Consider the following 90,512-nt stretch of genomic DNA (forward strand, 5'->3'; position numbering starts at 1 on the left):
CACCCTGGACGACGCCCTGAAGCTCATGTCGCTGCCGCGCGTCGTCGGTGCCGACGCCGACGGCCAGGAGATCACCGCGCAGAACGGCCGCTACGGCCCGTACCTGAAGAAGGGCACGGACTCGCGCTCGCTCCAGTCCGAGGACCAGCTCTTCACGATCACGCTGGAGGAGGCGCAGGCGATCTACGCCCAGCCCAAGCAGCGGGGCCGCGCGGCCGCCAAGCCGCCGCTGAAGGAGCTCGGCGAGGACCCGGTCAGCGGCAAGCCGGTCGTGGTGAAGGACGGCCGCTTCGGCCCGTACGTCACCGACGGCGAGACCAACGCGACCCTGCGCTCCGGCGACAGCGTCGAGGCGATCACCCCGGAACGCGGTTTCGAGCTCCTCGCGGAGAAGCGCGCCAAGGCCCCGGCCAAGAAGACCGCGAAGAAGGCCGCCGCCAAGAAGACGACGGCGAAGAAGACGGCGTCCACGGCCGCGAAGAAGACCGCGGCGAAGAAGACGACCACCGCCAAGAAGACGGCTGCCAAGAAGACCACCGCGAAGAAGACCACCGCGAAGGCGACGGCCGCCAAGGCGGCGGAGGACTGATCGCGCGGCGGATCCCTCGCGGCTCCTTTGCGAAAGGCACGCCCCGGCATCACTTTGGTGTCGGGGCGTGCGCACCTCCGGACGGTCACTCCAAGCTGTCGGTGGGTCCCGATAGGCTGAACGCATGACGCGAGCCGAGCAGCCAACGGCCCACACCTCCGCACCCGACGACGCACTCATGGCCGATTCCCGCGAGCGCGCCGTCCGTGCCCTGCTGCGCCGGCCGCAGCTTCGGCGGCTGTGGAGCGCCCAACTGGTGGGAGGCGTCGGGGACACCCTCGCGCTCCTGGTCCTGGTCGTCCTCGCCCTCCAGGCGGCGGTCGCCGCGGGTCCCTTCGGCGGTGGCTACCGGGGCGTGGCCTTCGCAGTGGCGACGGTCTTCGGAGCGCGCATCCTGGCGACGCTGCTCTTCGGCGCGGTCCTCCTCGGACCCCTCACCTCGCTCACCTCCCAGGAGGGACCGCTCGACCGGCGCTGGACCATGGTCGGCGCCGACGGTCTGCGCGCCGCCCTGCTGATCGTCGCGCCCCTGTGGATCGACTGGACGCCGGACGACGCCCTGGCCTTCCTCCTGGTCACCGTCTTCGTGACCGGGGTCGCCGAGCGCTTCTGGAGCGTGTGCCGGGAGGGCGCGGCCCCCGCGCTGCTGCCCGCCCCGCCCCCGGAGGGCGCCACGGTGCGCCCGCTGCCGGACCACATGGACGCCCTGCGCCGCCTGTCGCTGCGGACCACTTTCCTGGCGGTCCCGCTGGCGGCCGCCGCCCTGGTCGCCGCCTCCCTGCTCAACAACCTCCTGGGCACCGGCGTCGCCTGGTTCGACCAGCACCAGGCGGCCCTCGGCGCGTACGTCGCGGCCGGCCTGTTCGCCGCGTCCCTGTCCGTGCTGACCTACCTGGAACTGCCCGGCACCCGCACCCCGCGCCCGCGCTCGCCGCTGGAGGGGCTGCGCCGCCCGAAGACGGGTTCCGGCGTCGACAAGGGCCGCACGGGTGCCGTTCCGCTGCTCGTGCTCGCCTGCGCGTCCGTCGCCGGGGCGATCGCCGCCGCGGTCGCCGTCTGCGTGCTGCACGCCACGGACCTGGGCGGCGGCCCGGTGCTGTACGGGCTGGCGGTGCTCGCCCTGACCGGCGGGGTCGCCGTCGGCATCCGCACGGCGCCGAAGGCGCTGGTCTCCCTGTCGCGGCGGCGGCTGCTGGCCCTGACGATCGCGCTCACCGGCGTCGCCCTGCTCGCCGCCGGGCTGGTCCCCGACGTCACCACGGTCCTGCTGATCCTCGCGCTGGCCGGAGTGAGCGCGGGCGCCGCGGCCAACACCGGGCACACGCTGCTCGACCAGGAGGCCGAGGACTACCGCAAGCCGCGCATGGCCGAGCACCTGCACGCGGTGGTACGGGTCTTCGTGGCGCTCGGTGCCGTGCTCGCCCCCGTGGTCGCGGCCGGGATCGGCCCGCACCGCCTCGAGGACGGCCGGTTCGTATTCGCGCACGGCGGCGCCGCGTTCACGCTGATGCTGGTCGGCGCGCTGCTCCTGCCGGTGGCCGCGCTGGTCCTCGCCAAGGTCGACGACCGCTCCGGCGTACCGCTGCGACAGGACCTCGTCGACGCCCTGCGGGGCGGCGACGACCCGGTGACGGCCCCCGCGGAGTCCGGATTCTTCATCGCCCTGGAAGGCGGTGACGGCGCCGGCAAGTCCACGCAGGCCGAGGCGCTCGCCGACTGGATCAGGTCCAAGGGCCACGAGGTCGTCCTCACCCGCGAGCCGGGCGCCACTCCCGTGGGCAAGCGGCTGCGCTCGATCCTGCTGGACGTGTCCTCGCAGGGCCTGTCCCACCGTGCGGAGGCGCTGCTGTACGCCGCCGACCGCGCGGAGCACGTCGACACGGTCGTACGGCCCGCGCTGAAGCGGGGCGCCGTCGTGATCACCGACCGGTACATCGACTCCTCCGTCGCCTACCAGGGCGCGGGGCGCGACCTGTCCCCGACGGAGATCGCGCGGATCTCCCGCTGGGCGACGAACGGTCTTGTGCCGCATCTGACGGTCCTGCTGGACGTCTCGCCGGAGACCGCCCGTGAACGGTTCACGGAGGCTCCCGACCGTCTGGAGTCGGAGCCGGCCGAGTTCCACGCGCGCGTGCGGTCCGGTTTCCTCGCGCTGGCCGCCGCCGACCCGGGCCGTTACCTCGTGGTGGACGCCGGGCAGGAGCCCGAGGCGGTGACCACGGTCGTCCGGCACCGGCTCGACCAGATGCTGCCGCTGTCCGAGGCCGAGCTGAAGGCGCAGGAGGAAGCGCGGAAGAAGGCCGAGGAGGAGGCGCGCCGCAAGGCGGAGGAGCAGGCCCGGCGCAAGGCCGAGGAGGAGCGCCTGGAGCGCGAGCGCCAGGAGCAGCTGGCGCGGCTGCGCGCCGAGGAGGAGGAGCGCAAGCGGCGCGAGCTGGAGGAAGCGCAGCGGCGCGAGGCCGAGCGGCAGGCCGAGGAGGCCCGGCAGCGCGCCGAGGAGGCCCGGCGCAAGGCCGAGGAGGAACAGGCCCGGCTGCTCGCGGAGGAGCGGGCACGGGCGGAGGCCGAGGCGCGCCGCAAGGCCGAGGAGGAGCAGCGGCGCCGGCAGGCCGAGGAGGAGGAGCGGCTGCGCGCCGAGGCCGAGGCGCGGCGGCTGGAGAAGCAGCGCAAGGCCGAGGAGGCCCTGCTGCGGGCGGAGGAGGCCCGGCGGGCGGCGGAGCAGGCCACGGCCACCGCGCAGGCGGGTCCGCGCCGGTCCATCGAGCCGACGGCCGCGGCGGTGCCGCCGGAGGAGGTGACCGTGCCGACGCCGCTGGTGACGCCGACGAACGCGTCGGGTGGGCCCGCCGGCGAGACGGCGATGCTGCCGCCGGTGCGGGACGAGCGGGGGAGTGGCAAGCCGTCGGGCGAGGGCCCGGACCACTCGGCCCAGAGGGCGGGCCGGGGCTCGGGCGAGGACTCCCGGGGGACGTCGCGCGGGTCGGCGGAGTCGTGGCTGCGGACGGCGGGCGAGTCCGAGTCCGAGGTGACCGCGAAGCTGCCGAAGCCCGTGGTTCCGCCGGGGGCCGCCGACGAGACGGCCGTACTGCCGCCCGTCCCGCCGGGTGCCGCGGACGAGACCGCCGTACTGCCGTCTTTCACGCCGGGCGCCGCGGACGAGACGGCGGTCCTGCCTCCGGTGCGCGGGGAGGACCCCACGGACCGGGTTCCGCCCGGGTTCTTCCGGGACGAGCGGGGCGAGCGGTCGCCGGCCGCGCGGCCCGACCAGGGCGACGACCGTACGCGGGAGCTGCCCCAGGTCGACGCCGAGTCGGTCGCCCGGCGGCGGCCACGGCCGGACTGGGCCGAGGAGACGCCGCTCGACGATCTGCCGACCCTGGCGGACGAGCTGCTGGGCCCGCGCGAGGACGGCAAGGGGTCCGACGACGGCGACGGCGGCCGCGGGCGGGGTCGGCGGCGCTGAGCCGTCGTACGGGCACCGATCGGGGCGAGCGGGCGATCGATCGGGGCGGCGGTGCGCCTGCCGATGCGCGTGAGGCCGCCCGCCGTGTTGTCAGTGGTGCCCCGCACAATGGATCCCGCACCACGAACCATGACGAAAGGGCGGCGTGACCCATGAGCGTGTGGGACGACCTCGTCGGGCAGGAGAAGGTCAGCGAACAGCTGAGCGCCGCTGCCCGGGACGCCGACGCCCTGGTCACCGCGGCCGCCACGGACGCGCCGCCCCCGGAGGCGTCGAAGATGACGCACGCGTGGCTGTTCACGGGGCCGCCCGGCGCGGGGATCACGCAGACGGCGCGTGCCTTCGCAGCCGCCCTCCAGTGCGTGAGCCCCGACCGCGCCCTCGGCGGCGTCCCCGGCTGCGGATTCTGCGACGGCTGCCACACGGCGCTCGTCGGCACCCACGCCGACGTCAACACGGTCGCCGCCGTGGGTACGCAGATCCTCGCCGACGACATGCGGGACACCGTGCGCAAGTCGTTCACCGCCCCGGCGAACGGCCGCTGGCAGGTGATCCTCGTCGAGGACGCCGAGCGGCTGAACGAGAAGTCCGCCAACGCCGTGCTGAAGGCCGTCGAGGAACCCGCCCCGCGCACGGTCTGGCTGCTGTGCGCCCCCTCGGTCGAGGATGTCCTGCCCACGATCCGCTCCCGCTGCCGCCACGTGAACCTGCGTACGCCGTCGGTGGACGCCGTCGCCGACATGCTCGTACGCCGGGAGGGCGTCGACCCCGCCGTCGCCGCCGCCGCGGCCCGCGCCACCCAGGGCCACATCGACCGGGCCCGCCGCCTGGCCACCGACCCGGCCGCACGCGAACGCCGCACCTCCGTCCTGAAGCTCCCGCTGCGCGTGGACGAGATAGGCGGCTGCCTCAGGGCGGCCCAGGAACTGGTCGACGCGGCGGCGGACGACGCCAAGGCACTCGCGGAGGAGATGGACGCCAAGGAGGCCGAGGAGCTGAAGGCGGCGCTGGGCGCGGTCCAGGGCGGCCGGCTGCCCCGTGGCACGGCGGGCGTGATGAAGGACCTGGAGGACAAGCAGAAGCGCCGCCGCACCCGCACCCAGCGCGACAGCCTCGACATCGCCCTGACCGACCTGACCGGCCTCTACCGGGACGTCCTGGCCCTCCAGCTCGGCTCTCGCGTGGCCATCGCCAACGCGGACGTCGAGGACACCCTGGAGCGCCTCGCCCGCGGCGGCTCGCCCGAGTCCACCCTGCGCCGCATAGAGGCGATCGCCGCCTGCCGCGACGCCCTCGACCGCAACGTGGCCCCGCTCCTGGCGGTGGAGGCGATGACGATGGCCCTGAGGGCGGGCTGACGGCAACACGGAGTACACCGCATACGCCGAGTACGCCGAGAACGCCTGGACCGCCGAGGCCACTGGTCTCGACGGCGTCACTCGTACGGGGAACGCCTCGCACGTAACGCACTCATCCGATCGCGGAGAGTTACGCTCGCTGGATGCACATCAGGCGCGCCCTTCGTCCGAACAGCAGCAGAGGCCCCCGGCCCCGAACCCCGCTCCGCGCGGCCCGCGCGGGCGGCACCCTCCTGGCGGCCGCCGCCCTGCTGGTCTCGGCCTGCTCCCCCGGCACCACGCAGCGACGGACCGAGCCCGCCGCGGACGCGGCGCTGGCCGCCCTGCCGCGGGCCACGCCCCCCATCCTGTCGCCGTACTACGAGCAGAAGCCGGCCTGGCGCAGCTGCGGGGTGCCCGGCTTCGAGTGCACGACGGTCAAGGCGCCGCTCGACTACGACCGGCCCGGCGCCGGCGACGTGCAGCTGGCCGTGGCCCGCAAGAAGGCGGCAGGCCCTGGCAAGCGGCTCGGCTCACTCCTGCTGAACCCGGGCGGACCGGGCGGCTCTGCCGTCGCCTATCTCCAGCACTACGCCGGTGCCGGGTACCCGGCCGAGATCAGCGCCCGCTACGACCTGGTCGCGATGGACCCGCGCGGGGTCTCCCGCAGCGAGTCCGTGCAGTGTCTCGACGACCGGGACATGGACAGGTACACGCAGACCGACTTCACGCCCGACGACAGCAAGGAGACCGACGCGCTCGTCGCCGCGTACCGCAAGTTCGCGGAGGGCTGCGGCGCGCGCGCCGCCCGCCTGCTGCGGCACGTCTCCACGGCGGAGGTGGCACGCGACATGGACATCCTGCGCGCGGTGCTGGGCGACGGAAAGCTGAACTACGTCGGCGCCTCGTACGGGACGTTCCTCGGGGCCACGTACGCCGGCCTGTTCCCGGACCGCGTCGGCCGCCTGGTCCTGGACGGGGCGATGGACCCCTCGCTGTCGGCGCGCCAGATGAACCTGGACCAGACGGCGGGCTTCGAGAAGGCCTTCCAGTCGTTCGCGAAGGACTGCGTGCAGCAGAGCGACTGCCCGCTCGGCGGCCGCGGCGCGACGCCGAAGCAGGTCGGCGACCAGCTCGCCGCCTTCTTCCGCAAACTCGACGCCCGGTCGATCCCCACCGGTGACGCCGGGGGCCGCCGTCTCGGCGAGTCCCTCGCCACCATCGGGGTGATCGCGGCGATGTACGACCAGGCGGCCTGGCCACAACTGCGCTCGGCGCTGGCGTCGGCGATGAAGCAGAACGACGGCTCCGCCCTCCTGGCCCTCTCCGACAGCTACTACGAACGCGACTCCGGCGGCCACTACAGCAACCTGATGTACGCCAACGCCGCCGTGAACTGCCTGGATCTGCCGGCGCCCTTCACCGCCCCCGAGCAGGTGGAGGAATTCCTCCCCGCCTTCGAGAAGGCCTCCCCGGTCTTCGGCCGCGGCCTCGCCTGGAACACGCTGAACTGCGCGTACTGGCCGGTGCAGCCCACCGGTCGGCCCCACCGCATCGAGGCCAAGGGCGCGGCCCCCATCGTGGTCGTCGGCACCACCCGCGACCCGGCGACCCCCTACCGCTGGGCCCAGTCCCTGGCCCGCCAGCTCTTTTCGGCACGCCTGCTGACCTACGACGGCGACGGCCACACCGCCTACCGCCGCGGCAGCCGCTGCATCGACTCCGCGATCAACACCTATCTCCTCCAGGGCACCCCTCCGGCGAACGGAAAGCGCTGCTCGTAACCACCGCGCCGCACCCCGGCGCCCCGCCCCCAGGGGCGCCCCGGGGCGTGTGCCAAGCACCCCCGGAAACTGTGTAGACTTACCGACGTTGCCGATCGCACCATGATGCGGCAGCGCGCCGCTTTAGCTCAGATGGCCAGAGCAACGCACTCGTAATGCGTAGGTCTCGGGTTCGAATCCCGAAAGCGGCTCCCTTGGAAAGACCAGCCAGGAACGCTCCTGGCTGGTCTTTCGTCGTTCGGCCGTGGGCTCCGGAAGCGCGTGGAGGCGGCGGGCGGTGAGTGTCACGCTCACGGTGTGACTCTCGTCGTGCGTAAGTCCCGGGTTCGAATCCCGTAAGCGGTTCCACCGGAAGGACCAGCGGGAAGCTCTCTCAGCTGGTCGTTTGTCGTTCCGTGGTCCCCGGCCGAGTTCGCCGCCGCGACGGGCAGGCGTACTTTTGGAATCAGGCAAGGGTGACTCCCCGGTCGGAACGTCCAGGCCTCGGTGGAAGCCACGAGGGCGCACGCGAGATCTTCGCGCGGCCTGGCGGTTCCGGGCCAAGGTCTCGGACCACGGGTCCGAGCGGGGTGCGTACTCACACAGCAGGCGCGGAGGGGTCATGGCCGAGCTCGGTAAGGCGGGCAACCCGCCGAACCCTGCCGCGGTGCTGCGCGAGCCCTCACGGCTGGCCGCGGTGGACGCCGTCCGCGCGGTCGACCAGACTACGGACGCCTTCGCCCGGTCCGTATGCCTGGCCGTACGGCTGCTGGACACCCGAATGGCCCTGATCAGTCTGGCCGGGGCGGACCGGCAGTTCATCCGGGGCGGGGTCGGCAGAGCCGTACCGCGGTACGGGGAGCAGGAGCGAGTCGACTGGGGCTTCTGCTCCGAGGTGGTGGTGTCCGGCCGGCCGCTGGTCATCGACGACGTCCGGAACGACGCCGCGCACCGGTCCGACCCCGCGGTCGCCGCCACCGGCATGCGCGCGTACCTGGGCGTGCCGCTGCTGCTGGAGGAGCTGTCGATCGGCGCGCTGTACGTGATCGACACCAGGCCGCGGGTGTGGGACACGGAGCAGCGGCGCGCCCTGGAGCAACTGGGCGCCTCGGTGATGAGCGAGATCCGGTTGCGGCTGGACGCGGCCGAACGCGGGCGGCTCTACGAGCAGGCCGCGGCCGCCGCCGTGGTCGAGCACAGACGGTCCCAGCAGTTGCAGGACCTGGCCCGGGCCAGTCTGCGGATCAATGCCGCGCCGTCACTGGAATACGCCCTCCAGACGGTCACCGAGGAGGCCAGGTGGCTGGTGGGCACGCACCAGTCGGTCACCAGCATGACCACGAACCTCCGCTGGGCCCAGGCGATCAACGCGGTCTCCCTGTCGGACAAGTACGGCGAGTACCGCTTCTTCGACGCGCCCCCGGTCGGAGAGGGGATCTATGTCCTGGTGTGCAAGGACAACCGGCCGATGCGGATGACCCAGGACGAGCTGGAGGCCCACCCGGCCTGGCGGGGCTTCGGCTCCTACGCCGCCGTTCATCCGCCGATGCGCGGTTGGCTGGCCGTCCCGCTGATCGCCACCGACGGTCGCAACCTGGGGCTGATCCAGCTCTCGGACAAGAAGGACGGCTGCGACTTCACGGCCGACGACGAGGCGATCCTCGTCCAGCTCTCCCAGCTTGCCTCGGCGAGCATCGAGAAGGCCGCGGCGCTGGAGAACCAGTACGAGATCGCTCGCACCCTGCAGAGCAGTCTGCTGCCGCAGCAGCTGCCCGAGCTCTCGGCGGTGTCTGCCGCCTCCCGATATCTGCCCGCCGCACCCCGCGCCGGGGTCGGCGGCGACTGGTTCGACGTGATCGGGCTCTCCGGTGCCCGGGTCGCGCTGGTGGTGGGGGACGTGGTCGGCCACGGCATCCACGCCGCCGCGGCCATGGGCAGGCTGCGTACGGCCGTGCGCACCCTCGCCGACGTCGATCCCACCCCGGAGGAGCTGCTCACCCGGTTGGACGACCTGGTGAGCCGGCAGTCCGCGGAGTCGGGCGCCTACGACGGTGCCGACCCGACCCGCGGAGGCGCAGTAGACGTCGGAACCACCTGCCTGTACGCGGTGTACGACCCGGTGGCCGGGCGTTGCTCCCTGGCCGGTGCCGGCCATCCGGCGCCCGTCATCGTGGCCCCGGACGGCAGCGCCGACTTCCTCGACCTGCCCTCCGGGCCGCCGCTCGGTGTCGGCGGCGTGCCGTTCGAGACGGTGGAGACGGAGGTGACGGAGGGCAGTCTGCTCGCCTTCTACACCGACGGCCTGGTCGAATCCCGGCAGCGCGACCTGGAAGCGGGGCTGGAAGAACTGCGCGAGGCGCTGACCGAGCCGTGCGACTCGCTGGAAGCGCTGTGCGACCACGTGGTCAAGACGCTGCTGCCCGAGCCCCCGGCCGACGACGCGGCACTGCTGCTGGTCCGGCCGCACGGCCTGGACGAGACGCGGGTGGTCACCTGGGACATCGCCGCGGAACCGGCCGAAGTGGCCCGGATCCGCGCTCGGACCGCCCGCCTGCTGGCGGCCTGGGGTCTGGAGGAGATCGGCTTCGTGACCGAGCTGGTGGTGAGCGAGCTGGTCACCAACGCCATCCGGTACGGCCAGCCCCCCATACAGATGCGGCTCATCTACGACCGGACGATCATCTGCGAGGTCTCCGACGCCAGCAGCACCGCCCCGCATCTGCACCAGGCCCGCATCTTCGACGAGGGCGGACGCGGCCTGATGCTGGTCGCCCGGCTCACCCAGCGCTGGGGCACCCGCCACGCCCGTGACGGCAAGACCATCTGGTGCGAGCAGGCCCTGCCCGTGGAAGGCCTGCCGGTGGAAGGCCTGCCCATGGAGGGTCTGCTCGCGGAGGGCCTGCCTTTGGACGACCTGCTGCCGCCCGACGCACAGCAGTAACCCGGCCTTGGTAACCCGGCCTTTCGCGTCGTCCTCCGGGTTCCGGGGGTGTCGGCGCACGCCCGGTCGGGCCGCCCGCCGTGATCCGTATGTGATCGGGGAGCCGTAGTCTCACCGCCCGGCTGTGGCATGCGCGGAACGCGCGGACAAGGGCGGGGGACGGTCATGACGTATCGGCGCGCGGCGATACCGGCGCTGGTCGGGGGTCTGCTGATCACGGCGTTGCTGTGGTGGGCGGGGGCGAGCGTGCAGGCGCTGCACCTGGCGGGCACCGCCGACGCGATCGGCGGCCGGACCGCCGCCGAGCTCGAACACTGGCTCATCCCCTGGTCGTACGACCCTCAGAACGTCGTGCGGTTCGGTGCCGAGGCGTCCGACTGGGTCAACGGCACGCCCGACCCGGACGGAGCGCGCTACCTGGTGCTCCACCACACCGCGATGCAGATCCGTTTCGGCGCGGTGTTCGCCTTCTTCGTGCCCGGCGCGCTGCACCTGGTCCGCAGGTTGCCGCCGGTGCACGGCCGGCTGCCCGCCGCGCTGCTCGCGGTGTGGGCCTGGGGCCTGGTTGCGGGAACCCTGGCGGTGACCGTCTCCGCGCCGTGGATGATCGCCTCGCAGGGGCGCGGCAGTTACCGCTTCCTGCCCCAGTTGGCGGGCACGATCTCGTCCGGACGGCAGATCCTGGTGGTGACCGCGCTGGTCGCGGCGGTGGGGACGGTGTTCGCGGCCCGGATCACCGCGAAGGGGGCCGGTCCGCTGCCGCGGCAGGCCGTCCCGGCGCGCGCCGCCCGCGTTGCCGCCACCGCCGGGACCGCGATCATCGCGCTGTCCCTGGTCGTTCTCTCGTACCAGTCGGTGGCAGCCGCCATCCAGAGGATCGACCCGGTCGGTGGGCTGTTCGCCGAGCCGGGTGAGCTGCTGCGCCAGTGGCTGCTGCTCGGCGGCTGGGCGGGCCCGGCGGGCGCGCCGTTCGGCGACTGGTTCCTGCACCGGCTTCCCGACGTACTGGTGCTCGTGGTGGTGTGGTGGGGGCTGCGGTGGCTGCCCGTGCTGCTGACCCGGGCCACCGTCCCGGCGATGGCGGTCGGCGCGGTGTGCGCGACCGTCCTCGGACTGCTGGCGAGCCAGTTGCTGCGGATGGCGACGGACGGGGCGGGCCTGCGCTGGGGGCTGACGTATCTGTCCGCGGGCCTTGGGGACGGCGTTCCCGCCGCACTGACCTGCGGTCCGGTGGCGGGAGTCGTGGCCGCCATGACGCTGCGGCTGACCGTGGTCGGCCGTGCCGACGACGTCCCCGAAGCCGCACCCTCCGCCGAGAGCCCCGCCCACCCCTGAGAGGGCCTGCGGACGACGGGGCACGGGGGCACGCCGGGACTTGCGCCGCGGAGTGCCCCCGTGGAGTGGGAATGCCCTCGTGCACACATGGGAGAGGGCGCGGAGGGTGTTCAGCGCATCGCGCGGGCGTGTGTGCGCTCGAAGACGGCGAAGGCCGCCTCCTGGCGCCACTCGAGGTCCGCCTTGGGGCTGCGGGACAGCAGGCGCTGACAGGCCGGGGTCCGTACGGGCAGGCCGGGACGCTCACCGCGGCAGGCCGGCACGACCCGGTAGCCCGCGGTGGTGGGATTGCCCTGCCACAGGCTCGCACCGGGCAGGAAGGCGTACTGGAGCGAGGCGCGCGCGAGGTCCTTCAGCTCGGCGTAGGAAAGGCCGTAGGTCGTGGCGGCGTACTGGTACTCGTGGCTGATGTTGATCCGGGACACGCCGGGGTCGTCGGTGGCCAGCACGATGGGGACGCCGTAGCGGCGATACGTGGTGAACGGGTGGTCGGCGCCCTTCACCCCGAGGATCTGGGCGTTGCTGGTGAAGGGCACTTCGACGGCGACCTGGCGGGCGGCCATGGTGCGGGCCGTGCTCCGCCAGTCGTCCTCGTGGACGAGGTCGACGCCGTGCCCGACGCGCTCGGTGCGGGCGACGTCGACGGCCTCCTTGATGTGGAACCTCAGGTCCTTGGGCTTGACCAGCCCGGGCCACAACTCGCCCGCGTGCAGGGTGACATGGGCCTTCGGGTACTGGCCGCGCAGATAGCGGACCATGTGCATCTGGAGGCTGTAGTCGCGCAGCGCGACATCGTCGTCCTCCGGCTGGACGAGGTTGACCGCGACGAAACGCGGGTCGCGCTCGGCCAGCCGCATGCCCAGGGCGAGTTGGGTGAAGACCCGCTCGGGGACGCTGCCCCGGGAGGCCTGGGAGACCCAGCGGACGGTGAGCCGGCAGCCGGGCCGGGCCCTGCGGGTGCCACAGCGCTCGGTCGCGCGGAACTCGGCGTCGCCGTCGTCGGCCTCCTTGCGGGCCTCGGCGACCAGCTTGTCCAGTTTGCCGCCGGCCACCAACTTGCGGTGCAGCGCGCCGAGATCGCTGTCCCAGCCGACCTCGGCGGCCAGCTGCTTCGCGCCGTCGGAGGCCGGGGTGACCATGGTCTCCAGATAGAACTGGTTCTGGCCCGCGACGCGGTCGGCGACCTGGGCGAGCAGCTTGCCCCGGTGCCGCCAGGTCACCTCGCCGAACTTCCCGAAGGTGTCGAAGAAGTGGTCGTGGCCGTTGCCGCCGGGCGGGAAGTCCTCCATGGACCACGCGCGGACCAGCGCGTTGCGGAAGGCATGGTCGGTCCGGGCGTCCGCCGCGGGGCGGGTGCCGGGCCCGCACGGCGGCGCGACGGCGGTCAGCGTCGCGGTCTCGACGCACAGCCCGTCCTCGGCGGCCAGTTCGATCAGGTACTCCGTGGACACCGCGCCGGAGAGGTGGTTGTGCAGGTCCCCGCCCTTGGGCAGGCTCACGAAGAACCCGCGCAGCGGCACGGGCCGGGAGCGCAGCGATCTCAGGTAGGCGTCCGTACGGGCCTCCGCGACCGTCATCGGCCTGGACTGCGGCACGGCACGCGACGGGAGCCCGCCGCCGGTCTGTTGCGCGTCGACGGTCTGTTGCGCGCCGGCGGGCTGCGCGTCGGCGGATGGGGCCGTCAGGAGGGACAGGGCGAGGAGGGAGCCCACGGCGGCCGGAACGGCCCGGCGGCGTGCGGCACTTCGGAGTTGCATGCTCACTCGGGCATGATCGGGGAACAAACGCGGCTTAACCGGTTCTCCCGGACATCTTTCGCCGGACAGTACCCGACCGGGTGACCGCACGGAATTTCGTGGACATCACCCGGGAGGCTGACGGACTCACGGCGTGGGGTGCGGTTTTCGTGCCGGTTCCAGGAGGGTTGCGGTGAGGCGGGGGTAAGAGGACGCAAAGTGAGGTGGCGTCAGAGCAACCGGCGCCGCCCGCGCGACATCCTGGTGAACGAGGGGCGCCGTGCGGGCGCCGTTGTCGTCGGATGGGATGAGGGCCGTGGTGGAGCCGAGGATCGCTGTCGCGGTGGTGACCATGGGCAACCGGCCTGCCGAGGTCGACGCCCTGCTGGAGTCCGTGGCCAAGCAGGATCTCGCGCCCGCGCGCATCGTGATCGTCGGCAACGGGTGCCGGCTGCCCGAGTTCGCCCGCCGGCTGTCCCTGCCCGGCGAGGTCACGGCGGTCGATCTCGACGAGAACCTCGGCTGTCCCGGCGGGCGCAATGCCGCCCTGGCCCGGCTGCGGGAGTTCGGGGACGTGGACGTGGTCGTGGAGCTGGACGACGACGGGCTCCTGGTCGATGCCGACGTGCTGCGCCGGGTGCGGGATCTGTACGCCGCCGACCCGCGCCTCGGCATCGTCGGCTTCCGCATCGCCGACGAGCGCGGCGAGACCCAGCAGCGGCACGTGCCGCGCATCGGCGGGTCGGACCCGATGCGGGGCGGGTACGTCACCGGGTTCCTCGGCGGCGGGCACGCCCTGCGGATGACGATGCTGGAGCAGACCGGGGACTGGCCCGCGGAGTTCTTCTTCGCGCACGAGGAGACCGACCTGGCCTGGCGTGCCGCCGACGCCGGCTGGAAGATCCTCTACGCGCCCGAGCTGCTCCTGCGGCACCCGAAGACCTCGCCCGCCCGGCACGCGATCTACTACCGGGTCACCGCCCGCAACCGGGTCTGGCTGGTCCGGCGGCGGCTGCCGCTCCCGCTCGTCCCGGTGCACCTCGGCGTGTGGACGCTGCTCACCCTGGCGCGGACCCGTTCGCTCGCCGGGCTGCGGGCCTGGTTCGGCGGGTTCGTGGAGGGGCTGCGCGAGTCCGCGGGGGAGCGGCGGCCCATGCGCTGGCGGACCGTGTGGCGGCTGACCAGGCTCGGGCGGCCGCCGGTCGTCTGACCCGCCGGATCACGGCCGGCGGGGGCCGCGTGAGGTCCGGTGCGTGCGAGGGCCGGGGCCCTACGGTGTTCGGGCCGCTTGCTGGATCTGTACGGGATTCGGTCCCGTGCCGGGCCCCAGGCTCACGTCCCGCCCGGTTCACGTCCCGTCCCCGCGCTCACTTCGCGTCGGCGTAGCACTCCACCACCGCCGTCGTGAACGGAAACCGCACCGGGGTCTCGCCGAACGTCAGCCGTCCCGCCACCTCCGCGGCCTGCCGGATCGCCTCGACGACCGTGTCCGCCTCCTCCCGCGGGCAGTGCACGATCACCTCGTCGTGTTGGAAGAAGACCAGCTCGGCCGCCATGTCCCGGCAGGTGCGGCGCAGGGCCGCGAGCAGCAGCAGGGCCCAGTCCGCGGCGCTGCCCTGCACGACGAAGTTGCGGGCGAATCGGCCTCGGGCACGGGAGTTGGTGGAGGCGTACCCCGGCATCCAGCCCTGGTCGGCGGGTGGCGCGGAGGCCGGGTCGTCCTGCGGAAGGCCCGCCTCCCCGTTCGCGTCCTCGGTCGTCCCGGCGGCCGGGGGGCACGTGCGGCCCAGCCAGGTCCGTACGAGCCGGCCCTCCTCGCCCGCCCGCGCGGCCTCGTCGACGTACGCCACCGCCTTGGGGAAGCGGCGTCTGAGGGCGGCGAGGTTCTTCAGGCCGTCGCCGGAGGTCTGCCCGTAGACCGCGCCGAGCACGGCGAGTTTCGCCTGGGCGCGGTCGCCGGAGAAGGCCCGGTCGGACACCGACTGGTAGAGGTCGGCGTCCCGGCCCGCCACCTCCATCAGCCCCGGGTCGCGGGAGATCGCCGCCAGCACCCGCGGCTCCATCTGGGCGGCGTCGGCCACGACCAGCCGCCAGCCGGGGTCGGCCACCACGGCCCGGCGGATGACCTTGGGGATCTGAAGCGCGCCCCCGCCGTTGGTCACCCAGCGGCCGGTGACCGTGCCGCCGGCGAGGAACTCCGGCCTGAACCGCCCCTCCCGCACCCAGTCCTGGAGCCAGGACCAGCCGTGGGCGACCCAGATCCGGTACAGCCTCTTGTACTCCAGCAGCGGCTCGACGGCCGGGTGGTCGACTGACCGGAGCTCCCAGCGGCGGGTGGACTTCACCCTGATCCCGGCTCGGGCGAATGCCTTGACCACGTCGGCGGGCAGATCCGGCCGCACCCGGTGGCCGAAGGCTGCGGACACCTCGTCCGCGAGTTCGGCCAGGCGGCGGGGCTCGCCGCCGCCCGCGTACCGCTCGCCGAGCAGTTCGTGCAGCACCTCGCGGTGCACGTCCGCGCGCCAGGGCAGGCCCGCGCGGTTCATCTCGGCCGCCACCAGCGTGCCCGCCGACTCGGCGGCGGTCAGCAGGCGCATGCGGTCGGGATGCTCCGCTCGCTCGTGCCGCCGCTGTTGCTCGGCGTAGACCGTGATCAGGTCCGCCAGCGGCAGGCGCACGCCCTGCGGCTCGAAGAGCGAGGACTGCGCGCCGGGTTCGGCGGACCGGTGCGGCGGGTCCGGCGGTACGGGGCCGCCGCGCAGCCTGGCCAGGGCGGCGGCGGCCGAGCGGGGCTCGCCGTGGCGCCCCTCGTGGCCGAGGAGGAGCGTCTCGGCGTCCTCGATGTCGTAGCACCGCTCCACCCGCACGCCCGCGGCGAGCAGGCGTGGATAGACCTCGGCGGTGGACCGCCACACCCATCGTGTGACGTCCGGTCTGCCGCGGACCGCCTCCGCGAGGTCGGCGGCACGGTGCACCGGACCGGCGGGGAGGCCGTCCCGGCCGAGGGGGGCGACCTCGGCGCCGCCGTCCTCGGCCGGTGCCAGAGCCCACCGGTCGGTCATGTCGGCGAGTGTCGCAGGCGGGTCTGACAACGGGCTCCGGCCCGCTGCTCGGGAGGGCGGTCAGCCGTCCTGTCCGCCGTCGTGGGGCTCCTGGTCCTCGTCCTGCCGGGCGCGCTCCTTCACCAGCTCCGCCAAGGCCGCCGCGACGTACTCCTCGGTGCGCGTCTTGTCCAGGCCGAGGCCGCTGAGGACGCCCTCGCCGTTCTCCAGCTCCAGCAGGGCCAGCAGGATGTGCTCGGTGCCGATGTAGTTGTGGCCGAGGCGCAGGGCCTCGCGGAAGGTGAGTTCCAGGGCCTTCTTGGCGGCCGAGCCGTACGGGACCAGCTCGGGAGCGTCGGCGGACGCGGGCGGCAGGGCGGCGGTCGCGGCCTCGCGGGCGGCGTCCAGGGTGACGCCCTGGGCCTCGATGGCCTGCGCGGCCATGGCCTCCGGTTCGGAGAGCAGCCCGAGGACCAGGTGCGCGGGCGTTCCCTCGGCGCTCCCGGCGGCCTTGGCCTCCTCGTGGGCGGTCATGACCACCTTGCGGGCGCGGGGCGTGTAGCGGCTGAAGCCCTGGCTGGGGTCCAGGTCGGCCGACTCCTTGGGCACGAACCGCTTCTGCGCGGCCTGCCGGGTGACGCCCATGCTCCTGCCGATGTCGGTCCAGGAGGCACCGGAACGGCGGGCCTGGTCGACGAAGTGCCCGATGAGGTGGTCCGCCACCTCGCCGAGGTGCTCGCCGGCGAGTACGGCGTCCTGGAGCTGTTCGAGGGGTTCCTGGTGGACCTTCTTGATGGCCGAGATGAGGTCGTCCAGACGGACGCTCGACCTGATGGTGGGGTTCGTCATGTGTCAACCGTAGGTTGCGCTTCTTGGGGTGTCAACCCGAAGTTGACACTCTAAGGGAGGCTCCGCGGCGGGTTTGTCCACAGGGTGTGGACAGAGTTGCGCGCGCCTCATGGCACGATCGAGCGGTGAGTACGTCCAGCACCGTCGACCGGGCCTTCCGGGCCGCCCTGTACGCGCCCTCCGGCGACGCCCTCGACACCGGCGCCTCCCTGCTGGCGGCCGACCCCGGGGCGGACGCCGAACTCGTCGGGCGCGGGCGGGAGTTCGTGGCGACAGCGTGGCAGCGAGGCTGGCAGCCCGCCGATGTCGCCCGGATCGTGCGGCGGGAGCTCGACGAGGTCCATGTGCGGCTGCTCGCGGCGCTCGTCCGCACGCAGGCGGCCGGCGACCGGCCGCGCGGCCCGCGCTGGGCCGCCCAGATCGACGGACTGCCGCCCGGGGAACCGCCCCGCGCCGACCGTTTCTCGCATGCCACCGCCGTCCTGGAGCTCTACCGCCTGCTGCTGCGGCTCCCCGGGCTCGAACCTCTGGACGAGCCCGCGCCCGCGCCCCGGACCGAGTCCCGCATGCTCACCCGGATCCGGGCGCTGCTCGCCAAGGCGGAGGCGACCGGGTATCCGGAGGAGGCGGAGGCGCTGAGCGCCAAGGCACAGGAGCTGATGGCACGGCACAGTGTCGACGAGGCGCTGCTCGCCGCCCGTGCCCCGTCGCCCGACGCTCCCGGCGCCTGCCGGATCGGTGTCGAGCCGCCGTACGAACAGGCCAAGGCCGTGCTGCTGGACGCCGTGGCCACCGCGAACCACTGCCGCGCCGTGTGGAACGAGGCCCTCGGATTCTCCACCGTCGTCGGCTTCGAGGCCGACCTGGAGGCGGTCGAACTGCTCTACGCGTCCCTGCTGGTCCAGGCCACGACGGCGATGACCAGGGCGGAGGCCGCCCAGCGAGCGGGCGGGCGCAAGCGGACCAAGACCTTCCGGCAGTCCTTCCTCGCCGCCTACGCCCACCGCGTCGGCGCCCGCCTCGCGGCCGCCGCCGAGACCCAGGTGACCGCGGACCTGCTGCCCGTCCTGGCGAGCCGGGACGTCGCGGTCACCGACCGCGTGGACCGCTTGTTCCCGGAGACGACCACCACCCGCCTGCGCGGGGTGAGCGACACGGCGGGGTGGACGGAGGGAGCCCGGGCGGCGGACCGGGCTCAGGTGAAGTCCCGCCCGCCACTCGGCCGACGCGCCGCGCCACCCGCGTGAACGGCGTCGGTCAGTCGCCGGCCTGCTGCAGGGCCGTCACCGACGCGTCCGGGTCGCCCACGTTCTTCCTGCCCTGGACCGGGCCGTAGGACCACGGGAAGTCCTGGCTGTCGGACGCTCCGGGCAGGCTGAGCTTCAGTGACGTCACCGCGAGGCTCTTGGCGTCGTTCTCCTTGCCCCGCACGTAGGTGAGAGTGAAGGACGCCATGTCGTCCTTGGCGAGAGTGAGCTTCTCCGGCTTGCCGGACTTGTCCTGCGGGACGGCCGCCGTGACGTTGCCGGCGGACAGGGTGACGCCCGGGAAGCCCTCAAGGGTGCACCGCGCACCCCGGTTGGTGACGGTGACGGGCACATTGCCCGTGTCCCCGGCGGCGGGCGCGGCGTTGGCCGGACCGACCTGAACCCCGACCTGGGTGATCCGGCAAGCCGTGCCGCCGGTGTTCTTGTCCCCGGTGCCGGAGCCGGTGCCGCTGCCGCCGCTGTCGCAGGCGGTGAGCAGGAGGGCCGCGGCGAGGGCGGTGACGGTGATCGGAATCGGAATGGCGCGCATGAACTGGTCCCTTGGATCGTGACGATGCCCGAGGATCATCACGCACGAGCGGGCGGCGCGGTTGCCCGCTCCGCGATCGACCCCGCGCGTCAGGAGCCCAGGCTCGCCGTCGGCAGGCCCGACGGTAGCGCCCCGCCCGTCGACCGGGTGTACGTCTCCGTGCCGAGACCACCCTCCCAGGTAACGCGGAGCGTGGTCTTGTTGACGGAGTCCACCGTGCCGGTCGTACGGGCCTTGCACGCGTCGAGGCGGATCACATGCCTCGCGCCCTCCTCGACCGCCGTCCCGGTGCAGATCGTCCGGTCGGTCGAGAAGAGCGCGGCCCGCTTGCCGGTGACGATCAGGACCACGGCCTTGCCGCCGGTGGTGGCGAGCCAACTTCCCTCCACGCCGTCCCCCTTGGCGGTCGGACCGCCCGCGCCGCCGCCGTCATCGCCGGTCGCGGTCACGCTCGCGTCGGAGGTGGCGGAGGCTTTGTCCGTGGCACCGGAGCCGCCGCTGTCGCACCCGGTGAGGGCGAGCGCTCCGAGCAGGGCCACGGCCGCGATCCGCGTCGCCGCGCTCGCCCCCGTTGCCGCCGCGTTGGCCGCCCTGGTCGCCGCAGTCATCGGAAAGCCCCCAAGCTCTGGCCGGCCGGCCGCCCGGCGGCCGGTACGACCGCAGCAAGCTACCAGGACCGGGCGCTTACCAGGAGGCCTTCCGGACCCCGGGCAGATGCCCGGCGTGGGCCTGCTCCCGCAGGCTCACCCGGGACAGGCCGAAGGTGCGCAGGTAGCCGCGCGGCCGGCCGTCGATCTGGTCGCGATTGCGCACGCGCGTGGCGCTCGCGTCCCGCGGCTGCCCGCGCAACTCCCGCTCGGCGGCGAGCCGTTCGCCCGGCGTCGAGGACGACCTGCGGATGATGCACGGCGACCGCTGCCAGCACCTCGTCTTCACGTCCCCCGGCCTCGACCGCGACGGCCTCGAACGGCTGCTGGACCTGCCTGCTGACGGACGCCGAGTATGCCGCCGGGCGCGAGGCCTGGAGGGGCCTGGCGTCCGCCTTCGACACCCTCCTGGAGGTCTGACCCGATGCCCCGCAAGAGCGACCGCAGGCCCGCGAAGGCCCGCCCCAACCCGTTGGAGCAGGCCGGGATCTCGTACATCGACTACAAGGACACCGATCTGCTGCGCAGGTTCATCTCCGACCGCGGCAAGATCCGCAGCCGCCGGGTCACCCGGGTCGCGGCCCAGCAGCAGCGGCTGCTGGCGCGGGCGATCAAGAACGCGCGGGAGATGGCGCTGCTGCCGTACTCCGGCCGCTGACCCGGCCGGCGGCGCACCCGGGGAAATAGGTAGGAGATTCCCTACGGTTGACATGTAGGGAATCTCCTACCTAATCTCGTTCGCATGAACATCACTCACGCCTCCTTCGTCACCCTCCCCGTCGGCGACCAGGACCGCGCGCTGCGCTTCTACACGGACGTCCTCGGTTTCGAGACCGTCGCCGACCGGGACATGCCCCAGGGGCGCTGGCTCCAGGTGGCACCCGCCGGCGCGCAGACGGTCTTCACGCTCTCCGGGCCGGGGATGGGGGGTTTCGAGCCCGGATCGGCGCGGGGGATCATGTTGGTCACGACCGATGTCGACGCCGCCTGCGCGCGGCTCGCGCAGGCGGGGGTCTCCGTGCAGGGCCCGGACGAGCTGCCCTGGGGCCGCATGGCCTCCTTCACGGACCCCGACGGCAACGGTCTGATGCTGCTGACCGAGAAGGAAGGTTTCTGACCGCCGCCATGAACGGGACGAGCTCCGTATGAAGGGGACGGGTACCGCCGCGGAGGACCGCGTCTTCGCCGCGCTCGCCAACGCCACCCGCCGCGAGGTGCTGCGGCTGCTGCGCGAGGAGGGGCCCCAGCCCGTCCAGGACCTGGCCGACCGCTTCGAAATGCGCCGCCCCAGCCTCTCGGAACACCTCAAGGTGCTCCGGGAGGCCGGCCTCGTCTCCGAACAGCGCTCCGGACGGCAGCGCATCTACCGCCTGGATGCGGCCCCGCTGGCCGAGGTGCAGGACTGGCTCCACCCGTACGAGCGGTTCTGGCGCGGCCGGATGAAGGAACTCGGCGCGCTGCTGGACCGTATGCCCGACGACGACCGCAGCTGAGCCCCGATCCTTGCGGTGACCGCACCGGGGCACCGACCCCCACGACGACCACACGGGCACGACCGCACATGAGCACCGACCCCGACGACGCCCTCACCGCGATCCGCGTCGACCAGTTCTATCCGCACCCCCCGACCAAGGTCTGGCGGGCCCTCACCGAGCCCTCGCTGCTCGCGCAGTGGCAGATGCCGGGTGCAGCGGACTTCCGCCTCCGGGTCGGCCACCGCTACCGGATGACCTCCGTCCCACGGCCCAACTCCAAGTTCTCCGGCGTCGTCGACGTGGAGGTTCTCGCCTACGACACCGAGCGGATGCTGTCCGTCCGCTGGAGGGACGCCGATCCGGCCAATCCCGCGGACTGGACGCTCACATGGACGTTGGAACAGGAAGGCCGCGGTACGCGTCTCTTCCTAGTGCACGACGGATTCGATCCGGACGACCCGGCACAGATGATGGCGCGGAAGATCATGGACGGGGGCTGGCGCTCGCATGTCCTGCGCGTTCTGGGGCAGACGCTCGACCGGCTCGGGTGAGGCGGACGTCAGGACTGTAATCGCTGAACCACTCCCCGTGCACGTGCATCTGCTCGCGCATCTGCATGTGAACAGGGCTATGATCCCGATCAGTTGACCGATGCATCAATGGCCACACCAGCCAGTGCACCACCGGGGAGCGACCTGTGGACCACGACGTTGAGGGCGGGTACGGGGGCGACGTGTACAACGGCATGGCGGCCGCACGGCTGCGCGGGGTGGCCTGGCAGAAGAGCCGGCACAGCAACTCGCAGGGCTCCTGCGTGGAGTTCGCGCGACTGCCGGGCGGGGACGTGGCGGTGCGCAACTCCCGCTTCCCCGAAGGTCCCGCGCTCGTCTACACGCGTGCGGAGATCGAGGCGATGCTGCTGGGCGTCAAGGACGGGGAGTTCGACCACCTGATAGCGGGCTGACGTGCCCTCGAAGCGGGTGAGCGACTCGGGGCGATCGGTGCGCGACACGCGGTGACGCGCGTAGAACCGTGGCGTCGAAGAAGGCCCGGTTCGTTATTCGGCGGGTGGAAACCGGAAGAGCGCCCAGACCACCTTGCCGTCCAGGGTGCCGGTCAGCGGGTGCCAGCCCCAGCTGTCACTGAACGAGTCGACGAGGAAGAGGCCGCGGCCCGACTCCGCCGAGAAGTCGTCCGTCTCACGGGCGACCGGGCTCTCCCGGCTTGGGTCGCGCACCGCGCACACCAGTCGCCCGGTCCACCGCAGCAGGTGCAGCCGCACGGGCGAGTCGTGGTCGCACGAGTGCGCCGGCGACGCCGGGGGCACCGGCAGGCCGTGCCGCAGGGCGTTGGTGACCAGCTCGGAGACGACCAGGCAGACGTCGTCGAACCGGTCGCCCAGCTCCCACCGGTCGAGCGTCGTGCAGGTGAACTGTCTTGCCTCACGCACCGCTTCGTAGCGGGCGGGCAGTGCGCAGGAGGCGGCGCTGGACACGGCCGCGGGATCCAGCGGGGGAAGGCCCTGCCGTAACGGCTCGAGCATGGTCGATCCATTCGTCCCCATGCGAGGCACTCCCGGTAATCCGCGGTCGTTGCGATGCAGCGGTGGCGCAAGACCATGGTTTCGGATGCGCACAGCAGATGCAAGGGCAGATGCACGTGCACGCGACCGAATTGGACCTCCCCGTACCGCTTACTGGCCATTTTTTCCGCCATCTTCTTTGTCATCCGCCGGTCTCCTGCCCGGCTGCCGCCGTGCGGATTCCTTGATCTCTTTCCGTTTCCGTAATCACGCGAGTACAGCTCGGAGTGAATTAGTGGCAGACTGCGGGCCTTGAAGACGGTTGGGGAGGCTGGCGAACGTGAGCGCGGGAGAGCCCGGATCGGTGGTGCGGCGCATGCTGCTCGGCTCGCAACTCAGGCGACTGCGCGAAGCGCGGGGGATCACGCGCGAGGCGGCCGGGTACTCGATCCGCGCCTCGGAATCGAAGATCAGCCGGATGGAGTTGGGCCGGGTGAGCTTCAAGACCCGAGACGTGGAAGACCTGTTGACCCTGTACGGCATCACGGACGAGGTCGAGCGCACCTCGCTGCTCTCCCTCGCCAAGGAAGCCAACGTCGCGGGCTGGTGGCGCAGTTACTCCGACGTCCTGCCCAGCTGGTTCCCCACCTACGTGGGACTGGAGGGCGCTGCGTCACTGATCCGCGTCTACGAGGTGCAGTTCGTGCACGGGCTGCTGCAGACCGAGGCGTACGCGCGGGCGGTGGTCCGGCGCGGTATGCAGGGCGCGAGCGAGGCGGACGTGGAGCGGCGGGTGGCGCTGCGCATGGAGCGGCAGAAGCACCTCGTCTCGGAGAACGCTCCCGACCTCCGTATCGTCCTCGACGAGGCCGCCCTGCGTCGCCCCTACGGCGACCGCGACGTGATGCGCGGGCAGTTGCAGCACCTGATCGAGATCTCCGAGCGCCCCAACGTACGGCTTCAGGTCATGCCGTTCAGCTTCGGCGGGCACGCCGGCGAGTCCGGCGCCTTCACCATCCTCAGCTTCCCCGAGTCCGACCTGTCGGACGTGGTCTACCTGGAGCAGCTCACCAGCGCCCTCTACCTGGACAAGCCCGAGGACGTCGCCCAGTACGAGAGGACGCTGGAGGAAATCCAGCACGACGGACCCGGTCCGGACGAGAGCCGCGACCTGCTGCGCGGGCTGCTCCAGCTCACCTAGGGCCTCTGGAAAACCCCTCGGAAACCTGTAGGGGACCCCCAACTCCGTTCGGTCGCAAGTACGATGACGTGTGATCAGACCGTGAAGAAGTGATCGGGGGTTGATCGGGCTCCGACTGCTTCGACCGTCTCGACAGCAGGGGATCGAGGGAGCACATGTCGTCCTACTTCACCGACCTGGCCCAGCAGTACATCGACGGCGAGTGGCGCCCCGGGACCGGCTCCTGGGACATCATCGACTTCGACCCGTACGACGGGGAGAAACTGGCCTCGATCACCATAGCCACGGTCGACGAGGTGGATCAGGCCTACCGCGCGGCCGCCCGCGCCCAGAAGGAGTGGGCCGCGACCAACACCTACGCCCGCCGGACCGTCTTCGAGAAGGCGCTGCGGCTGGTCGAGGAGCGGGAGCCGGAGATCACCGACGTGATCATCGCCGAGCTCGGCGGCACCCGTCTGAAGGCCGCTTTCGAGCTGCACCTCGCCAAGGAGTTCCTGCGCGAGTCGATCCACCTGGCGTTGCGCCCCGAGGGCAAGATCCTGCCGTCCCCGGTCGACGGCAAGGAGAACCGCGTCTACCGGGTGCCGGTCGGTGTCGTGGGCGTCATCAGCCCCTTCAACTTCCCCTTCCTGCTGTCCCTGAAGTCGGTCGCCCCGGCGCTCGCCCTCGGCAACGGCGTGGTGCTCAAGCCGCATCAGAACACCCCGGTCACCGGCGGCTCCCTGGTCGCGAAGATCTTCGAGGACGCGGGTCTGCCGGGCGGTCTGCTCAACGTCGTCATCACGGACATCGCCGAGATCGGCGACGCGTTCATCGAGCACCCCGTCCCCAAGGTCATCTCCTTCACCGGCTCCGACAAGGTCGGGCGGCACGTCGCCACCGTCTGCGCCTCCCACTTCAAGCGCTCGGTCCTGGAACTCGGCGGCAACAGCGCGGTCGTGGTCCTGGACGACGCCGACCTCGACTACGCGGTCGACGCGGCCGTCTTCAGCCGGTACGTCCACCAGGGCCAGGTCTGCATGGCCGCGAACCGGATCATGGTGGACCGCTCGGTCGCCGAGGAGTTCACCGCGAAGTTCGTCGCCAAGGTGAGGTCGCTGAAGGTCGGCGACCCGCGGGACCCGGAGACCGTCATCGGCCCGGTGATCAACTCCACCCAGGCGAACGCGGTGTCGGGCGCCGTCGAGCAGGCGATCGCCGAGGGGGCCACGGCCCTGCTGCGCGGCACCACCACCGACAACCTCGTCGAGCCGTCGGTCCTGACGGACCTGCCCGCCGACTCCTCCCTGCTCCGGCAGGAGGTCTTCGGCCCGGTCGCCTTCGTCATCCCGTTCGACGGCGAGGAGGAGGCGGTCCGGATCGTCAACGACACCCCGTACGGCCTCAGCGGCGCCGTCCACACCGCGGACGTCGAGCGGGGTGTGGCCTTCGCCAAGCGGATCGACACCGGCATGTTCCACGTGAACGACGGCACCGTCCACGACGAGCCGCTCGTCCCCTTCGGCGGCGAGAAGCACTCCGGCATCGGCCGGCTGAACGGCGAGACGACCCTGGACGCCTTCACCACGCTCAAGTGGATCTCGGTACAGCACGGCCGGAGCGGGTTCCCGTTCTAGGGTCTTCCGTTCGGATCAGGCCGGATCAGGGAGCGGTGCCAGGGCCCGCGATCCCGGCCTGATCCAAACGAGAGGCCTGGCTCTAACCTGGAGCGCATGTCAGCGATCCGTCTCCTTGTGCTGGGCGCCGTCCGCCAGCACGGGCGGGCCCACGGCTACCAGGTGCGCGGCGACCTGGAGTACTGGGGCGCGCACGAGTGGTCCAACGCCAAGCCCGGCTCGATCTACCACGCCCTGAAGCAGATGGCCGGGCAAGGACTGCTGCACGCCCACGAGACCGCCCCGTCCACGGCCGGCGGCCCGCCCCGCACGGAGTACGAGATCACCGACGCCGGCACCGAGGAGTACTTCCGGCTGCTGCGGGAGGCCCTGGTCTCCTACGGCCAGAAGGCGGACGTCCAGTCCGCGGCCATCGGTTTCCTCGTGGACCTGCCCAGGGACGAGGCGATCGCCCTGCTCCAGGAGCGGATCCGGCGGATCGAGCAGTGGCGGACGTCCGTCACCGAGCACTACGTTCCCGAGGACGGACCCGAACAGCTCGGCCACATCGGCGAGATCATGAACCTGTGGGTCCACACGGCCGACTCCGACGCCGCGTGGACCCGGGGACTGATCGGCCGCCTGGAACGCGGCGCCTACACCTTCGCCGGCGAGGGCGAGCCGTTCGTCGGCGTCCTGTCCGAGGGCGAGCGGAACCCGTACGCGACGGGCGAGCGCCACCCGGAGGACGACCGCTGATCCCGCACGGCACCTCCTAGTGGTGGAATCCGGTGGCCGCGTTCTTGTCCCGGATCAGCGGGTGCGGCTGGCGGCGCAGTTCGGGCAGCAGGCGTCCGAGGTCCTCCAGGAACAGCTCGGCGAGGTCCGCCGAGAACCCGTTGCGGCAGACCACGCGCAGGACGGACAGGTCCTGCCGGTTCGGCGGGAAGGTGTACGCGGGCACCAGCCAGCCGTTCTCGCGCAGCCGCCGAGAGACGTCGAACACGTCGAAGGCCTGCACCTCCGGCGCCGTGGTGAAGGCGAACACCGGCAACTGGTCGCCGCGGGTCAGCAGCCGGAAGTCGCCGAGCGCCTCGATCCGTTCGGCGAGGTGGCGGGCCACGTCCCGGGTGCTCTGCTGCACCAGCCGGTAGCCCTCGCGGCCCAGCCGCAGGAACGAGTAGTACTGGGCGACCACCTGCGCGCCGGGCCGGGAGAAGTTCAGCGCGAAGGTCGGCATGTCACCGCCCAGGTAGTTGACCCGGAAGACCAGCTCCTCGGGGAGAGCCTCCTGGTCCCGCCACAGTGCCCAGCCGACGCCCGGGTACACCAGCCCGTACTTGTGCCCCGAGGTGTTGATCGAGGCCACCCTCGGGAGCCGGAAGTCCCAGACCAGGTCCTTGTCGAGGAAGGGCGCGATCATGCCGCCCGAGGCGCCGTCGACGTGCACCGGGATGTCCAGCCCCGTGCGCTCCTGGAGGGCGTCCAGGGCCGCGCACAGGTCGGCGATCGGCTCGTAGGAGCCGTCGAAGGTGGAGCCCAGGATGCCGACGACCCCGATGGTGTTCTCGTCGCACAGCTCGGCGGCGGCCCGCGGGTCGAGGTGGTAACGGTCGCCGTCCATCGGGATCTGGCGTGCCTCGACCTCCCAGAAGTTGCAGAACTTCTCCCAGCACACCTGGACGTTGACGCCCATGACGAGGTTCGGGCGCGCGTCCCGGCCGGGGTAGCGGTCGGCGTTGCGCTGCGCCCAGCGCCGCTTGAGCGCCATCCCGGCGAGCATGCACGCCTCGCTCGACCCGGTCGTCGAACAGCCCACGGCGGCCGAGGGGTCCGGCGCGTTCCACAGGTCGGCGAGCATCGCCACGCAGCGCCGCTCCAGTTCGGCGGTGCGCGGGTACTCGTCCTTGTCGATCATGTTCTTGTCGCGGCACTCGTTCATCAGGACACCGGCCTGCGGCTCCATCCAGGTCGTGACGAACGTGGCCAGGTTCAGCCGGGAGTTGCCGTCCAGCATCAGCTCGTCGTGCACGAGCTGGTATGCCGTCGAGGGCGGCAGGGGCGCGTCGGCGAGCCGGTGCTTGGGCGGCGCCTCGGCCATCTCGACGGCCGGATTCGCCTCCCCGTAGAAGGGGTTGACGGACAGGGGGCGCTCGTCGGGCTTCTCGTGACCTTGGTGCAGCGGCATGTGGCTGTCTCCTACTGGATCGACGCGATCGATGGGTTCGAGGGGCCGGGAGTGGGGGAGTCGGGGGAGTCGGAGGAGTAGTCGTGCGGAAGGTCCGCGGAACCGGGGCGCGGGGCCCGGTCAGCGGACCGCCCTGCCGTCCTTCCCGAGCTGCATCAGCGGCCTGCCGGTCACCAGCAGCCAGGCCGGCAGCGAGGCGGCGCACAGCAGGGTGAGGACGGTCGGCGAGGACACGAGGACCGCGGCCGTGAACAGGCTCACCCAGCCCTGCCGGGTGACGGCCAGGAGCATGCCCAGTACGCCCGCCGCCACGCCGAGCGACTCGGGCACCGCGGGCACGAGGGCGTGCGCGGTCAGCCCGAACGCGGCGCCGACGAACACGGACGGGAAGATCCGCCCGCCGCGGAACCCGCAGGACGCGGCGACGAGCAGCGCGGCCAGCTTCACCACGGCCATGGTCGCGAACTGCCCCGCCGTCCAGGCGCCGGGGTCGCGGGTCAGTTCCGCGACCTCCGACAGCCCCTTGAAGAGCGTGAGGGGACCGCCCAGCACCGCCAGCAGGCCGAGTACGAGCCCACCGGCGGGAAGTGTCAGCATCGGGTGCCCGAGCCGGGAGAAGGCACGGTGGACGTACGGGAAGGCGTACACGGCGAGCAGGCCGAGCAGCGCGGTGGCGGAGGCGATCACCAGCGCGGCCAGGAGGTCGCTCCCGTGCGGCCGGCCGAGGGGAGGAAGGCCCAGGTCGAAGGTGGGGCGGGAGACCAGCGCGGTCGTCATGGCGCCCGCGGTCCCGGCGGCCAGCGGCGCGAAGAGGCTGTCCCACAGTGCCCCCTTCATCGGCCGCCCGGCCAGTGCCTCGGAGATGACGAGCGCGGCGGCCACCGGGGTGCCGAACAGGGCGCCGATCGTCGCCGCCTCCGCCAGCGCCGGCCACAGCGGGCCCGGCAGCCGGGGCAGCAGCCTGCGGCCCAGCGCGAACGCCAGGGCCGCGTTCGCCATGATGATGGGGTTCTCGGGGCCGAGGCTCGGCCCGCCGGCCAGCATCAGCATGGCGGCCACCAGCAGCCCCGGCAGCACGCCCGGCGCCACCGGGGAGGCCGTCAGGCCCAGCGTCGCCGGGTCCGGGCCCGCGTGCCCCGGCGCCCTCCACACCACGAACCCCACCAGGACGCCGGTCGTGGTGAGCACGACCAGCATCCACACCACCGAGTAGCGCCCGATGCCCAGGGCATCGGGCAGGCTCTCCCACAAAACCCCCTGTAACTGCTCCGCCAGCCCGCTCACCAGCAGGAACAGCAGACTGGAGGCGACCCCGACGGCCAGCGCGGGCAGGAGCAGCGGCAGCAGGGCGCGGGCCGGGGTCGCCGGGGCGGTCGGTGCCTGCTGTGCGGTGTCCTGGGCCACGGGCTCACGATAAGCGGACGAAAGCGACACAACATCCGGAGCGAAACACGCTTGCACCTCACGTGGCGTGAGGAGCCACCGTGGACCGCGTACCGAGAAAGGAGCGGAAGTGAGCTACTCCGTGGGACAGGTCGCCGGATTCGCCGGAGTGACGGTGCGCACCCTGCACCACTACGACGACATCGGCCTGCTCGTCCCGGGCGAGCGCAGCCACGCGGGCCACCGGCGCTACGGCGACGCGGATCTCGACCGGTTGCAGCAGATCCTGTTCTACCGGGAGCTCGGCTTCCCGCTCGAGGAGGTCGCGGCCCTGCTCGACGACCCGGAGGCGGACCCCGGCGCGCACCTGCGCCGCCGGCACGAGTTGCTGACCGCCCGGATCGAGAAGCTGAAGAAGATGGCCGCGGCCGTGGAGAAGGCCATGGAGGCACGCAGGATGGGCATCGATCTCACGCCGGAGGAGCGGTTCGAGGTCTTCGGCGACCACGACCCCGAGCGGTACGCCGACGAGGTCCGGCAGCGCTGGGGCGACACCGAGGCCTACCGGCAGTCCCAGCGCCGTACCGCCTCGTACACCAAGGAGGACTGGAAGCGGCTCACCGAGGAGCAGGACGCGATCCACCGGCGCATGGCGGCGCTGCTCGACGCGGGCACGCCGGCCGGCTCCGAGGCCGCCATGGACATGGCCGAGGAACACCGCCGGTTCATCTCCGGCAGCTACTACGACTGCGGGCACGAGATGCACACCTGTCTGGCGCAGATGTACGTCGCCGACCCGCGCTTCACCGCGACCTACGAGAAGATCCGGCCGGGCCTGGCCGCGTACCTGCGTGAGGCGATCCTCGCCAACGCCGAGCGGCATACCGCGTAGGAGCCCGGGGGGCCCGGGTCCCGGCACCCGGGCCCCCGCCGGTCACTCCCGGGCCAGGACCACGGCCGTGCCGTAGGCGCACACCTCCGTGCCGACGTCCGCCGCCTCGGTCACGTCGAAGCGGAAGGCCAGCACCGCGTTGGCGCCCCGTGCGCGTGCCTGCTCGACGAGCCGCTCCATGGCCTGGTTGCGGGTCTGCACCAGCGTCTTGGTGAGCCCCTTGAGCTCACCGCCGATCATCGACTTCAGACCCGCCCCGATCTGGCTGCCCAGGTGCCGGGAGCGGACGGTCAGCCCGAAGACCTCGCCGATGACCTTCTCCACCCGGTGGCCGGGTACGTCGTTCGTCGTCACGACCAGCACGTCCGGCTGGGGCTCCTGGCCGCCGCCGTATTCATCGATGTTCATGGCGCACAGCTTGGCGTGAGCGGACCGCGCGGCGCCATCCCCCGGGCACTCGTGGAACCTTGGGCGTATACCTTGCGTTGGTAGCTTTGTGCGGCACCGCACGAGGCCCCGCCTCGACACCACGACGCCGTACACCCCATCCCCCTCAGGAGCCCGGAACCGTGACGACGCTTGCCCTCGGCCCGAGCTGGCTGGATCCGAACTACCTGCTCAACTCGTTCGGCATCTGGGGCCTGCTCCTCATCGTCTTCGCCGAGTCGGGGCTGCTCATCGGCTTCTTCCTGCCGGGTGACTCGCTGCTGTTCACCTGCGGTCTGCTGATCACGTCCAAGCAGCTGGACTTCCCGCTGTGGGGTGCCGTCGGCCTGATCTGCCTCGCCGCGATCCTGGGCGACCAGGCGGGCTACATGTTCGGCAAGAAGGTCGGGCCGTCGCTCTTCAACCGGCCCGACTCCCGCCTGTTCAAGCAGGAGAACGTCACCAAGGCGCACGAGTTCTTCGAGAAGTACGGCCCGAAGTCCCTGGTCCTGGCTCGCTTCGTGCCCATCGTGCGCACGTTCACGCCGATCATCGCGGGCGTCAGCGGCATGCGGTACCGCTCGTTCCTGGTCTTCAACATCATCGGCGGTGTGCTGTGGGGTGCCGGTGTGACGCTCCTCGGCTCCTGGCTGGGCAACATCGGCTTCGTCAAGGACAACATCGAGGCGATCCTCATCCTGATCGTCCTCGTCTCGGTGGTCCCGATCATCATCGAGTTCCTGCGCGCCCGCTCCAAGGCGAAGAACGCCCCCGAGGAGCCGGCCGCCCACGTCCAGCAGCCCGCCGCCCCGTACCAGCAGCAGCACCCGCAGCAGTTCCAGCAGCCGGTCATGGACGACGCCACGACCCGCCTGCGCCGCATCGAGCCGCCGCACCAGTACGGCAACCAGGACCACGCCCCGCAGGAGCAGCAGCAGTACGGCTACGGCCAGCAGTACGCGCAGCCGTACCCGCAGCAGCAGCCCTACCCGCAGCAGCCCTACGGCGAGCAGCAGGGCGACTACGACCAGAACCCGCAGTATCCGGACAACGGCGGCTACTACCGCGCCCCGTAGAGCGCGCCGACCGGATCCGCGGGTCAGAACCCGCGGGTCCGCTTCGCGGCCCGGCGCCCCGCGGCCGAGGCGGCGCCCGGCACCTTGAGGAACAGCCGGGAGATCTCCGAGCCGAGGTTCACCCCGATCGCGATGGCCATGGCGAGCGACACCGCCTTCGCCAGCGACACCAGTCCCTTGTCGACGTGGTTCTGCGCGATCGACAGCAGACCGAAGTACGTCGCCGAACCCGGTAGCAGCGGCCCGATCGCGGCGGTCGTGTACGGCAGCGCGGAGGCGAACCGGTAGCGGGACAGCAACTGCCCGAACAGGCCCACCAGGCCCGCCGCCACGGCCGTGGACGCGACCGGGGAGATGTTGCCGACATCGTGCATGGCGCCGTACACCGACCACGCGACACCGCCGTTGAGCGTCACCAGCAGCACGGTGGACCGCTCCTGCTGCAACAGCACGGCGAAGGTCAGCGACAGCAGCATCGCGGCGACGATCTGGAGCACCGGCCGCCGGCTCATGGCGAGCGCGGCGTCCGGATCGAGCGCGGCGCCCAGCTTCACACCGAAGTACAGGACCAGCAGGACGCCTGTGACGATGCCGACGAAGAAGTACATGACCTCCAGCAGGCGCGCGGAGGCGGTGATGTAGAAGCCGGTCAGCCCGTCCTGCACGCCCGCCACCAGCGCACGCCCCGGCAGCAGCGCGAACAGTCCACCGGTGATGACGGCGGACGCCTTCACGTCGACATGCGCCACGGTGAGCGCGACGCCGAGGGCGGCCGGCGGCATCGCGGCGACCGTGAACTGGTAGAACTCCGGCAGCCCGCGCCCCGCGCACAGCCACGCGAGCCGGTCGCCGAGCATCGCGCCGAGCGCCGCGGCCACGAAGACGATCAGGTCGCCGCCGACCAGGACGGAGGCCGTGCCCGCCAGCAGACCGGCGGCCGCGGTCAGCGCCCAGCCGGGGTAGGGGTGCCGGTTGCGGCGGATCTCCGCCAGCCGCCGGTAGGCCTCCTCCAGGGAGAGGTGGGTCTCCGGGTCGCTGAGGTCGTCGACGAGCCGGAAGACGGCCGCCAGGCGCGTGTAGTCGGTGCCCCGGCGGCGTACCGTCCTCGACGCCGTCACGGGGTCGTCCACCAGGGACGGCTGGTGGGAGATCGACAGCAGGGTGAAGGTGACGGTCGGCTCGCAGCGGTCCAGGCCGTAGGAGCGGCAGACCGCGAACATCGCCGCCTCCACGTCCTCGGCGCCCTCACCGCCCGCGAGCAGCAGCTCACCGATACGCAGGGTCAGGTCGAGCACACGCGGGACGGCGGGACCTTCCTCCTCCGCCTTCTGCACCGGTTCGGGCGCGGGCCGGTCGGCCACCGACATGCGCAGCATGGTGCGCATCCGGTCCTGCCAGGGCACGTCCTTGTGCAGGTTGACCGCCGGGATGCCGCTCGCCGGGGTGAAGGCGGGCGGGGCCTGGCGGGCGCTGTAGGTCCGCGGCGTGCTGAAGGCGGACCCCTCCGGCTCCACGGCCGGCTGCGGCGTGACGTCGAGCCCGTCCGGCACGGCGAACTCGGACGTGGTCTCCGACTCGGTCCCCGTCCTGAGCGCCGTCAGCCCCTCGGGCACGGCGAACTCGGATGTCGTGGACGACTCCCCGTCGGCCGCCGGTACGACCGGAATCACCTGGGTCGCCTGGGTCACCGAGGGCCCGGCGGGAACCCTGAACGCACTCCGCGCCTCGTCCGGCTGCGGCTTGCGGTCCTCCGCGTCCGTCACTGAGTAATGCTCCCTGAACGAAACCTTCCGTCAGCCTCAGTATGCGCAGACGGACGTACAGGTACGCGAACGGCCGCACCGCCCCCGTGGGGATGGTGCGGCCGGTGGGACGCGCGGGGCTCAGTGACCGCCGTGCTCCTGGAAACGCTTGATGGAACGCTCGATCTCCGCCTCGGCGTCGGTGCGGCCCACCCAGTCGGCGCCCTCGACGGACTTGCCGGGCTCCAGGTCCTTGTAGACCTCGAAGAAGTGCTGGATCTCCAGGCGGTCGAACTCCGACACGTGGTGGATGTCCCGGAGGTGCTCCACCCGCGGGTCGGACGCCGGCACGCACAGCAGCTTGTCGTCGCCGCCGGCCTCGTCGGTCATCCGGAACATGCCGATCGCGCGGCACTTGATGAGGCAGCCGGGGAAGGTCGGCTCGTCCAGGATGACCAGCGCGTCCAGCGGGTCGCCGTCCTCGCCGAGAGTGTTCTCGACGAAGCCGTAGTCGGCCGGGTAGCTGGTCGAGGTGAAGAGTCGACGGTCCAGGCGGATACGACCGGTCTCGTGGTCCACCTCGTACTTGTTCCGCGAACCCTTCGGGATCTCGATCGTGACGTCGAACTCCACCGGTGGCTCCTCCATGATCAGCACATAGTTCTGGTGATTAAGTGTCCCTCACGCAGGTGTGTGATCGCGAAAGGGGCTGGTGGTCGTGCCGGAGCTGAGAGCCTGGCGGGCCGCGAGACCGCGCCTGGCCCGTCTCGCATGGGCCGCACGGCCGCGGCTCGTACGGGCCGCGCGGGCCGTGAAACCGCGGGTCGTGCGACTCACGGGGGCCGCCGGGTCGCGGCTCGCGAAGCCGAAGACCTGGCAGTACACCGCGGGTGCCGCCACGGCCGGGCTGGCACTCGCGGCCGGTGTGGTGACCGCCGCCGGGCCCTGGGACTCCACCGGTCAGCGTACGGCCGAGCGGGACCGGGCCGCGGCACTGGGGCGCACGGGTGGCGCAGATCACGGCCGCCGGACCGGTATGCCGGATCCGTCCCGTACGTCCGACGCGTCCAGGTCTGTGTCCGACGGCGGGGCGAAGCCCGCGCCCAGCGCCGTGCCGGTGCTCGTGGGTCTCGGCGGCTCCGGCGACCCGGTGCGGCCCGCGTCGGACGCCTCGGCCGTCGCGGCCGCCCTGGACCCGCTGCTGGGAGACTCCGCCCTCGGCACCCGCCACGCCGCGGCCGTCGTCGACGTCACCAGCGGCGAGCGGCTCTACGGCCAGGGCGCCGGCGACCCGCTCGTCCCCGCCTCCACCACCAAGATCGCCACCGCCGTCGCCGCGCTGTCCGCCCTCGGCTCCGACCACCGGCTCACCACCCGCGCCGCCCTGGAGCCCGGCACCGGGAAGCTCGTCCTGATCGGGGGCGGCGACCCCACACTCACCGCCCGCAGGGACGCCGGGAACCTGGCGAGCCTGCGCACCCTCGCCGCCGACACGGCGACCGCGCTGAGCAAGCGCGGCGTGACCGAGGTGACGCTCTCGTACGACACCACCCTCTACGCCGGTCCCCTCCTGCACCCCATCGGCGTGAACGACAACCTCGCCCCGGTCAGCGCCCTGATGACCGACGAGGCCCGCACCGACGGCTCGACCAGCGGCCCGGCCCCGCGCGTGGCCGACCCGGCGGCGGACGCCGCCCGCGCCTTCGCCGACCTGCTGTCCGGCCACGGCATCCGGACCACGGTCGCCGGTCCGGCCAAGGCGTCCGGTCGCGCGGAGACCCTGGCCACCGTCTCCTCGCCCCCGCTGTCGAGCCTGGTCGAACGGATGCTCACCAACAGCGACAACGACATCGCCGAGGCCCTGGCCCGCCAGACGGCCGCCGCGACGGGCGGGCGGGCGGACTTCGACGGGGGCGCCGCCGCGATCGCCGCCCAGCTGAGGAAACTCGGCCTGCCCCTGACGGGCGCCGACTTCCACGACGGCAGCGGGCTCAACCGCGCCGACCGCCTCACCGCGGACCTGCTCACGGCCCTGCTGGCCAAGGCGGCCGATCCGGCCGACCCCGGTCTCCGCCCGGTCCTCACCGGCCTCCCGGTCGCCGGCTTCACCGGCACCTTGACCAGCCGCTACGCGGATGGCGCGGCCGGGCTCGTACGGGCGAAGACGGGCACCCTGACGGGCGTCAACACCCTCGCGGGCACGGTCGTCGCCCGCAACGGCCACCTGCTGGCCTTCGCCTTCCTCGCCGAGAACACCACCGGCCCGGAAGCAGCCCAGTCGGCCCTGGACCACGCGGTCACGACCCTGGCCACCTGCGCCTGCGACTGACCCCCCACGGCCGCTCCCGCCCCGTCCGCCCCGGCCGCACCCGCGACGCCCCCTGCCGCGCACGGACCCACGGAACCCGCGGCGTCTGCGCCGGAGCCCGTCCGGTTGCCGCCGCGTTCCCGCGTTCTGCAGGCCGTGCCGCGGGGCCCCGCGGCACGGGCGTCGGTGGGGCCGGACGGGCCGCGCTGGTCCTCTGCCACGGCCACACCGCATCTGGCTCAGCCCGTTCAGAGCCCGTCCGGCCGCCCCCGTACCCGCCGTGAGTCAGGCTCGGCAGTCCCGAATGGGCCGGAAGCGACTCGGCGTGACCAGGACCACGGCCGGAACACAAAGGGCCCCCCAACCCAGCGCCACGGCCTGCCCCCAGCGGCAGTGCTCACGTACCGTTGACACATGACGAGCATCGGTGGTGCTGCAACTCCCGGGATGGTCGACTGGAATCTCGCGGTCGCGACCGCGACCCGGCTGGTACGGCCGGGTCCCGAGGTGAGCCGGGACGAGGCCCGGGACGTCGTCGCGGAACTGCGCCGGCACGCCAAGGTGTCCGAGGGACACGTCCGCGGGTTCACCCGCCTGGGCACCCACGAGGCCCACGACACCCCCGTACTCGTGGTCGACCGCCCCGGCTGGGTGCGGGCGAACGTCGCCGGGTTCCGCGAGATCCTCAAACCGCTCCTGGACAAGATGCAGGAGCGGCGCGGCAGCACCCCCGGTGGCGCGGTCCTCGGCGCCGTCGGCGGCAAGGTCACCGGCGTGGAACTCGGGCTGCTGCTGTCCTTCCTCGCCTCCCGCGTCCTCGGCCAGTACGAGACCTTCGCCCCCGCCACCCGCGACCTGCCGGCCGGCGGGCCCCCCGACTCGCCCGGTGGCGGCGGCCGGCTGCTGCTCGTCGCCCCCAACATCGTCCACGTCGAGCGTGAACTCGACGTCGACCCGCACGACTTCCGCCTGTGGGTGTGCCTGCACGAGGAGACGCACCGCACGCAGTTCACCGCCGTGCCCTGGCTGCGCGACCACCTCGAGGGCGAGATCCAGTCCTTCCTCGCGGAGACGGACGTCGACCCCATGGCGCTCCTGGAGCGCATCCGCGAGGCCGCCCAGTCGCTGGCCGGCGGCCGACCCGAGGGCGAGGAGGACGACGGCGGCCACTCCCTGGTCGAGATGGTCCAGACCCCGGCCCAGCGCGAGATCCTCGGCCGCCTCACCGCCGTGATGTCCCTCCTGGAGGGCCACGCCGACTACGTGATGGACGGCGTCGGCCCGGACGTCGTACCGACCGTGGCGGAGATCCGCGAGAAGTTCCAGCAGCGCCGCGCCAGGGGCGCCTCCCGCCTGGACATGGCCCTGCGCAAGCTGCTCGGCCTGGACGCCAAGCTGCGGCAGTACCGCGACGGCGAGCGCTTCGTACGCGCGGTCGTCGAACAGGTCGGCATGGACGGCTTCAACCGGGTGTGGACCTCCCCCAACACCCTCCCCACCAAGGCGGAGATCTCCAAGCCGGCGGACTGGATCGCCCGGGTGCACCGCAGGGCCGAACCGTGACCACGAGTGCGAGGGAGCGCGAGGGCCGGGAAAACGCGCCGCTGAATCCGGCCTACGGCAGGAGAACGCCACTTCAATCACTCGTCCGAGGGACCGTGAGCCATGCGTAGGCGTGCAATGCTCGGGGAACGGCCTGTTTCTGTCACCATCGACGCACTCTGAGTGACCGATATCGGGCTCACCCCCCGAAGACTCCGTGAAGGGAACCGGACATGGGTCCCCATCCTGCGGTCGCGGCGATACGCCTGGCGGTACGCCGCGTCCTCCACGACATCCTCGACGAACAGCTCTCGTCCCACCCCGCGCCGGCGCCCGCCCGGCCGGACCCCCTGCCCGCGCACTTCCCCGGGCAGCCCCCGCACGGGGCTTCGACGCCGGGCCCGGCCCGGGCGCCCGCCCCGCAGGCCTCCCACGGCTCGCCGGCCCCGCAGGCCGCATCGGCCTCGCCTGCCGCCGCACAGGACACACCGGCCCCCCACGAGCGTCCGCCGTCGCCGCTCGTGCTCGTGGCCTGCTCCGGCGGCGCCGACTCCATGGCGCTCGCCTCCGCCCTCGCCTTCGAGGCCCCCAAACTCGGCATCCGGGCCGGCGGCGTCACCGTCGACCACGGCCTGCAGGCCGGTTCCGACCTGCGCGCCGAGGAGGTCGCCCAGCGGCTGCGCGCGCTGGGCCTGGACCCGGTCGAGGCCGTCGCCGTCACCGTCGGCCGCGAGGGCGGGCCCGAAGCCGCCGCCCGCGCCGCCCGCTACGCCGCCCTCGACGCCGCCGCCGAACGCCACGGTGCCCACGCCGTCCTGCTCGGCCACACCCGCGACGACCAGGCCGAGACGGTGCTCCTCGGCCTCGCCCGCGGCTCCGGCATCCGCTCCCTGTCGGGAATGGCCGCGGTCTCGGGGGCCGGCGGCCGTTACCGCCGCCCCTTCCTGCACATCGACCGGCAGACCGCCCGCAAGGGCTGCATGGTCCAGTCCCTGCCCGTCTGGGACGACCCGCACAACACCGACCCGGCCTACACCCGCTCCCGGCTGCGCCACGAGGGCCTCCCGGCCCTGGAGAAGGCCCTCGGCAAGGGCGTCGTGGAGGCCCTCGCGCGCACCGCCCAGCTCTCCCGCGACGACGCCGACGCCCTCGACGCCTGGGCCGGCCAGGCCGAGGCCACCGTCCGCGACGACGCCGGCCGCCTGGAGTGCGCCAAGCTGTACGCCCTGCCCCCCGCCGTACGCCGCCGCATCCTGCGCCGTGCCGCCATCGACGCAGGCGCTCCGGCCGGTTCGCTGTTCGCCCGGCACATCGAGGAAGTCGACCGGCTGATCACCGGTTGGCGCGGTCAGAAGGCCATCAACCTGCCCGGCAGGGTCGTCGCCCAGCGGCAGGGTGGCAGACTGGTGATTCGGCAAGGCTGAATCGGGAACCTCGGCCGGCCCGCTGACGCGGAGTCCGGAGGAGGACCGTCAACGCCGGTGAGACGACCGAAAGTGATGCGGGTGGACGCGAAAGACATGGGTGCCGACCTCGAGAAGGTACTCATCACCAAGGAAGAGATCGACGCGAAGCTGGCCGAGCTGGCCGCGAAGATCGACGCGGAGTACGCGGGCAAGGACCTGCTGATCGTCGGCGTCCTCAAGGGCGCGGTGATGGTCATGGCGGACCTCGCCCGGGCGCTGTCCACCCCCGTCACCATGGACTGGATGGCCGTGTCCTCGTACGGCGCGGGCACCCAGTCCTCCGGTGTCGTGCGCATCCTCAAGGACCTCGACACCGACATCAAGGGCAGGCACGTCCTGATCGTCGAGGACATCATCGACTCCGGACTGACCCTCTCCTGGCTGATCTCCAACCTCGGCTCCCGGGAGCCCGCCTCCCTGAAGGTGTGCACGCTGCTGCGCAAGCCCGAGGCCGCGAAGGTCGCCATCGACGTGGAGTGGGTCGGTTTCGACATCCCCAACGAGTTCGTCGTCGGCTATGGCCTGGACTACGCCGAGAAGTACCGGAACCTGCCGTTCGTCGGTACGCTCGCACCCCACGTCTACGGCGGCTGACACCGAAGGGCTCAAGCGCGGTACGTGATCGGGAACCCCGGCGGCACCGGAGCCGTTGGAGCAAGCAGACGGGTACGTCGGCCCTACGGTGCGGCTTCGAGCCCCAATGCTGGGGTACCGTCAGAAGAACTGTCTTATCAAACTCACTATGGCAGGAGGGACGGGGCGACACCGCTCCGTATGGATGGACGTGAAGCGATACTTCCGTGGGCCGGTCATGTGGATCGTGCTGGCCGTCCTTGCCGTGGTCGTGTTGATGAATGTCGTCGGTCAGTCCGGCGGCTACAAGACGGTTGACACGGGCAAGGTCGTAGCGGCGATCAATGACAACAGGGTCCAGCAGGCCAAGCTGACCACGGGCGACGAGCAGACCATCAAGGTCGAGCTCAAGGACGGCCAGAAGGTCGACGGCAGCTCGAAGATCCAGGCGAGCTACATCGGCGACCAAGGCGTGACCATCGCCAACACGCTGCAGACCAAGTACCAGGACAAGCAGATCCCGAAGGGCTACACGGTCTCGCCGTCGAAGCAGAGCCCCTTCGTCGGCATCCTGCTCTCCCTGCTCCCCTTCGTTCTCATCGTGGTCGTCTTCCTGTTCCTGATGAACCAGATGCAGGGCGGCGGTTCCCGGGTCATGAACTTCGGCAAGTCCAAGGCCAAGCTCATCACCAAGGACACCCCGAAGACGACGTTCGCGGACGTGGCGGGCGCGGACGAGGCCGTCGAGGAACTCCACGAGATCAAGGAGTTCCTCCAGGAGCCGGCCAAGTTCCAGGCCGTCGGGGCGAAGATCCCCAAGGGCGTGCTGCTCTACGGCCCGCCCGGCACCGGCAAGACCCTGCTCGCGCGTGCCGTCGCGGGCGAGGCCGGCGTCCCGTTCTACTCGATCTCCGGTTCCGACTTCGTCGAGATGTTCGTCGGTGTCGGCGCCTCCCGCGTCCGCGACCTGTTCGAGCAGGCCAAGGCGAACGCCCCGGCGATCGTCTTCGTCGACGAGATCGACGCGGTCGGCCGTCACCGCGGCGCCGGCCTCGGCGGCGGTCACGACGAGCGCGAGCAGACGCTGAACCAGCTGCTGGTCGAGATGGACGGATTCGACGTCAAGGGCGGCGTGATCCTGATCGCGGCCACCAACCGGCCCGACATCCTCGACCCGGCGCTGCTGCGGCCGGGCCGATTCGACCGCCAGATCGCCGTGGACCGCCCCGACATGCAGGGCCGTCTGGAGATCCTGAAGGTCCACCAGAAGGGCAAGCCGGTCGCGCCCGACGTCGACCTGTCCGCCGTCGCCCGCCGCACCCCCGGCTTCACGGGTGCCGATCTGTCCAACGTCCTGAACGAGGCCGCGCTGCTCACGGCCCGCAGCGACAAGAAGCTGATCGACAACCACATGCTGGACGAGGCGATCGACCGCGTGGTCGCGGGCCCGCAGAAGCGGACCCGGATCATGTCGGACAAGGAGAAGAAGATCACCGCGTACCACGAGGGCGGTCACGCCCTGGTCGCGGCGGCCTCGCCGAACTCCGACCCGGTCCACAAGATCACGATCCTGTCCCGCGGCCGGGCCCTCGGCTACACGATGGTCCTGCCGGACGAGGACAAGTACTCCACGACCCGCAACGAGATGCTGGACCAGCTCGCCTACATGCTGGGCGGCCGCGCGGCCGAGGAACTGGTCTTCCACGACCCGACCACGGGCGCGGCGAACGACATCGAGAAGGCCACCACCACGGCCCGCGCGATGGTCACCCAGTACGGCATGACCGAGCGCCTTGGCGCGATCAAGTTCGGCGGCGACAACACCGAGCCGTTCCTCGGACGTGAGATGGCTCACCAGCGCGACTACTCGGAAGAGGTCGCCGCGCTGGTGGACGAGGAAGTCAAGAAGCTCATCGAGAACGCGCACAACGAGGCCTGGGAGATCCTGGTCGAGAACCGCGACGTCCTCGACAACCTCGTCCTGGCCCTCCTGGAGAAGGAGACCCTGGGCAAGGAGGAGATCGCCGAGATCTTCGCCCCGATCGTCAAGCGGCCGCCGCGGCCCGCCTGGACCGGCTCCTCCCGCCGCACCCCGTCCACCCGCCCGCCGGTGCTCTCCCCGAAGGAGCTCGCGCTGACGAACGGGGCCAACGGCTCGACGGCGGCGATCAGCACCGTCAAGTCCACGGCGACGGAACCCGCCCCGGCCACGGAGCAGGTGCCGGAGGACCGTCCGGACAACTGACCGGAGCCCGCGCCGGGCGCCCAACGGCCCCGGAATGTATGCCGCGCCCCCCAGGTTCTAGCCTGGGGGGCGCGGCATTTCGCATGTCCGCAGATCAGACACACAGGAACGAGGTTTCACATGACCGACCCCGTGACGCTGGACGGCGAGGGCTTCCTCGGAGAGTTCGACGAGAAGCGTGCCGAGAACGCCGTGCGCGAACTCCTCATCGCGGTCGGCGAGGACCCGGACCGTGAAGGCCTGCGGGAGACCCCGGCACGAGTGGCCCGGGCGTACAAGGAGATATTCGCGGGACTGTGGCAGCAGCCCGAGGACGTGCTGACGACGACGTTCGACCTGGGTCACGACGAGATGGTGCTGGTCAAGGACATCGAGGTGTTCTCGACCTGCGAGCACCACCTCGTGCCGTTCCGCGGTGTCGCGCACGTCGGCTACATCCCGTCCACCAGCGGGAAGATCACGGGGCTGTCGAAGCTGGCCCGGCTCGTGGACGTCTACGCCCGCCGCCCGCAGGTGCAGGAGCGGCTCACCACCCAGATCGCGGACTCGCTGATGGAGATCCTGGAGCCGCGCGGGGTGATCGTCGTGGTGGAGTGCGAGCACATGTGCATGTCGATGCGGGGCATCCGCAAGCCCGGCGCGAAGACCATCACCTCGGCCGTGCGCGGTCAGCTGAGGGACGCGGCGACGCGGAACGAGGCGATGAGCCTCATCATGGCGCGCTGACGCGGACGGCGCCCGGCCGCGCCCGCCCGCTCACCCGCGTACGCCACCTGCCGGGCTCATGCCGTCGGTTCCGCCCCCGGCGGGTTCTGGTCGTCGTCCTCCGGGAGTTTGCAGACCCGTTCGAGGAACAGGGCGGCCGCTATCACCGCGATGCCGGCGAGGACCGAGAAGCCGGCGTAGACGGCCTGGTCGCGGCGGGCCGGGATGTCGAGGAGTTCCAGCAGGGCCACGCCCGTGCCGCCGTACATGCCGGCGACGAGGGCGGCGACCAGGGCGCTGGCCTGTCCGAAGACGACCGCGCGGGCGGCCATCATGGGGTCGACGCCCTTGGCACCGGGCCGGCGCTCGCGCTGGGCCTTCAGCCGGGCCCGCAGGGAGAGCGCCGTGGACAGGAGGACCGCGGCGATCAGGGCGAGGACGATGGGGGCGGCCAGTGGGACGCCGGGGAGCGTCCCCACCGCGTTCCACAGCCGGGCGCCCGCCCAGGACAGCACTCCGGCGACGACGAACACGCCTGCCAGCACCCTGATACGCAGCTCTCTCACGGTGTCCCTTCAGCTCCCCCGGACCGAGGCCGGTCGCAGACCTTGCGTCGCCCTGACCTTAACGGCTACTCGGGCAGCCGGAGTTCCAGGTCCGCCCGGGGCTCGACGCCCTCCCGGGTGAGCGCGGTCAGCAGACCGGCCACCGCGCCCCGGCCCGGGAGCTGGGCGTCCGGGTCCACGTCGTACCACGGGGCGAGGACGAAGGCGCGTTCGTGGGCGCGCGGGTGAGGGAGCGTGAGGAGCGGATCGTCGGAGACGGTCTCCGCGTAGGCGACGATGTCGACGTCGATGGTGCGCGGCCCCCAGCGCTCGTCGCGGACCCGGTTGAAGGCCTCCTCGATGGCGTGGGCCCGCTCCAGCAGCGAGGACGGCGGCAGCGTGGTCTTGAGGATCACCACCGCGTTGAAGTACGACGGCTGGCTGCCGGGCTCGACGCCCCACGGCTCCGTCTCGTAGACCGGGGAGACGGCCTTGACGCGGACGCCGGGCGTGTCCTCCAGGGCGTCGACGGCCCCCTGGAGGGTCTCGAGGCGGTTGCCGAGGTTGGAGCCGATCGAGATCACGGCTCGCTTGGGGTTCTGCAGAGTGGTGTCCGCGGCGTCGACCTTCTCGACGACCGAGGCGGGCACCGGCTGGACGGTCGGGTCTGTGGGCCCTTTGGTGAAAGGCGCGTTCATACTCGGCTCCGGGTGATGGTGACGGTCACGTCGTCGAAGGGAACGGTGATCGGCGCGTCCGGCTTGTGGACGCAGACCTCGACCTCCAGGACCCCGTCGTGCTTCAGACAGACCTGGGCGATGCGCTCGGCGAGCGTTTCGATGAGGTTCACGGGCTCGCCCTCCACCACGGCCACGACCTCCTCGGCCACGATGCCGTAGTGCACGGTCTTCGCCAGGTCGTCGTCGGCCGCGGCCGGCCGGGTGTCGACTCCCAGGACGATGTCCACGAGGAAGGTCTGGCCCTCCTCGCGTTCCTTGGGGAACACACCGTGGTGCCCGCGGGCCCTCAGGCCGCGCAGCGCGACACGATCCACGCGAATCACTCCTGCAATCGTCGGCGGCGACCGGTCCCTGCCGCGTGCGGGCGGCACACCGGCCTGGCACGAATCTACCTGCGGGCACTGACGGAGCCGGGCTGCGGGGAGGTGGGGGCGAGCCGGGCCCGGCAGGTTTCACCGTGTGTTTCCCCTGGAGAACCCGGTTGCTCACGGACAGGTGGGCGGCCCTTTTCCCGAAGTCCGTGATTCCGGCCACTCCGCGTTCCTGCTCCAGCGCCTACCCACTCAGGCGGGCGTGTCGTCGTCCTCGGCACCATCGTTTTCGGCCAGAACGGGAGAGGCGTGGTGAGACCAGAGTTTCCAACCGAGACCAGTGCGACGGAACACGTTGGTGGCGACGACGAGCTGTCCCACCAGCGGGCCTAGCTCGCCGCCGGCCGCGGGGGCGGGGCCGCCGCTGAGGATGTTCTCGGTGCAGGTCACCAGGGCGGTGTCGCCGGTCACCGAGACGTGCACGTCGGTGAGGAAGAACTGGATGTAGTCCGTGTTCGCCATGATCAGCGCGTAGGAGCGCAGTACCTCGCCGCGTCCCGTGAGCACCGGCCAGCCGGGGTGCACGCACGAGATCACGCCGGTGTCGGCGGGGTCGTGGTACTCCTCGTCGACGCCCAGGTCGGACGGGGTGAGCCAGAGCGCGGACAACTCCTCGAAGTCACCCCGCTCCATGGCCTCGTAGTAGGCGGTGTTGGCCGCCTCCACCTGCTCTACGTCGGTGTGGGGCGCGCTCACCGGTCTCCTTCGGCGCGGCCGTGCGCACCACGTCTGCCGTCCGCGTCCCCGTCGTCGGAGCGGTGCGCCCGGTCCTCCGGTGTGCTCGCGGGGGTACGTGCCTCTTCCACGGCGCGGGCGACGCGTACCGCGTCCGCCGTCGCGCGGACCTCGTGGACGCGCACGGCCCAGGCGCCGGCGTGCGCGGCGAGGGCGGAGACGGCGGCGGTGGCGGCGTCGCGCTCGCGCGCGGGCGGAGGCGCGCCCTCCGGGCCGGCCAGCACCCGCCCGAGGAACCGCTTGCGGGAGGCGGCGACCAGCACGGGGTGGCCGAGCCCGCGCAGGCGGTCGAGGTGGGCCAGGAGCGTGAGGTCGTGCCCGGCCTCCTTGGAGAAGCCGAGACCGGGGTCGACGACGATGCGGTCGGCGGCGATCCCGCCCTCCAGGACGGCCTCCACGCGCGCGTGCAGCTCGTCGACGACCTCGGAGACGACGTCCTCGTACACCCCGCGGACGTTGCCGCCCTCCAGGAAGCCGCGCCAGTGCATCACGACGAAGGGGGCGCCCGCGTCCGCGACCACGGGGATCATGGCGGGGTCCGCGAGGCCGCCGCTGACGTCGTTGACGAGGGCGGCGCCGGCCGCGAGGGCCTGTTCGGCGACGCGGGCACGCATGGTGTCGACGGAGATCGTGACGCCCTCGGCGGCGAGGCCGCGCACCACGGGGATGACGCGCCGCAGCTCCTCGTCCTCGTCGACGCGGGTGGCGCCGGGCCGGGTGGACTCGCCGCCGACGTCGATCAGGTCCGCGCCCTGGGCGACCAGGTCCAGGCCGTGCTTGACGGCGGTGGTCGTGTCGAACCAGCGGCCTCCGTCGGAGAAGGAGTCGGGGGTCACGTTCACGACCCCCATGACCGCGCACCGGCCCCACGTCGGAAGGCCCGCCACGCGGCCGCGCCCGCTGAAGTTGCTCATACGTTCAGCGTAGGCCCCGTCCCCGGCCCCCTCGTGCTGTGGCCCGGGCGAAGCCTCCCTGTGCTGGAGGGGGCGGGAGGTCCGCCCGGGCCGGTCCGGGGTCATGCCGCGCGCACGTCCCCTTCCGCCACCGAGTGCGCGCAGGCGCTCCGGGCGGCGGAGCGGCGGCGCAGGAAGCGCGGCAGCGGCAGGGCGAGGTCGACGAAGCCCTCGGCCTGCATGGCGGCGAAGCCGATGCGGGGCAGGTCCGAGGAGGCGCGGTAGACGACGAACCGCGGCTCCCAGCGGGGCTGGAACTTGGCGTTGAACTTGTACAGCGACTCGATCTGGAACCAGCGGGAGAGGAAGACCAGCAGCCCGCGCCAGGCGCGCAGCACCGGGCCCGCGCCGATCTTCTCGCCCCGCGCCAGCGCCGAGCGGAACATCGCGAAGTTCAGGGATATGCGGGTGATGCCGAACTTCGGGGCGGCCTGGAGCGCCGCCACGATCAGCAGTTCGTTCATGCCGGGGTCGGCCGAGCGGTCGCGCCGCATCAGGTCCAGGGACACGCCGTCCCCGCCCCACGGCACGAAGTGCAGGATCGCCTTCAGATCGCCGTACTCGCCCGGCTCCTCGTCCTGCTTGTGGGCGGTGGCGATGAGGCAATCGCCGTCGGCCGGGTCGCCGATCCGGCCGAGCGCCATGGAGAAGCCGCGTTCGGTGTCGGTGCCGCGCCAGTCCTCGGCGGCCCGCCGGACGCGCTCCAGCTCGGTGCCGCCGAGGTCACGGATGCGCCGCACCCGGGTTTCGTAGCCGGCTCGCTCGATGCGCTTGACCATCTGGCGGACGTTGCGCATCGCACGTCCGGCGAGCGAGAAATCCGCGACGTCGACCACCGCCTCGTCGCCCAGTTCCAGGGCGTCCAGACCGGTCTCCCGGGTCCACACCTCGCCGCCGGTCTCGGAGCAGCCCATCACGGCGGGCGTCCAGGAGTGTGCCTTGGCCTCGTCCATGAAGCGCTCGATGGCGCCCGGCCAGGCCTCGACGTCGCCGATGGGGTCGCCGCTGGCGAGCATCACGCCCGAGACGACGCGGTACGTCACCGCCGCCTTGCCGCTGGGGGAGAACACGACCGCCTTGTCGCGGCGCAGCGCGAAGTGGCCGAGGGAGTCGCGGCCGCCGTGCCGGGCCAGCAGCTCGCGCAGCCGGGTCTCGTCCTCCTCGGTCAGGCGCGCCGCCGGGTGCTCGGGCCGGAAGGCCAGATAGACGGTGGTGACGGCGGTGAGCCAGCCGAGGGCGCCGAGGGAGAAGGCGACGGTCCAGGAGGTGTTGCCCTGGTAGTCCACCGGGCCCTCGAAGCCGATCAGGCCGTAGACGACATGGGTCAGCCGGTCCGCCACGCTGGGGTCGCCGACCATGCGGTGCGTGTGCACGCTGACGATGACCATGCCCAGGGCCAGTGAGCCGGCGCTCATGAGGACGAAGTTGGCCAGGGCCCGCCAGCGGCTGCGCGGGTCCGGCAGCGCGGCGAACTCGCCGCGGTGGATCAGCAGCGGCGCGAGCAGCGCCAGCGAGATGACCACCCCGACGATCGAGTGCCGGTAGACGAACTCCGCCGCCGCACCGGCCGGCAGCAGGACCACGGCCGCGCGCCAGGCCCGGCGCTTGCGCCGTTTCAGACCGTGCGCGAGCAGCAGCAGGAGCACGCCCACGCTGAGCGAGAGCGCCGCGGCGAACGGGCCGAACGAGCCCGGCAGCACCTCGGCCAGGGCGTGCATGCGGCTGTGCCGGAAGCGCGGGAAGACCCCCGCGGCGATGTCCAGGAGACCGACGACCGCGCAGGCCCTGCCGACCAGCACGGGGACGGCCTCGGGGCGCGGGCCGCGGAGTATGCGCCGCACCCTGCTCGATCGGTCCGGAACCCCGTCCGACAATTCCCCATCTATCCTGACAGACATCGCATCCCGTAGTTCTGCGAGAGACCTTGAATCCGGTGCCGATCCGGGCATCCGGCGACATTGCGCCCTCTAGGACGGTGTCTCGGGGAGAGAGGTTCACTCCCCACCGGAAAGTCGGGTCAAAGGGCAGGGAAAGCCCAAGGCAAGCCCGGGGCAAGCCCTCGCAAGGAAGCGTCGGCGGGCCCTGGGCGGGGAGCGCAGGCAGGGAAAGCCCATGGGTCTCATGAGCAACAAAGTGCTGGCACTGGCGATCCTCTGCGCCGTGCTGCTGTTCGTCGGCACGGTGTGGCTCTGGCCGCGTCTGGCCCGCAGCACCTGGCGCGCGGTGACCGGACGCGTCGGCATTCTGCTGGCCACGCAGGTGGCGATCTTCGCCTGCGTCGGACTCGCCGCCAACCAGGCTTTCGGCTTCTACGCCAGCTGGGCGGACCTCTTCGGGCAGGAGAACGCGCCCGGGGTTGTCATGGACAACTCGGCGCACGGCCGCACCGGCGGACCCCTCCAGGTGATCGGCACCCAGCGGGTGCGGCTGGACAACGGCGACCGGCCGGACGTCTCCGGGCAGATCCAGCAGGTCGGCATCGTGGGCCGTACGACGCACATCGCCTCGCCCGCGTTCGTCTACCTGCCCCCGGAGTACTTCCAGCCGCAGTACCGGACCCGTACCTTCCCGGCGGCCGTGGTCCTCACCGGCTACCCGGGCACCGCGCAGTCGCTGATCAGCAAGCTGCGCTACCCGCACACCGCGCAGGAACTCGCCAGGACCGGGCGGATGCAGCCGATGATCCTGGTGATGCTGAGGCCCACGGTGGCGCCGCCGCGTGACACGGAGTGCGTGGACATCCCGGGCGGTCCGCAGACCGAGTCGTTCTTCGCCAAGGATCTGCCGGACGCGGTTCTCGCGCACTACCGGGTCGGAAAGAAACCGGGCAGCTGGGGCATCGTCGGCGACTCCACGGGCGGTTACTGCGCGCTGAAACTCGCCCTGCACCATCCCGAGGTGTATGCCGCGGGCGCGGGCCTGTCCCCGTACTACAAGGCGCCCACCGACCCGACCACGGGTGATCTTTTTCAAGGGGACAGGAGTCTGCGGAATCGTGCCGATCTGATGTGGAGCATCAAGCACCTGGCGGCGCCCGACACTTCGCTGCTCGTTACCAGCAGCAGGCTCGGCGAGAACAACTACAGGTCCACGCTCAGGTTCATCGACGCGGTGAAGGCGACGAACAGGACGCGGATCGCGTCCATCATCCTCGACAGCGGCGGCCACAACTTCAACACCTGGCGGCGCGAGATCCCGGCGACGTTGCAGTGGTTGAGCGGCCTGCTCGGCGACCACTGAAAATGATCTTGTTGAAACGGCGGCGGAAGTGAAGGAAGGCGAGCGGGCCGGAGCGACGGAAGGCGAGGGAAGAAGCGGAGGAAAACGCGGCCGGAACTTCCGCTGACGCATGAAGGTTTCGTTATGGCTGTCTTTTTGCGGGGCGGCCCGGCATGATTCGCGTACGCGCGGTAAGTTTCTGGCCATGCCACGTGGACGTCACCGCCATTCCCCACCCCTGCACAGGCTGTTGCCTTCCTCGGCGATCGCCGGCGTCGCTGTCGTCTGCGCCCTTGGTCCCTGGGCGTTCACGGACGCGGTGGTGCTGCGGTTGCTCGCCGGGACCGCCGCGGTGACCGCTGTTCTCGGCGCGTTCGTCATGCGCCGCTGGGACGCGCAGGCCGGTCGGCGGGTAGCCGACCTCACGCGCGCGCGTGCGAGCGACGAGTGGCGATTCGAGGAACGGGTCGCCGAACTCGAGACCGACCTCGAGGAATCGCGCGAACTGCGCGGCCGCCTCGAGCAGAAGCTGCGCGCCAAGCGCACGGAGCTCGCGGGGCTGCGCAACGAGCACGCGTCGCTGCTGCGGCGGTACGCCACGGCGGAGACCGAGCGCGCGAGCGCGCTGGAGGGCCGCCGCCTGCTGGAGATCGAGACCGGCTCCGACATGCTCGCGCTGCCCGCCGCGCCGACGGCCGCTCCGGACCCCGCGGGCACGGAGACGCACGAGTCCGCGGCCCCCGCGACCGGGCCCACCGAGAAGAAGCCGGGGGCCGCGGCTCCCGCCGTGTTCTCCCCGGAGGGGTCCGAGCTGTACCTGCGTGCCGAGGCCGCGCTGTCGCGGTTGGGCAAGGGCGGCGCCCGGGCGGCGCGGACGGACGAGGCCACGAAGACGGGCTCCTCCGAGGAAGCTGACACGGCGTCGGAGACCGACCCGGTCCGGGAGACGGCCGTAACGGCGGACGGTGACGGCGACGGCGACCCGGATCCCGCGCGGGAGACCGGGACGGGCGAGACGCCCGAACACGCGGCCGCCACGGTCGAGATGACCGAGATGACCGAGGCGGTCGAGGCGGCCGACCCGAGTGACCCCGCCGAGGCGACCGGGGTGGCTGAACCCGCCGCACCCGCCGCACCCGCCGCACCCGCCGCACCCGCCGCACCCGCCGCACCCGCCGGACCCGCCGGACCCGCCGGACCCGCCGGACCCGCCGACCGGGCCACCGCCGCCGATTCGGGGGAGCAGGCCGCACCGGCCCCCTCCGCCACGGCGGTCGAGCCGGCCAAGGCCGCGCCGCAACAGCCCTCCGGGCACTTCACCGTGCCGACCGCGGTGGCCGTCGTACCGGCCGCGCCCGCGCGGCGCCCGCTGGTCGAGGGCGGATTCGACTTCTTCGGCACGAAGAAGGAAGCGGCGGAAACCGGGCCGGGCACCGTCCGGAACGACGACCTCGCCGACGTGGTGGGCCGGGAGGCGCTCGCCCTGCACAAGGCGGAGGCCGAGTCCCAGTACAAGCCGGCCGACGCCGACGCGCCGGCCGCCGGCCGTCAGATCATCGACCTGACGGCCCACGACGAGACGGAACGGATCGACCTTCCGGGGCTGCGCACCGCGGCCTCCTGACGGCCGTCCCCCACGCCACACCGCGACGCCGGGCGCCCGCCCGGCGTCGCGCTCGTTTCGTCCCCCGGCCCGTCATCCCCCGGTCAGGTCATCCACCGGTCCGGTCGTGCGCTCCGGCGGCCCGTGCGCGACCTCTCCGCCTGGGCCCGCAGCAGCCGGGCCGCCTCCTGCGCGTCCCGCAGGCGGGCCGTCACGGTCTTGTCGGCCCCGTTGTCCACGTGCACGCCGGCGAGGCCCCACACGCGCTGCCAGGGCCCCTGCCGAAGCCTTACGCTCTGCACCTTCGCGTGCGGCACCAGCGCGAGCCGGCGCCGCAGCAGTCCGTGCCGCGCGGCGAACACCGCGTCGGTGACGGCGATCCCGTGCCCGCGCCACCACACCGGCGCGCACCACCGGGCGCGCCGCGGCGGCCGGAGCAGGTCGGTGGCCCGCGGCACCGTCACCCCGGGCAGGACCCGGGCGATCACCGACTCGGCGACCTCCCGCGGAGCGACCGGAAGCAGCACGGAGTTCGACGACCCGGCGACGTCCAACTCGACCCGCACCCAGCCGCGCCACCGCCACAGCAGCGGTTCCACGATCCGCACGGTCTGCACCCGCCCGGGCGGCACCGTCTCGTGCGTGCGGTCCAGCAGTCCCCGGTCGATCCGCAGCCCGTCGGGCGATTCGCTCACCAGCCAGTCGTACTCGGCGGCGAAGCGCCCCGCACTGTTCGCCACGGCGCTGCCGAGCAGCGGCAGGACGGCGGCGAGCACCGTCCACAGGCTGTGGGTGGCCAGCCACAGCAGCGGCGGTACGACGGCCGCGGCGACCAGCGATCCCCAGGTCGCGCCGGTCAGCAGCAGCGAGACGGCGATCACGCGCCCGGGTACGCGCACCAGCTCCCGCGCGGGTGCCTCGCCGACCTCGTGCGCCGTCTCGGGCGCGAACCCGGCCGCGCGCGCGAGCAGTTCGGCGCGCAACGCCCGGGCCTCCTCCTCGCCGAGGAAGGCGAGTTCGTCCTTCTCGTCCGTCCCTATGACGTCGAGTTTCAGCTTGGCCACGCCCGCGACCCGGGCGAGCAGCGGCCGGGTGACGTCGACGGCCTGGATCCGCTCCAGCCGGATGTGCGCGGTGCGGCGGAAGAACAGCCCGGTACGGATGCGCAGTTCGGTGCCGGTCACCGCGAAGTGCGTGAACCACCAGGACAGGAAGCCGTAAAGGGCGGCCACGGGTATGACGACCGCGAGCCCGATCAGCAGCGTGGTCGTCGTCAGCCGCGTCAGGTGCCGCTGCGCCTGGTCGGGGTCGTGCACGGCCCAGCCCGTGAGCACGGCGACCGGCGCCCACGCCCGTCTCAGGGGCGTGACGGGATGCAGCCGCCGCTCGGTCACGGGCCGCCCGTCGCGCACGGCCGTGTCGCTCACGGCCTTCTCGGACATGTCCCCGTCGCTCACGGCCTCTTCGGGTACGGCTTCTGCGCGTGCGGCCTTTTCGCGTGCGGCCTCTTCGTCCTCCGCCGCCGTCACAGCCCCGCCGATCGTGCCGCGCCGAGTTCGGTGAGCCGGTCGCGCAGCCGTTCCGCCTCGGCCGGGTCGAGGCCGGGGATGGTCGCGTCGGTCGCGGCGGCGGCCGTGTGCAGCTGCACGGTGGCCAGCCCGAAGTGCCGCTCGACGGGCCCGGAGGTGACCTCGACCAGCTGCATCCGCCCGTAGGGCACGACGGTCTCCCCGCGCCACAGCACACCCCGGCTGATCAGCAGGTCGTCGGCGCGCTCGGCGTACCGCCACGAGCGCCAGTTGCGGCCCAGCAGCACCCAGCCCCACGCCATCACCGCCAGTGGCAGCAGCGCGAACGCCGACCAGGCGGGACCGGCCAGCAGACCCGGCAGCACCCCAGCGGCCAGGGCGAACAGGCCCATCCACACCACCAGCAGCAGCCGGCGCATCCGCAGCAGGCCGCGCGGCAGCGCCCGCCACGCCGGCTCGCCCTCGGCCGCCGCCCGTTCGTCCTCCGGGATCCCCGTTTCCATGCGGCAAGCGTACGTACGAGAGACTGTGTCCATGACTCCCACGACGGAGACCACGGTCGGGATCGGCGGCGCCGCGGAGAGCACCGACATGGTGCTCAACATCGGGCCCCAGCACCCGTCCACGCACGGTGTTCTGCGGCTGAAGCTGGTGCTGGACGGCGAGCGCATCATGCGCGCCGAGCCGGTGATCGGCTATATGCACCGCGGCGCGGAGAAGCTGTTCGAGGCACGGGACTACCGCCAGATCATCATGCTGGCCAACCGCCACGACTGGCTGTCGGCCTTCTCGAACGAGCTGGGCGTGGTCCTCGCCGTGGAGCGGATGCTCGGCATGGAGGTGCCCCCGCGCGCGGTGTGGACGCGCACCCTGCTCGCCGAGCTGAACCGGGTGCTCAACCACCTGATGTTCCTCGGCTCCTACCCGCTGGAGCTGGGCGGCATCACCCCGGTCTTCTACGCGTTCCGGGAGCGTGAGGTCCTCCAGAACGTCATGGAGGAGGTCTCCGGCGGCCGGATGCACTACATGTTCAACCGGGTCGGCGGCCTGAAGGAGGACCTGCCGGCCGGCTGGGCCACGCGCGCGCGTGCCGCGGTGGCCGCCGTGCGCTCGCGCATGGACGTCTTCGACGACCTGGTGCTCGGCAACGAGATCTTCCGGGGCCGCACCCGGGGCGTGGGCGTCCTGACGCCGCGGGCCGTGCACGCCTACGGCGTGAGCGGTCCCATCGCGCGCGCCTCGGGCGTCGACTTCGACCTGCGCCGCGACGAGCCGTACCTGGCGTACGCGGAGGTGCAGGACACCCTGAAGGTGGTCACCCGGCAGGAGGGCGACTGCCTGGCCCGCTTCGAGTGCCTGCTGGAGCAGACCCACAACGCGCTGGACCTCGCCGACGCCTGTCTTGACCGGCTGGCCGAGCTGCCGCCCGGCCCGATCAACCAGCGGCTGCCGAAGGTCCTCAAGGCACCCGAGGGGCACACGTACGCGTGGACCGAGAACCCGCTCGGGATCAACGGCTACTACCTGGTCAGCAAGGGTGAGAAGACCCCGTACCGGCTGAAGCTGCGCTCGGCGTCGTACAACAACATCCAGGCGCTCACCGAGCTGCTGCCGGGCACGCTGGTGGCGGACATGGTGGCCATCCTGGGCTCAATGTTCTTCGTGGTCGGGGACATCGACAAGTAGGGCCGCCGCGTCCGCCTCCGCGAGGCCGACGGGCTGCACCAGCCAGCCGAAGTCGCCGAGCCCGCCCGCCGCGGTGAGTTCGGCGGCCTCCCCGGCGCGCGCGAGGGCGCGTACGTACTCCGAGGGGTGCGTGGAGGCGAGAGTGAGCGAGGGGCGTACGCCGGTGATTCCCAGGGCGCGCAGGGCCTCGCGCTGGGTCAGCAGCCGGGAGCCCGGAGGCGCGCACGCGGCGCACGCGTCCAGGGCGACGTGCGCCGTGATGTCGCACGACCCGTCCGGCACCGGCGCCGTCTCCCGGCCTCCCCTGAAGCCGGTGAGCGTTCCGAAGGGCGGTCGCGCGGCGGCCGTGTGGGCGTAGTCGACGGCGACCGCGAGGCCCCGCTCGACGTGCGAGACCGCGTCGGCCCAGGCGGTGTCGCGGGGCAGCCCGATCTCCGCGCGCAGGCCCTGCTCGGCGGGCAGCGGCCACCACCGGGCCAGCCACCGCGCCCGCGCCCCCGACAGCGGCTCCCCGAGCCGTTCCGCGCCGTCCCGCCGGACCAGGACCTGCCGGGGTACGCCCGCGGAGTCCACCTCCGCGACCTCCAGCGGCACGTTGTCCAGCCACTCGTTGGCGAACAGCAGCCCGGTGATCCCCCGCGGGGCCTGCCCCGACCACGCGATCCGGTCGTCCAGGCCCGCCGGCCGGGCGGCGATCTCGACCGCGTGCACGCGCGTGCGTGCCGCCACGTCCGCCGGCAGCGCGCCGAGCACGCCCGCGGCCAGCTCGCCCCGCCCGGCCGCCATGTCGACGAAGTCGAGCGCCGCCGGGCGGCCCAGCGCCCGGTCGACCCGGCACAGCAGCCGCGCCACGGCCGCCGCGAACAGCGGCGAGGCGTGCACGGACGTACGGAAGTGACCGGCCGGGCCCTCGGGCCGCCGGTAGAAGCCGTCCGGCCCGTACAGGGCCTCCTCGGTCGCCGCCCGCCAGCCGCGCCACTCCTCGGCCCTGCCCTCCGTCGCGCTCTGCGCCGTAGTGCGCCCGGTGCTGCCGGCCGTGGTGCGCGCGGTGCTGCCCGCTGTGTCGTCCGCCACCCCGACAGACTAGGGTCCGCCCGGCGGAGCGAGGCGCACAGGTGATCACTGCCTCCACCTTGGGGAGTACGAGGGGCCCGTGCGGATCGGCCCTCCGGTTGACCCCCACACCTGTGCCGCTTCCCTACTCTGGGTTACGTGCAGCGCCTCTATGACTTCCTCCGCAGGCACCCGATGTGGGTGGACGGCTCCTGGGCCCTCATCCTCCTCGGGCTTTCCGGCGTGAGCGTGTCGAGTATCAACGGGGTGCCCGGCCACCACGGTTCGGTCGGCGCGGCCCTGGCGCTGTCCTTCGTGCTGTGCGTGGTCGTCGCACTGCGCCGCCGGGTGCCGGAGAAGATGCTGGTGCTGGCGGGCGCGGCGGGTGTGGCGCAGCTCGTCCTGGACGTCGAGACGATGGTCGCCAACTTCGCCATGCTGGTGATCATCTACACGGTCGCCGCGATAGGCGCCCGCTGGGCCTCCCGGTTCGCCCTGGCCGGCGGGCTGTGCGCGGCGACCCTCGCGCAGATGCGCTGGCCGCAGCACGACGCGAGCGCCCTGGGCAACGTCGCGATAACCATCTTCCAGACGGTGCCGTTCGCCCTCGCCTGGGTGCTCGGCGACTCCATGCGCACCCGCCGCGCCTACTTCGCGCAGCTGGAGGAGCGCGCCGCCCGTCTGGAGAAGGAACGCGAGGCGCAGTCCAAGGTCGCGGTCGCCGCCGAACGCGCCCGGATCGCGCGCGAGCTGCACGACGTGGTCGCGCACAACGTGTCGGTGATGGTGGTGCAGGCCGACGGCGCCGCCTACGTCCTGGACGCCGCGCCCGACCAGGCCAAGAAGGCCCTGGAGACGATCTCCTCCACCGGCCGCCAGGCCCTCGCCGAGATGCGCCGTCTGCTGGGCGTGCTGCGCACCGGCGAGCACCAGGAGAGCGGCGAGTACGTACCGCAGCCCGACGTCGACCAGATCGAGGACCTCGTCGAGCAGTGCCGGGGCTCCGGACTGCCCGTCGACTTCCGGATCGAGGGCACCCCGCGCCCGCTGCCCAGCGGGGTCGAGCTCACCGCGTACCGCATCGTGCAGGAGGCCCTCACGAACACCCGCAAGCACGGCGGACCCAACGCGGGCGCGAGCGTGCGCCTGGTCTACTTCGACGACGGCCTCGGACTGCTCGTCGAGGACGACGGCAAGGGCGCGCCGCACGAGCTGTACGAGGAGGGTGGCGCCGACGGCGAGGGGCACGGCCTGATCGGCATGCGCGAACGCGTCGGCATGGTGGGCGGCACCCTGGACGCGGGTCCGCGCCCCGGCGGAGGCTTCCGCATCAGCGTCCTGCTGCCGCTCAAACCGGTGCACTGACGCCGGCGCACACCCCGCTGACCCCGGTCACGCACCCGCCCCGCCAGCCGATGACGAACGGACCGGAACCGCCGATGACGAACGGAAGAGGACCCCGATGACGATCCGCGTGATGCTCGTGGACGACCAGGTGCTGCTGCGCACGGGATTCCGGATGGTGCTCGCCGCCCAGCCGGACATGGAGGTCGTCGCCGAGGCGGGCGACGGTGTCGAGGCCCTCCAGGTGCTGCGCGCCACCGCCGTCGACGTGGTGCTGATGGATGTGCGCATGCCGAAGCTGGACGGTGTGGAGGCCACCCGCCGCATCTGCTCCGAGCCCGACCCGCCGAAGGTGCTCATCCTGACCACCTTCGACCTGGACGAGTACGCCTTCTCCGGGCTGAAGGCGGGCGCCTCCGGGTTCATGCTCAAGGACGTGCCGCCCGGCGACCTGCTCGCCGCGATCCGCTCCGTGCACAGCGGCGACGCCGTCGTCGCGCCCTCCACCACCCGCCGGCTGCTCGACCGGTTCGCCCCGATGCTGCCCACGGCCGGCAAGGAGCCCCAGCACAAGGAGCTCCAGCGGCTCACCGAGCGCGAGCGCGAGGTCATGGTCCTGGTCGCGCAGGGCCTGTCGAACGGCGAGATCGCCGCCCGGCTGGTGCTGTCCGAGGCGACGGTGAAGACCCATGTGGGCCGCATCCTGACCAAGCTGGGACTGAGGGACCGGGTGCAGGTGGTGGTCCTGGCCTACGAGACGGGGCTCGTCCGGGCCGGCGGACACGGCTGAACGGCGTACGCGGCCGTCGGTAGGGTCTGCGCATGCTCCTGTGGATCAACGGCCCCTTCGGGGGCGGCAAGACACAGACCGCACACGAGATCCAGCGCCGTCTGCCCGGCAGCGTCGTCTGCGATCCCGAGCATGCCGGGTTCGGCCTGCGCCGCATGCTGCCACCCGAACTGCGCGCGGACTTCAGGGACTTGGTGGCCTGGCGGCAAGGGGTGGTGGAGGTCCTGGACCTGGCCCTCACCCGGCACGAGGGGGTCGTGATCGCCCCCATGACCGTCACGGACTCCGGCCAGTTCGCCGAGACCGTCGGGCGGCTGCGCGAACTGGGCCACGACGTACGGCACTTCACGCTCCTCGCGGAACGCGAGACCGTTCTGAGGCGGCTGCGGGAGCGCGGGTTCGGGCACCTCCTCGGGTATGTCGCCGGGAAGAACTCCGGTCCGGGCCGGGAGAGCTGGGCCGTCCGGCAGCTCGACGACTGCCTCGAGCGGCTGCGCGAGCCGGAGTTCGCCGAGCACCTGTGGACCGACCACTCGACCGTGCCGAAGACCGCGGACCGGATCGCCGTCCTGGCCGGCCTGACGCTGCGGCCCAACACCGAGGGCCCGCTGCGGACACGGCTGCGGCAGGCGAAGGTCGGCGTCCGGCACATCCGGTTCGACGGGCCCCGGCGCACGCTCGACTCCGGCTCGGGTGACTAGCGCTGTGACCGGAAAGGTTTGCCGGGAAGCCCGCGGCGAGGTGCCGTGCCGGGCGTCGCGAGCCGGTGAACCTTTCCGGTCACAGCACTGGCTAGCGCAGCACGCCTTCGAGGAAGTCGCTGCCCAGCCGGGCGACCGTCGCGACGTCCAGCTGGTGCAGCACGTACCGCCCCCGGCGCCGGGTGGTGACCAGGCCCGCCTTCTTCAGCAGGCTCAGATGCCGGGATATCTCCGGCGCGGTCATGCCGTGCACCTGGGCCAGCTCGCTGGTGGTGAACGCACTGCGGGCCAGGCTGCGGCACAGCCGCATCCGCACCGGGTGGGACAGGGCGGTCATCCGCAGGGTCAGCTGCTCCACCGAGGGCGGGGCGGCGAGCTCCGGGGAGCCGACCGGGTAGTGCAGCACCGGCTGCCAGCCGTACCGGTGCAGCACCATCAGGTGGGGCCAGCCCAGGCTCGTCGGCACGAGCAGCAGGCCGCCCTCCGCCGTGGCCGTGCGGCCCTCGCCCAGCTTGTCGACGGTGATCCGGCCGGCCGCCTCGTCCAGCGTCACCGCCGGGGACACCGCCGCAAGGGCCTCGGTCAGGCCCTTGCGGCGCAGCAGCTCCGTCTTGTGCCGGGTGTCGGCCGCGAGCTGGTGGCGCAGCCGGGACCAGGTCTGCGCGAAGAACGCCTCGTCGCAGTCCTCGAGGAACTGCCGCAGCCAGGCCCTGATGCGCGGCGGGTCGGCAAGCAGCCGCTCGGTGAAGCGCACCTGCTGCGGCCCGCGCGCCGCGGCCAGCTCCACGGCGCGGCGGCGAAGACCGGCGTCGGCGAGCGGTCCCGGACCCGGCAGGCCGTACGGCAGGGCGCAGGTGAACTCCAGGGCGGCGTCCACGAACTGCTCGTCGGACAGCTTGTCGAGGATGTCCAGCTCGTCGGCGAGCGTCGCGCCCGGGAGTGTGGAGCCGCCGGGCACGCCCGCGCACGGCAGGAAGAGGTCGGAGAACGTCGTCCGCCACAGGAAGTCCGCCTCGCACATCCGGTCGGCCAGGTGCGAGTCGAGCCGGGCGGTGACGCCGGTGACCCAGCCCTGCAGACCGGGGTGGTGCCCCGGCTCCGACAGCGCGTGCAGCGCCATGCAGAGCTCGGCCAGGGGCGCGGGCACGACGGCGACCCTCTCCGGCCGCAGCCCCGCGATATCGATCCGCACGCTCATGCCCCCATGGTGCCCGCCCCCACTGACAACACCGCCGCCCACCGCCCGGGACCGCCCCACCAACGCCTCGGCCCGACCCCCACCGACGAGCACGGCGGCCCACCCAGGCCCAGCCCGCGCCTGCCCCACCCGCTGCCTGCCAGCGGCTGGTGGTGGCCGAACAGCAGGATTGTCGGCGCTCTGTACCTGGCGTCTTGGCGCAGTCTTCGGACACCTGGCGTGGCGGTCTCCGCCGGCGCCCGCCGTTCCCGACCGCTCCGCCGACGCCGGGCCCAGCCCAGGGCCAACCGACGACACGGCGGCCCGCCCACGCCGGACACCCGCGCCCTCCCGCGCCGGGCCCACGAGCGGCATGGTGCGCGAGCTGAGGGACCGGTGGCGTTCTGTGCGGTATCCCGGCGCAGACGTGGGATGCCTGGCGTGGCGGTCCGGCCCTCGCCCGCCGTTTGTGTCCGCCCGCCCGCGCCCGGCTCGCTGCCCTTGCCCCCCGCCGCCGCGGCCGCCGTCCGTGCCGCGCGCTGCCCGCGGCCGGCGTACGCGAGCGGCGAGTGGTGCGCGAGCTGAGGGACCGGCGGCGTTCTGCGCGGTAGTCCGGAACAGACCCGGGACGTCCGGCGTGGCGGTCCGGCACGCCCGTCGCCCGCGCCCCGCCCGGCTCGCTGCCCGGCCCGCCGCCCGCCCCGCGCCCCATCCGCCCCCGTGCGTGCCGCGGTCGCCGTCCGTGCCGCGCTCGATGCCCGCGGTCGACGTGCGCGGGCGGCGAGTGGTGTGCGCGAGCCGAGGGACGGGCGGCGTTCCCCGTGGTGTCCCGGGTGGTCGTCCGGACCGTGGGTGGATGCGGCTCGGTGGGGCCGGTGGGTTACTCGTCGGGCTCCTTGGGGAGGCGGGCGGTGAAGTCGGCGACCGCTGCTCGTACGTCGGCCGCGGTCCAGGCCAGGCCCTCGGCCCGGACGGAGACCTCGGTGCGGGCCAGGCGGGGGGCCGGGGCGTCCCAGCCGCCGGTGAAGAGCATCGTGCCCGTTTCCTCCGCGGTCCGGATCGCGGTCCGGGCGACCGCCTCGGCGTCGTACGGAAGCCAGACCTGGAACTCGTGGGTGTGCGGCTCGGCCGGGTGGACATGGCTCCAGGGCAGCCCCGCCGCGGCGAACCCCTCGCGCAGCGCGGCGGCCACCACGCGCGCGTGCCGCACGTACTCGGGCAGCCGGGGCAGCTCCCGCTCCAGCCCGGCCAGTGCCGACAGCGCCGTCGGGAACTGCTGGAAGACGTTGCCGCCGTACCGGTGCCGCCAGGCCTTGGCCTCCTCCACCAGCTCCCGCGGCCCGGCGAGCGCGGCGCCGCCGTAACCGGCGAGGGACTTGTAGAACGACACGTACACGCTGTCGGCCAGGTCCGCGATCTCCTCCAGCGGCCGGCCGAAGTGCACGGTGGACTCCCACAGGCGCGCGCCGTCGAAGTGCACCACCGCGTCCCGCTCGCGTGCCGCGTCCACGAGTTCGAGGAGCTCCTCCCACGTGGGCAGCAGGAACCCGGCGTCCCTGAGGGGCAGTTCGAGCATCAGCGTCCCGAAGGGCTCGTCGAGGGTGCGTACCTCCTCGGCGGTCGGCTGGCGCGGCTCGCTCGTCACCCGCACCGGCCGCAGCCCGGCGACCTGGCTGAAGGCCTGCCTCTCGTGCACCTCGGGATGGGCCAGCGCGTGCAGCGCGACCGCCGGGTTGCCGGTGCGGCCCGCCCAACAGCGCAGGGCCACCTGCTGGGCCATGGTGCCGGTCGGGAAGAAGGCGGCGGCCTCCTTGCCGAGCAGGCCGGCGACCTTCTCCTCCAGGGCCTCGACGACCCCGTTGCCGTACATGTCCGACGCCTCGTCGAGGTCGTACACCTCCCGCGCGCCGTCCAGCAGCGCCAGCCGCTCCCGGAGCGTCCCGAGGAACCCGGGGCGCGCCAGCACGCGCTCCGCGCTCCGGCACGCGCCCGCGCGCCGTTCCCGAAGCCGCTTGTGCCGCTCCCCGTCCGGGACGCGCTCTTCGAGCCGTGCGTCCCGTGCGTCCTGCTCCGCCGTATCACTCATGTCCCGGATCATCGCGCGTCCGGGACACGGCGGTCACCCTCATTTCCCGCCCCGCGGCCGGTCGTCTCCCGCCCCGCGGCACTGTGGGCCGACCCACAGCCCGTGGGCGACCGGACCGCCCCCGGAACCGATCGCGTTAACATGACGAGAAATCGTCCGGTACCCCGAGCGGACTGGAACGGGAAGGTCACCATCGCGTGAGTAGTAGCCAACAACCAGACCCCAGGGACCGCCCCGCGCGCCTCACCGTCGGCGTCGTCGGCGCCGGCCGGGTGGGCCCCGCCCTCGCCGCGTCCCTCCAGCTGGCCGGGCACCGTCCGGTGGCCGTCTCCGCGGTCTCCGACACCTCCAGGCGGCGTGCCGGGCTGATGCTCCCCGACGTGCCCGTGGTGCCGCCCGCCGACGTGCTCGAGCGGTCCGACCTGGTGCTGCTGACCGTCCCCGACGACACCCTGCCCGGACTGGTAGCGGGCCTCGCCGAGACCGGCGCCGTACGGCCCGGGCAGCTGCTCGTGCACACCTCCGGGCGGTACGGCGCGAAGGTGCTGGACCCCGCCCTGCGCGCGGGCGCGCTGCCGCTGGCCCTGCACCCCGCGATGACCTTCACCGGGACGCCCGTGGACGTGCAGCGGCTGGCCGGCTGCTCCTTCGGCGTCACCGCCCCCGAGGAGCTGCGGCTGGCCGCCGAGGCCCTGGTCATCGAGATGGGCGGCGAGCCGGAGTGGATCGCCGAGGAGATGCGCCCGCTGTACCACGCGGCGCTCGCGCTCGGCGCCAACCACCTGGTCACGCTGGTCGCCCAGTCCATGGAGCTGCTGCGCGAGGCCGGCGTCGAGGCCCCCGACCGGATGCTCGGCCCGCTGCTCGGTGCCGCACTGGACAACGCCCTGCGCTCCGGCGACGCGGCCCTGACCGGACCGGTCGCGCGAGGGGACGCCGGCACGGTCGCCGCCCACGTCGCCGAACTGCGCCGGCACGCTCCGCAGACCGTCGCCGGCTACCTGGCGATGGCCCGCGCCACCGCCGACCGCGCGCTCGCCCACGGCCTGCTCAAGCCCGAGCTGGCCGAGGACCTGCTGGGGGTACTCGCCGGAGGCACGAACCTGCCCGAGAACGGGGAAGACCGATGAGCCGCCGCATGCTCGAACTCGCCCCCACGGTGAGCGATCTGACGTACGTGCGCGACCACCGCGCGGCCCGGGGACGCACCGCCGTCGTGATGACCATGGGCGCCCTGCACGAGGGCCACGCCACCCTGATCCGCGCGGCCCGCGACCACGTCGGCGACGAGGGCTTCGTGATCGTCACCGTCTTCGTCAACCCGCTCCAGTTCGGCGCGGGCGAGGACCTCGACCGCTACCCGCGCACCCTGGAGGCCGACCTCAAGGTGGCCGAGCAGGCGGGCGCCGACGCCGTGTTCGCGCCGTCCGTCGAAGAGGTCTATCCCGACGGCGAGCCGCAGGTCAGGATCACCGCAGGCGCCATGGGCGAGCGCCTGGAGGGCGCCAGCCGGCCCGGGCACTTCGACGGCATGCTCACCGTCGTCGCCAAGCTGCTGCACCTCACCCGTCCCGACGTGGCCCTGTACGGGCAGAAGGACGCCCAGCAGCTCGCCCTGATCCGCCGCATGGTGCGCGACCTCGACATGGGGGTGGAGATCGTCGCCGTACCGACCGTGCGCGAGGACGACGGACTGGCCCTGTCCAGCCGCAACCGCTACCTCTCCCCGCAGGAGCGGTACACCGCCCTGGCCCTCTCCCAGGCCCTGTTCGCGGGCAGCGACCGGCACGCAGCCCAGGAGGCGCTGCGCGCGCGGGCCCGTGAGGTGCCCTCCACGCGTGCGCGTGCCGAGGCACTGAGCGCCCTCGGGGAGTCCCGTGCGGCGGCCGACGCCGCGGCCGTAGCCAAGGCCTCCCCGGGCGCCGCGGCGGCCGTCCGCGCGGCCGCCCAGCTGGTCCTGGACGAGGCCGCGCGCTTCGACCCGCCGCTGGAACTCGACTACCTGGCCCTGGTCGACCCGTCCGACTTCACCGAGATCGGCGACGACTTCACCGGCGAGGCCGTCCTCGCCGTCGCCGCGCGGGTCGGGGCGACCCGGCTGATCGACAATCTCCCGCTCACCTTCGGAACCCTGGGAGCCGCCTCGTGACCAGTACAGGCATACGACTGCACGCGCCCGCGCCCGGCTGGTCCATCGCGGCGGACGTCGTGGTCGTCGGCTCCGGCGTCGCCGGCCTCACCGCCGCCCTGCGCTGCGAGGCGGCCGGCCTGACGACCGTCGTCGTCACCAAGGCCCGCCTCGACGACGGCTCCACCCGCTGGGCCCAGGGCGGCATCGCCGCGGCACTCGGCGAGGGCGACACCCCCGAGCAGCACCTGGACGACACCTTGGTGGCCGGAGCCGGCCTGTGCGACGAGGAGGCCGTACGGATCCTCGTCACCGAGGGACCCGACGCCGTCCGCCGGCTGATCTCCACCGGCGCGCACTTCGACACCGACGGCGAGGGCGGCATCGAGCTCACCCGCGAGGGCGGCCACCACCGCCGCCGGATCGCGCACGCGGGCGGCGACGCGACCGGCGCGGAGATCTCCCGCGCCCTCGTCGAGGCGGTACGCGCGCGTGGAGTGCACACCGTTGAGAACGCGCTCGTCCTGGACCTGCTCACGGACGCCGAGGGCCACACCGCGGGCGTGACCCTGCACGTCATGGGCGAGGGCCAGCACGACGGCGTGGGCGCCGTGCACGCGCCCGCGGTGGTCCTCGCGACCGGCGGCATGGGCCAGGTCTTCTCCGCGACCACCAACCCGTCCGTCTCCACCGGCGACGGCGTGGCGCTCGCCCTGCGCGCGGGCGCCGAGGTCTCCGACCTGGAGTTCGTGCAGTTCCACCCGACGGTGCTCTTCCTCGGCGCGGACGCCGAGGGCCAGCAGCCCCTCGTCTCCGAGGCGGTGCGCGGCGAGGGCGCCCACCTGGTCGACGGCGACGGGGTGCGCTTCATGACCGGGCAGCACGAACTGGCCGAACTCGCGCCCCGGGACATCGTCGCCAAGGGCATCATGCGGCGGATGCAGGAGCAGGGCACCGAGCACATGTTCCTCGACGCCCGGCACTTCGGCGCCGACATGTGGGAGCACCGCTTCCCGACGATCCTGGCCGCCTGCCGCGCCCACGGCATCGACCCGGTCACCGAGCCCGTCCCGGTCGCGCCGGCCGCCCACTACGCCTCCGGAGGCGTACGCACCGACTCCCGCGGCCGGACGACCGTGCCGGGCCTGTACGCGTGCGGTGAGGTGGCCTGCACCGGTGTGCACGGCGCCAACCGCCTCGCCTCCAACTCCCTCCTGGAGGGCCTTGTCTACGCCGAGCGCATCGCCGCCGACATCGCGCGGGAGCGGTCGGAGAACGGCCTGCACGCGCGCGTGCCGGAACCCGTTCCGTATGCCGAGCGGCCCTCCCGCCCCCTGCTCGCCCCCGAGACCCGGTTCGCGATCCAGCGGATCATGACCGAGGGAGCGGGCGTGCTGCGGTCCGCCGCGTCGCTGGCCCGGGCCGGCGACCAGCTGGAGCGGCTGCACGCCGAGGCCCGCTCGGCCCTGGAGGAGAACGGCAAGACCGCCGAGCCGGGCGTCGACACCTGGGAGGCCACGAACCTCATGTGCGTGTCCGGCGTCCTGGTCGCCGCCGCCCGGCTGCGCGAGGAGACCCGCGGCTGCCACTGGCGCGAGGACCGCGCCGAGCGGGACGACAGCCACTGGCGCCGCCACATCGTCGTACGGCTGAACCCCGACGGCACACCCGCCGTGCACACCACGGACACCGCAGAGTTCCCCCCGACCCGCCCCGGGGCCCCGGCCCCGCGTCCTCTGGAGCAGTGACACAAGTGAGCAGCGAAGACCTTCCCCTCGCCCCGAGCGGCGGTTGCGGCGACGGCTGTGCCTGCGGCGCGGACGCCGACGAGGAGTACCTGGAGTGCGGGCTCGACCCCGCGCTCGCCCAGCTCCTGGCGGACGCCGGACTCGACCCCCTCGAGGTCGAGGACATCGCGAACGTCGCCATCCAGGAGGACCTCGACAACGGCGTGGACGTGACGACGGTCGCGACCATCCCCGAGGACGCCGTGGCCACGGGCGACTTCACCGCGCGCGAGGCGGGCGTGGTGGCCGGCCTCAGGGTCGCCGAGGCGGTGCTCTCGGTGGTCTGCACGTACGAGTTCGAGGTCGAGCGGCACGTCGAGGACGGCGACCGCGTCGAGGCCGGGCAGAAGCTGCTGTCGGTCACCACGCGCACGCGTGACCTGCTGACCGGCGAGCGCAGCGCGCTCAACCTGCTGTGCCGCCTGTCCGGCATCGCGACCGCCACGCGCGCCTGGGCGGACGCCCTGGAAGGCACCAAGGCGCGTGTGCGCGACACCCGCAAGACCACGCCGGGCCTCAGGTCGCTGGAGAAGTTCGCCGTCCGGTGCGGAGGCGGCGTGAACCACCGCATGTCGCTCTCGGACGCGGCCCTGGTCAAGGACAACCACGTGGTGGCGGCCGGCGGCGTGGGGCAGGCCTTCAAGGCCGTACGGGAGGCCTTCCCGGACGTGCCGATCGAGGTCGAGGTCGACACCCTGCACCAGCTGCGCGAGGTCGTGGACGCCGGCGCCGATCTGATCCTGCTGGACAACTTCACGCCCGGCGAGTGCGAGGAGGCCGTGGCCATCGTCGACGGCCGGGCACTGCTGGAGGCGTCGGGCCGGCTGACCCTGGGGAACGCCGGGGCGTATGCCGAGACCGGCGTCGACTTCCTGGCCGTCGGGGCCCTGACCCACTCCTCGCCGATCCTGGACATCGGCCTGGACCTGCGCGAGGCGGAGTGACGGCCATGCTCCTGACGATCGACGTCGGCAACACGCACACCGTGCTGGGCCTGTTCGACGGGGAGGACATCGTCGAGCACTGGCGCATCTCCACCGACGCGCGCCGCACGGCCGACGAGCTGGCGGTGCTGCTTCAGGGCCTGATGGGCATGCACCCGCTGCTCGGCGACGAACTGGGCGAGGGCATCGACGGCATCGCGATCTGCGCGACCGTCCCGTCGGTGCTCCAGGAACTGCGCGAGGTGACGCGGCGCCACTACGGCGACGTGCCCGCCGTGCTCGTCGAACCCGGCGTCAAGACGGGCGTGCCGATCCTCTTCGACAACCCCAAGGAGGTCGGCGCCGACCGCATCATCAACGCGGTGGCGGCGAACGAGCTGTACGGCGGCCCGGCGATCGTCGTCGACTTCGGTACGGCGACGACCTTCGACGCGATCAGCGCGCGCGGGGAGTACGTCGGCGGGGTCATCGCGCCCGGCATCGAGATCTCCGTCGAGGCGCTGGGCGTCAGGGCGGCGCAGCTGCGGAAGATCGAGGTGGCCCGGCCGCGCAGCGTGATCGGCAAGAACACGGTCGAGGCGATGCAGGCCGGGATCATCTACGGGTTCGCCGGACAGGTCGACGGCGTGGTCAGCCGGATGGCGCGGGAGCTGGCCGACGATCCGGAAGACGTGACGGTGATCGCGACGGGCGGGCTGGCGCCGATGGTGCTCGGCGAGTCCTCGCTGATCGACGAGCACGAGCCGTGGCTGACCCTCATCGGGCTGAGGTTGGTCTACGAGCGGAACGTCTCGCGGCTCTGAGCGGGGCGGCGACACCCCACACGCCACACTCGCGCCTTATGTCGAATTTGTCTGATTAGCGCGTACTGTCGGCCTATGCCTACGCCATACGGAACCCGCGGCGGCATGGCGTTCGGCGCGGAGGAGCTGCCTGTGCTCCGCCGCGCCCTCGCCCTCGCCCTTCAGCCCCGTCCCGCCAGCGCCGAAGACGTACAGGAGTGCCGCCGGCTCGCCGAGTCACTCGACGAGGCGATGCGCGAGGGTGTCCGGCTGCGCGCGTTCCTGGTGGCCGATCTCGCCCGGTACCGCGCCGCCCTCCCCGGCGCGGCCGCCGGCTACCTCGCGCTCCTCGCCGAGTGCCTGGACGCGGGCCACCGGCCCACGGCCGACGACCTGGCCGCCCTGGGTGCCCTGCGCGGCGCCCCGGCCGCGGCGGCCCTCCTGCGCCGCTGCCGGACGCTCACCCCGCCCTTGGCGCCCCCTCGTGAGTCAGCCTCCGCGCACCCGGTCCCGGCCGCCCGCCCGGCCCCCGCCGGACCGCCGGCCCCGGCTGCCCGGACCGCCGCCCCAGTCCGTCCGATCGGCCCCCTCCACGGCGGAGGCGCCCCGTCGGCCGTCACGGCATCCCCCGGCGTGCTTCAGGCGCTCATGGGCGGTCCGCCGGACGGCCGGGGGGCGCAGGACGGCGGGGGCGAGAAGCCCGCCGAGAAGCCCGCCGCGAAGCCGGGGGAACGGCCCGCCCCCGCGCAGCCCGGGACGGCGCCCGCGCCGAAGCCCGTGCGGCGACCCGTGCCCACGCCGGGCGAGGTCTTCCCGCGGCGGAAGCCGGGCCCGCCCTCCGGGAAGCCGCAGCAGTGCCTCGCGGCGGTGTGACGCTCCGGGCCACCCCGCCCCTGTTTGTCCCGCCGCCGTGACTACTCTGGATCCATGGACTACGTCTCCGCACTCGTTCCCCCGGTCGTCATGGCCGCGTTCTTCATCGCTCTCGTCAGGGTGATCGTGAAGACCCAGGGCGGGGCCGCCAAGGCCAAGGAGGACGCGGCTGTGGACGCCGCCATGGCGCGCGCACAGAGCGGCTCCCAGCCCTCCGGAGCCGGCGCGCCCACCGACGCCTGAAGCGGCGTACGGCCCCGTGTGAGGACACCTCATCGTGGGGCCGTACGCCCTTTTTGTTCGCGTTTGACGCCGAAGGCGTATGTTCGGCACGCCATTCCCGGGTTCTCCCACTAGGGTGCTGAGTTGTGCCTCGGCCCCTGGGAGAACTCGAAGACGCGGTCATGACGCGGGTGTGGAAGTGGAACCGCCCGGTGACCGTTCGAGAGGTCCTGGAAGACCTTCAGCGCGAGAGGTCCATCGCGTACACCACGGTGATGACCGTTTTGGACAATCTCCATCACAAGGGCTGGGTGCGCCGCGAAGCCGAGGGCCGGGCCTATCGATATGAGGCCGTCTCCACCCGTGCCGCCTACGCCGCCGCACTGATGAACGACGCCTGGACCCAGAGCGACAACGCCGCCGCCGCTCTCGTCGCCTTCTTCGGGATGATGAGCGACGAACAGCGGCAGGCCCTGCGGGATGCCGTGCGCATCGTCGAAGGCACCGCCGAAGGTGCCATCGGGGGAACCGGCACACCCGAAGTCGCCGGTGAAGTCCCGGATACCGTCCAAGCCCCGGATACCGCCCCAGCTCCGGAAACCCGTGACGAGAACCCCGGCTCGGCACGGGACGGCAGCGGGCGATAGCGTCCGCCCATGTCCGTAGAACGCCCCGAAGAGACCGCAAAAGCCATCACCGTCCGACGGGCCCGGACCGGCGATGTCCCCGCAGTGCGCCGACTGCTGGACGCCTACGTTCGCGGGCGCATCCTGCTCGACAAAGCCACGGTGACGCTTTACGAGGACATCCAGGAGTTCTGGGTCGCCGAACGGGGCGACAACGCCGAGGTCGTCGGCTGCGGCGCACTGCACGTGATGTGGGAAGACCTGGCGGAAGTGCGCACTCTCGCGGTGAAGCCCGGTCTGAAGGGCGCCGGGGTCGGACATCGGTTGCTGGAGAAGTTGCTCGAGACGGCACGCCGGCTCGGCGTTCGCCGCGTATTCTGCCTGACCTTCGAAGTGGACTTCTTCACCAAGCACGGCTTCGTGGAGATCGGCGAGACGCCCGTCGACGCCGATGTCTACGCGGAGCTGCTGCGTTCCTATGACGAGGGCGTCGCGGAGTTCCTCGGTCTCGAACGAGTGAAACCGAACACCCTGGGCAACAGTCGGATGCTTCTGCATCTGTGATCCACATTCCGCCCGGCCGGGCATGCCCGCGTTCCCTATGTCCGAAACGCGCATGTTTCCGGACGGGGTGAGTGCCAGGTCTCTCCCAGGGGTTTGTGTTTTTCCCGCAAAAGCGGTTTGCTTTCCGACGTACTGCTGCACTGCATATAACAGGGGACGGCGAATCGGCGGACACCGACCATCCCCGGTCCTCACGTTATCGATGAAAGGAAATCCGGTGGCACAGAAGGTTCAGGTCCTTCTTGTCGACGACCTCGACGGCGGCGAGGCGGACGAGACCGTGACGTTCGCGCTGGACGGCAAGACGTACGAGATCGATCTCACCACCGCCAATGCGGACAAGCTCCGTGGCCTTCTCGAGCCGTACCTCAAGAGCGGCCGGCGCACCGGGGGCCGCGCTTCGGGCGGACGTGGAAAGGCGCGTGCCGCTTCCGGCGGCAGCCAGGACACCGCGCAGATCCGCGCCTGGGCGAAGGAGAACGGTTACGAGGTCAACGACCGCGGCCGGGTCCCCGCGTCCATTCGCGAGGCCTACGAGAAGGCCAACGGCTGATCAGGGGCCTGTGCAGGGCCCTCGTGGAACGGGAACGGCTGGGCGCACGCGCGCCGCAGCCGGATCCGGTGGACGTGTGTCGCCACCGTGTCCACCAGGCGTACGAGATCGGGGGTGCCCCCACCGCCCCCCACGGCCGACAGTGTCGGCAGCGAGGCCTCGACCTCGCACCCAGACCCGGGGGGCCGCAGCCACACGGCGGCCCCCTGTGAACCGGAGCGGCCGGGGCTGACCGGCCGCGGCCCGAGCGGACCGGCGCCCGGCGGCGGCGGCGCGTCCATCAGCGCGCCCGCGCCCAGGGCCACCAGGTCCAGGTCCAGCGCCGACGGGCCCCACTCCAGCCACTCCAGCAGCCCCGGCAGCTCCTCCGCGCTGCCCGCCGCCATCAGCAGCCGCATCCGGTCCCCCCGCAAGGCCACCGGAGAGCCGGGCCCCAGATGGCGCAGCGCCGCACGCCCGGCCTCGGCGGGCACGTCCAGGACGTCGAAGCGGCGGCCCACCACAAGTCGCACCGGTGCTCCGGGCACCGTGGCCCAGCCCAGTTCGTTCTCGTACCAGTGGCGCCAGTACCGCCGGTGCCGCGACTGCCGCCCCTCGTCGCCGGGGGCCGGCGGCTGACGGGGAGAGGGGACCGGAACGGGGACCGTGGAAGGGCTGCCGACCATGCCTGAGAAACCGTCCGAAACGCGCTGGAGTTACGCTCGGTATCGGCGTGTGTGCGAAATGTCGCGGGCGAGAGGGGTGCGCGGGGGCGGGAAAGCGCGCAAGGTTGTTCGCCCATAGCTGAGGGAACCCGGTCACGCGGCATGCATGGTCAGTCGGTACGGGTAAGAGATGCCTAGTGGGAGGGGGCGACACGCAGGCGGCACCCGGGCAGCGGAGTCTCACGTTCGCCATCGGCGTACTGGCGACTGGGGTAACTGCCTGGCCTGCGGGAACATCGTCTCGCACCATCGGGTTGGAGCAGATGTCGGCGTTCGGGGTCAGGAGGCAGTGTTGGTTCTCGGTCCGGTGTCGGCAGTTGGAATGAGCGGTCCCCGCTTGCGGGACTAAGCTGCGGAAGGACAGGGAGGGGAAGTTCCCCCCACTGCCTGACCGCTCTGAGGAGCGATTAACGATGTTCGAGAGGTTCACCGACCGCGCGCGGCGGGTTGTCGTCCTGGCTCAGGAAGAAGCCCGGATGCTCAACCACAACTACATCGGCACTGAGCACATCCTCCTGGGCCTGATCCACGAGGGTGAGGGTGTCGCCGCCAAGGCCCTTGAGAGCCTCGGGATTTCGCTCGAGGCGGTCCGCCAGCAGGTGGAGGAGATCATCGGCCAGGGCCAGCAGGCGCCGTCCGGCCACATCCCCTTCACTCCCCGTGCCAAGAAGGTCCTGGAGCTGTCGCTCCGGGAGGCCCTTCAGCTGGGCCACAACTACATCGGCACGGAGCACATCCTGCTCGGCCTGATCCGTGAGGGCGAGGGCGTCGCCGCCCAGGTCCTGGTCAAGCTGGGCGCAGACCTCAACCGGGTGCGGCAGCAGGTGATCCAGCTGCTCTCCGGTTACCAGGGCAAGGAGACCGCCACCGCCGGCGGCCCTGCCGAGGGCACCCCCTCGACGTCCCTGGTCCTCGACCAGTTCGGCCGGAACCTCACGCAGGCCGCTCGCGAGTCCAAGCTCGACCCGGTCATCGGGCGCGAGAAGGAGATCGAGCGGGTCATGCAGGTGCTGTCCCGCCGTACCAAGAACAACCCGGTACTGATCGGTGAGCCCGGCGTCGGCAAGACCGCCGTCGTCGAGGGCCTCGCCCAGGCCATCGTCAAGGGCGAGGTGCCCGAGACCCTCAAGGACAAGCACCTCTACACCCTGGACCTCGGTGCCCTGGTCGCCGGCTCCCGCTACCGCGGTGACTTCGAGGAGCGCCTGAAGAAGGTGCTCAAGGAGATCCGCACCCGCGGCGACATCATCCTGTTCATCGACGAGCTGCACACGCTGGTCGGTGCGGGTGCCGCCGAGGGCGCCATCGACGCGGCGAGCATCCTCAAGCCGATGCTGGCCCGCGGTGAGCTGCAGACCATCGGTGCCACCACCCTGGACGAGTACCGCAAGCACCTGGAGAAGGACGCGGCCCTGGAGCGCCGCTTCCAGCCCATCCAGGTCGCCGAGCCGTCCCTGCCGCACACGATCGAGATCCTCAAGGGCCTGCGCGACCGGTACGAGGCGCACCACCGCGTCTCCATCACCGACGAGGCGCTGGTCCAGGCCGCCACCCTGGCCGACCGGTACATCTCGGACCGCTTCCTGCCGGACAAGGCGATCGACCTGATCGACGAGGCCGGCTCACGGATGCGCATCCGCCGGATGACCGCGCCGCCGGACCTGCGCGAGTTCGACGAGAAGATCGCCGCGGTCCGCCGGGACAAGGAGTCCGCGATCGACTCGCAGGACTTCGAGAAGGCCGCCTCCCTGCGCGACAAGGAGAAGCAGCTCCTGGCCGCCAAGGCCAAGCGGGAGAAGGAGTGGAAGGCCGGCGACATGGACGTCGTCGCCGAGGTCGACGGCGAGCTGATCGCCGAGGTCCTCGCCACGGCCACCGGCATCCCGGTCTTCAAGCTGACCGAGGAGGAGTCCAGCCGCCTGCTCCGCATGGAGGACGAGCTCCACAAGCGGGTCATCGGCCAGGTGGACGCCGTCAAGGCGCTCTCCAAGGCGATCCGCCGTACGCGTGCGGGTCTGAAGGACCCCAAGCGTCCGGGTGGCTCGTTCATCTTCGCCGGCCCGTCCGGAGTCGGTAAGACCGAGCTGTCCAAGGCGCTCGCCGAGTTCCTCTTCGGCGACGAGGACGCGCTGATCTCCCTCGACATGTCGGAGTTCAGCGAGAAGCACACGGTCTCCCGCCTCTTCGGTTCGCCCCCCGGCTACGTGGGCTACGAGGAGGGCGGCCAGCTCACCGAGAAGGTGCGCCGCAAGCCGTTCTCGGTCGTCCTGTTCGACGAGGTCGAGAAGGCCCACCCGGACATCTTCAACTCGCTGCTGCAGATCCTGGAGGACGGTCGCCTGACCGACTCCCAGGGCCGGGTCGTGGACTTCAAGAACACGGTCATCATCATGACGACCAACCTCGGCACCCGGGACATCTCCAAGGGCTTCAACCTGGGCTTCGCGGCCTCGGGTGACACGAAGACCAACTACGAGCGCATGAAGAACAAGGTGTCGGACGAGCTCAAGCAGCACTTCCGGCCCGAGTTCCTCAACCGCGTCGACGACGTGGTGGTCTTCCCGCAGCTGACGCCGAACGACATCCTGCGGATCGTCGACCTGATGATCGGCAAGGTGGACGAGCGCCTGAAGGACCGGGACATGGGCATCGAGCTCTCCCAGTCGGCCAAGGAGCTGCTGTCCAGGAAGGGCTACGACCCCGTTCTGGGTGCCCGGCCGCTGCGCCGGACCATCCAGCGCGAGATCGAGGACACGCTCTCGGAGAAGATCCTCTTCGGCGAGCTGCGCCCCGGTCACATCGTGGTCGTGGACACCGAGGGCGAGGGCGAGTCCCAGACCTTCACCTTCCGCGGCGAGGAGAAGTCCGCGCTGCCGGACGTCCCGCCGATCGAGCAGGCGGCCGGAGGGCCCGGGCCGAACCTGAGCAAGGAGGCGTAAGCCTCAGCGGCAACCGAGAGGGGCCGGCGCCTTCGGGCACCGGCCCCTTTCGCGTGCCCGTGTGCCCGTGGTCGAGGAGGCAGCCCGTGAGACGCGGGCCACATGGCCTCGGTCACAGGGAAAGGGGGCCCACCCCCGCTCACCGGTGACATGGCACACAGGCGCTCCGACCCGTACTACGGAGCTTAGTGGGGGACAGGGGTTGAAAAAACGGACATTCAAGACAATGAAATATTGCGGAATGGGCTCTCTACAGGGCATTTGTCCCATATGGGGGAGACGTCAAGAGACGTACGACACTGTCCCCTCTTACTACTTTCCGTCGTAGTAGGGGTGTTTGGGCGGCGGTGACCGGCGGGGTTACCAAGGGATGGCCCGCCCGGCGAAGGCACATGCGTCCGGGTGGTCCTCATGTCCCCGACCCCCAGAGGTTTCGATGTTCCAGCGCGCCACGTCCCGTTCCGCCCGTACGAACAAGCTCCGTACCCGCGCCGCCGTCCTGGCCGCCGGTCTGGGGGTCTCCGTCGCCATGGGTGCGGGAGTAGCGTCCGCCGCCGAGACCACGGCGGCCCCCACCGCCGCCGTCGCGCAGGCCGCCGCCTGGACTGCGCCGGTGAAGCAGTTCGCGCTCACCGCCGGCTTCAACCAGGCCGGCGGTCACTGGGCGCACAAGCACAGCGGCCAGGACTTCGCCGTGCCGACCGGCACCAAGGTCGTCGCCGCGAACAGCGGCACCGTCGTCAAGGCCGGTCCCAATGGCGCCGGCGACGGCCCCGCCTACGGCAACGCCATCGTCATCAAGCACGCCAACGGCACGTACTCCCAGTACGCCCACCTCTCGCGCGTCGACGTGAGGATCGGCCAGGTCGTCGCCACCGGTCAGCACATAGCTCTGTCCGGCAACACCGGCAACTCCACCGGCCCGCACCTGCACTTCGAGATCCGCACCACCCCGAACTACGGCTCCGCGCTCAACCCGCTCGCCTTCCTGCGCTCGCACGGCGTGGCCGTCTGACCGGCCGAACACAGCACCGCACCGCCGCCCTGCCGACCAACGGCGGGCGGCGGACGCGTCAGGGCTCCCGCGCGCCCCGGTGCGCCTGAGTCACCAGGTCGATGGCGACCTCGAGCACGGCCTTGCGCCGCTCCTCGGGGTCGCCTCCGACGTCCTGCATGACGAACATCCCGGCGTGCAGCGTGAAGATGGCGCTGACGCAGCGGACCTGGTCGGCCACGCTCGCGCCCGGGTCGATGATGATGTCCCGCAGGCCGCGCATCCGGTCCTTGAAGGCATCCCCGATGCGCAGCTCCCGCACGGTCGCCTGGTTCTCCTGCATGAAGCGGAACAGCGGCGCCGCGTCGGCGAGCGCCTGGTCGTAGCGGCGGACGATCTCCTGCTTGGTCTCCAGCGTGTGCGGCTGCCGCCGGCCCCACTCGATCAGCTCCTCCATCGGCCGCGTGAGGCTTTCGAACAGACTGACGAGGATCTCTTCCTTCGTCTTGAAGTGGTAGTACAAGGCCGCCTTGGTGACGTCGAGGCGCTCGGCGATCTCGCGCAGGGAGGTCTTCTCGTAGCCTTGCTCGGCGAAGAGTTCGAGCGCCACGTCCTGGATGCGCTGGCGGGTGTTTCCGCGGCGCTGCTGCTTGGTGCTGTCCATCGTGACGTCCATCCTCGTACTCCTCGAGCTCCCTGGACACCTTGCCTGCCGGTCGGTCGGCAAAACTTACTTGACGACCGGCTAGTTGAAGGTCTACTTTCCAGAGTGTAGTCAACTTGCCGGTCGGCAAGTAAGTCCGATCGACTGGGGGAGCAGGACAGATGGCGGACAGCGCGAAAGCCGGGCCGGAGACGGCTCAAGCCGGCAAGCAACCAAGGAGCGTGCGGGTCGTCCTGCTCGCCCTCATGATCGCGATGATGCTCGCGATGCTCGACAACATGATCGTGGGCACCGCGATGCCGACGATCGTCGGTGAGCTCGGCGGCCTTCAGCACCTTTCCTGGGTGGTCACCGCCTACACCCTGGCCACCGCGGCGGCCACCCCGCTGTGGGGCAAGCTCGGCGACATGTACGGGCGCAAGGGCGCCTTCATGTCCTCGATCGTCATCTTCCTGCTCGGGTCCGCGCTGAGCGGCATGGCCCAGAACATGGGCGAGCTGATCGGCTTCCGCGCCGTCCAGGGCCTCGGCGCGGGCGGTCTGATGGTCGGTGTGATGGCCATCATCGGCGACCTGATCCCGCCACGGGAGCGCGGCAAGTACCAGGGCATGATGGCCGGCGTCATGGCGCTCGCGATGATCGGCGGCCCCCTGGTCGGCGGCACGATCACCGACAACTGGGGCTGGCGCTGGTCCTTCTACATCAACCTCCCCCTCGGCGCGGTGGCACTCGTCGCGATCAGCGCCGTACTGCACCTGCCGAAGAAGCGCTCCCAGGCGCGGATCGACTACCTGGGTGCCGTGCTGCTGACCGTCGGCATCAGCTCCATCGTGCTCGTCACCACCTGGGGCGGCACGGAGTACGCCTGGACCTCCGCGCGGATCATGGAGCTCATGGCGATCGGTGTCGTCGCGCTCGTCGGGTTCGTCCTCTGGCAGACCAAGGCCGCCGAGCCGATCGTGCCGCTGCACATCTTCCGCAGCCTCAACTTCAGCCTGATGTCGCTGATCGGCTTCATCACCGGCTTCGTGATGTTCGGCGCGGTGCTGTTCCTGCCGCTGTACCAGCAGTCGGTGCAGGGCGCCTCCGCGACTAACTCCGGTCTGCTGCTCCTGCCGATGCTGGCCGCGATGATGGTCGTGTCGCTGATCGCGGGCCGGGTCACCACCAACAGCGGCCGGTACAAGGTCTTCCCGATCGTCGGCAGCGTCCTGATGATCGCCGGGCTGTACCTGCTGTCCCTCATGGACACCGGCACCACCCGCCTCACCTCCGGCCTCTACATGGCCGTCCTGGGCGCGGGCATGGGCTGCCTGATGCAGATCACCATGCTGGTCGCGCAGAACAGCGTGGAGCTGAAGGACATGGGCGTGGCCTCCTCGTCCACCACCCTCTGCCGCACGCTCGGCTCCTCCTTCGGCGTCGCGATCATGGGCGCGCTGTTCAACAACCGCGTCCAGCACGAGATGGCCGAGCGGGCCGGCGCCCTGGGCCGCGGGATCACCGAGCAGTCCGCGCAGCTGGACGCGGCGAGCCTCGCCAAGCTGCCGGCCCAGGCCCGCGAGGCCTACCAGCACGCGGTGTCCGCCGGCACGCACTCGGCGTTCCTGCTGGGCGCCGTGGTGGCGGTGGTCGCGCTCGTCGCGGCGGTGTTCGTCAAGGAGGTCCCGCTGAGGGGAGCGGGACCGGCCGCGGGGGACCGGGCCGACGCGGGCGAGGCGCAGGCACGTCAGGACGTGGCGGAGGCCGTCTGACCGCCCGAGCCGAACGTGGGTGACCGAGGGGCCCGTGGAAGTCCGCCGGAAGCGGATTTCCACGGGCCCCCGGCATGTCCGCCCCGGCCCGAAGCCGTGCGCCCTCTCCCTGCCGCGGGCAGGACCGCGGCGGGGGCGGCCCCGTCCGCCACGCCAGCCCGGCCGGCGTCCGGTGGCCGGCCCGCAACGTCCCGGCCGGCACCGCGGTGGCCGGGGACCGCCCGTCCCCGGGGCCCGGAGGCAAGTGCCCGGGAACGCCCCTCGTACGTCGGCTACCGGGCGTCACTGCCCCGGAAGCAGGGGATGGCTGCCCGTGTTCGTCGGGGCGTGTTCGGGCAGCCACAGGACGGCGACGGCGCCCTCGGCCGGGATGTGCTCAGGGGCGCCCGCGGGACGGACGTTGCGGAAGGTCAGACGGGCACCTAGGACGCGGGCCTGCCCCGCGGCGATGGTCAGGCCGAGTCCGTGGCCGTGCCCGGCGCGGTCCCTGCTGCCGGTGCGGAACCGGCTCGGGCCCTCGGCGAGCAGGTCCTCGGGGAAGCCGGGGCCGTGGTCGCGCACCCGGATGACCCGGCCCTCGACGGTCACCTCGATCGGCGGCCTGCCGTGCCGGGCGGCGTTGGCGAGCAGGTTGAACAGCACCCGCTCCAGACGCCGCGGGTCGGTGGTGACCTCGGACTCGTGCACCACACGAACCTCGACGTCCGGGTCCTTGGCGGCCACCCGCCGGGCGACGAACTCGCCCAGCACGATGTCCTGGAGTTCGGCCCGCTCCGAGGCGCCGTCGAGCCGGGCCACCTCCAGCACGTCCTCCACCAGGGTGCGCATGGCCTTCGCGCGGTCCAGGACCAGTTCCGTCGGCCGGCCGGGCGGCAGCAGCTCGGCCGCCGTCAGCAGCCCGGTCACCGGGGTGCGCAACTCGTGCGCGATGTCAGCCGTGACCCGGCGCTCCGCCTCCAGCCGCTGCTGGAGCGCGTCCGCCATCGCGTCCACCGCCCGCGCGAGGTCGTCGGTCTCGTCGCGTACGACACCTCCGATGGCGTCCCGGACCCGTACGTCCGTCTCGCCCTTGGCGACCTGGTTGGCCGCGGTCGCCGCCTTGCGCAGCCGGCGCGAGAGCTGACCCCCTATGAGCACGCCCAGCGCGCTGCCGCCGAGGACGACCGTGATGGAGCCGATGACCAGGGCCTGGTCGAGGTCGTTGAGGATGTTCGTGCTGCGGTCGGTGAAGTGCGTGTGCAGGGACAGCACGTGGCCGTCCTTGACCGGTACGGCCGCCCAGATGTCGGGCAGCTTGCCGGCGCGGTCGGTGACGTATGTCGCACGCCGGCCCTGCTCGACCTTCTCCCGCAGCTCGGAGGGCAGTGCCGGGTCGTCGATCCTGATGCCGGGGAAGTTCGGCCGCCCCGACAGTTCGAAGTTGCGCTGGGCGATCTGGACCCGCTCGTCCGCCAGGTCGCGCGCGTTGTCCATCATCGACACCCGGGCGGCGTTGTGCACGACCAGGCTGAGCGCGACCGCCACCAGTGCGCCGACCAGCGCGATGGCCGCGCTGAGCTTCCACCGCAGTCCCGTGCGGATGTCCGCGCGTTCCAGGCGCTCGGGGAGCAGGCGCCGCGTGATCCCGGGCATCACCGCCCCGCTCAGGCCTTCAGCTTGTAGCCGAAGCCGCGCACCGTCTCGATGCGGTCCTGGCCGATCTTCGTACGCAGCCGCTGCACATGGACGTCGACCACACGGGTGTCGCCGCCCCAGCCGTAGTCCCACACCCGCTCCAGGAGCTTGTCCCTGGAGAGCACCGTGCCCGGAGCCGAGGAGAACTCGAGCAGCAGCCGCATCTCCGTGGGCGTGAGCGCCACCGGCTGCCCGGCCCGGCGCACCTCCATCCCCTCGGTGTCGACCTCCAGGTCGCCGAAGCTCAGGACACCGCCGTCCACCGCGGCCGGGTCGGCGTCGGCCCGGACGCCGCCGGCGTGCCCGAAGCGGCGCAGCACCGCGCGGATGCGGGCGACCAGGACGGCGCCGTCGAACGGCTTGGTCACGTAGTCGTCGGCGCCCGCCTCGAGCCCCAGCACCACGTCGATGGAGTCCGCCCGCGCGGAGAGCATGATCACCGGAACGGTCGACTCGTCGCGGATGCGGCGGCACAGGCTGACCCCGTCGAGGCCGGGGACCATGACGTCCAGCAGCGCGATGTCGGGCCGCCTGGCCCGGAACGCCTCCAGGCCGGACAGCCCGTCGGGCATCGCCGTGACCGCGAAGCCGACCCGCTCCAGGGCGAGCTGTGTGGCCTCGCGGATGACGTCGTCGTCCTCGACGAACAGGACGTGGGTCTGTTCTGCCATCCAGGTGCTCTCAGTCCTCGTGTGCTTCTCGTCGTGCGCTGTGGTCGTGCGCCCTGGTCTTCGTGCGCTCCTGGCCCACCGAGCGGGCACGTCCGCGGCCGGACGCGTCCATCCGTGACCGGTTCACCATGAGACCGGACGGGCGGCCCCGGCCGCCTCACGCCCTCGCCATTGTCGCGCGGCCGCCGCCCGAGCTCCCCCACGCTGCCGTCAGCGGCCGGGGACCGGCGTCGCGACGCCCCCGCCGGCCTTGCTGTACTCGTTGCGCGTGCTGAACTCCTTGGTGAACCGGCCCGCCGACCAGCGGTACGTGATCACGTCCTCGCCGGACGGACTCGACACCGGGTCCCCCCGCGCGTACACCTGCTTGGTCACCACGAGGTCGCCGCGGTCGATCTCGGCGTAGACCGGGGGCTCCTCGGTCTTGAAGACGTTCTCGTACCGGCCCCTCTGCTCGCGGTACACATAGGCGCCCACACCCACCGCGTCTCCGCAGGTCAGTACGTTGACGACGATGTCCTCGGCCGGTCCCGAGGTCAGGTCGCCGTACGACACGTCGACGGGGTAGTCGTCGGCCACACACGGCTTGAGGCCACGCTTGACCGCGGCCGAGACCTGCGGGTCGTCCTTGATCAGCCGGACCGCGTCCACCTGCTGGGCCCGGCCGGTGGGGTCGGGGGAGGGAACCGGGACGGTGCCCGCCACCGAGCCGGCGCGGGCCGGTCCCTCGTCGCGCGCGCCGGTCCCCCCGGTGCCGCAGGCGGAAGCGGAAAGGGCGAGGGCGGCGAGCACCGCCGTCGCCGTGATCGCCGCCTGGAAGGTGTCCCGGGCGCGCCTGGGCCCCGAGCCTGTACCCCTGCCGGTCAGGCCGCGCAACGCTCCCGCTCCTCACGCTCCAGCGCGCGTGCGTCCAGATCGCGCGCCTCCAGCTCCTCGCGGAGCCGGGCGAGCGCCCGGTGCAGCGTGCTCTTGACCGTACCTGCCGACATGCCGAGGGCGGCGGCCGTCTCCTCCGTGGACATCTGCTCCCAGTGTCGCAGCACCACGACACTGCGCTGTTTGGGAGCGAGCACCTTCAGGATGTCCATGAGGAGCGCGCGGTCGGCGTGCTGCTCGGTGGAGTCCTCGACGCGGGCGTCCGGGAGCTGCTCGGTGGGGACCTCCTCCAGCTTCCGGGCCCGCCACCACTCGGTACGCGTGTTGATCATCACGCGGCGCAGATAGGCGTCCGCGAGCCGCTTGTCGGCGATGCCCTCCCAGCGTCCGTAGGTCCGCGCGAGTGCCGTCTGGAGCAGGTCCTGGGCCTCGACCGGGTCCGGGACCAGCCGGCGCGCACTGCGCAGCAGCGCGTCGTGCCGGGTACGCACGTACTCCTCGAACTCGAGCACCTCTCCCTGCGCCATGTACGACCGCCTCCGATCCCCGTTTCCCGACCCGCCTGCCGCCGGTCTCCAAGCCGTGAGCGGACGGGCTGTGGTCGGCAGCCGTCCGGTGCCTGTCAGGCACGCAAATGAAGGTACGGAGGCGTTGTCACGGCGCTGTCCGAAGCAGCCTGCGGCCAGCCCTCGGCTGTGCGTCGGTTGTGTAACGGAAGTAGGAACGGGGTAAAGCGGTGCCCCGATTGGTCCCCTTTGAGGGTGATTTGAGGGGTCGGGTGGTGCACGGGTGTGTGACACGAACAGCCGCGACACGCCCTGAAGGTGTGGCGGGCCTGTGAGGTGACTGTGGATCAGGTATCTGGGGTCGGGTGTCAGGTGCCGGGTGTCAGGAATCGGGTGACGGAGGGTCAGGTCAGCGGCAGTCGGTACAGTCCGCCCGGCAGCGGCTCCACCAGGCCGTCCGCGACGAGACCGTCCAGGGCCCGGGCCCGCTGGACCGGCTCGTGCCAGACCCGGTCGAGCACCGGCTGCGGGACGGGCGCGTGGGCCTCGCGGAGCACGGCGAGCAGCTTGCCGCGGACCTGCCGGTCCGTGCCGGCGTACGTCTGCCCGCGGCGCGGTGGCCCCTCGTGCGCGGGCTTGCCCGCGAGCCGCCAGGCGCAGTGCGCGGCGATCGGGCAGCGCGGGCACGACTCGTTCTTCGCCGTGCACACCAGCGCGCCGAGCTCCATGGAGGCGGCCGCCCAACGGGCCGCCGTCCCCTCGTCCTCGGGCAGCAGGGCGCGGGCCAGACGCCGCTCGGCGGCGGTCGTGGCGTTCGGCGGGTACTGCACACCGGTGACCGCGCGGGCGAGTACCCGGCGGACGTTGGTGTCCAGGACGGCGTGCCGCTGGCCGTAGGCGAAGGACGCGACCGCCGCGGCCGTGTACTCGCCGATGCCCGGCAGGGCGAGCAGTTGCGCGTGCTCGGTCGGCACGTCGCCGCCGTGCCGTTCCGTTATGGCGACCGCGGCGCCGTGCAGGCGCAGGGCGCGGCGCGGGTAGCCGAGCCGGCCCCAGGCGCGGACGGCCTCGCCCGGTGCCTCCTTGGCGAGGTCGGCGGGCCGGGGCCAGCGGTCGAGCCACTGCTCGTAGACCGGCAGCACACGGCTCACCGGCGTCTGCTGGAGCATGAACTCGCTGACCATCACGCCCCAGGCGCCGGCATCGGGGCGTCGCCAGGGCAGGTCGCGGGCGTGGTCGTCGAACCAGGTGATGACCTGGGTGTGCAGAGTCGGGCCGAGGGAGGTGCCGGAGGCCTCGGCGCCGGCGGGCGTGCCGGTGCCCGTCCGGGCACCGGTGGCGTTGGCCGGGGTGTCGGGGCTGCTGTGCGAGGGCATTGTGGGCGCAGTCATGGCCTTCCGATCCTGCCACGTGGGGGTGGACGGCCGTGTGACCCGGCGCGGGCCGGTGTCGTCACGAACCGTGCCCGGGTGATCACGGCAAGGCCAAAGCGGCCCGTGAATATGGGCGTTGCCGTGATGATGATCCGGAAAAGTTGTCGTCGGCGCGGCGGGTGGGGGCGGGGAAGCCGACGATCTCTCGTACAGTTTGGGCCGTGGGATCTCTGCGCAATCCGGTCGGTCCGCTTCCCGCCTCCATCTACTGGCGACGGCGGCTCGTCATGCTGTCCGTGGTCGCCCTGCTGGCGCTGCTGATCGTCTGGATCGTCCCCCTGGGGGGCGGGGGCCGCAAGACCAACGGTGAGGGGCCGGACGGCAAGCATCCGGCGCCCTCGACCTCGACCATCACGCCGGGTCCCTCCGGTTCCGGTCCCGCGATCAGCCAACACCCCGGCGGCCGGGCAGAGTCCGGCGGCGGTGACTCCGGTGGATCGGGGTCCGGGACCGGCGACACCGGTGGCACCGGTGACACGGCCGGGTCCGACGGCGGGAACGGGGGCGGGAACGGAGACGGCGCCGGTTCCGGCTCCGGTTCCGGTTCCGGCGGGTCCGCCGGCAGCGGGGACGAGGGCGCCAAGGGCGGCGGCGGTCCGGGTGCGGTGCTGCCCGCCGGCAGCGCGCTGCCCAACTGCACGACGAACGCGGTCAAGTTGACGCTGCGCAGCGTGCACAACTCCTACGGCCCCGGCCAGACGCCGGTGTTCGAGCTGACCGCCGCGAACTCCTCCGGCAGCGACTGCAAGATCGATCTCGGTCCGAAGTCAGCGGTGGTGACGATCAGCCAGGCCGAGAGCAGCTCCGCCTACTGGTCCTCGGCCGACTGCCCCACGACGGCCGGGAGCCGGCTGTACCGGGTGCCGGCGGGCAGCGACATCACCTACACCGTCCACTGGGATCGCAAGCCGAGCGCCCCGCAGTGCGCGACGCCGCCGGCCGGGTCGGCCGGGGCGGGCACCTACCTGGTCGAGGCGAAGGTGCCGGGGTACGCGAAGCAGCGGACGTCGTTCGTCCTGTCGGAGGACTGAGCGGACCCGGGCCGACCGGGCCGAGGGTGACCGACGAGAGCCAGGGTGGTCAACGGTCACCGAAGAAGCCTGAGGCGGGTCGGCCGTGGCCGGCGCCGGTCAGACGTAGCGCTCCAGGATCGACGACTCCGCCAGCCGCGACAGGCCCTCGCGGACGCTCCGCGCCCGCGCCTCGCCCACACCGTCCACCGTCTGGAGGTCGTCGACGCTCGCGGCGAGCAGTTTCTGCAGGCCGCCGAAGTGCTCGACCAGGCGGTCGATGATGGCGCCGGGCAGCCGGGGAACCTTGGCCAGCAGGCGGAAGCCGCGCGGGGAGACCGCGGAGTCGAGGGTCTCCGGGGAGCCGGTGTAGCCCAGGGCGCGGGCGACGGTGGACAGTTCGAGCAGTTCGGCGTGGGAGAGCTTGTCCAGCTCGGCCAGGGCCTCCTCGACCGTGCGGGAGCGCTTGGCGGTGGGCTCGGGAACGTAGTCCCGCACCACCAGTTCGCGCTCGGGCTCCACGCCCGCGATCAACTCGTCGAGCTGGAGGGCCAGGAGGCGGCCGTCGGTGCCCAGCTCCACCACGTACTCGGCGATCTCGGTGGCGATACGGCGCACCATCTCCAGGCGCTGCGCGACCGCCGAGACGTCCCGGACCGTCACCAGGTCCTCGATCTCCAGCGCCGACAGCGTGCCCGCCACCTCGTCCAGGCGGAGCTTGTAGCGCTCCAGGGTCGCCAGGGCCTGGTTGGCGCGGGAGAGGATCGCCGCGGAGTCCTCCAGGACGCGGCGCTGGCCGTCGACGTAGAGGGCGATCAGCCGCATGGACTGCGAGACCGAGACCACGGGGAAGTCGACCTGCTTGCTCACCCGGTCCGCCGTACGGTGCCGGGTGCCGGTCTCCTCGGTCGGGATCGTCGGGTCCGGGACCAGCTGCACGCCCGCGCGCAGGATCTTCGACAGGTCGGACGAGATCACGATGCCGCCGTCCAGCTTGCACAGCTCCCGCAGCCGGGTCGCCGTGAACTCGACGTCCAGGACGAAACCGCCCGTGCACATCGACTCCACGGTCTTGTCGGCGCCGAGCACGATGAGCCCGCCGGTGTTGCCGCGGAGCACCCGTTCGAGGCCGTCCCGCAGGGCCGTGCCAGGTGCCACGGCGCTCAGGGAGGCGCGCATCAGGCCATCGGCGCCGGAACTCCCGCCGGACTTTCCGGGAGCTGCTGCCCGGTCGTTGGCTGCCACTGCACTCCTCCGGTCGCAGGTTCTTCAGGCGCTGCCGTTTCGCACACTCGGTTCGTACGGACGGGCGAGACCAGGGCAAAGTCTACCGGCGCTCCTCCTGCTCCCGTGGGGCGTCCCGGCGACGCGAGCGGGGCAGGACCCGCAGCGCGTCGCCTATGTCGGCCACTTCCAGGACCTTCATCCCCGCCGGGACCTTGCCCGGGTCGCTCGGTACGAGGGCGTGCGTGAAGCCCAGGCGGTGGGCCTCGGCGAGCCGGCGCTGCACTCCGGTGACACGTCTGACCTCGCCCGCCAGACCCACCTCGCCGATCGCGACCAGGTTCTTCGGCAGCGGGGTGTCGCTCGCCGCCGAGGCCAGCGCGAGGGCGACCGCGAGGTCCGCGGCCGGCTCGGAGAGCTTCACCCCGCCGACCGTCGCCGAGTAGATGTCCCGCTTGCCCAGCGCGCTGATCCGGCCCCGCTGCTCCAGCACGGCCAGCATCATCGAGACCCGGGAGGTCTCCAGGCCCGACGTCGTGCGGCGCGGGGAGGGGATCTGGGAGTCGACGGTGAGGGCCTGCACTTCCGCGACCAAGGGGCGGCGGCCCTCCAGGGTGACGGTCAGGCAGGTGCCGGGCACGGGCTCCGCCCGGCGGGTCAGGAACAGGCCGCTCGGGTCGGCCAGGCCCGTGATGCCCTCGTCGTGCAGTTCGAAGCAGCCGACCTCGTCCGTCGCTCCGTAGCGGTTCTTGACGCCGCGGACCAGGCGCAGGCGCGCGTGCCGGTCGCCCTCGAAGTGCAGCACCACGTCGACCAGGTGCTCCAGCAGGCGCGGGCCCGCGATGGCACCGTCCTTGGTGACGTGGCCCACCAGGAGCGTGGACATGCCGCGTTCCTTGGAGGCGCGGATCAGCGCGCCCGCGACCTCGCGGACCTGTGCCATGCCGCCGGGCGCGCCGTCGATCTCGGGCGAGGCGACCGTCTGCACCGAGTCCAGGATGAGCAGGGAGGGCTTGACCGCGTCCAAGTGGCCGAGGACGGCGGCCAGATCGGTCTCGGCGGCCAGATACAGGTGGTCGTCGATGGCTCCGATGCGGTCCGCGCGCAGGCGGACCTGGCTCGCGGACTCCTCGCCCGTGACGTAGAGCGTGCGGTGCTCGTCGCTGGCGGACTTGGCCGCCACGTCCAGCAGCAGCGTGGACTTGCCGACTCCGGGCTCGCCCGCGAGGAGGACGACGGCACCGGGGACCAGCCCGCCGCCCAGGACCCGGTCGAGTTCGGGCACGCCGGTGGAGCGGGCGGTGGCCTGGCGGCCGTCGACCTGGCCGATGGGCACGGCGGAGGTGGTGACCCGGCCCGGCGTCGTCGTACGGACCGCGGGCGCGCCGTACTCCTCGACCGTGCCCCAGGCCTGGCACTCGGGGCAGCGGCCGAGCCACTTGGCCGTCTGCCAGCCGCACTCCGTGCAGCGGTAGGACGGGCGGTCCTTGGTGGTCTTGGTACGGGCAGCCATGGAGAAAACCGTAACCGCCGGCACCGACAGCCCGGTCGCCGGTGGCCCGGTGCGGGCCCCGCGCCGGACCCTGTGCCGGACCCGTGCCGAACCCCGTGCCGAACCCGGGGCCTGCCCCGCGCCCGGCAGTCGTCGGGCGGGCACACTCGAACGGGTCATGGAACCCAAGGTTCCGTTCCCCTTACGAGGGATCGTTTCACCCGTACGGATTAAAAGTGCTCAAGGTGCACAGAGGGACGATCCCGGGCCGCCTACGGTCGCACAGGTGATGAGCAGCAGTCCGGACACCTCGACCCGCACGACCGGTGCGCACCGGGCACACCGCGAGGCGCGCGACCGCGCTGCCGCGCAGGCCGTGGCGCGCCGCCCGCCCGCGCGCTACGAGCCTTATCTCGACGGCCTGTTCACCTACTGCCTGTCCGTGCTGTGCGACCACGAGGCGGCGACCGCCGCCCTCGGGGACGCGCTGGCGTTCGCCGAGCGGCGCGGGCAGCGCGGACCCGGGACCGCGGGCGAGCGCCGGGCCTGGCTGTACGCGCTGGCCCGCTGGGCGTGCCTGCGCAAACTGGCCGAGGCCAAGCAGAAACGTCAGGGCACGCACGCCGCGGGCCGCACCGGCGACGACCGGCACGCCGGCGCGCGGGCCGTGCCGCCGCCCGTGCCCGACGAGGTGCGGCGGGAGCGGCGCCGCGAACTCGCCCAGCTCGCCTGGCCGGAGGCCGCCGGCACCACCCCGGAGCAGCGCGAGGCGCTCGAACTCGCCGTACGCCACCACCTCGCCGCACACGAGGTCGCCGCCGTCCTCGGCATGGGCCTCGCCACCGCGCGGGAACTGCTCGCCGCGGCCGCCTGCGAGGTGGAGCGCACCCGCGCGGCGCTCGCCGTGGTGGAGACCGGCACCTGCCCGAGCGTGTCCCGCCTCACCGGGGACAGCCGGCTCGTACTCGGCACGGCACTGCGGCGCGAACTCGTCCGGCACGTCGACGACTGCCCGCGCTGCCGCCGCACCGCCGAGCGCGCCCTGCCCGGTCAGTGGCCCGGCGCCACCATCACCCCCGCCGAACTGCCCGTACTGCCCGCGCCCCGCGCGGCCCTGCACAAGGCCCTGGCCCACCACCCGCGCGCGCGGAGCACCGCTCCACGTTTCGACCGGCGCGGCTTCCCGATGGACCCCAAGGACCGCGCCGCCCGCAGGGACCGGCTCCGCGCGCGTGCCGTCACGACCACGGTGGTGGCCACGGTGGTGGCCGCGCCGGTGCTGGCCCTGTGGGCCGCCTACCGCGGAGGCCCGGCCGACGAGGGCCCCGACGGTCCCGCCGCCAGCGCGCACGAGGGGCACGGTCCCGGCGTCCTGGGCGGCGACGGGGCCGGCAGAGGCTACGAGAACACCGGCAACGCGGGGCCCGGGCCCGACACCCGCTTCGGCAAGAGCGGCGGGCCGGACGTCTCCGTGGAGGTCATCAGCGTCACGGGCACCGGCCACAAGGACGGCCGCCTGACGGTGAGCGCCGACAACACCGGTGACACCACCCTGATCACGCTCACCGCCGCCGGGCCCGGCCCGGTCCACTGGTCCGCGTCCACCGGAGCGGCCTGGCTCTACCCGAGCCGCTCGTCGGGAACCCTCCAGCCCGGCGAGACGTTGACGATCAAGGTGTACGTCGACCACCTGCGCGAGCCCTCCGGCCGCTGGAGCGCGCGCGTGGCGATCGCGCCCGCCGGTGCCGTCGTCTCCATCGACGGCTACGGCACGGCACCCAGCCCCTCCGGAGCCGGGCCCAGGCACCCGGCCGACCCGCCCGCGACGTCCGGCCCACGCCCCACGCCGACCACTCCGGCGCCCTCCGAGCCCCCACCCACCCCGACCGACCCGCCGCCGACGACCGACCCCACGCCCACTCCCACTCCCACCGAGCCGTCGCCGACCGACCCGGACAGCCCGCCCCCGCCGTCCGCGGGCGGCGACACACCCGGCGCGTCCGAGGGCCGGCCGGGAGGACGGCGCGAGGGCAGGGCGTGCGACGGCTCGGGCCGGCACGCCAAGCGCGACCGCGGATGCCCGGCCCCGGCCTCTGCGGGCGGCCGCCGGTAGCGGGCCCCGACCGCCGGCGTGTCCGCCGCCGGCGATCGGGCCCGGGCACCCGCGAGGCCTTCCGGCGAGTCACCGAGGCGGCGGCCGGTGGCCCGTCAGACGGCCGGATCCGCCGGATGCGGCGCCACCAGCGGCAGCCCGGAGGCCAGACGCTCCTCGCACAGCTCGACCAGGCGGTCGTAGCCGGCCTTGCCCATCAGCTCGGTCAGCTCGGCCCGGTAGGAGACGTACACCGGCTCGCCCGCGCCGTGCGCCGACGTCGCCGAGGTGCACCACCAGTGAAGGTCGTGGCCGCCCGGACCCCAGCCCCTGCGGTCGTACTCCCCGATCGACACCTGCAACACGCGGGTGTCGTCGGGCCGGTCGATCCACTCGAAGGTCCGCCGGATCGGCAGCTGCCAGCACACGTCCGGCTTCGTCTCCAGCGGCTCGCGGCCCTCTCTCAGGGCCAGGATGTGCAGCGAGCAGCCCATGCCGCCGGCAAAGCCGGGCCGGTTCTGGAAGATGCACGAGCCATGGAAGGGGCGCGTCTGCCGGGAGCCCTCTTCGTCCTCGGACACCCAGCCGTTCTCCATGCCCTCGGCATGGTTCTGCCAGATGTCCGGTGTGAGCCTCGCCACGTGCTCGGCGACCCGCTTCTCGTCGTCCTCGTCGGAGAAGTGGGCGCCCAGGGTGCAGCACCCGTCGTCCGCGCGGCCCGCCTGGATGCCCTGGCAACCGCTTCCGAAGATGCAGGTCCAACGAGAGGTCAGCCATGTCAGATCACAGCGGAAGACCTGCTCGTCGTCCGCCGGATCCGGGAACTCCACCCACGCGCGCGCGAAGTCGAGCCCCTTCTCGTCGGATTCCGCGCCCCGCTTCTTCGGCTTCACTGCTTTCGCCGGGTTCGCCGATTTATCGGTCTTCGCCTTTTTCGTCTTTGGCACCCGTCCAGGGTAAGTCGCCGGGCAACCGCGCCGGGACCGTCCCGAGCAGTGCCTCGCACACGGCACCGGGGGCGGACGACGTGCCAGGTGGCAGTAGCGTTCCGTACATGAGACTCGGTGTCCTCGACGTGGGCTCGAACACGGTGCATCTGCTGGTGGTCGACGCGCACCCCGGCGCGCGCCCGCTGCCCGCGCACTCGCACAAGGCCGAACTGCGGCTCGCACAGCTCCTCGACGCGAGCGGCGCGATCGGCTCCGACGGCGTCGACAGACTCGTCGCCGTGGTCCGCGAAGCGCTCCAGGCCGCCGAGGACAAGGGCGTCGAGGACCTGCTGCCGTTCGCCACCTCCGCCGTGCGCGAGGCGGACAACGCCGACGACGTCCTCGCGCGCGTGCAGGAGGAGACCGGGGTCAGGCTCCAGGTGCTCAGCGGTGCGGAGGAGGCCCGCCTCACCTTCCTCGCCGCCCGCCGCTGGTTCGGCTGGTCGGCCGGGAAACTGCTGGTCCTGGACATCGGCGGCGGCTCCCTGGAGATCGCCTACGGCATCGACGAGGAGCCCGACGCGGCCGTGTCGCTGCCGCTCGGCGCGGGACGGCTCACCGCTGGCTGGCTGCCCGGCGACCCGCCCACCGCGGACGACGTCAGGGCGCTGCGCCGCCATGTACGCGCCGAGATCGCGCGGACGGTCGGCGAGTTCAGCCGCTTCGGCGCCCCCGACCACGTCGTCGCCACCTCGAAGACCTTCAAGCAGCTGGCACGGCTGGCCGGCGCCCCCCGCTCCACCGAGGGGCTGTACGTCCAGCGCGAGCTGAAGCGGGAGTCCCTGGAGTCGTGGGTGCCGCGGCTGTCCGGCATGACGGCCGGTGAGCGCTCCGAACTCCCCGGTGTCTCCGACGGCCGGGCCGGACAGCTCCTGGCGGGAGCCCTGGTCGCCGAGGGCGCCATGGACCTCTTCGGCGTGGAACGCCTGGAGATATGCCCGTGGGCCCTCAGAGAGGGAGTGATCCTGCGCCGTCTCGACCACATGGGATGACGAAGGCCACAACGGCGGTCGCGGGCCCCGCCCCCACCCACCGCACCCCGTAACCTGTCCCTCGTGGTGGAACCCGAATCCGTACGCATTCCGGATGCGAAGGTCGCGCTTTCGACGGCCTCCGTCTACCCGGAGTCGACGGCGACGGCCTTCGAGATCGCCGCACGCCTCGGATACGACGGCGTCGAGGTCATGGTGTGGACCGACCCGGTCAGCCAGGACATCGAGGCGCTGCGCAGACTCAGCGACTACCACCGGATACCGATCCTCGCGGTGCACGCCCCCTGCCTGCTGATTACCCAGCGGGTGTGGTCCACCGACCCCTGGACCAAGCTCCAGCGCGCCCGAGCGGCCGCGGAGAAGCTCGGCGCGAGCACGGTCGTGGTCCACCCTCCCTTCCGCTGGCAGCGCCAGTACGCCCGTGACTTCGTCGCCGGGGTCTGGCGGATGGCGAACGAGACGGATGTGCGCTTCGCGGTGGAGAACATGTACCCCTGGCGCTACCGCGACCGCGAGATGCTCGCCTACGCCCCCGGCTGGGACGTCACGAAGGACGACTACCGCCACTTCACGATCGATCTGAGCCATGCCGCGACGGCCCGTACCGACGCGCTCCAGATGGTCGACCGCATGGGCGACCGGCTCGGCCATGTGCACCTCGCCGACGGCAGGGGCTCGGCGAAGGACGAGCACCTGGTGCCCGGCCGCGGCTCCCAGCCCTGCGCCGAACTGCTGGAACGTCTCGCCACCAGTGGTTTCGACGGCCATGTCGTGATCGAGGTCAACACCCGCCGGGCCATGTCCAGCGCCGAGCGCGAGGCCGACCTCGCCGAGGCCCTGGCCTTCACCCGGCTGCACCTGGCCTCCGCGGTGAAGGTGCCCGGGCGATGACCGGAGCCACCACCCGCCGCCGTGGCCGCCCTCGCCGCGAGGAGGCCGCCGACACCCGCGACCGCATCCTGACCGTGGCCCGCGAGGAGTTCTCCGAGCGCGGCTACGAGAAGACCTCGGTACGCGGCATCGCCAAGGCCGCCGGAGTCGACTCCGCCCTGGTCCACCACTACTTCGGCACCAAGGAGCAGGTGTTCGAGGCGGCGATCGAGGTCGTCCTCGCGCCCGCGCTGAACGCCCCGGAGGCGCTCGTCGACGGTCCGCTCGACGGCGTCGGAGAGCGGTTCGCCCGGTTCTTCTTCGGCATCTGGGAGAGACCGGCCACCCGTACGCCCCTGCTGGCGATCGTCCGCTCCGCGCTGAGCAACGACACCGCGGCGGCCGTCTTCCGCCGCCTGATCGTCTCGCAGCTGCTGCGGCGCATCGCCGGCCGGTTCGACCTGCCCGACGCGGAGCTGCGCGCCGAGCTGGCGGCCGCGCAGCTGGTGGGGTGCGCGATCCTGCGGTACGTGATCAAGGTGGAGCCGCTGGCGACGGCGGACGTGGAGCAGATCATCGAGCGGGTGGCACCCGTGGTGCAGCGGCACCTCACGGGGACGTGACGCCCGGACGGCTTTCGCGTGCCTCTGCCGCTTCGGGATGGGTAGCCCCGCCGCCGGTGTGGGCGCCTCTGCCGCTTCGGGATGGGTAGCCCCGCCGCCGGTGTGGGCGCCTCTGCCGCTTCGGGATGGGTAGCCCCGCCGCCGGTGTGGGCGCCTCTGC

The 90,512-nt window shown here is 72.3% G+C and carries 80 protein-coding genes, 1 tRNA gene and 2 pseudogenes (1 of these 83 running past the window's edge); 50 read left to right on the top strand and 33 right to left on the bottom strand.

Going from position 1 to position 90,512, the window contains the following annotated elements:
- The 7 genes from topA to ACFY3J_RS25430 form a co-directional block, all read left to right on the top strand.
- Positions 1-589, top strand: partial view of a type I DNA topoisomerase gene (gene topA, locus ACFY3J_RS25400; RefSeq protein ID WP_384174895.1) — the 3' end only. The gene continues 2,246 nt to the left of window position 1, outside the view; 589 of the gene's 2,835 nt are visible here — the last part of the coding sequence; its start codon lies off the left edge, out of view; it ends in the stop codon at positions 587-589.
- Between the two features lie 124 nt (positions 590-713).
- A complete protein-coding gene (gene tmk / locus ACFY3J_RS25405; RefSeq protein WP_390841801.1) occupies positions 714-4,049 on the top strand; it encodes a dTMP kinase in 3,336 nt (1,111 codons plus the stop codon).
- A gap of 152 nt (positions 4,050-4,201) precedes the next feature.
- Positions 4,202-5,407 carry a DNA polymerase III subunit delta' gene (locus ACFY3J_RS25410; RefSeq protein WP_384174899.1) on the top strand — a complete coding sequence of 402 codons (1,206 nt, stop codon included), beginning with the start codon at positions 4,202-4,204 and terminating at the stop codon, positions 5,405-5,407.
- A 143-nt stretch (positions 5,408-5,550) separates the two neighbouring features.
- The gene (locus tag ACFY3J_RS25415; protein ID WP_390841802.1) at positions 5,551-7,170 is read left to right on the top strand and encodes an alpha/beta hydrolase; all 1,620 of its coding nucleotides are present in this window, start codon (positions 5,551-5,553) and stop codon (positions 7,168-7,170) included.
- Between the two features lie 117 nt (positions 7,171-7,287).
- Positions 7,288-7,361, top strand: a tRNA-Thr gene (locus tag ACFY3J_RS25420).
- Between the two features lie 410 nt (positions 7,362-7,771).
- Positions 7,772-10,090: a SpoIIE family protein phosphatase gene (locus ACFY3J_RS25425; protein WP_390841803.1), complete on the top strand. Its 2,319-nt coding sequence runs from the start codon at positions 7,772-7,774 to the stop codon at positions 10,088-10,090.
- A 165-nt stretch (positions 10,091-10,255) separates the two neighbouring features.
- Positions 10,256-11,425 carry a hypothetical protein gene (locus tag ACFY3J_RS25430; RefSeq protein WP_390841804.1) on the top strand — a complete coding sequence of 390 codons (1,170 nt, stop codon included), beginning with the start codon at positions 10,256-10,258 and terminating at the stop codon, positions 11,423-11,425.
- A 110-nt stretch (positions 11,426-11,535) separates the two neighbouring features.
- Here the strand turns inward: ACFY3J_RS25430 and ACFY3J_RS25435 are convergent, their stop codons facing one another.
- Entirely contained in the window at positions 11,536-13,182 is a 1,647-nt protein-coding gene (locus tag ACFY3J_RS25435; RefSeq protein WP_390841828.1) for an adenosine deaminase, read from the bottom strand.
- Positions 13,183-13,477: 295 nt separating this feature from the next.
- Here ACFY3J_RS25435 and ACFY3J_RS25440 point away from each other — a divergent pair, with 295 nt between their 5' ends.
- Complete coding sequence (locus tag ACFY3J_RS25440) at positions 13,478-14,371, top strand: glycosyltransferase family 2 protein (RefSeq protein ID WP_384174907.1); 894 nt, start codon at positions 13,478-13,480, stop codon at positions 14,369-14,371.
- A gap of 157 nt (positions 14,372-14,528) precedes the next feature.
- Here ACFY3J_RS25440 and ACFY3J_RS25445 read toward each other — a convergent pair whose 3' ends face one another.
- Both ACFY3J_RS25445 and ACFY3J_RS25450 read right to left on the bottom strand, forming a co-directional pair.
- Positions 14,529-16,223: a bifunctional 3'-5' exonuclease/DNA polymerase gene (locus ACFY3J_RS25445; RefSeq protein WP_390841805.1), complete on the bottom strand. Its 1,695-nt coding sequence runs from the start codon at positions 16,221-16,223 to the stop codon at positions 14,529-14,531.
- A gap of 60 nt (positions 16,224-16,283) precedes the next feature.
- The gene (locus ACFY3J_RS25450) at positions 16,284-17,051 is read right to left on the bottom strand and encodes a Clp protease N-terminal domain-containing protein (RefSeq protein WP_384174911.1); all 768 of its coding nucleotides are present in this window, start codon (positions 17,049-17,051) and stop codon (positions 16,284-16,286) included.
- 125 nt (positions 17,052-17,176) lie between these two features.
- On the opposite strand from ACFY3J_RS25450, the gene ACFY3J_RS25455 reads away from it, so the two are divergent.
- The gene (locus tag ACFY3J_RS25455; protein ID WP_390841806.1) at positions 17,177-18,298 is read left to right on the top strand and encodes a DUF2786 domain-containing protein; all 1,122 of its coding nucleotides are present in this window, start codon (positions 17,177-17,179) and stop codon (positions 18,296-18,298) included.
- Between the two features lie 10 nt (positions 18,299-18,308).
- Here ACFY3J_RS25455 and ACFY3J_RS25460 read toward each other — a convergent pair whose 3' ends face one another.
- The 3 genes and pseudogenes from ACFY3J_RS25460 to rpsN form a co-directional block, all read right to left on the bottom strand.
- Positions 18,309-18,848, bottom strand: coding sequence for a DUF4232 domain-containing protein (locus tag ACFY3J_RS25460; protein WP_384174915.1), 540 nt, complete (start codon positions 18,846-18,848; stop codon positions 18,309-18,311).
- Between the two features lie 89 nt (positions 18,849-18,937).
- Positions 18,938-19,456, bottom strand: coding sequence for a hypothetical protein (locus ACFY3J_RS25465; protein WP_390841807.1), 519 nt, complete (start codon positions 19,454-19,456; stop codon positions 18,938-18,940).
- A gap of 76 nt (positions 19,457-19,532) precedes the next feature.
- A pseudogene (gene rpsN / locus ACFY3J_RS25470) lies at positions 19,533-19,751 on the bottom strand (30S ribosomal protein S14); the annotation flags it as partial.
- A gap of 1 nt (position 19,752) precedes the next feature.
- Between rpsN and ACFY3J_RS25475 the strand changes: the two are divergent.
- From ACFY3J_RS25475 to ACFY3J_RS25500, 6 genes and pseudogenes are all read left to right on the top strand, one after another.
- Positions 19,753-19,915, top strand: a pseudogene (locus tag ACFY3J_RS25475) (cobalamin biosynthesis protein CobW); the annotation flags it as partial.
- Positions 19,916-19,919: 4 nt separating this feature from the next.
- Positions 19,920-20,153 carry a 30S ribosomal protein S18 gene (rpsR, locus tag ACFY3J_RS25480; RefSeq protein ID WP_384174919.1) on the top strand — a complete coding sequence of 78 codons (234 nt, stop codon included), beginning with the start codon at positions 19,920-19,922 and terminating at the stop codon, positions 20,151-20,153.
- A gap of 84 nt (positions 20,154-20,237) precedes the next feature.
- On the top strand, positions 20,238-20,612 hold the full coding sequence (locus tag ACFY3J_RS25485; RefSeq protein WP_376652383.1) for a VOC family protein: 375 nt from the start codon (positions 20,238-20,240) through the stop codon (positions 20,610-20,612).
- A gap of 28 nt (positions 20,613-20,640) precedes the next feature.
- The gene (locus ACFY3J_RS25490) at positions 20,641-20,988 is read left to right on the top strand and encodes an ArsR/SmtB family transcription factor (RefSeq protein WP_384174921.1); all 348 of its coding nucleotides are present in this window, start codon (positions 20,641-20,643) and stop codon (positions 20,986-20,988) included.
- 68 nt (positions 20,989-21,056) lie between these two features.
- Positions 21,057-21,521, top strand: a complete 465-nt coding sequence (locus ACFY3J_RS25495) for an SRPBCC domain-containing protein (protein WP_384174922.1) — start codon at positions 21,057-21,059, stop codon at positions 21,519-21,521.
- Between the two features lie 146 nt (positions 21,522-21,667).
- Positions 21,668-21,934 carry a DUF397 domain-containing protein gene (locus tag ACFY3J_RS25500; RefSeq protein WP_225076921.1) on the top strand — a complete coding sequence of 89 codons (267 nt, stop codon included), beginning with the start codon at positions 21,668-21,670 and terminating at the stop codon, positions 21,932-21,934.
- Positions 21,935-22,027: 93 nt separating this feature from the next.
- Here the strand turns inward: ACFY3J_RS25500 and ACFY3J_RS25505 are convergent, their stop codons facing one another.
- Positions 22,028-22,513 carry an ATP-binding protein gene (locus ACFY3J_RS25505; protein ID WP_384174924.1) on the bottom strand — a complete coding sequence of 162 codons (486 nt, stop codon included), beginning with the start codon at positions 22,511-22,513 and terminating at the stop codon, positions 22,028-22,030.
- Positions 22,514-22,868: 355 nt separating this feature from the next.
- Here ACFY3J_RS25505 and ACFY3J_RS25510 point away from each other — a divergent pair, with 355 nt between their 5' ends.
- The 3 genes from ACFY3J_RS25510 to ACFY3J_RS25520 all read left to right on the top strand — a co-directional run bounded on the left by ACFY3J_RS25510 (position 22,869) and on the right by ACFY3J_RS25520 (position 26,047).
- Entirely contained in the window at positions 22,869-23,693 is an 825-nt protein-coding gene (locus ACFY3J_RS25510; protein ID WP_390841829.1) for a helix-turn-helix domain-containing protein, read from the top strand.
- Positions 23,694-23,848: 155 nt separating this feature from the next.
- Positions 23,849-25,309 carry an aldehyde dehydrogenase family protein gene (locus tag ACFY3J_RS25515; RefSeq protein WP_384174926.1) on the top strand — a complete coding sequence of 487 codons (1,461 nt, stop codon included), beginning with the start codon at positions 23,849-23,851 and terminating at the stop codon, positions 25,307-25,309.
- Between the two features lie 96 nt (positions 25,310-25,405).
- The gene (locus ACFY3J_RS25520; RefSeq protein ID WP_384174928.1) at positions 25,406-26,047 is read left to right on the top strand and encodes a PadR family transcriptional regulator; all 642 of its coding nucleotides are present in this window, start codon (positions 25,406-25,408) and stop codon (positions 26,045-26,047) included.
- A 16-nt stretch (positions 26,048-26,063) separates the two neighbouring features.
- Here the strand turns inward: ACFY3J_RS25520 and ACFY3J_RS25525 are convergent, their stop codons facing one another.
- Both ACFY3J_RS25525 and ACFY3J_RS25530 read right to left on the bottom strand, forming a co-directional pair.
- Positions 26,064-27,476, bottom strand: coding sequence for a glutamate decarboxylase (locus ACFY3J_RS25525; RefSeq protein WP_384174930.1), 1,413 nt, complete (start codon positions 27,474-27,476; stop codon positions 26,064-26,066).
- A 120-nt stretch (positions 27,477-27,596) separates the two neighbouring features.
- Positions 27,597-28,880 (bottom strand): ion channel protein, encoded by a 1,284-nt coding sequence (locus ACFY3J_RS25530; RefSeq protein WP_384174932.1) that lies wholly within the window; start codon positions 28,878-28,880, stop codon positions 27,597-27,599.
- A gap of 109 nt (positions 28,881-28,989) precedes the next feature.
- Between ACFY3J_RS25530 and ACFY3J_RS25535 the strand changes: the two genes are divergently transcribed.
- Positions 28,990-29,751, top strand: coding sequence for a MerR family transcriptional regulator (locus ACFY3J_RS25535; protein WP_384174934.1), 762 nt, complete (start codon positions 28,990-28,992; stop codon positions 29,749-29,751).
- Between the two features lie 42 nt (positions 29,752-29,793).
- Here ACFY3J_RS25535 and ACFY3J_RS25540 read toward each other — a convergent pair whose 3' ends face one another.
- Positions 29,794-30,159, bottom strand: coding sequence for a YbjQ family protein (locus ACFY3J_RS25540; RefSeq protein WP_141359608.1), 366 nt, complete (start codon positions 30,157-30,159; stop codon positions 29,794-29,796).
- Positions 30,160-30,320: 161 nt separating this feature from the next.
- Here ACFY3J_RS25540 and ACFY3J_RS25545 point away from each other — a divergent pair, with 161 nt between their 5' ends.
- Positions 30,321-31,253 carry a DedA family protein gene (locus ACFY3J_RS25545; protein ID WP_390841808.1) on the top strand — a complete coding sequence of 311 codons (933 nt, stop codon included), beginning with the start codon at positions 30,321-30,323 and terminating at the stop codon, positions 31,251-31,253.
- A 23-nt stretch (positions 31,254-31,276) separates the two neighbouring features.
- On the opposite strand, the gene ACFY3J_RS25550 is transcribed toward ACFY3J_RS25545, so the two are convergent.
- Both ACFY3J_RS25550 and ACFY3J_RS25555 read right to left on the bottom strand, forming a co-directional pair.
- A complete protein-coding gene (locus ACFY3J_RS25550) occupies positions 31,277-33,016 on the bottom strand; it encodes a threonine/serine exporter ThrE family protein (protein WP_384174937.1) in 1,740 nt (579 codons plus the stop codon).
- Positions 33,017-33,136: 120 nt separating this feature from the next.
- The gene (locus tag ACFY3J_RS25555) at positions 33,137-33,628 is read right to left on the bottom strand and encodes an inorganic diphosphatase (protein WP_141366388.1); all 492 of its coding nucleotides are present in this window, start codon (positions 33,626-33,628) and stop codon (positions 33,137-33,139) included.
- A gap of 79 nt (positions 33,629-33,707) precedes the next feature.
- On the opposite strand from ACFY3J_RS25555, the gene dacB reads away from it, so the two are divergent.
- The 6 genes from dacB (at position 33,708) to folE (ending at position 41,855) form a co-directional block, all read left to right on the top strand.
- Positions 33,708-35,324, top strand: coding sequence for a D-alanyl-D-alanine carboxypeptidase/D-alanyl-D-alanine-endopeptidase (gene dacB / locus ACFY3J_RS25560; RefSeq protein ID WP_390841809.1), 1,617 nt, complete (start codon positions 33,708-33,710; stop codon positions 35,322-35,324).
- 393 nt (positions 35,325-35,717) lie between these two features.
- Complete coding sequence (locus tag ACFY3J_RS25565; RefSeq protein ID WP_384174942.1) at positions 35,718-36,866, top strand: zinc-dependent metalloprotease; 1,149 nt, start codon at positions 35,718-35,720, stop codon at positions 36,864-36,866.
- A 212-nt stretch (positions 36,867-37,078) separates the two neighbouring features.
- Complete coding sequence (gene tilS, locus ACFY3J_RS25570; RefSeq protein ID WP_384174944.1) at positions 37,079-38,269, top strand: tRNA lysidine(34) synthetase TilS; 1,191 nt, start codon at positions 37,079-37,081, stop codon at positions 38,267-38,269.
- 75 nt (positions 38,270-38,344) lie between these two features.
- The gene (hpt, locus tag ACFY3J_RS25575) at positions 38,345-38,905 is read left to right on the top strand and encodes a hypoxanthine phosphoribosyltransferase (RefSeq protein WP_141366386.1); all 561 of its coding nucleotides are present in this window, start codon (positions 38,345-38,347) and stop codon (positions 38,903-38,905) included.
- A gap of 184 nt (positions 38,906-39,089) precedes the next feature.
- The gene (gene ftsH, locus ACFY3J_RS25580) at positions 39,090-41,129 is read left to right on the top strand and encodes an ATP-dependent zinc metalloprotease FtsH (RefSeq protein ID WP_225076909.1); all 2,040 of its coding nucleotides are present in this window, start codon (positions 39,090-39,092) and stop codon (positions 41,127-41,129) included.
- A 120-nt stretch (positions 41,130-41,249) separates the two neighbouring features.
- The gene (gene folE / locus ACFY3J_RS25585; RefSeq protein ID WP_225076908.1) at positions 41,250-41,855 is read left to right on the top strand and encodes a GTP cyclohydrolase I FolE; all 606 of its coding nucleotides are present in this window, start codon (positions 41,250-41,252) and stop codon (positions 41,853-41,855) included.
- Between the two features lie 56 nt (positions 41,856-41,911).
- Here folE and ACFY3J_RS25590 read toward each other — a convergent pair whose 3' ends face one another.
- The 6 genes from ACFY3J_RS25590 to ACFY3J_RS25615 form a co-directional block, all read right to left on the bottom strand.
- Positions 41,912-42,400 (bottom strand): DUF3180 domain-containing protein, encoded by a 489-nt coding sequence (locus tag ACFY3J_RS25590; RefSeq protein WP_384174948.1) that lies wholly within the window; start codon positions 42,398-42,400, stop codon positions 41,912-41,914.
- A gap of 65 nt (positions 42,401-42,465) precedes the next feature.
- Entirely contained in the window at positions 42,466-43,077 is a 612-nt protein-coding gene (folK, locus tag ACFY3J_RS25595; RefSeq protein WP_384174950.1) for a 2-amino-4-hydroxy-6-hydroxymethyldihydropteridine diphosphokinase, read from the bottom strand.
- Positions 43,074-43,433, bottom strand: a complete 360-nt coding sequence (gene folB / locus ACFY3J_RS25600) for a dihydroneopterin aldolase (RefSeq protein WP_141359598.1) — start codon at positions 43,431-43,433, stop codon at positions 43,074-43,076. Before folB ends, folK begins: the two co-directional genes overlap by 4 nt.
- A gap of 249 nt (positions 43,434-43,682) precedes the next feature.
- Positions 43,683-44,186: a nuclear transport factor 2 family protein gene (locus ACFY3J_RS25605; protein WP_376503281.1), complete on the bottom strand. Its 504-nt coding sequence runs from the start codon at positions 44,184-44,186 to the stop codon at positions 43,683-43,685.
- A complete protein-coding gene (gene folP, locus ACFY3J_RS25610) occupies positions 44,183-45,139 on the bottom strand; it encodes a dihydropteroate synthase (protein ID WP_384174953.1) in 957 nt (318 codons plus the stop codon). Before folP ends, ACFY3J_RS25605 begins: the two co-directional genes overlap by 4 nt.
- Before the next feature lie 101 nt (positions 45,140-45,240).
- A complete protein-coding gene (locus ACFY3J_RS25615; RefSeq protein WP_390841810.1) occupies positions 45,241-47,076 on the bottom strand; it encodes a phosphatidylglycerol lysyltransferase domain-containing protein in 1,836 nt (611 codons plus the stop codon).
- 214 nt (positions 47,077-47,290) lie between these two features.
- On the opposite strand from ACFY3J_RS25615, the gene ACFY3J_RS25620 reads away from it, so the two are divergent.
- Entirely contained in the window at positions 47,291-48,418 is a 1,128-nt protein-coding gene (locus ACFY3J_RS25620) for an alpha/beta hydrolase (RefSeq protein WP_390841811.1), read from the top strand.
- Between the two features lie 184 nt (positions 48,419-48,602).
- Positions 48,603-50,021: a hypothetical protein gene (locus ACFY3J_RS25625; protein WP_390841812.1), complete on the top strand. Its 1,419-nt coding sequence runs from the start codon at positions 48,603-48,605 to the stop codon at positions 50,019-50,021.
- Between the two features lie 83 nt (positions 50,022-50,104).
- On the opposite strand, the gene ACFY3J_RS25630 is transcribed toward ACFY3J_RS25625, so the two are convergent.
- Both ACFY3J_RS25630 and ACFY3J_RS25635 read right to left on the bottom strand, forming a co-directional pair.
- A complete protein-coding gene (locus ACFY3J_RS25630; protein ID WP_384175080.1) occupies positions 50,105-51,442 on the bottom strand; it encodes a PH domain-containing protein in 1,338 nt (445 codons plus the stop codon).
- Positions 51,443-51,525: 83 nt separating this feature from the next.
- Positions 51,526-52,032, bottom strand: a complete 507-nt coding sequence (locus ACFY3J_RS25635) for a PH domain-containing protein (RefSeq protein ID WP_384174961.1) — start codon at positions 52,030-52,032, stop codon at positions 51,526-51,528.
- A gap of 31 nt (positions 52,033-52,063) precedes the next feature.
- Between ACFY3J_RS25635 and ACFY3J_RS25640 the strand changes: the two genes are divergently transcribed.
- Entirely contained in the window at positions 52,064-53,215 is a 1,152-nt protein-coding gene (locus ACFY3J_RS25640) for an NADH-quinone oxidoreductase subunit D (RefSeq protein ID WP_384174963.1), read from the top strand.
- Here ACFY3J_RS25640 and ACFY3J_RS25645 read toward each other — a convergent pair.
- Entirely contained in the window at positions 53,180-54,160 is a 981-nt protein-coding gene (locus ACFY3J_RS25645; RefSeq protein ID WP_390841830.1) for an SAM-dependent methyltransferase, read from the bottom strand. The genes ACFY3J_RS25640 and ACFY3J_RS25645 overlap by 36 nt on opposite strands.
- A 267-nt stretch (positions 54,161-54,427) precedes the next feature.
- Between ACFY3J_RS25645 and ACFY3J_RS25650 the strand changes: the two genes are divergently transcribed.
- From ACFY3J_RS25650 to ACFY3J_RS25660, 3 genes are all read left to right on the top strand, one after another.
- Positions 54,428-55,633, top strand: a complete 1,206-nt coding sequence (locus ACFY3J_RS25650) for a sensor histidine kinase (protein ID WP_384174966.1) — start codon at positions 54,428-54,430, stop codon at positions 55,631-55,633.
- A gap of 97 nt (positions 55,634-55,730) precedes the next feature.
- Positions 55,731-56,402 carry a response regulator transcription factor gene (locus ACFY3J_RS25655; protein ID WP_141359589.1) on the top strand — a complete coding sequence of 224 codons (672 nt, stop codon included), beginning with the start codon at positions 55,731-55,733 and terminating at the stop codon, positions 56,400-56,402.
- 32 nt (positions 56,403-56,434) lie between these two features.
- On the top strand, positions 56,435-57,103 hold the full coding sequence (locus ACFY3J_RS25660) for an AAA family ATPase (RefSeq protein WP_384174969.1): 669 nt from the start codon (positions 56,435-56,437) through the stop codon (positions 57,101-57,103).
- A 91-nt stretch (positions 57,104-57,194) separates the two neighbouring features.
- On the opposite strand, the gene ACFY3J_RS25665 is transcribed toward ACFY3J_RS25660, so the two are convergent.
- Both ACFY3J_RS25665 and ACFY3J_RS25670 read right to left on the bottom strand, forming a co-directional pair.
- Positions 57,195-58,301, bottom strand: coding sequence for a DUF5937 family protein (locus ACFY3J_RS25665; protein WP_384174971.1), 1,107 nt, complete (start codon positions 58,299-58,301; stop codon positions 57,195-57,197).
- Between the two features lie 859 nt (positions 58,302-59,160).
- On the bottom strand, positions 59,161-60,366 hold the full coding sequence (locus tag ACFY3J_RS25670; protein WP_390841813.1) for a threonine aldolase family protein: 1,206 nt from the start codon (positions 60,364-60,366) through the stop codon (positions 59,161-59,163).
- A gap of 197 nt (positions 60,367-60,563) precedes the next feature.
- Here ACFY3J_RS25670 and ACFY3J_RS25675 point away from each other — a divergent pair, with 197 nt between their 5' ends.
- The 10 genes from ACFY3J_RS25675 (at position 60,564) to ACFY3J_RS25720 (ending at position 68,845) form a co-directional block, all read left to right on the top strand.
- Complete coding sequence (locus tag ACFY3J_RS25675) at positions 60,564-61,496, top strand: Rossmann-like and DUF2520 domain-containing protein (protein WP_225076894.1); 933 nt, start codon at positions 60,564-60,566, stop codon at positions 61,494-61,496.
- Between the two features lie 8 nt (positions 61,497-61,504).
- A complete protein-coding gene (gene panC, locus ACFY3J_RS25680) occupies positions 61,505-62,515 on the top strand; it encodes a pantoate--beta-alanine ligase (protein WP_390841831.1) in 1,011 nt (336 codons plus the stop codon).
- Entirely contained in the window at positions 62,512-64,242 is a 1,731-nt protein-coding gene (locus ACFY3J_RS25685) for an L-aspartate oxidase (protein ID WP_384174975.1), read from the top strand. The genes panC and ACFY3J_RS25685 overlap by 4 nt, the downstream gene beginning before the upstream one ends.
- Positions 64,243-64,247: 5 nt before the next feature.
- The gene (nadC, locus tag ACFY3J_RS25690) at positions 64,248-65,225 is read left to right on the top strand and encodes a carboxylating nicotinate-nucleotide diphosphorylase (RefSeq protein WP_390841814.1); all 978 of its coding nucleotides are present in this window, start codon (positions 64,248-64,250) and stop codon (positions 65,223-65,225) included.
- Between the two features lie 5 nt (positions 65,226-65,230).
- On the top strand, positions 65,231-66,028 hold the full coding sequence (locus ACFY3J_RS25695; RefSeq protein ID WP_390841815.1) for a type III pantothenate kinase: 798 nt from the start codon (positions 65,231-65,233) through the stop codon (positions 66,026-66,028).
- A 75-nt stretch (positions 66,029-66,103) separates the two neighbouring features.
- Positions 66,104-66,880, top strand: a complete 777-nt coding sequence (locus ACFY3J_RS25700) for a hypothetical protein (RefSeq protein WP_390841816.1) — start codon at positions 66,104-66,106, stop codon at positions 66,878-66,880.
- Between the two features lie 54 nt (positions 66,881-66,934).
- Positions 66,935-67,123, top strand: a complete 189-nt coding sequence (locus ACFY3J_RS25705; RefSeq protein ID WP_384174981.1) for a hypothetical protein — start codon at positions 66,935-66,937, stop codon at positions 67,121-67,123.
- A gap of 161 nt (positions 67,124-67,284) precedes the next feature.
- Entirely contained in the window at positions 67,285-67,749 is a 465-nt protein-coding gene (locus ACFY3J_RS25710; protein WP_384175086.1) for a BlaI/MecI/CopY family transcriptional regulator, read from the top strand.
- A 9-nt stretch (positions 67,750-67,758) separates the two neighbouring features.
- The gene (locus ACFY3J_RS25715) at positions 67,759-68,292 is read left to right on the top strand and encodes an amino-acid N-acetyltransferase (protein ID WP_390841817.1); all 534 of its coding nucleotides are present in this window, start codon (positions 67,759-67,761) and stop codon (positions 68,290-68,292) included.
- A 217-nt stretch (positions 68,293-68,509) separates the two neighbouring features.
- Positions 68,510-68,845 carry an Lsr2 family protein gene (locus ACFY3J_RS25720; RefSeq protein WP_141359577.1) on the top strand — a complete coding sequence of 112 codons (336 nt, stop codon included), beginning with the start codon at positions 68,510-68,512 and terminating at the stop codon, positions 68,843-68,845.
- Here ACFY3J_RS25720 and ACFY3J_RS25725 read toward each other — a convergent pair.
- A complete protein-coding gene (locus ACFY3J_RS25725) occupies positions 68,824-69,510 on the bottom strand; it encodes an SCO3374 family protein (RefSeq protein ID WP_390841818.1) in 687 nt (228 codons plus the stop codon). The genes ACFY3J_RS25720 and ACFY3J_RS25725 overlap by 22 nt on opposite strands.
- Positions 69,511-69,962: 452 nt before the next feature.
- Between ACFY3J_RS25725 and ACFY3J_RS25730 the strand changes: the two genes are divergently transcribed.
- Together ACFY3J_RS25730 and ACFY3J_RS25735 are read left to right on the top strand one after the other, a co-directional pair.
- Positions 69,963-72,488: an ATP-dependent Clp protease ATP-binding subunit gene (locus ACFY3J_RS25730; protein ID WP_384174987.1), complete on the top strand. Its 2,526-nt coding sequence runs from the start codon at positions 69,963-69,965 to the stop codon at positions 72,486-72,488.
- A gap of 436 nt (positions 72,489-72,924) precedes the next feature.
- Positions 72,925-73,503, top strand: a complete 579-nt coding sequence (locus tag ACFY3J_RS25735; RefSeq protein WP_390841819.1) for a M23 family metallopeptidase — start codon at positions 72,925-72,927, stop codon at positions 73,501-73,503.
- Positions 73,504-73,561: 58 nt separating this feature from the next.
- Here ACFY3J_RS25735 and ACFY3J_RS25740 read toward each other — a convergent pair whose 3' ends face one another.
- Positions 73,562-74,158 (bottom strand): TetR/AcrR family transcriptional regulator, encoded by a 597-nt coding sequence (locus tag ACFY3J_RS25740; RefSeq protein ID WP_384174991.1) that lies wholly within the window; start codon positions 74,156-74,158, stop codon positions 73,562-73,564.
- Positions 74,159-74,307: 149 nt separating this feature from the next.
- On the opposite strand from ACFY3J_RS25740, the gene ACFY3J_RS25745 reads away from it, so the two are divergent.
- Positions 74,308-75,900, top strand: coding sequence for an MDR family MFS transporter (locus ACFY3J_RS25745; protein ID WP_390841821.1), 1,593 nt, complete (start codon positions 74,308-74,310; stop codon positions 75,898-75,900).
- Positions 75,901-76,182: 282 nt separating this feature from the next.
- Here ACFY3J_RS25745 and cseC read toward each other — a convergent pair whose 3' ends face one another.
- The 5 genes from cseC to ACFY3J_RS25770 form a co-directional block, all read right to left on the bottom strand.
- A complete protein-coding gene (gene cseC / locus ACFY3J_RS25750; RefSeq protein WP_384174995.1) occupies positions 76,183-77,532 on the bottom strand; it encodes a two-component system sensor histidine kinase CseC in 1,350 nt (449 codons plus the stop codon).
- Positions 77,533-77,543: 11 nt separating this feature from the next.
- Positions 77,544-78,245: a two-component system response regulator CseB gene (gene cseB / locus ACFY3J_RS25755; RefSeq protein ID WP_384174997.1), complete on the bottom strand. Its 702-nt coding sequence runs from the start codon at positions 78,243-78,245 to the stop codon at positions 77,544-77,546.
- Between the two features lie 210 nt (positions 78,246-78,455).
- On the bottom strand, positions 78,456-79,121 hold the full coding sequence (locus tag ACFY3J_RS25760; protein ID WP_390841822.1) for a hypothetical protein: 666 nt from the start codon (positions 79,119-79,121) through the stop codon (positions 78,456-78,458).
- Positions 79,109-79,648, bottom strand: a complete 540-nt coding sequence (locus ACFY3J_RS25765) for a SigE family RNA polymerase sigma factor (RefSeq protein ID WP_384175001.1) — start codon at positions 79,646-79,648, stop codon at positions 79,109-79,111. Before ACFY3J_RS25765 ends, ACFY3J_RS25760 begins: the two co-directional genes overlap by 13 nt.
- A 383-nt stretch (positions 79,649-80,031) precedes the next feature.
- Positions 80,032-81,018 (bottom strand): A/G-specific adenine glycosylase, encoded by a 987-nt coding sequence (locus tag ACFY3J_RS25770; RefSeq protein WP_384175003.1) that lies wholly within the window; start codon positions 81,016-81,018, stop codon positions 80,032-80,034.
- Positions 81,019-81,221: 203 nt separating this feature from the next.
- Between ACFY3J_RS25770 and ACFY3J_RS25775 the strand changes: the two genes are divergently transcribed.
- A complete protein-coding gene (locus ACFY3J_RS25775; protein ID WP_384175005.1) occupies positions 81,222-82,091 on the top strand; it encodes a hypothetical protein in 870 nt (289 codons plus the stop codon).
- 99 nt (positions 82,092-82,190) lie between these two features.
- On the opposite strand, the gene disA is transcribed toward ACFY3J_RS25775, so the two are convergent.
- A complete protein-coding gene (gene disA / locus ACFY3J_RS25780) occupies positions 82,191-83,315 on the bottom strand; it encodes a DNA integrity scanning diadenylate cyclase DisA (RefSeq protein ID WP_384175006.1) in 1,125 nt (374 codons plus the stop codon).
- Positions 83,316-83,397: 82 nt separating this feature from the next.
- Positions 83,398-84,807, bottom strand: a complete 1,410-nt coding sequence (gene radA, locus ACFY3J_RS25785; protein WP_384175008.1) for a DNA repair protein RadA — start codon at positions 84,805-84,807, stop codon at positions 83,398-83,400.
- A gap of 268 nt (positions 84,808-85,075) precedes the next feature.
- Between radA and ACFY3J_RS25790 the strand changes: the two genes are divergently transcribed.
- On the top strand, positions 85,076-86,899 hold the full coding sequence (locus ACFY3J_RS25790; RefSeq protein ID WP_384175010.1) for a hypothetical protein: 1,824 nt from the start codon (positions 85,076-85,078) through the stop codon (positions 86,897-86,899).
- Between the two features lie 95 nt (positions 86,900-86,994).
- On the opposite strand, the gene ACFY3J_RS25795 is transcribed toward ACFY3J_RS25790, so the two are convergent.
- Positions 86,995-87,825, bottom strand: coding sequence for a hypothetical protein (locus ACFY3J_RS25795; RefSeq protein WP_384175012.1), 831 nt, complete (start codon positions 87,823-87,825; stop codon positions 86,995-86,997).
- 107 nt (positions 87,826-87,932) lie between these two features.
- On the opposite strand from ACFY3J_RS25795, the gene ACFY3J_RS25800 reads away from it, so the two are divergent.
- The 3 genes from ACFY3J_RS25800 to ACFY3J_RS25810 all read left to right on the top strand — a co-directional run bounded on the left by ACFY3J_RS25800 (position 87,933) and on the right by ACFY3J_RS25810 (position 90,352).
- Positions 87,933-88,859, top strand: coding sequence for a Ppx/GppA family phosphatase (locus ACFY3J_RS25800; RefSeq protein ID WP_384175014.1), 927 nt, complete (start codon positions 87,933-87,935; stop codon positions 88,857-88,859).
- Between the two features lie 63 nt (positions 88,860-88,922).
- Positions 88,923-89,750 (top strand): sugar phosphate isomerase/epimerase family protein, encoded by an 828-nt coding sequence (locus tag ACFY3J_RS25805; protein WP_384175016.1) that lies wholly within the window; start codon positions 88,923-88,925, stop codon positions 89,748-89,750.
- Positions 89,747-90,352, top strand: a complete 606-nt coding sequence (locus ACFY3J_RS25810) for a TetR/AcrR family transcriptional regulator (RefSeq protein ID WP_141359561.1) — start codon at positions 89,747-89,749, stop codon at positions 90,350-90,352. The genes ACFY3J_RS25805 and ACFY3J_RS25810 overlap by 4 nt, the downstream gene beginning before the upstream one ends.
- Positions 90,353-90,512 lie beyond the last annotated feature (160 nt).

The organism is Streptomyces sp. NPDC001231 (genome assembly GCF_042896885.1).
GTDB lineage: Bacteria > Actinomycetota > Actinomycetes > Streptomycetales > Streptomycetaceae > Streptomyces.

Excerpts from the sequence above, each read along its gene's own strand:
- tmk (WP_390841801.1), top strand. The coding sequence starts at position 714 with ATGACGCGAGCCGAGCAGCCAACGGCCCACACCTCCGCACCCGACGAC.
- ACFY3J_RS25410 (WP_384174899.1), top strand. The coding sequence starts at position 4,202 with ATGAGCGTGTGGGACGACCTCGTCGGGCAGGAGAAGGTCAGCGAACAG.
- ACFY3J_RS25415 (WP_390841802.1), top strand. The coding sequence starts at position 5,551 with ATGCACATCAGGCGCGCCCTTCGTCCGAACAGCAGCAGAGGCCCCCGG.
- ACFY3J_RS25425 (WP_390841803.1), top strand. The coding sequence starts at position 7,772 with ATGGCCGAGCTCGGTAAGGCGGGCAACCCGCCGAACCCTGCCGCGGTG.
- ACFY3J_RS25430 (WP_390841804.1), top strand. The coding sequence starts at position 10,256 with ATGACGTATCGGCGCGCGGCGATACCGGCGCTGGTCGGGGGTCTGCTG.
- ACFY3J_RS25435 (WP_390841828.1), bottom strand. The coding sequence starts at position 13,182 with ATGCAACTCCGAAGTGCCGCACGCCGCCGGGCCGTTCCGGCCGCCGTG.
- ACFY3J_RS25445 (WP_390841805.1), bottom strand. The coding sequence starts at position 16,223 with ATGACCGACCGGTGGGCTCTGGCACCGGCCGAGGACGGCGGCGCCGAG.
- ACFY3J_RS25450 (WP_384174911.1), bottom strand. The coding sequence starts at position 17,051 with ATGACGAACCCCACCATCAGGTCGAGCGTCCGTCTGGACGACCTCATC.
- ACFY3J_RS25460 (WP_384174915.1), bottom strand. The coding sequence starts at position 18,848 with ATGCGCGCCATTCCGATTCCGATCACCGTCACCGCCCTCGCCGCGGCC.
- ACFY3J_RS25465 (WP_390841807.1), bottom strand. The coding sequence starts at position 19,456 with ATGACTGCGGCGACCAGGGCGGCCAACGCGGCGGCAACGGGGGCGAGC.
- rpsR (WP_384174919.1), top strand. The coding sequence starts at position 19,920 with ATGCCCCGCAAGAGCGACCGCAGGCCCGCGAAGGCCCGCCCCAACCCG.
- ACFY3J_RS25485 (WP_376652383.1), top strand. The coding sequence starts at position 20,238 with ATGAACATCACTCACGCCTCCTTCGTCACCCTCCCCGTCGGCGACCAG.
- ACFY3J_RS25490 (WP_384174921.1), top strand. The coding sequence starts at position 20,641 with ATGAAGGGGACGGGTACCGCCGCGGAGGACCGCGTCTTCGCCGCGCTC.
- ACFY3J_RS25495 (WP_384174922.1), top strand. The coding sequence starts at position 21,057 with ATGAGCACCGACCCCGACGACGCCCTCACCGCGATCCGCGTCGACCAG.
- ACFY3J_RS25505 (WP_384174924.1), bottom strand. The coding sequence starts at position 22,513 with ATGCTCGAGCCGTTACGGCAGGGCCTTCCCCCGCTGGATCCCGCGGCC.
- ACFY3J_RS25510 (WP_390841829.1), top strand. The coding sequence starts at position 22,869 with ATGCTGCTCGGCTCGCAACTCAGGCGACTGCGCGAAGCGCGGGGGATC.
- ACFY3J_RS25515 (WP_384174926.1), top strand. The coding sequence starts at position 23,849 with ATGTCGTCCTACTTCACCGACCTGGCCCAGCAGTACATCGACGGCGAG.
- ACFY3J_RS25520 (WP_384174928.1), top strand. The coding sequence starts at position 25,406 with ATGTCAGCGATCCGTCTCCTTGTGCTGGGCGCCGTCCGCCAGCACGGG.
- ACFY3J_RS25525 (WP_384174930.1), bottom strand. The coding sequence starts at position 27,476 with ATGCCGCTGCACCAAGGTCACGAGAAGCCCGACGAGCGCCCCCTGTCC.
- ACFY3J_RS25540 (WP_141359608.1), bottom strand. The coding sequence starts at position 30,159 with ATGAACATCGATGAATACGGCGGCGGCCAGGAGCCCCAGCCGGACGTG.
- ACFY3J_RS25565 (WP_384174942.1), top strand. The coding sequence starts at position 35,718 with ATGACGAGCATCGGTGGTGCTGCAACTCCCGGGATGGTCGACTGGAAT.
- tilS (WP_384174944.1), top strand. The coding sequence starts at position 37,079 with ATGGGTCCCCATCCTGCGGTCGCGGCGATACGCCTGGCGGTACGCCGC.
- hpt (WP_141366386.1), top strand. The coding sequence starts at position 38,345 with ATGCGGGTGGACGCGAAAGACATGGGTGCCGACCTCGAGAAGGTACTC.
- ftsH (WP_225076909.1), top strand. The coding sequence starts at position 39,090 with ATGGACGTGAAGCGATACTTCCGTGGGCCGGTCATGTGGATCGTGCTG.
- folE (WP_225076908.1), top strand. The coding sequence starts at position 41,250 with ATGACCGACCCCGTGACGCTGGACGGCGAGGGCTTCCTCGGAGAGTTC.
- folK (WP_384174950.1), bottom strand. The coding sequence starts at position 43,077 with ATGAACGCGCCTTTCACCAAAGGGCCCACAGACCCGACCGTCCAGCCG.
- folP (WP_384174953.1), bottom strand. The coding sequence starts at position 45,139 with ATGAGCAACTTCAGCGGGCGCGGCCGCGTGGCGGGCCTTCCGACGTGG.
- ACFY3J_RS25615 (WP_390841810.1), bottom strand. The coding sequence starts at position 47,076 with ATGTCTGTCAGGATAGATGGGGAATTGTCGGACGGGGTTCCGGACCGA.
- ACFY3J_RS25620 (WP_390841811.1), top strand. The coding sequence starts at position 47,291 with ATGGGTCTCATGAGCAACAAAGTGCTGGCACTGGCGATCCTCTGCGCC.
- ACFY3J_RS25625 (WP_390841812.1), top strand. The coding sequence starts at position 48,603 with ATGCCACGTGGACGTCACCGCCATTCCCCACCCCTGCACAGGCTGTTG.
- ACFY3J_RS25630 (WP_384175080.1), bottom strand. The coding sequence starts at position 51,442 with ATGTCCGAGAAGGCCGTGAGCGACACGGCCGTGCGCGACGGGCGGCCC.
- ACFY3J_RS25635 (WP_384174961.1), bottom strand. The coding sequence starts at position 52,032 with ATGGAAACGGGGATCCCGGAGGACGAACGGGCGGCGGCCGAGGGCGAG.
- ACFY3J_RS25640 (WP_384174963.1), top strand. The coding sequence starts at position 52,064 with ATGACTCCCACGACGGAGACCACGGTCGGGATCGGCGGCGCCGCGGAG.
- ACFY3J_RS25655 (WP_141359589.1), top strand. The coding sequence starts at position 55,731 with ATGACGATCCGCGTGATGCTCGTGGACGACCAGGTGCTGCTGCGCACG.
- ACFY3J_RS25660 (WP_384174969.1), top strand. The coding sequence starts at position 56,435 with ATGCTCCTGTGGATCAACGGCCCCTTCGGGGGCGGCAAGACACAGACC.
- ACFY3J_RS25665 (WP_384174971.1), bottom strand. The coding sequence starts at position 58,301 with ATGAGCGTGCGGATCGATATCGCGGGGCTGCGGCCGGAGAGGGTCGCC.
- ACFY3J_RS25670 (WP_390841813.1), bottom strand. The coding sequence starts at position 60,366 with ATGAGTGATACGGCGGAGCAGGACGCACGGGACGCACGGCTCGAAGAG.
- panC (WP_390841831.1), top strand. The coding sequence starts at position 61,505 with ATGCTCGAACTCGCCCCCACGGTGAGCGATCTGACGTACGTGCGCGAC.
- ACFY3J_RS25695 (WP_390841815.1), top strand. The coding sequence starts at position 65,231 with ATGCTCCTGACGATCGACGTCGGCAACACGCACACCGTGCTGGGCCTG.
- ACFY3J_RS25700 (WP_390841816.1), top strand. The coding sequence starts at position 66,104 with ATGCCTACGCCATACGGAACCCGCGGCGGCATGGCGTTCGGCGCGGAG.
- ACFY3J_RS25705 (WP_384174981.1), top strand. The coding sequence starts at position 66,935 with ATGGACTACGTCTCCGCACTCGTTCCCCCGGTCGTCATGGCCGCGTTC.
- ACFY3J_RS25710 (WP_384175086.1), top strand. The coding sequence starts at position 67,285 with ATGACGCGGGTGTGGAAGTGGAACCGCCCGGTGACCGTTCGAGAGGTC.
- ACFY3J_RS25715 (WP_390841817.1), top strand. The coding sequence starts at position 67,759 with ATGTCCGTAGAACGCCCCGAAGAGACCGCAAAAGCCATCACCGTCCGA.
- ACFY3J_RS25725 (WP_390841818.1), bottom strand. The coding sequence starts at position 69,510 with ATGGTCGGCAGCCCTTCCACGGTCCCCGTTCCGGTCCCCTCTCCCCGT.
- ACFY3J_RS25730 (WP_384174987.1), top strand. The coding sequence starts at position 69,963 with ATGTTCGAGAGGTTCACCGACCGCGCGCGGCGGGTTGTCGTCCTGGCT.
- ACFY3J_RS25735 (WP_390841819.1), top strand. The coding sequence starts at position 72,925 with ATGTTCCAGCGCGCCACGTCCCGTTCCGCCCGTACGAACAAGCTCCGT.
- ACFY3J_RS25740 (WP_384174991.1), bottom strand. The coding sequence starts at position 74,158 with ATGGACGTCACGATGGACAGCACCAAGCAGCAGCGCCGCGGAAACACC.
- ACFY3J_RS25745 (WP_390841821.1), top strand. The coding sequence starts at position 74,308 with ATGGCGGACAGCGCGAAAGCCGGGCCGGAGACGGCTCAAGCCGGCAAG.
- cseC (WP_384174995.1), bottom strand. The coding sequence starts at position 77,532 with ATGCCCGGGATCACGCGGCGCCTGCTCCCCGAGCGCCTGGAACGCGCG.
- cseB (WP_384174997.1), bottom strand. The coding sequence starts at position 78,245 with ATGGCAGAACAGACCCACGTCCTGTTCGTCGAGGACGACGACGTCATC.
- ACFY3J_RS25765 (WP_384175001.1), bottom strand. The coding sequence starts at position 79,648 with ATGGCGCAGGGAGAGGTGCTCGAGTTCGAGGAGTACGTGCGTACCCGG.
- ACFY3J_RS25770 (WP_384175003.1), bottom strand. The coding sequence starts at position 81,018 with ATGACTGCGCCCACAATGCCCTCGCACAGCAGCCCCGACACCCCGGCC.
- radA (WP_384175008.1), bottom strand. The coding sequence starts at position 84,807 with ATGGCTGCCCGTACCAAGACCACCAAGGACCGCCCGTCCTACCGCTGC.
- ACFY3J_RS25790 (WP_384175010.1), top strand. The coding sequence starts at position 85,076 with ATGAGCAGCAGTCCGGACACCTCGACCCGCACGACCGGTGCGCACCGG.
- ACFY3J_RS25800 (WP_384175014.1), top strand. The coding sequence starts at position 87,933 with ATGAGACTCGGTGTCCTCGACGTGGGCTCGAACACGGTGCATCTGCTG.
- ACFY3J_RS25810 (WP_141359561.1), top strand. The coding sequence starts at position 89,747 with ATGACCGGAGCCACCACCCGCCGCCGTGGCCGCCCTCGCCGCGAGGAG.